Below are 112557 nucleotides of genomic sequence, written 5' to 3' on the forward strand. Positions count from 1 at the left end.
GGCCACCACGTCCGAGACAGTCTTCGGATTGATGAAGTCCGTCATGCCGAAGCGACGGCCCCACTCTTCCTTGTCGTTGTTGATGTCGACGCCGATGATCTTGTCGGCGCCGACCATCTTCAGACCCTGGATGACGTTCAGGCCGATGCCGCCCAGACCAAAGACCACGCAGTTCGAGCCCGGCGTCACCTTGGCGGTGTTGGTTACCGCGCCGACGCCCGTGGTCACGCCGCAGCCGACGTAGCAGGCCTTGTCGAACGGCGCGTCCTTGCGGATTTTCGCCAGGGCGATTTCCGGCAGCACCGTGTAGTTCGAGAAGGTCGAGCAGCCCATGTAGTGGGCGATCGCCTGGCCCTTGTAGCTGAAGCGGCTGGTGCCGTCGGGCATCAGGCCCTTGCCTTGCGTGGCGCGGATAGAGGTGCACAGGTTGGTCTTGCGGCTCAGGCACGACTTACACTGGCGGCATTCCGGCGTGTACAGCGGGATCACGTGGTCGCCGACCTCGACCGAGGTCACGCCCGGCCCGACTTCCACCACCACGCCCGCGCCCTCGTGGCCGAGGATCGACGGGAAGATGCCCTCGGAGTCCAGGCCGTCCAGCGTATAGGCGTCGGTGTGGCAGACGCCGGTCGCCTTGATCTCGACCAGCACCTCGCCCCAACGCGGACCTTCCAGATCGACTTCGACGATTTCGAGCGGGCGTTTGGCTTCGAAGGCGACGGCGGCGCGGGTTTTCATGATGTTGAGTCCTTCGGACGTCCCTGACGCTCGCGACGCGGTCGCTCGCGGCTTCATGGACATGAGGTGGGCGGGTGATTTGACGACCTTACTACGCCCGTTGCGGCTGCATCGAAACGGCGACAACCGCAAAACATTATTGCTGTTGAGCAATAATCCTGATCCAACGTCCCCATGAGCCGCTGGGACGGGATCGACGAATTCACCGCTGTCGCCGAACAGGCCAGCTTCTCGGCCGCCGCCCGTCGCCTGGGTCTGTCGACCTCGGCCGTCAGCCGCGAGATCGCCCGGTTGGAGGACCGGCTGCAGACCCGCCTGCTGCATCGCACCACCCGCCGGGTCGAGCTGACTGACGCCGGCCGAGACTTCCTGGCTCGCTGCCGCCGCCTGATCGACGAGCGCGACGAGGCCCTGGCCGCCGTCCAGCCCGACGATCAGGCCCCGCGCGGCCTGCTGCGGATGACCTGCTCGGTCTCCTATGGCGAGCGTTTCATCGCCCCGGCCGTCAACGCCTTCGCGCGCCAGAACCCGGAACTGCGCATCGAGCTGGACCTCGACAATCGGCTGCGTGATCTGGTCGGCGACGGTTATGATCTGGCGGTGCGGTTCGGCCACCTGACCGACTCGCGGCTGATGGCGCGGCGGCTGGCCTCGCGGCGGCTGATCCTGTGCGCCAGTCCCGACTATCTGGCGCGGCGCGGCGCCCCGCGCGACCTGTCCGAGATCGCCAGCCACGACGGCCTGATCGGCTCGGCCGAGCACTGGCGCTTCACCGAGGCGGGGCGCGAGGTCAGCCTTCGCCCCACCGGCCGCTGGCGCTGCAACTCCGGCGCGGCGGTGCTGGACGCCGCCCTGCAAGGCCTCGGCCTGTGCCAACTGCCCGACTTCTACGTCGCCGAGGCCTTGGCCAGCGGAGCCCTCGTCTCCCTGCTGGACGAGGCCCGCCCGCCCGACGAAGGCGTCTGGGCCGTCCACCCCCACCCGCGCCACGTCCCGCCCAAGGTCCGCGCCATGATCGACTGGCTGCACGGCCGCCTGTCGGCGCCAAGGAGCCCCGCATGAACCTCGTCATCCTGACCGGCGCCGGCGTCTCGGCGGAGAGCGGCGTGCCGACCTTCCGCGCCTCGGACGGCCTGTGGGAAGGCCACCGCGTCGAGGCCGTCGCGACGCCCGAGGGCTTCGCGTCGAACCCGGCCCTGGTGCAGGACTTCTACAATCAGCGGCGACGCCAGTTGGCCACTGTCCATCCCAACTCGGCGCATCGGGCGCTGGCCGATCTGGCGGCGCGGTGGACGGGCGATTTCCTGCTGGTGACGCAGAACGTCGACGACCTGCACGACCGGGCGCACCGAGAGACGCCGACCGCGCCGGGCTTCGAGCTGATCCATATGCACGGCGAGCTGAAGAAGGCGCGCTGCACCGCCTCGGGCGTCGTCTGCGACTGGGACGGCGACCTCGAGGCGACCCACGCCTCGCCGCATCACCCGCGAGGACGTTTGCGCCCGCACATCGTCTGGTTCGGCGAGATTCCGCTGGAGATGGAGCGGATCGAACGGGCGCTGGCGCGGTGCGACCTGTTCGTCTCCATCGGCACCTCGGGCGCGGTCTATCCGGCGGCGGGCTTTGTCCAGCTTGCCCGCATGGCCGGAGCGCGGACAGTGGAGATCAATCTGGAGCCGACGCAGGGCGCGGGCCTGTTCGACGAGGGCGTCTACGGCCCCGCCAGCGAGACCGTGCCCGCCTTCTTCGGCGCGCTCTAGCCCCTCGGCCCGAACAGGATGATCGCCGCGCCGATCAGGCAGACCGCGCCGCCGATGACGTCCCAGCGGTCCGGCGTGGTCTTCTCGACCAGCGCCATCCACGCCAGCGAGGCGACGATATAGACCCCGCCATAGGCCGCGAACGCCCGGCCCGCGGCATCGGCTGGCACAAGCGTCAGCAGCCAGGCGAAGGCGATCAGGCTGAGCACGCCCGGAACCAGCCACCACGGCGAGCGGTCCAGCTTCAGCCAGGCCCAGAAGGCGAAGCAGCCGCCAATCTCGGCCAGGGCGGCCAGGGGATAGATGAGGGCGGGCTTCACTCGCCCTTCTTCGCTTCTTCCGCAGCCTTCTCCGCCGCCAGCTTGGCCAGCACCCGGCCCCGGCCTTTGGCCAGGGCGTGGATGGCGCCGCGCATGGTGGCGACCTCCTGCTCGGTGAAAGCGGCGCGGCCCAGCATGACGCGCAGGTTCTGGCTCATCGAACGCTTCTTCTCGGGCGGATAGAAGAAGCCGCCGTTGTCCAGCTCCGCCTCCAGATGCTCGTACATGCCCAGCAGCAGGTCATTCGCAGCGGGCGGCTCGCCCTCGCGGAAACGCGGCGGCGGGGCGTCCAGGATCAGGGTGCGCCACTCATAGGCGTTGATCGCCACGGCCTGGGCCAGGTTCAGCGAGTGATGCTTCGGGTCGATCGGAATCGTCGTGATCCCGGCGCACAGGGCGATGTCGCCCGTCTCCAGCCCCGCCCGCTCGCCGCCGAACAGCAGGCCGGTCTTAAGCCCCGAGGCCGTGTCGTCATACAGGATGCGGGCGCTCTCACGCGGGGTGCGCACCGGCTGGCGCGTCTCGCGCGGGCGGGCGGTGGTGGCGAAGACGGTGTGCAGATCGGCGATGGCCTCGGCCACGCTGTCGAACACCTTCACCCCGTCCAGCACCCAGTCGGCGCCGGACGCCGTGGCCCAGGCGCGCTCCTGGGGCCAGCCGTCGCGCGGGCTGACCAGCCGCAGCTCGGACAGGCCGAAATTGGCCATGACGCGGGCGACCGCGCCGATGTTGTCGGCCATCTGCGACTTGTCGAGGACGACGACGGGGGGCGTGAGTTCGTTCATGCGCGCTGTGTAATCCTTCTGCCCCGGCGCGAGAAGCGCGCTTGCCTCCTTCTTCGCCGCACCCATATCCTCGGCAACACCTTCTGTTTCCGAAAGCCGCCGCCATGACCGCGCCCGCCCCCAAGCCGCTGAAGATCGACTTCGTCTCCGACGTCATGTGCCCCTGGTGCGCCGTGGGGCTGGGCGGGTTGGAGCAGGCGCTGGCGCGGCTGAAAGGCGAAGGCATCGCCGCCAACATCGCCTTCCAGCCGTTCGAGCTGAACCCCGACATGGCGCCCGAGGGCGAGAACATGGGCGAGCACCTGGCCCGCAAATACGGCTCCACCCCCGAACAGTCGGCCGCCAACCGCGCCGCCATCACCGCCCGCGGCGCCGAGGCCGGGATCGAGATCAACTTCCGCGACGACAGCCGCATCTGGAACACCCTCGACGCCCACCGCCTGCTGCACTGGGCTGGCGAGACCGCGCCGGACAAGCAGGCGGCGCTGAAGCACGCCCTGTTCGGCGCCCACTTCACGCAGGGCCGCAACGTCTCGGACGCCGGGGTCCTGACCGAGGCCGCCGAGGCCGCCGGGCTGGACCGCGCCGAGGCCGCCGAGGTGCTGGCCTCGGGCCGCTACATGCAGGAGGTGCGCGCGGCGCAGGCCCTGTGGCGCGCGCGGGGCATCACCTCCGTCCCCGCCGTGGTGGTCGAGGGCCAGTATCTGATCTCGGGCGGCCAGCCCGCCGAGGTGTTCGAGAACGCCCTGCGCGAGATCGCGAGCAAGGCCTGAGCCAGCGGGGCGAAGCCTAGAAGGGCGGGTCGCCCAGGTTCTCGACATCATAGATGTCGCTGAGCGCATGCATCCGCGGCCCATAGTCGGGGTGGCCCGGAGGCGACGTCTTCACCAGGTCCTCGCGCGCCCGGAAGAAGCCCAGGAAGTCGCCCGAGGAGACGCTCATCAGCAGGTGGGTCGCCTCGGAGCCCTGGTTGCCCTGGGCATGGGGGACGCCGCGAGGGATGAAGACATAGTCGCCCGGCCCCAGCACCTGGGTCTGGCCGCCGGCGTGCAGGGTCAGCCGCCCCGACAGGACATAGAAGCTCTCGTCCAGATGGTGGTGGACGTGGATCGGGGTCCGATACCCGGGCCCTTCGATCAGGATCATCTGCCCCAGGGCATGCCCCTCGGGCGGACTCAGATAGGCGACCTGGCCCACGCCGATCGCGCCGACCGCCTCGCCGGAGCGCCGGATCACGACGGAGGGCGCGGGCGCGGGCGGCGCCGGACCCTGCGGACCGGCGGCGAGCGAAGCCCCCAGGACGATCAGCGACATCAGCATAGGGCGGCCCTCCGCGACCGGCCGAACGGCGATATGCACCCATCAAGCGCCCGGCGAAGGGATTTGGCAATATGGGCGGCGCGGCAGGCCCCGCTGCGGCCGGGTCAGGGCGGCGCGGGCTCGGCGGAAAAAACAGAGTCCAATTCGTCTGAATCGTCTGAAATCGCCCCCTCTCCTTCCGGCGTCAGGCGGGCGCTGAGGACGGCGAGGCGGGCCTCGACGGCGCGGCGGCCGAGCAGGTCGTCGGGGGCCAGGCGGGCGGCGTCGCGGGCGACGGCGGCGACCGCCTTCATGTCGGCTTCCAGCGTGTCGAGCGGGTCAGGTTCAGGCGCAGGCGGCGGGCTTTCCGGCTCGGCGGCGGCCAGCAGGGCCGGATCGGTCAGCGCCCGCCAGGTGCGCAGCCACGACGCCGCCTCGGCCGCCCGGCCGCGCCGCACCGCCCGGTTCAGCCGCATCAGGGCCTGAGCCGCCATCGCGGCCAGATCGGGGGCGTCCGCCGCCGCATCCTCGACCGCATCGTCCTCGTCAGGCCAGGGGTCCGAGTCGCCCGCGTCGCAGCGGCGCCAGCCCTCGCGCGCGGCGCGGGACCGCAGCGTCCCCAGCTTCAGCCCATAGCGGTCGCAGACGGCCTCGGCCGTATCCCCGGCCAGATAGTCGCGCCGCGCCGCCGCCCAGGTCGCCTCGGAGCGGACGCGATAGCCGTCCCGCGGCGCCGGGTCTTCGTAGCAATGGCCGCGCGGGGCGTCAGCGGGTTCGGCCCGCTCGGCGGTCGAGGGCCGCACATGGTCGGGGATGTAGGTGGTGTCGCCGTACTCGTCCTGCTCCCACCGGCCGGAGGCGATGATGCGCGGCGCCTCCTCATGCCAATCCTTCTCGGGCCAATCCTTCTCGGGCCAGTCCTTCTCCCGCCCGCCCGAAGCCTGATCGTCCATCGCGCCGCCTCCTGCCTGAAAGGCGGAGGATGGCGGACGGGTGCGTCAGGATCGGACGGGACGCAAACTCAACCTGTCCGCGCCGCCCAATTCGGTGCGGCGCGGTCGCTCAGCATAGTTAAAGCGCTGCAAGCTCCACGGGAGTGAGCTTATTGGGCATTCCTAAGTCTTCTAGAATCTCGTCAATGTTTTGGCTGGATAGCCAGATCAAGAAGCCTTTATCTACGACATTGAGGCTCGTGTTGGCGCTATCGTAATCCACGACAAGAGGTCGTGTACCCTTCCTGTTTTGCAGCGACGCCGACGAGTTAAGTATTTGAGTGATGTTGCCGTTGTTAAGGTCCGCACCCTTTGGGTGTCTTGACTTAATTATCTTGGATATTCGACGAAGTCGTATGCCTTTTTCTAATTGATCAACATCAGAGCACAGTATAGAAAAAATTATCCATTTCGGCATTTCAAGATCTGTTTCCTGAAATCCGTCAGAAAATCCCATCAAAAACCCTTTGTACCTTGCTGCTTGTTCGGAAACGACAGCTGCAATTAGGTTTGTGACGTCTATATTCTCTCCAATAACTTTGAAATCATCAGAGGTCCTTGTGATGCCGCTCGTTCGGCATACGCGCCTGCACGCTTCTTGCACAATGTGAACGCTATCAAAGCAGTGCCTTAGAATATCTTTCTTAAAGTCATCGTGAAATTGTACATTTAATAGCTCCCCACCTACAGTCATTACTTCATCGAGACTGCTTGATATCCATGTGTCGACATCAACAGAAAGCACTCTATCGGTTAGGTCGCCGTTAAATCCAATTAGACGGTTTTCTTCACGCCACACGCCAACCACGATAAATGAAAGTTTAGAGCTTTCGTGGAATGTTTTCAGTGAAAAGCTAAAATCTCTCTGCGTGGTATCTGGCAGATAGTGAAAATCTTCCAGTACGACGTACTTTTTGAATCCAATATCATTCAAGGCGCGAATTATATCGTTAGGGTCGAACGGATCTAGTTCCAATGGGACAAATGTTTCTGTCTCGCCATTTTCTCTATTGTGTTCGTATTCCGCCTTTGCGGTCGCTTCTGCAACGAATGGAATTTTTCCCTTTCCTTCGACGCCGGCGACGACTTTGTGGGCTCCTGATGCTGTCTTCTCGACGGATTGCCTAACGGTGAATCCGCATTCTTTTAGTACGGCGGCGTGTAGTTCAGATATGTCCCACTTATTTTGGCAGGCAACTACGACGTAATCTTTGTCGAGAACATTTCTTGCGAAGGGATGTCTTTCCTTGCTTGGAGCTTCCATAGATGACGATGTGTTGGCCGCGAGCAAGACTTTCTACGAATTTGTCATCGACTTCGACCCGATTCACGTAGTTGAGAGGAATTTCGCGGGTGACGCCGAATACCTCGTCGGTAGTGTGCTGCCGTTCAACCATGTCCAAATTCCCCCAATAGATTTTCATCATAAGCATGAGCGTTAAGCTCTGCCTAGGCGCTCGCAGCTTCTCCCGTCGCGGAATTGGGCCGGTATTTTCGCCTCGCGCCTTTTCAGGCCTTGTACGAGCGGGTCATCACCCCCGAGGTTTGCAACGCCTCACTTAATGAAGTCGAAGACGTACTGGTGTGGATGGGAGCGAGTGTGCGCTCTCACCTTTTCCAGCCGACGGAAGCGGACACGCTCGTAAGCGCGGACCGCAACCAACTTCGCCCGCTCGATGACGTCCGTCATGGCGGATTCTCCTTTGCAGCTGACGGAAGGTCCGTCTCCCGGTTCACAAAATGCGAACCGCGCGTGCTGGGATGGCCGAAGCCACTGGCAAAGGCTGGGTGATGACCCGAATCGGACTCTAGCAGAACAAATAGAGATCAAGCAGTGGGCGCGAGGCCAACCGAAGCCGCCTCGCGTCCAAAGTCCTGAGCCCGGCCCGCGCCGGGATGGGCCGGGCGGTTAGACCTTCACCTCCACCACCCCGCCCCCAGCCCTGAACTTCGCGCTCATCTCGGCCATGCCCGCCTCGGCGGCCGCCAGGCTGGCGCCCGCGTCGTTCTGGGCCTTGGCGGCGTCGCGGATGTCCTGGCTGATCTTCATGCTGCAGAACTTCGGGCCGCACATGGAGCAGAAGTGGGCGGTCTTGTGCGCCTCCTTCGGCAGGGTCTCGTCGTGGAATTTGCGGGCGGTCTCGGGGTCCAGGGAGAGGTTGAACTGGTCCTCCCAGCGGAACTCGAAACGGGCGCGGCTGAGGGCGTCGTCGTGGGCGCGGGCGCCGGGGTGGCCCTTGGCCAGGTCGGCGGCGTGGGCGGCGATCTTGTAGGTGATGACGCCGTCCTTGACGTCCTGACGGTCGGGCAGGCCCAGGTGCTCCTTGGGCGTGACGTAGCAGAGCATGGCCGTGCCGAACCAGCCGATCATGGCCGCACCGATGGCCGAAGTGATGTGGTCGTAGCCGGGGGCGATGTCGGTGGTCAGCGGGCCAAGCGTATAGAAGGGCGCCTCGTGGCAGTGCTTGAGCTGCTCATCCATGTTGGCCTTGATCTTGTGCATCGGCACGTGGCCGGGGCCTTCGATCATGACCTGACAGCCCTTGGCCCAGGCGATCTTGGTCAGTTCGCCGAGGGTGCGCAGCTCGGCGAACTGGGCCTCGTCGTTGGCGTCGGCGATGGAGCCGGGGCGCAGGCCGTCGCCGAGCGAGAAGCTGACATCATAGGCGCGCATGATGTCGCAGATGTCCTCGAAATGCTCGTAGAGGAAGCTCTCCTTGTGGTGCGCCAGGCACCACTTGGCCATGATGGAGCCGCCGCGCGAGACGATGCCCGTCACCCGCTTGGCCGTCATCGGCACGAAGGGCAGGCGCACGCCGGCGTGGATGGTGAAGTAGTCGACGCCCTGTTCCGCCTGTTCGATCAGGGTGTCGCGGAAGACTTCCCAGGTCAGGTCCTCGGCGATGCCGTTCACCTTCTCCAGCGCCTGATAGATGGGCACGGTGCCGATGGGGACGGACGAGTTGCGGATGATCCAGTCGCGGATGTTGTGGATGTTGCGGCCGGTCGACAGGTCCATGACGTTGTCGGCGCCCCAGCGGGTAGCCCAGACCAGCTTGTCGACCTCGTCATCGACGCTGGAGAGGACGGCCGAGTTGCCGATGTTGGCGTTGATCTTCACCAGGAAGTTGCGGCCGATGATCATCGGCTCGACTTCGGGGTGGTTGATGTTGTGCGGGATGATGGCGCGGCCGCGGGCGATCTCCTGACGCACGAACTCGGGCGTCACGAAGTCGGGGATGGCGGCGCCGAAGTCCTCGCCGTCGCGGATGCACGGGGCGGTCTGCTCGCGGCGCAGGTTCTCGCGGATGGCGACGTATTCCATCTCGGGCGTGATGATGCCCGCCTTGGCGTATTCGTACTGGGTGACGGGACGGCCCTCGACGCCCTTGAACACCTGATGGTTGGAGGTGTCGAAGCGGGGGGCCAGATGCTTGCCGCTGGCGTGGCCGTTGTCCTCGGGCCTGACCTCGCGCGGGTTCAGGACGGGGGCGATGTCGCCGCGGTCCAGTTGCCACGACGACTTCACGCGCGGCAGGCCCTTCTTGATGTCGATGGTGACGGACGGGTCGGTGTAGGGGCCGGAGGAGTCGTACATCGTCACCGGCGGCTCGTTGGCGCTGGGGTGGACGGCGACCTCGCGGAAGGGGACGCGGATGTCGGGGAAGAGCTCGCCCGCGACATAGACCTTCTGGCTGCCCCTGCGGGGGCCGGTGGGGATGGTGCCGTGCTCGGCGGCGACCTCCTTGCGGGCGTCGGCGAGGGCGAGCTCGATGTTCGGCTCTTCGCGCTCGGGCGCGGGGGTGACTTGGATATTCATTGTGGCGGCCTCTTCAACGAAAGAGGGACCGCCGGCGCGGTTTGAGAGCCCTCAAGCGCCGGAATTGGGGCGTCGAAAGCGGTGAACTCGTCCCTTCGCCGGCATGACCCGGATCAGGTTCGACGGGTCAGGCGCCTACGCCAATCTCAGCCGCTCGATTGCGACCCCCCGGAGAACGCGGCGACCCTAGCCCGTTTGCCGGGCAGGTCAAGCAACGCGCTGTCATGAGAGAGAGGGGGCGGCCCGGCTTCTCAGTCGGGGGGGCGTTAAGGCCGGGCCGCCACAGACGTCGTCGGGGTTGGGGGGGCGTCCGACGTGTCCGATTGCTCAACCCCCGGCCGCGAGGTTGGTTCCGCGTCGTTTCGCCCGTTAACGCTCTTTATCGAACAATAATCATTTTTCTGGATCCGCCGCCGTCAGGCGGCGCGGCGACGGCGCTCCAGATGCAAGGCGGCGCCCCCGGCCAGCAAGACCGACAGCGCGATCATGGCCCACTCCGACAGTGTTGGCACAGGGGTCGGAGGGGGCGGCGCGATTTTGAAGAAGGTCGTATCGCTATTGTTCGACAGATCGGGATCATGCCCGCCGCTGGACGCCTCTAGCCGGGTCAGCATGGTGGAATTTGGCGCAGCCGACGCGTCCACGCGCAGGTGGATGGTCGTTGAAAATGGCGAGCCAGGCGGCAACACACCCGCGAAGCATTCGACCTTCGCCGCCTGCACGCTGCAAGTGCCGACGCCCGGGGTAGCGCTTACGAACGTCAGCCCGGCAGGTAAGATAAAGTCATAGGCCACGTTAACGGCAGGATCCGGCCCGTTATTCTCGACGGAAGCACCGTAGGCGACGGCATCGCCCGGTGCGAGAGGCCCCGCAGGGCCGGTGATGAGGACGTGCACATCAGACGACTGCGACTGCGCCGCGGTCGTCGCCATGAGCGACAGCAGGGCGCCGCACGCCCATCCCATAATCGTCTTCACGGCCCACGGCCTCCATTGCTGGTCTCTGTACTGGCTCATGCCTCGCAGCGTTCGTTAAGGTCAAGCTTGGAAACCGGCGCTATCGCTAGGGTCGCTCGCAATTTGTCTGGCGGCGGATGCACAAAGGCGGGATGAAGGCGCGCTGACGAGCGGGTCTGGCGGCGGGTGCAAAAGCTTTCATGAGCAAGGTTCTGGGTGTTTTGGGCGGGATGGGACCAGCCGCGACGGTGGCTTTTCTGGCGCGGGTGCAGGCGCTGACGCCGGCCAGCGTCGATGAAGACCACATCCGCGTCATCGCCGACATCAATCCGCAGGTCCCGAACCGTCACACCCAGCCCGAGGCGGCGGGCCGGACCCTGGGCGAGATGGCGCGGGGGCTGAAGACGGCGGGCGCGCAGGTGCTGGCCATGCCGTGCAACACCGCCCACGCCCATGCGGACGCCATTCGCGCGGCGGGCCTGCCCTTCATCGACATGGTGGCGCAGACCGCGAGAACGGCAGGCGCGAGCGGGGCGCGGCGGGTCGGGGTGCTGGCCACGCCGGGCGGAGCCTTGCTCTACGCCGAGGCGCTGAAGGCGCAGGGGCTGGAGATGGTCGCCCCCTCCCCCGCCGACAGCGCGCGGTTCATGCAGGTGGTGTTCGCGGTCAAGGCCGGCGACGTCGGCGCCGCACAGCGCGCGGCGATGCGCGATCTGGCGCAGGCCCTGATCGCGGCGGGCGCCGAGGCGGTGATCGGCGGCTGCACCGAGGTGCCGCTGCTGCTGGATCAGGCCGACGTCAGCGCGCCGCTGATCGATTCCGCCGAGGTGCTGGCGCAAGCCTGCGTCGCGGCCTGCCGATAGGGCTCAGCCCTCCGACTTCTTGCCCATCAGGGGCGACAGCAGGCTGTTGACCTCGTCCATCTGGCCGTGGCCCTGGGCGGCGCGATTCTCAAGCTCGGTCGCACGACGCTCCAGCTCGCGCGCCCGCTGGGCGCGGGGGTCGTCCTGGGGCACGGCGTGAAGAGCGGGCCGGCGCGACTCCAGCTCGGCGATCAGTTCGTCGAACCGGGCCTGGTTCATGTTCTCGCCCTGCTCGAACAGGGCGATGGCCTCTTCCAGGGCGGCTTCAAAGGCGTCTTGATCGGGCATGGGCCTCATCCTCTTATGCTTACGCTTATCAATGAGCAGGACGGCGCGCCGGTTCCGCCTTGGCCGCGGATCACGCAGGGTTTACGAGAGCGGGATGCGCTCTCTTTTCGTCCCCGCCGCCCTGACGTTCCTGCCGGCCGCCTGCTCCGCGACGACGGAGGCGACGCCTGAACGGACCGAGGTCGCCGGTGCCGTCTGCCAGGCGCCCGACGACCTGAGCCCGGCCCGCCCCTATCGCATCCCGCAGGACGAGGTCGCCGCCGACGTGCCGGTCGCCTTCAACATGCTGGCGGTCAGCTGGTCGCCCCAGGCGTGCCGCAGCGGCAAGGACTATCCGGACGAGCGTTATCAGTGCGCGAGCAACCAGTTCGGCCTGACCCTGCACGGGCTGTGGCCCAACGGGGCGGACAACAAGCACCCCCGCTACTGCGCCGCGCCCGGCCCGGCGATCCCGGTGGAGACGGTGCGCGAGCATTTCTGCATGATGCCTTCGCCCAGCCTGCAACAGCACGAATGGGCGGCGCACGGCACCTGCGGCTGGGACAGCCCCGAGGCCTATTTCGCCCAGTCGGCCCGGATGTGGGACGGGCTGAACAAGCCGGACCTGGAGGCCATCCCCGCCCAGCGCCTGACCGCGGGGGCCATCCGCGACGCCTTTGCCGCAGCCAATCCGGGCTTCCCGCGCGACGGGGTCTTCATCGCCACCACCGACGGCTGGTTCCGCGAGGCGCGGCTCTGCTACTCCAAGGACTATCGGCCGATGCGCTGCCCCAGCGGCCTGGGCGCGCCGGACCGCGAGCGGCTGAAGCTGGCGCCCAGGGGGGTTGCGGGGGGCGTTCCGGGCGGCGCGCAAACCGCCGGTTAACCAAAGCTGGGTCAGGCTGAAGGCTGCTGTTTCGCCCGAGGCCGTCATGTCGACCATGCTGACCCAGTCCCGCCGTCGTTCCAGCGACCATTTCCAGCCAGAGGACATGGAGCCGCAGGAACAGCGCCGCCTGCGCGGTCTGCTGGAGCAGATCGACTACGCCGCCTATGTGGCCAACCGCGAACTGATAGGCCACGCCCTGGCCCAGATCGACGTCGGCGCCTTCCAGAAACTGGCCGTGCTGACGGCCCAGGCGCGGGCGCGCTGGGGCGCCGAGGCCGTGCGCCTGGCCGAGTCCGGCGCGCCGGCGACGCCTGATCAGGTCGCCCGCCTGACCGCCGCCCGCACCGCCTATGACGAGCTGGCCGAGGCCTATGACGCCCTGCGCCGGATGGTCGAGCGGGGCTATCTGCCGCTGAAATGAAACGACTGGCCCTGATCCTGACCGGCGCTGCGAGCCTGCTTGTGGGATGCGGTCCGGCTCAGGACACCGACCACGCGGACATCGCCGACAATCCGCGTCTCGCGGCCCTGTTCGCAGAAGATCAGGCGGCCCGGAAGGACATGGTCGTCAGCCTGACGGAAGGCATGGCGGACGCCCGACGACAAGCCGACGTGCGACGCCTGCTGGCAGCGGGCCAAGTGCGCAGCGGCGCGGATTATGCGCGGGCGGCCTTCATTCTCCAGCATGGCGCGAGGGCGGACGACTACCTTCTGGCCCACGCCCTGGCGACCGCCGCCCTATCGCAAGGCCATGCAGACGCCGCCTGGATCGCGGCGGCGAGTCTGGATCGCTATCTGCAGGCGACGGGACGGCCGCAGATCTACGGTACGCAGTTCGTCCAGACCGGCGCCGGAACAACGCGGGGCGCCTTTGACTCCGATTTCATGCCCGACAGCCTGCGCCGCGACACCCGCGTGCTGCCGTTGGCCGAGCAGACGGCGCCGCCTCCAAACCGCTAGGTCAATCCAGCTTCTGCGGTCGGGTGACGATGGGGGCGTTGGGGTCGGTCTGGGACGGGCGCGCCTGGGTCGGCGGCGGGCCCTCGGCCTGGGCCGGGGCGTCGGGCTGGGAGGCAGCGGGAGGCGCGACAACCACCACCGGCGGGGGCGTGGCGGCGGCGGGAGGCTGAGCCGCAGGCGCTTGGGCGGCCGGAACTTGCGTCGCGGGCGTCGGAGCGGGGGTCGGCGTCGGCCGGGGCGCAGGCGTCGGGCGCGCGGGCGCAGGCGATGCGGCGGCGGGTCTGGGCGAGGACGCGCGTGCGACAGGCGCCGCGGCGGGCGTCTCCACGACAGCGGGGGCGGGTTGCGGCGCCGGCGTCTCGACAGGAATCGCGGGGGTCTCGACCGCAGCCGGGGTCACAGCGGCCGGCGGCGGAGGCGCCGCGTCCTGCGCGCCCGAACGGGCCAGAACCCACACCGCCACGGGAACCAGCACGGCAGCCGCCGACACGCCGGCGTAGAGCGGCCAGCGCGAGCGAGGCTTGGACGGCGACGCCAGCGGCGCGACGACCGGCGGGACCGGCTGAGGCGCGGGCGCGGCGGGTTGGGCGGCCGCGGCCAGGGGCGCGACGGCGGGCGAGGCTACAGCCGAGGCCGGAGAGGCCGTCTCGGCCGCCGGACGCGGCCGGGGGGCCGGCGGCGGGGTCGGACGAGCGTCGGCGCTGGGCGCGGCCGGTTGCCTCTGCGCCGCGGGGGCCTGCGGGAGGGGAGCCTGCGGCCCGGGCTGGCGGCGCGGCACCAGCGAGCCGCTGAAGACGCCGGACGGGCGCGCCGCCGCCAGCGGGGCCGCCGGGGCGGGCCTCTGGGGGGCGGACGGGGCCTGGGCGGAGGGGGTCTGGGCGGATTGGGGCGGGCGGTGAGCCGCCGGCTTGGGATGCGGCGGCATGGCGGTCAGGCGGGCCAGGCCTTCGTCGCGCGGCAGGGGGCCGACGTGGAAGGCGGCCTGGGGCGGGCGGCCCCAGGTGATCTGGCCCCGGCGGAAGGGGTCCGAGGCGCGCGGCGCGGCGTCCGGCGCCGGGTTGTCGGTCGAAGGGGTCTTGTCGTCGGCGTCGGACATTCGGTCTCCGGCGCCCAGGCGGGCGCGCATCAGGTCGAAAAGGCGTTTGAGGGCCGGGACGGTGAGCGCCGAGTTCGGCGCTTTCGTGGCCTTCAGTTCTTCAAACGATAGCCGGTCTTGAAGATCCAGCCCACCACCGCCAGACAGGCGAAGAAGAAGCCCAGCGTGGCCGCAAGGCTGATCTGAACGCTGACGTCGCCCACGCCGTAGAAGGCCCAGCGGAAGCCCGAGATCAGATAGACCACCGGGTTGAACAGGGCGAGCGTGCGCCAGCCCTCAGGCAGCATCTCGATCGAATAGAAGGCGCCGCCCAGGAAGGTCAGGGGCGTGACGATCAGCATGGGAATGAACTGAAGCTGCTCGAAATTCTGCGCCCAAACCCCGATGATGAAGCCGAACAACGCGAAGGTGGTCGAGATCAGGATGAGGAAGGCCAGCATCCAGAAGGGATGCAGGATCTGCAGCGGCACGAAGAAGGCCGCCGTGGCCAGGATGATCAGGCCCAGGATCGCCGACTTGGTCGCCGCCGCCCCGACATAGGCCAGCACGATCTCCAGCGGCGAGACGGGCGCGGACAGGATCTCGTAGATCGTCCCCGTGAACTTGGGGAAGTAGATACCGAATGACGCATTGAAGATCGACTGGGTGAACAGGCTGAGCATGATCAGCCCCGGCACGATGAAGGCGCCGTAGGGGACGCCGTCCACCTCGGTCATGCGGCTGCCGATGGCGCCGCCGAAGACGACGAAATAGAGCGACGTGGTGATGACCGGCGTCACCAGCGACTGCCACAGGGTGCGCAGGGCCCGCGCCATCTCGAAGCGGTAGATGGCCCAGACTCCGTAACCGTTGAAGCTCATCACGCGGCCTCCCGATCCTGATGGACCAGGTCGACGAAGATGTCCTCGAGCGAGCTCTGGCGGGTGCTGAGATCCTTGAAGCCGATGCCGAGGTCCGACAGGCGGCGCATCAGGGAGGGGACGCCGGTCTTCTCAGCGTTGGAATCGAAGACGTACTCGATCTCGCCGCCGTCGTTCTTGAGCGCCAGCGGCCAGTCGGCTAGCTCGGGCGGCAGGGCGGCCAGCGGCTCCTGCAGGTTCAGGGTCAGGGTCTTCTTGCCCAGCTTCTGCATCAGGGCGGCGGTCTTCTCGACCAGGATCAGCTCGCCCTTGAGGATGACGCCGACGCGGTCGGCCATCTCCTCGGCTTCCTCGATGTAGTGGGTGGTCAGGATGATGGTCACGCCGCGATCGCGCAGCTTGCGAACCAGCGCCCACATGTCGCGGCGCAGCTCGACATCCACGCCCGCCGTGGGCTCGTCAAGGAACAGGATTTCCGGTTCGTGGCTCAGGGCCTTGGCGATCATGACGCGGCGCTTCATCCCGCCGGACAGGGTCATGATCTTGGCGTCCTTCTTGTCCCACAGGGAAAGGTCGCGAAGGATCTGTTCGACATGGGCCGGGCTCGGCGCCTTGCCGAACAGGCCCCGGCTGAAGGTCACGGTGGCCCAGACGGTCTCGAAGGCGTCGGTAGTCAGTTCCTGCGGCACCAGGCCGATCTTGGCCCGAGCAGCGCGATAGTCGGACTGGATGTCGTGGCCGTCGGCGAGGATGGTTCCGCTGGACGGGGTGACGATGCCGCAGACGATGGAGATCATCGTCGTCTTGCCCGCCCCGTTCGGCCCCAGCAGGGCGAAGATTTCGCCCTTCTCGATCTCCAGATCGACGCGCTTGAGGGCCTGATGGCCGGACTTGTAGGTCTTGGTCAGACCTTCGATGGAAATGACGGCTGGCATGGAGCCCCTCCCGGCTTCGGGGAAGGCAGATAAGGAGCCGAAAGCGGTCGCTCAAGGGGGAGCCCTTTTGCGTGCAAAACGGCGTATGATGAAGGGTAAACGCACAGGACGATCGCCATGTCTCCTCGCCCCTTCCTGCTCGCCCTCCCCTTCGCAGCCTTGCTCAGCCTCGCGGCCTGCGAAACCGAAAGCGTACTGCCGGAAACCAACGGCTTCGGCGCCGCGCCCAACCTGCCCGCGCCGCAGCCGCAGCGGGTCCCCCTGGTCAAGATCGCGCCTGCCGTCGGCTGGGCGCAAGGCCGCGCGCCCGTTGCGGCGGCGGGGCTGGCCGTCAATGCGTTTGCGACCGGTCTGGACCATCCGCGCTGGCTCTATGTCCTGCCCAACGGCGACGTGCTGGTCGCCGAGTCGCAGGGACCGGCCAAGCCCAAGGAGAAGAAGGGCGGCCTGCGCGGCTGGATCGAGGGGCTGGTGATGGCGCGCGCCGGGTCGGGCGACCGGCCCAGCGCCGATCGCATCAGCCTGTTGCGCGACGCCGACGGCGACGGGACCGCCGAGACGAAGACTGTCTTCCTCAGCGGCCTGACATCGCCCTTCGGCATGGCTCTGGTCGGAGAGACGCTCTACGTCGCCAACGCCGACGCCGTGGTCAAAGTCCCCTATCGGACGGGACAGACGCGCATCGATGCGGCGCCGGTCAAGGTCGCGGACCTGCCGGCCGGCCGCAACCACCACTGGACCAAGAGCCTGGTCGCCTCGGCCGACGGGACGAAGCTGTACGTCGGGGTCGGCTCCAACTCCAACATCGGCGAGAACGGGCTGGACGAGGAGGTCGACCGCGCCGCCATCCTGGAGATCGACGCGGCGACGGGGGCGCGGCGGGTCTTCGCCTCGGGGCTGAGGAATCCGGTCGGCCTGGCCTGGAACCCGCAGGACGGGCGTTTGTGGACCTCGGTCAATGAGCGCGACGCCCTGGGGAACGACCTGGTCCCCGATTACATGACCTCGGTGACGCGAGGGGGCTTCTACGGCTGGCCGTGGAGCTACTACGGCGCGAACGTCGATGAACGGGTGCAGCCCGCCCGGCCCGACATGGTCGCCCGGGCGATCAAGCCGGACTACGCTCTGGGGCCGCACACGGCCTCGCTGGGTCTGACCTTCTATACGGGCGACCTGCTGCCGCAGTGGCGCAATGGGGCGATCATCGGCCAGCACGGCTCGTGGAACCGCAACCCGCCGTCCGGCTACAAGGTCATCTTCGTGCCCTTCCGCGACGGGCGGCCCGACGGGCCGCCGCAGGACGTGCTGACCGGCTTCCGTAATGAGCGGGGCGAGGCGATGGGACGACCGGTCGGCGTCGCTATGGACCCGCGCGGCGCCCTGCTGGTCGCCGACGACGTGGGCGACGCCGTCTGGCGCGTGACGCCCGCCGCACGCTGAGATGCGAAACAGACCTTGGCAGTCATGGCGGACGGCGGCGGATTTCTTCTGTAGACGACCCAGTGTGAACGGGTCCGTCATGGATGGATCAGCTTGACGTTACGTCGCCCTTCGACTTGACCTTACGTCATTGAAAACCACGCGAAAGCTTGCCTTTTTGTCGAATGGCCTCGCCTGCGTCCCCGCCGCCAGTTGACCCGCCGCCCCGCGCCGTTCATCACCCTTGGTAAAGGCAAATCGGGAAGAGGCGGCGCACCCATGGGACTGGCGGCAAACATCCGGCGTGACATCAAGTTCGCGAGCGGGCTGTTCCGGCTTCTGAAGCGCATCAAGCCCATCACCCTGGACGGCGACGTCCTGGCCTGTGACGACATCGAGGAGGCGGTCGACAGGTTCGGCCCCAACATCGCCGTCGAGGACGAGACCCGCAAACTGACCTATCGCGAGTTCGAGGCCCTGGCGAACCGCTACGCCAACTGGGCCAAGAGCCGCAATCTGAAGCGCAGCGACGTCATCGCCCTGGTGATGCACAATCGCGTGGAATACGTCGCCGCCTGGTTCGGCTTCTCCAAGGTCGGGGTGGCCACCGCCCTGATCAACAACAATCTGACCGGCGCGGCTCTGGCCCACTGCCTGACCATTTCGACCGCCTTCAACGTGGTGACGGACGAGGACTGCTGGCAGGCGGTCGAGGACGCGCGCAGCCTGGTCGACCGCAATCTGATGATCTGGGTCCACGGCCTGGGCGAGGAGAACGAGACCAACGGCCGCCGCGATCTGGACAACGCCGTGCGCAGCGCCTCCTCGGTGCGACCCGACCGCTCGCTGCGTCAGGGCATGACCAACCGCGACACGGCCCTGTACATCTACACCTCGGGCACCACAGGCCTGCCCAAGGCGGCGCGGATGCCGCATTCGCGGGTGCGGACCTATATGCGCGCCTTTGCGGGGGCCACGGCCTCGACGCCCAAGGACGTGCTGTTCAACGTCCTGCCGCTGTATCACTCGACCGGCGGGCTGGTCGGGGTCGGCTCGGTGCTGTTGAACGGCGGGCGGATGGTGACGCGGCGGCGCTTCTCAGCCACCCATTTCTGGCCCGACGTGAAGGCGACGGGCGCAACGATGTTCGTCTATATCGGCGAGCTGTGCCGCTATCTGGTCAACAGCCCCGAGACCCCCGACGAGCGGGACCACAAGCTGCGGCTGGCCTTCGGCAACGGCCTGCGCCCCGACGTCTGGCCCGAGTTCCAGAGCCGCTTCGGCATCAAGGACATCCTTGAGTTCTACGGCTCGACCGAGGGCAATGTCTCCCTGTTCAACTTCGACGGCAAGGCCGGCGCCATCGGCCGGGTGCCCGGCTATCTGAAGTCGCAGATCAACATCCGCCTGATCGCCCTGGACCCGGAGACGGGCGAGCCTCTGCGCGGCCCGAACGGCCAGTGCGTCACGGCCTCTGTCGGCGAGACGGGCGAGGCCATCGGCCAGATCGGCAGCGATATCCGCCATGACTTCTCGGGCTACGCCGACAAGAAGGCGTCCGAGAAGAAGATCCTGACCGACGTGTTCAAGAAGGGCGACCGCTGGTTCCGCACCGGCGACCTGATGCGTCAGGACCGGCAGGGCTACCTCTATTTCATGGACCGGCTGGGCGACACCTACCGCTGGAAGGGCGAGAACGTCTCGACCGCCGAGGTCGAGCAGCGCCTGTCCGAGGCGCCCGGCGTGCAGGAAGTCATCGCCTATGGCGTCACCGTGCCGGGCCAGGAAGGCAAGGCGGGCATGGTCGGCCTGGTGCTGGACGACAAGTTCGACGCCGCCGCCTTCGCCGCCTGGACCGACGAGCAACTGCCGTCCTATGCGCGGCCCGTGTTCGTGCGGATGCTGAAGTCGGCCGACACCACCGGCACCTTCAAATACCGCAAGGTCGACCTGGTCGCCGACGGCTTCGACCCGGACAAGGTCGACGGTCCGGTCTGGGTGCGCGGCGGCAAGGCCGGCTATCAGAAGCTGACCGCCAAGGCGCGTGAAGCGATCCTGAGCGGCGAGACGCGGCTGTAGAACGCTGGCCCCTCTTCCGCCGGAAGACGGGCTCGGTTGTTTTTGTGCCGAACCGGGATTCACGAAACGCGCCCTTAAGCATTAACGGCGATAAGGCGGTCTGACCCTTCGGCTGCAGGACGCCCGCTCGCCTCATGTTCCAGATCATCGGCATCATCATGCTGTTCGCCATGGTGTTCGGCAGCTTTCTGCTGCACGGCGGCAAGATGGCGACCATCCTCTATTCGCTGCCCTATGAGCTGATGGCGATTTTCGGGGCGGGGATCGCGGCCTTCCTGATTTCCAACAGCCTGCCGGTGATCAAGGCCACCCTGGGCGGGCTGGGCAAATGTTTCGCCGGACCGAAGTGGAAGAAGCAGGACTACAAGGACCTGCTGAGCCTGCTGTTCCAGCTGACCAAGACGATGAAGTCCAAGGGCGTGATCGCCCTGGAAAGCCACATCGAAAAGCCGGCCGAAAGCACCATCTTCCAGAAGTACCCCAAGGTGCTGAAGGACCACTTCGCCACCGACTTCATCTGCGACACCCTGCGGATGATGACCATGAACCTCGAAGATCCGCATCAGATCGAGGACGCCATGGAAAAGCAGCTGGAGAAGCACCACCACGAGGCCCTGGCCCCCGCCCATGCGCTGCAGACCCTGGCCGACGGCCTGCCGGCGCTGGGCATCGTCGCGGCGGTGCTGGGCATCATCAAGACCATGGGGTCGATCACCGAGCCGCCCGAGGTGCTGGGCGGGATGATCGGCGGCGCCCTGGTCGGCACCTTCCTGGGCGTGTTCCTGGCCTATGGGCTGGTGGGGCCGTTCGCCTCGCGCCTGAACGCCATCGTCGAAGAGGAAAACGCCTACTACAAGATCATCCAGTCCGTGCTGGTGGCTCACCTGCACGGCAATGCGGCCCAGATCTCCGTCGAGATCGGCCGCGGCGACATCCCCACGACCGCCCAGCCGTCCTTCATCGAGATGGAAGAGGCCCTGGCCGCCGCGCCGATGGACGCCTGACGCGCGCTTAATCCGACTTTCGGAACACGGAGCGTTCACGACGGTTCTCTGAAGATCACGGCCGCGTGCGCGGCCGCTTCTGAAAGGAGCCGTCCGATGCGACCGTCCTCAAGAGCCACCCTGTCCAGCGTAGCCGCGCTTGGCGCCGTCCTGCTGCTGAGCGCCTGCAACGAGCGGTCGCCGGAGCGGGCGGAAGGCGTGGCCCCGGCCGCCACGCCTGCGACCGCGCCGGCGTCTACGGCAGGGCCCGACACGATGAACCCGGCGAATCCCCCGCCCGGCGACGCCGTTCCGGCCCCGACGCCGCCGACCCTGCCGCCCGACCCGGACGCTTCGCCGACGCCCTTGCCGACCGACCCCACCGACCCCACGACGCCGCCGATTCCACCCCACTCGGGCTGATCGCCCCCCGCTGAGCGTATCGAAAATCGAGACGCGCTCGCGCTCTCTTCACGAACCCGTGAGAAATCGCTTGCGCTGATCCTCACGAAGCCGTTATCACTCCCTCAGCGAGGTTCATGGTCTCGCATTTACCTTCTGAAGGAAGAAAACTATGCGCATCACCGCTCTGATCGCCGCTTCGGCCGCCGCTCTGGCCCTGGCTGCTTGCCAACCGGCCGCCACCGACAAGGCTGAAGACGCCGCTGCCGACGCCACCGCCGCCGCCGACACCGCTGCCGACGCCGCTGCTACGGCCGACGCCGCCGCCACCGACGCCGCCGCCGCTGCTGGCGAAGCCGCTGGCGAAGCCGCCAAGGCTGACGCCGCTGCTCCGGCCGCTGACGCCGCTGCTGCTCCGGCTGCTCCGGCCGCCCCGGCTGCCTAAGACTTCACAGTCTTAAATCGCGATCTCCGGATCGTGATGGAGAAAGGGATCGTCCTCGGACGGTCCCTTTTTTCTTGCGCGCTTTCGTCCGGTCGCACAGGTCGGTAGACCGGCCGCCATGACCCATCCCGCTGACATCGCGCCTGACGACGCCTCTCCGCTTCTGGTGTGGGCCGAGGACGGCTCGCCGCGCTCGGGCCGATTCGGCGACGTCTACTTCTCCAAGGACGACGGCCTGGCCGAGACGCGCGCGGTCTTCCTGCAGGGCTGCGGCCTGCCGGACGCCTGGAGCGGGCGATCGGCCTTTACCGTGGGCGAGCTGGGCTTCGGCACCGGGCTGAACATCGTCGCCCTGCTGGACCTGTGGCGGCGGACGCGGCCCGACGGGGGTCGCCTCAAGGTCTTCTCCATCGAAGGCTTCCCCCTGACCCGCGAAGAGGCGGCGCGGGCGCTGGCGGCCTGGCCCGAGTTGGCCGAGACGGCCGCCGGGCTGCTGGCGGTCTGGCCTGCCGGAACGCCGGGGTTTCACCGCCTCGACCTGCCGCAGTGGGGGGCGACGATCGATCTGGCCGTCGGCGACGCGCGATGGGCGCTGGAGCAGTGGTCGGGTGCGGCCGACGCCTGGTTCCTGGATGGATTTTCGCCGGCGCTGAACCCCGGCATGTGGTCCCCGGAGATTCTGGCTCTGGTGGCGGGGCGCTCAGCCCCCGGCGCGCGACTGGCCACCTTCACCGTCGCCGGGGCCGTGCGGCGGGGCCTGTCCGAGCACGGCTTCACCGTCGAGAAGAAGCCCGGCCACGGGCGCAAGCGCGAGCGGCTGGAAGCGCGCATGGCGGGCCAGACGCCGCCGAAGCCAGCGCCCCATGTCGCCGTCGTCGGCGCCGGGATCGCCGGGGCGGCCGTTACGCGCGCCCTGATCGCCGAGGGCGCGCGCGTCACCGTCATCGAGGCCGAACGGGCGGGCGCGGGGGCGTCGGGCTTTCCCGCCTCGCTGGTCACGCCCCGGCTGGACGCAGGCGACGCCCTGATCGCAGGTTTCCACGCCCAAGCGCTGGAGCGGGCGGGCGACCTTTACCGCGCCCTGCCCGGCGCGGTGGTCGCCGAGGGCGTGCTGCAACTGGAGCAGGCGCCGCGCGACGCCGTCCGCTTCGACAAGATCGCCGCCCAGGACCTGTGGCCGGAAGGGGCCATGCAGCGGCTGGATGCGGCCGCCTGCACGGAGCGTCTGGGCGAGCCGACGCCGCGCGGCGGGCTGATGATGGCCCAGGCGTTGGCCGTGCGCTCCGACGCGATCCTGGAGCCGTGGCTGGCGGGCGCCGAGCGGGTCGCGGGGCGCGTCACACGGCTGGAGCCGATGGCGGAGGGCTGGCGCGTGTGCGGCGAGGGCGACACCGTGCTGGCCGAGGCGGATGCGGTGGTGCTGGCCGCCGGCTGGGGCTCGGCCCAACTGGCCCCTGACCTGCCGCTGTCGCCCGTGGCCGGGCAGGCGGACTGGATCGAGGGCCAGACGGCGTCCGCCCCGCTCGTCCCGGCGGCCTGGGGCGGTTACGCCGCGCCGACCGGCCGGGGGATGCTCTTTGGCGCCACCCACGACCGAGGCGTCGACACGCCTGAAGCGTCCGACGAGGCCAGCGCCCGCAACCGTGCGACGCTGGGCGCCGCCCTGCCCCGGCGCGCGGCCGAGGCGGCGAACGCGCCCGCCGGGGCGCACGGGCGACGCGCGGCGGTGCGGGCGACGACGCCGGATCGCCTGCCCCTGTGCGGCGCCCTGGCGGAAGGCCTCTATGCGCTCACCGGCCTGGGTTCGCGCGGCTTCTGCGTCGCGCCGCTGCTGGGCGAGCATCTGGCCGCGATCCTGACGGCGCGGCCGTCGCCCCTGACGGCCGAGGCGGCGCGGCGGCTGGACCCGCGCCGTTGGACCCCGCAACCGACGTCGGACGGCGACGTTGACAGCCTAGGTTCATCAGCGAGCGTTACCTGATCGATCGGGAGCCCCCCGGCCCCAAGCGATGGAGCAAGCCATGTCCGCCCGTTTCATATCCGCCGTCCTGCTTTGCGCCGCCGCAGGGCTGGCCGCCTGTGCGCCCACGTCCTCCGGCGACGCCGCCCACAGCGGCCAGAGCGCTCAGAGCGCGGCGGCCGGTGCGCGCGCCTGCGTCTTCCAGCGGGACATCCGCAATTTCCGCGTCTCAAGCGACGAGCGGAACATCTATGTGCGCGGCCCCGGCCAGACCATCTATCGGCTGGAAGTGGCCGGCGCCTGCCCGGAGCTGGACCATCCCCTCGCCATCGGCTTTGCGCCGCGGGGCGGGATCAACAATCTGTGCACCGGCGACATGACGCGTCTGGTGTTCGGACGCTCGGCCTCGGCCATTCCCTGCGACGTGCGCATGGCCGGAGCGTTGAGCGCGGCCGAGGTCGCAGCCCTGCCCGAACGCGAACGCCCCTGAGCCGGCCCGCCGCAGATTACTTCTGTGTAATTGCCATAGAGTCGTTTGAGCCCGGATCGCCGAACGGCTAAACACCGTTGCTATGCCCGCGACGCCGGAGACAGAAGGTTGGCGCGCGCCCGACTGAACGCTCAATCTCCCAGGATATCCGCACGTGGCGACCTCTCGACGCTTTTCGGCCCGACTGACCTCCGCCATGGCCGTGGCGCTGGCCGCGAGCCTGACCCTGGCCGCCTGCGGCGGCCACGGCGACGCTCCCAAGGATAAGGAAGGCGGCGGCGCCTCGCGCCAGACCGTCAGCGCCGCGACGGCGACCACCGTCGCCCTGCCCCGCACCGTGGTCGCCTCAGGCACCGTCAGCGCTTGGGAAGAGGTCCCGGTCGGCGCCGAAACCGGCGGGCTGACGGCGACGACCGTCTATGTCGATGAAGGCTCTTACGTCCGTCAGGGACAGCCGCTGGTGCAGATGAACGACGTGCTGCTGCGGGCCCAGGTGCGCCAGCAGCAGGCGGCGGTGCAGACCGCCGAAGCCAACGCCGCGCGCGACGACGCCGCCCTGGCGAGGGCGCAGGAGCTGAAGGAGCGCGGCTTCCTCAGCCAGGCGGCGCTGGACACGGCCCTGGCCAACCAGCGGGCGTCGGCGGCCAATCTGGCTGCGGCGCGCGCCTCGCTGTCCGAGACCCAGACCCGCCTGTCGCAGGCCACCATCCGCGCGCCGGTCAGCGGGCTGATCATCAGCCGCAGCGTCACCAAGGGCCAGATCATTGACGCCGGGACCGAACTGTTCCGCATGGTGCGCGACGGTCGCCTGGAGCTGGACGCCCAGGTGCCCGAGACCGAACTGCCGCTGATCCAGGCCGGGCAGAGCGCGGCCATCACCTCCAGCCAGGCCGGCTCGACGACCGGCACGGTTCGCATCGTCACGCCTGAGGTCAATCCTCAGACCCGCCTGGGGCTGGCGCGCATCAGCCTGTCGCCCGGCAGCGCGCTGAAACCCGGCATGTTCGCCCGCGCCGCCATCGAGGCGGGCGCTCGTCCGGCCACGGTGGTGCCGACCGACGCGGTCCTGTACCGCAGCAACAAGTCAGGCGTCTTCGTGCTGAACGCCGACTCCTCGGTGCGCTTCGCCCCGGTGACGGTGCTGTCGCGCAATGACGACCAGACCTCGGTCGAGGGCCTGGCGGCCGGAGTGCGGGTCGTGGTGGCCGGCGCCGGCTTCCTGAACGACGGCGACAAGGTGACGGTGGCGGCGCCCAAGCCGGCGGCTGCGGCCCCGGCTCCAGCCCCTGCCCCGGCTGCGGCCGCGCCCGCCGCCGCCCAAGCGCCCGCCAAGAAGTAAGGCCCGGCCATGAACCAGATTTCCGCCTGGGCGATCAAGAACCCCATCCCCGTCATCCTGCTGTTCCTGCTGCTGACGCTGGGCGGGGTGACCGGCTTCGCCGGGATGCGGATCAACAACAATCCCGACATCGACTTCCCGCTGGTTGCGGTCACGGCCGCGCGCCCCGGCGCCGCCCCGACCGAGATGGAGGTGCAGGTCACGCGGGTGATCGAGGATTCGATCGCCGGCCTGTCGGGCGTGCGCCACATCTATTCCAACGTCTCCGACGGGGTGTCCTCGACCACCATCGAGTTCGAGCTGGGCACCGACACCGAGCGCGCCACCAACGACGTGCGCAACGCCATGAGCGGGGTGCGCGCCAGCCTGCCCCAGGACATGCAGGAGCCGACGGTCCAGCGCATCGACATCACCGGCGACGCCCTGATCACCTATGTGGTGCGCTCGGAAACGATGACGCCGGAACAGATCAGCTGGTTCATCGACAATGAGGTCAGCCGCGCCCTGCTGGCCCTGGGCGGCGTCGGCGAGGTCAACCGCTCGGGCGGGGTGGACCGCGAGATTCGCGTCGAGCTGGATCCGCAGCGTTTGAGCGCCTACGGCGTCACGGCGGCGCAGGTCAGCCAGGCCCTGACCGGGGTCAACAACAACCTGCCGGGCGGGCGCGTCACCATCGCGGGCTCCGAGCGGGCCGTGCGGACGCTGGGCGCCGCCGGGTCGGTCGAACAGCTGCGCGAGACCCTGGTGCCCGTCGGCGACGGCAAGAATGTGCGTCTGGGCGACCTGGGCACGGTGGTCGACAAGTGGAGCGAGCCGCGTCGCCTGGCCCGCTACAACGGCCAGGAGGCCGTGACCTTCAACTTCCTGCGCTCGCGCGAGGCCAGCGAGGTCAAGGTCTCCGAAAAGGTCCGCGCCGAGGTCGAGAAGATCGACGAAGCGCACCCCGAACTGACCATCGAACAGGTCACCTCGAGCGTGAAATACATCGAGGAATCCTACCTCGCCTCGCTGGAGGCGCTGATCCTCGGCGCCGTGCTGGCGGTCATCGTGGTGTGGATCTTCCTGCGCGACTGGCGCGCGACCCTGATCGCGGCGACGGCCATGCCGATGTCGCTGATCCCGACCTTCGCCATCCTGGGGCCGATGGACCAGTCGCTGAACGTGGTGACGCTGCTGGCCCTGTCGCTGACGATCGGCATCCTGGTCGACGACGCCATCGTCGAGATCGAGAACATCGTCCGCCACATGCGCGACGGCAAACCGCCCTATGACGCCGCCTTTGAGGCCGCCGACGAGATCGGCCTGGCGGTGGTGGCGACGACCGGCACCATCATCGCCGTGTTCGCGCCCGTGGGCTTCATGCCCGGCATCATCGGCCAGTTCTTCAAGGCCTTTGCGCTGGCCGCCTGCATCAGCGTCTTCTTCTCGCTGGTGGTGGCGCGTCTGCTGACGCCGCTGATGGCGGCCTATCTGCTCAAGCACACCCACCACGAGGACAAGGATCCCTTCTGGATGGCGGGCTATCTGCGCTCGCTGAAGTGGTGCCTGCGCCATCGCTGGATCGTCTTCGTCATGGGCGGCGCCTTCCTGTTCGGCTCGATCGGCCTGTCCGTGGTCGCCAAGATGTCGTTCGAGTTCATGTCGCCCGCCGACGAGGGCCGCGCGGCCTTCCAGATCGAGCTGCCGCCGGGCGCCACCCTGCGCCAGACCGACGCCGTGGTGCGGCAGGTGACCCAGATGCTGAACGCCCGGCCCGAGGTCACCTCGGTCTACGCCGCCGTCGGCGGACAGTCGGTCAATCAGGCCAACGTCTACGCCGACATGGTGCCCAAGGGTAAGCGCGACCTGAGCCAGCAGGCCTTCGCCCGCGTCATGGTCGATGAGCTGAAGCAGATCCCCGGCGCCCGCATCCGCGCCGGCATCGCCCAGCAGGGCGGCGGCCCCGGCGACGGCACCAGCTACACCTTCTCCATCCTGAGCGACGACCCGGCGACGCTTGAAGCCGCAGCGCGCAAGGTGGAAGACGAGATGCGCGGCGTGCCGGGCTTGGCCAATGTGGTCAATACGGCCGCCATCGCCCGCCCGGAAATCCTGGTCACGCCGCGGCCGGACGAGGCGGCGCTGCTGGGCGTCTCGGCGGGCGCCATCTCGCAGGCGGTGCGCGTCGCCACCATCGGCGACATCGAGCAGAACCTGCCCAAATACAATCTGGGCGACCGCCAGATCCCGATCCGGCTGCAGCTGACCGAAGCAGCGCGCGAGGACCTGAACGTGCTGCAGAACCTGCGCGTGCCGACCGCCTCGGGCGCCGCAGTGCCGCTGAGCGCCGTGGCCGACATCGAGTTCGGCGCCGGTCCGGCCACCGTGAGCCGTCAGGATCGGTCGCGCATCGCCTCGATCACGGCCGAGCTGGACGGCATCACCACCGGCGCCGCCGGCCAGGCGGTCAACCGTCTGCCCTCGGTCAAGAACCTGCCGGCAGGCGTGCGCCAGGTGCCGGCCGGGGACGCCGAGTTCATCCAGGAGATGCTGATCGGCTTCGGCATCGCCTTCCTGTCGGGCATCCTGCTGATGTACGCGGTGCTGACCCTGCTGTTCAAAAGCTTCGCCTATCCGGTCACCATCATGGCGGCCTTGCCCCTGGCCATCGGCGGCGCCTTCATCGCCCTGGTGATCGCCGGCAAGAGCTTCTCGATGTCTGCCCTGATCGGGGTGCTGATGCTGATGGGGATCGCGGCCAAGAACTCCATCCTGCTGGTCGACTACATCATCATGGCCGAGAAGAGCGGGCTGAACCGTTTCGACGCCATCATGGACGCCGCCCACAAGCGGGCCCGGCCGATCCTGATGACCACCTTCGCCATGGGGGCGGGCATGGTGCCCATCGCCATCGGCTGGGGCGCCGACGTGGAGTTCCGCTCGCCGATGGCCGTGGCGGTGGTCGGGGGGCTGATCTCCTCGACCTTCCTGTCACTGCTCTACATCCCGGCGGTGTTCACCATCATCGACGACATCGCCGGCTTCGGGCGGCGGATGCTGAGCCGGATGTTCGCCGGGCAGCGGCGGATGGCGGGGGAGAGCCACACGCCGGCGGAGTAAGCCGCGCCTCAAGACCGAAAACAGGAAAGCCCCCGGTCCATGCGGCCGGGGGCTTTTTCATGCGCGCGCCCTCTCCCTCCGGGAGCGGGAGAACAAAAAGGCGAGCCGGATCGCTCCGGCCCGCCTCTTGTCGTCGAGCGTCTCGCTTAGATCAGTAGCGGACGCGCAGGGTCACGCCGTAGGTGCGCGGCTGGCCCATGAAGGCGTTGTAGGTCTGAGTGTCCAGCGCCGGGTTGTAGTAGGTGCCGTTCGGCTGGACCGTGGTCTGGAACGCCGAGCCTTGCAGCGGGGCGTTGATGGCCACCTGCTTGTACTCTTCGTCGGTCAGGTTCTGGGCCCACAGGTCCAGCGCCCAGCGTTCGTCTTCCGAACCCAGGGTGATGCGGCCGTTCAGCAGGGTCATGGCGTCCTGCATCTTGTACGGCAGCAGGTCCGAACCGGTGTTGAACTCCGTGGAGTATTTGGCCGACAGGTTCAGGCCCACCTTCATCCCCGACCCGATCGAGCGATCGAAGGCCACGGCGGCCGTGGCCGACCACTCCGGCGCGAAGGAGGCGCGGGCGCCCGGCAGCAGCGACAGCTGGCCGAAGTTGCCGGGGTTGGCCAGGTCAGCAGCGGTGAAGTCGCCGTATTTGGTGTCCGTGTAGGTCACGCCGCCCGACAGCGACAGACCTTCGACCGGGGTGAACCAGACGAAGTCGGCGTCGACGCCCTCGGACGTCAGCTCAGGGATGGATTCGACCACGAACGCCGTGCCCAGGAAGGTGTTGAGCTGGAAGTCTTCGAACTTCTGATTGAAGTAGGTGATGTTGAACAGCACCGAGCGGTTGAAGAGGGTGTTCTTCAGCCCGATCTCATAGCTGTCGACCATTTCGGACGGGAACAGCAAGGAGCTGCTGGGATTGATCGGCAACGGATTGGTCGCCGTCGGCCCCTGCACGCGGTCCATGTTGTAGCCGAACGACTTATAGCCGCGCGCATAGGAGGCGTAGGCCATCACGCTGTCGTTGAAGCGATAGCTGCCCTTGACGGTGCCGCTGAGCTCGCCGTCGCTGTGGCCCTCGCCGATGCGGCGGTTGTCGAACAGGGGGTTGGCCCAGGGCAGGCACAGGTTGGCGGCCAGGCGCCCGGCCGTGGCCTGAGCGGCGGCCTGAGGCAGGCCCGCGCCCATCAGAGCCCCGGTCATGGCCGCGACATTGCCCAGGGCGCCGCCGCAGGCCGCGCCGTTGGTTCCCAGGTTGTCCTGCAGACCCGTCAGGCTCTTGTCGTCGAGGGTGTAGCGCAGGCCCAAGGTGACATCGAACTTGTCGGTCAGATGCAGGGTGTTGTTGGTGAAGACGGCGAAGGACTCCGTCGTCTGACGGTAGTGGTCCTGAACGCCGTGGCCGACGCCGAAGCCCGGTCCGGTCGCGGCCGTCGGACCCGCCGGCGCCATACCGCCGGTGACCAGGCAGCCGGCCAGGAACTGCGCCGTGGTGCCCGGACGGGTCAGGCAGCCGACGATGTTCGGGCTGATCGGAATCGCCCCGCCCGCGCCGGCGTTCAGCTGGCTGGAGATCAGCAGCGACATGAAGGGCGTGTAGGCCGCGCCGTACCAGTAGCTGTCGTCGCGGTTGATGGTTTCGCGCGTCATGAAGGCGCCGACCAGCCAGTCGATGCGGTCCGTCGCGCCCGCCAGGCGGAACTCCTGGGTCAGGTTCTCAAGCTCGAAGCCGTAGCCGCCGTCGTCCTGACGATAGAGCAGGTCGGCGGTGGTGTAGTCGAGGTCCATGCCGTTGACGCCCGACCAGTTCCGCCAGGAGCTGAGCGAGGTGAAGGTGGCGTTCCAGGCCGGAATGTCGATGTTGGCCTCGGCCGAGAAGCCCATGTCTTCCATGGTCTGGCCGGTGCCGCGGTTGGCGTAGGCCGTGCGCGAGAAGGGCAGTTCGCCGAAGCCCGGCGCCGGCGCCGCCTGCTGACCGCCGACCGCATTGATGAAGGCCACGGTCGGGCCGGTGCGGATCTGGGTCGAGACGCAGCAGTATTCGTCGCGCTTGGAGTAGTCGGCGATCAGGCGGATCGAGATGTCGTCCGACGGCAGGATCAGCAGCTGACCGCGCGCGGTCCAGAAGTTCTGGTTCTGGTCGTCCGTCTCCTGACGCGGGCCGGCGCCGGTGACGACGTCATAGAAGCCGTCGCGCTCGCGCTTGGCCATGTAGAGGCGGCCGGCGACCTTGTCGCTGAGCGGGCCCGTGACCGAGCCGGCGAGGCCCCAGGCGCCGAAGTTGCCGTAGGTGGCCTCAGCCTCGAAGCCGGGGGTGAAGGACGGCGCCTCGGAGATGATGTTGATGACGCCGGCCGAGGTGTTCTTGCCGAACAGGGTGCCCTGCGGCCCCTTCAGCACCTCGATGCGGGCCAGTTCGCCCAGGTCGCCGAAGCCGACGCCGTTGCGCGAGCGGTAAACGCCGTCGATCACCACGCCGACCGAGCTTTCCAGGCCGGGGTTGTCGCCGACGGTGCCGACGCCGCGGATACGGGCGGTGGTGGCGGTTTCCGACTGGGTCGAGGTCACGGTCATGCCCGGCGTCAGGATCTGCAGATCCTTGATGTCGCGGACGCCGGCGCCTTCCAGCGCCGCCTGCGACAGGGTGGTGACCACGATCGGCACGTCCTGCAGACTCTGTTCGCGCTTCTGGGCGGTGACGATGATGTCGTCGACCGTGGTCGGCCCCGTCTGGGCGGCGGCGGCCCCCGCGAAACCGAAGGCTGCGACGCCGACGACGGCGACCGAAGCGGTGCAGCGAAGGATGTGGTTCAAACGCATAGGCGGCTCCCCGACTCTGTAGGCCCGGCCGCATTTCGCGGCCGCGCGCGATTCCTGTCCCTGATGACTAGCGCTCATTGAACGGCGCGAGTTCTCATCCAAAGGGGTAGTCCATGGCCGAGTCACCGACAAGCAGACGCCCCTTGGAGAACGACAATTTCACTCAGGCTCGCCTTACCTGTGGCGATAAAGCGACAAATATACTGACGTTAGGTCAATGTTATCGGCGATCAGTCAGCCGAAGCGACTGATTTCAAATGGCGTCTTTGTTTGCGGCGAGCCTCGGCCACAGTGAGAATCGCGACGCCCGCCAGGGCCGACAGGACCGAGCCGCCGATGACGCCTAGCTTGACCTCGACCTGCTCCACCGAGTCCACGGCGCCGGGGAAGGCCAGCACGCCGATGAACAGGCTCATGGTGAAGCCGATGCCGCACAGCAGGCTGACGCCGTAAAGCTGAATCCAGCCCGCGCCCGACGGCTTGTCGCCCAGGCCCAGCTTCACCGCCAGCCAGGCCACGCCGAAGACGCCCGCCTGCTTGCCGAGGAACAGGCCCAGCGCGATGGCGACGACAAGGGGGGCGAAGGCCTGCTCCAGCGACAGGCCGGCGAAGGAGACCCCCGCCTTGGCGAAGGCGAACAGCGGCAGGACCAGATAGGCCACATAGGGGTGCAGGTCGTGCATGGCGTCCTTGAGCGGGCTCTGCGACGTCTCGCGGCGCGGTTCGACCGGCACGATCAGGGCGAAGGCCACGGCCGTCAGGGACGTCGACAGGCCCGACAGCACCGTCAGATACCAGACAGCGGCGAAGCCGAGCACCCAGAAGGCGGCGGCCATCCGGCGACGGCCCAGCACGGCGAAGATGGCGATGACGCCCAGCGCCGCCAACAGCGGCGCCCACTGGACGCCCTGACTGAACAGGATGGCGATCAGGGCGATGGCGCCCAGGTCGTCGACAATGGCCAGAGTCAGCAGGAAGACCCTGAGCGACGCCGGCAGGCTGCGCCCCGCCACGGCGAAGACCGCAAGCGCGAAGGCGATGTCGGTGGCCAGGGGGATGGGCCATCCCTGCGTGGGGCCGCCCAGCGCCCCGGCGACGGCGAGATAGACCAGACCCGGAACCGCCATGCCCCCCAGAGCCGCCAGAATGGGCAGGGCCAGCTTCTTGGGATTGCTGAGCTCGCCCTTGAGGACCTCGTATTTGATCTCCAGCCCGACGATCAGGAAGAAGACCGCCATCAGGCCCTCCTTGATCCAGTCGGACACCGTCTCCTCCAGCCGCAGCGGGCCGAGTTGGACGGCGTGGACGCTCTTGAGCCAGGCGAAGTAGTCGGCCGACCAGGGCGAGTTGGCGACGATCAGCGCCGCCAGGGCGGCGAGGCCCAGGACGGCGCCGGATCCGGCCTCGGTCTTGAGAAAGGCGAGCGTGAATTTTCTGGCCACGAAGGTCTCCGAAACAATGAGAGGTCTGTCGTGGCGTCAGGTTATCGACGGACGCCGGACCGGATTCGCGCCCGAAGGCGGCGCCGGCCTGGCCTCGGGACGATGTCGCGCGAGGCCTGATGTCTGCCTGTGAAAATACGGATCGGGCCGCAAGGTTCAACCCCGCTGCGCCGGATCGGCCTCGCAGTTGCGAAATGGGCGGCGAAGGGGCATCTGCGGCCCATGCCCGTCTCCTCCGCCTATCGCCCCGAACCCCGCTTTTTCCAACTGGGCGCCGAATACGGCGACGCCGTGAAGCCGGCCGACTTCCCGCAGACGATCTTGCGCCTGCGCAACGACCGGGCGGCGGCGACGGTGGGGCTGGAGACGCTGAACGACGCCGAATGGATCGCCCATTTCGGCCGCTTCGAGCCCCTGCCCGGCCAGCCCGGCCCCGTGGCCATGCGCTATCACGGCCACCAGTTCCGCGTTTACAACCCCGAGATCGGCGACGGGCGCGGCTTCCTGGCGGCGCAGATGCGGGAGGTTCCTCAAGCCGACAAGGACTCCAAACGCCCTCAAGCAGCTTCCCTCCGCGAGGGAAGCGATAGGGACACAAAACAATCCCGCCTTCTCGACCTGGGCACCAAAGGCTCGGGCCAGACGCCGTGGTCGCGCCATGCGGACGGGCGGCTGACGCTGAAGGGGGGGATGCGCGAGGCGCTGGCGGCGGCCATGCTGGAAAGCCTGGGCGTTCCGACCTGCCGCATCCTGTCGCTGGTCGAGACGGGCGAGGATCTGGAGCGCCACGACGAGCCGTCGCCGACGCGCTCGGCCGTCATGGTGCGGCTGTCGCACAGCCATATCCGCTTCGGGACCTTCCAGCGCGCCGCCTATTACGGGCGCAAGGACCAGATCGAGGCGCTGATGGAGCACGCGCGCGCCCTGTATCATCCGGCGGTCGCGCCGGGCGATGCGGCGGGCTTCCTGGCGGCGGTGGTCGAGGCTTCGGCGGCGCTGACGGCGAAATGGATCGCGGCGGGCTTCGTCCACGGGGTGCTGAACACCGACAATCTGAACGTCACGGGCGAGAGCTTCGACTACGGCCCGTGGCGCTTCCTGCCGCACTATGAGCCGGGCTTCACCGCCGCCTATTTCGACCAGGACGGCCTTTACGCCTTCGCGCGCCAGCCCGAGGCGGTGTTCTGGAACCTGACCCAGCTGGCGGGATGCCTGAAGCTGATCGCCGAGCCCGAGCCCTTGGCGGCGGCGCTGAACGCCTTCGGCCCGGCCTATATCCGCCATCTGCGGGCGGCCTTCCTGAACCGGCTGGGGGTGCAGAGTCTCGGCGAGGCGGCGGACCAGCGGCTGCTGGACGCGACCCTGGCCCTCGCGCGCGAGAAGAAGGAGGCGCTGCGCTGGGAGCCGATCTTCTTCGACTGGTTCGGCGGCTTCAGCTCGGCGGCGCGGGCGCTGGGCGGGGTGCGCGGCAAGACCTATCAGGGCGAAGCCTTCGACGCCTTCCGCTTCGCCCTGATGGAGCATGAGCCGGACCGGCCCGAGCGGCTGGAGCATCCGATGTTCGCCGCGCCCGAGCCCGAGGAGATGCTGATCGACGAGGTCGAGGCTCTGTGGAGCGCCATCGACGCCGGCGACGACTGGGCCCCTCTGAAGGCCAAACTGGCCCGGTTGGAGACCGCGAAGTCGGCCTGGAGCCTCTAAGTCATCAATTGATGTCATCGGGCGTTGACTCTAAGCAGGGCGCGGCTTAGAGGCTGATGATCCCGGCTGGATTACGGGGAATTGTGATTTCAGCCTCGCTGTCGCCACGACCCGCCATCACCGTGATCACAGATTGTTTCAGCCGCTTGCAAGTCAGTACACAGCAACTGATGTTGTGACTGTTGCGAATTAAACGGTTACGGCCATGACGACGACCACCTTGACTCCCCATCAGGCGCGCGCCCGCGCCGACTACCTGAACATCACGCTTTGGACCTTCCAGGGCTGGATCGCCATGTTCTTCCTCGCCGCCGGCTACGCCAAGCTGTCGGAGTCCATGGAGAACCTGATCGTGCTGATGCAGTGGCCTGCCCTGGTCAGCGCGACCTTCGTGCGCGGCCTGGGCCTCGCCGAGATCGTGCTGGCGATCATGGTCCTGGCGCCCCTGATCTCGTGGCGGTTCGGCCGTCCGCTTCTGCTGACGGCGACGGCGGGCCTGCTGATCCTCCAGGTCATCGCTCTGGGCGTGCACGCGGTCGGCCTGGACCTGGGCCTGAGCCTGACCAACATCTTCCTGATCGCCATCACGGCGCCGGTGCTGTGGCTGCGTCGCCGCTGAGCCTGGCCGTCCCAAATTCGCAGGCTCGCTTCTCCCCTCCCCCTGAGGGCCTGCGAATCCCGAGGCCGCGCCCGTCCCCCGGTCGCGGCCTTTTCCTTGCGCCGTTCACAACTTCGTAGCCGGACGCGCCGAAAGCTTCCCTTTACGTCCGCGTCAAGTTATCAAGGCGTCATGCCGATCGCAGACGAACATCGCACCTATTCCATCCGGCAGCTATGCCGTGAGTTCGGCGCGACCGCGCGCGCCCTTCGCTTCTATGAGGACAAGGGCCTGCTGACGCCGTCGCGCAAGGGGCAGACGCGGGTGTACGGCCCGCGCGACCGCGCCCGGCTGAAGCTGATCATGCGCGGTCGGCGCATCGGCTTCACCCTGGTCGAGATCCAGGAGATGCTGGATCTGTACGATCAGAAAGATCACAACGTCCATCAGATGGCCATCGCCCTGCCGCGCCATCGCGCCCGCATCGAGGCGCTGAAGCAGCAGTTGGAAGACATCGAAGGCGCCATCGAAACGGCCGAGGCCGCCTGCGCCTGGATGGAAAAGACCCTGGGCGAACACCGCCCCGACCTCCTGCCGGGCGCCGAGGCCTACGCCAGCCTGCTGAGCGAACGGCTCAACGACCCCGACGACCACTTCCAGACCTTCAAAGCGAGAGCGTGATCCCATGGCCTATAAAGCGCCTGTACGCGACCTGTCCTTCGTCCTGCACGACGTGCTGCAGGTCGAGAACTACGGCAACCAGCTGCCCGACGCCGATCTGTCGCGCGACCTGATCGACCAGATCATCGAGGAAGGCGGCAAGTTCGCCGAAGAGGTCATCGCCCCGATCAACCGTCCCGGCGATCTGGAAGGCTGTCACATCGACGGCGACGTGGTGACCACGCCCAAGGGCTGGAAGGAAGCCTATCATCAGATGGTCGAGGCCGGCTGGCCCTCGCTGGGCTTCAGCACCGAGTTCGGCGGCCAGGGCATGCCCTCGGTCGTGTCGAGCGCGGTGGGCCAGTTCACCGCCGCCGCCAGCGCCGCCTTCTCCATGTACCCGGGCCTGACCAGCGGCGCCTTCCACGGCATCGAGGCCAGCGCCTCGGACGAGATCAAGCAGAAGTATCTGCCGAAGATGGCGTCGGGCGAATGGACCGGCACCATGAACCTGACCGAGCCGCAGTGCGGCACCGACCTGGGCATGGTCCGCACCAAGGCCGTGCCGAACGGCGACGGCTCCTATTCGATCACCGGCCAGAAGATCTGGATCTCGGCGGGCGAGCATGACTTCGCCGACAACATCATCCACACGGTGCTGGCCCGCGTCGAAGGCGCGGTTCCGGGCATCAAGGGCCTGAGCCTGTTCGTGGTGCCCAAGTTCCTGGTCAACGAGGACGGCTCGCTGGGCGAGCGCAACGGCGTGTCCTGCGCGGGCCTCGAGCACAAGATGGGCATCCACGGCAACGCCACCTGCGTCATGGCCTATGAGAACGCCAAGGGCTGGCTGATCGGCGAAGAAGGCCGCGGCATGAACAACATGTTCGTGGTCATGAACGAGGCCCGTCTGGGCACCGGCCTGCAGGGTCTGGCCATCGGCGACGCCGCCTATCAGGCCGCCGTCGAGTTCGCCAACGACCGCCTGCAGGGCCGCAGCCTGACCGGACCGAAGAACCCGGACGGCCCGGCCGACCCGATCATGGTCCACCCGGACGTGCGCCGCATGCTGCTGGAGGCCAAGGCCTTCGTCGAAGGCGGCCGCGCCTTCATCCTGTGGACCGCGCTGCAGGCCGATCTGCAGAAGGCGGCCGACGAAGCCGTCGCCACCAAGGCCAAGGACTACATGGGCCTGATCACGCCCGTGCTGAAGGCCTATCTGACCGACAAGGGCTTCCACGTCGCCTCGCTGGCGATGCAGGTCCACGGCGGTTCGGGCTACACCGAACACTTCCCGGCGTCGCAGTATCTGCGCGATGCGCGGATCACCATGATCTATGAAGGCACCAACGGCATTCAGGCGCTGGATCTGGTCGGCCGCAAGCTGCCGGCCAACGGCGGCCGCGCCATCATGAGCTGGTTCGCCGACATCGACGCCTTCGTCAGCGAGAACGGCGATGACGAGGCGATCAAGCCCTTCGTCGAGGGCCTGGCCGACGCCAAGAAGAAGCTGCAGGAGGCCACCATGTGGCTGATGCAGAACGGCATGGCGAACCCGGACAACGCCGCCGCGGCCTCGACCGACTATCTGCACATCTTCGGCCTGACGGCCTACGCCTTCCTGTGGGCGCAGATGGCCAAGGCGGCGCAAGGCCGGATCGCCGCCGGGGACGCCGATCCCTACTACGCCAACAAGCTGATGACCGGCCGCTACTTCGTCGAGCGCATCCTGCCCGACGCCGGAGCGCACCTGAAGAAGCTGAAGTCCGGCGCCGAGGTGCTGATGCAGATGCCCGCCGAGGCGTTCTGATCCGCTTCTGATCTTTCGGGCCTCTCTCGCCACGGCGGGAGAGGCCTTTTCTCTATTGCAGAAGGGCGGCGCAGACCGCCCGCGTTAGCAGGAAACACTCATGAACGTCCTTGGCAGCCCCGAACCCGACTTCATGCAGGAAGAAGAGATCGTCCTCTTCTCCGACTCCGTCGCCAAATGGATCGACGAGCACGCGCCGCAGGAGAAGTTCCAGCAGTGGATCGCCGCCTCCTCGGTGCCGCGCGAACTGTGGAACGCGGCGGGCGATGCGGGCCTGCTGGGCCTGTCGCTGCCGGAAGAGGACGGCGGCTTCGGCGGCGATTACCGGCACGAAGTCGTGCTGATGCGCCAGCTGGGCTGGAAGGGCGCGGACCACTTCGGCATTTCGCTGCATAACGCCATCGTCATGCCCTACATCTGGCACTACGGCACGGCCGAGCAGAAGGCGCGCTGGCTGCCGCGTCTGCAGTCGGGCGAACTGGTCGGCGCCATCGCGATGACCGAGCCGGGCGCGGGCTCCGACCTGCAAGGGGTGAAGACCACCGCCGTCAAACAGGGCGACCACTACGTCCTGAACGGCTCCAAGACCTTCATCACCAACGGCCAGCTGGCCAATTTCATCATCGTCGTCGCCAAGACCGACCCGGCCGAAGGCGCCAAGGGCACCAGCCTGATCTGCCTCGAAACCGACGGGGCCGAAGGCTTCGAGCGCGGCCGGAATCTGCACAAGATCGGCATGGAGGCGAACGACACCTCCGAGCTGTTCTTCAACGATGTGAAGGTGCCGCTGGAGAACGTCATCGGCGACACCGAGGGCCAGGGCTTCGTCCAGCTGATGCAGCAGCTGCCGCAGGAGCGTCTGAACATCGCTGTTCAGGGCGTGGCCGCCGCCGAGCGCGGGCTGGAAGCGACACTGGCCTACGTCAAGGAGCGCAAGGCCTTCGGCAAGCGGGTCATCGACTTCCAGAACACCCAGTTCAAACTGGCCGAGATCAAGACCAAGCTGACCGTAGCCAAGGTCTTCGTCGACCACTGCATTGCTCTGCACCTGAAGGGCCAGCTGGACGCCGCCACCGCCTCGATGGCCAAATACTGGGTCACCGACATTCAGGGCGAGACCATCGACGAGATGCTGCAGCTCTTCGGCGGCTACGGCTATATGACCGAATATCCGATCGCCCAGCTGTACAAGGACGCCCGCGTCCAGCGCATCTACGGCGGGACCAACGAGATCATGAAGCTGCTGATCGCGCGGACGCTGTAATCAGCGTAGCAGCAAGGCCCCCGCGATCAGGGCGCCGGAGAGCACAATCGAAGCGGCGATCCACCGCCCGGCCGAGAGGATCGACCGGGCGGTTTCCTTGTCCGCAGTCGCCGTCGCGGCGGGCTCGGCCGTGAGGCGGCGCGAGGCGGCGCGGATCAGGCGGGGCAGGTCGTCGCTGGCCGCCGACAGGTCCAGAAGGGCGCCGATCAGACGGTTGCGCAGGTCTTCCGGGCTGCGGCTGGAGAAGAGGGCGCGGCTCCAGGCGCCCTTCATCGTCTGGACCAGATCGAAATCGGGGTCGACGCGCGACAGCACCCCCTCGATCGTCACCAGCGCCTTGAGGATCAGCACCAGATCGGGCGGGGCGGCCACCCGTTCCTGACGCATCAGCCCCATCAGATCGGCGACGATGGCGGGCAGGTCGACCACGCCCTGACCGTGGCGGGCGATCAGCCGCTCGGCCCCGGCGGTCAGGCTGGAGCGCGAGACGTCCGTCCCTTCGGTCCAGTCGGCCAGAACCTCGGCCATGCGCGCGCCGTCGCCGGCGGCCAGCGACTGGACGAAGCTGATCAGCTCGGCGCGGCGGCGCGGGGTGACGGTCCCGACCATGCCGAAGTCCAGCAGGCCCACCCGGTCGCCCGGCAGGCCGCGCAGGTTGCCGGGGTGCGGGTCGGCGTGAAAACGGCCATTGACCAGCACCATGTCCAGCACCGCCTCGGCGCCGACGCGGGCAAGCCGGTGCGGATCGACGCCCGCCGCCCTCAGCCGTGCGGCGTCTATGGGCGCCACGCCGTCGAGATAGTCCTGCACCAGCACGCGGTCGGTCGTGTGCTGCCAATAGACGGCGGGGATGACCACGTCGCGGTTTTTGGCGAAGTCGGCGGCGAAGCGGTCGACGTTGCGGCCCTCGGCGGTGAAGTCCAGCTCGTCCAGCATGGCCTCGGTCAGCTGGGCGATCAGGGCGCGCGGGCGATAGCGGGCGATCTCGGCGCTGGACTGTTCGGCGCGGCGGGCCAGTTCGGCGATCAGGCGCAGGTCGGCCTCGACGCGCGGGCGCACGCCGGGGCGGCGGATCTTGACCACCACCTCGGTCCCGTCGTGCAGCGCGGCGCGGTGCACCTGGGCGATGGAGGCGGCGGCCAGCGGCGCCGCGTCGAAGCGGGCGAAGACCTGCTCCGGCGGCCCGCCCAGGGCGGCCTCCACCTCGGGCCGTAGCGTTTCGAAGTCGAGGGTGGGGCCGGCGCTCTGAAGCTGTTCGAACTCGGCGATCCAGTCGGCGGGCAGCAGGTCCGAGCGGGTGGACAGGATCTGGCCCAGCTTGACGAAGGTGGGGCCCAGCGCCTCCAGCGCCTGACGGGTGCGGCGGGACAGGGGCTCCGGCCCGCCCGGCTCGGCCTCGCCGCCACCGAGGCCGAGGCGCAGCAGCACGGCCTCAAGGCCAAAGCGGGCGGCGACGCCGGAAATCTCGGCCAGACGTTTTCGATCGCGCGCCGCAACGGCCAAGGTTGTGAACATGACAGACGAACGCGGGCCGAACACCCGGCGTTCCCGCCAAGCTCAGTCGATCGCCGAGGTTGGTCGTCGCCGTGAAAGCGCGATATGCAGGCGCCATGATCCGTCTTTACGTTCAGGGCGACCTCGCCCCCGGCGCCGCCGTGGCGCCCACGCTCGACCAGTCGCGCTATCTGACGCAGGTGATGCGGTTGAAGGCGGGCGACGAGCTGCTGGTCTTTAACGGCCGCGACGGCGAGTGGCGCGTCAGCGTCGCCGAGGTGCTGAAGAAGGGCGTCATCCTGCGCGCCGAGGAGCAGATGCGGCCCCAGACCTATGGTCCCGATCTGGAGCTGATCGTCGCCGTGGTGAAGAAGGCCCGCGTCGAGACCATTGTCGAGAAGGCCGCCGAACTGGGCGCCAAGCGGGTGCGGCTGGCGCTGACCCATCGCACCAACGCCGACCGGCTGCGGCTGGACCGGCTGGACGCCATCGCCGAGGAGGCCGCCGAGCAGACGGGTCGTCTGGACGTGCCGGTGGTGGATGATCCGGTCAAGCTGGACGCCCTGCTGGACGGCTGGGAGGACGGACGGCGGCTGATGTTCTGCGACGAGACGGGCGGCGCGCCCGCGATCACCGCCTTGACGCCGTTTTCTCCCTCCCCCTTGTGGGGAGGGGCCACGGGGGGCGTGCTGGATCGCCAGGCCCTCCCCACCCGGTCGCGCCTTGAAGGGCTCGACCACCCTCCCCGGGACGGGGAGGGAGAAGGTCGGTGGGCCATATTGATCGGGCCGGAGGGCGGGTTCTCGCCGGAAGAAGGCGAGCGGCTGCGCTCCCTGCCCTTCACCACCGCCGTCTCCCTGGGGCCGCGCATCCTGCGGGCCGACACCGCCGCCATCGCCGCCATGACGCTGTGGCAGGCGGCGGTCGGCGACTGGGATCGTTAGAAGTTTCCGCCGCCCCCTTGAGCCCGGCCGCTGGCTGGCCCATCTAGCCGCGACAGCAGAGGTTACAGATGTCCGACACGGCGCCCCTTTCCAGAGACCAGCTGATCCACGCCATGTCGAAGGGCGAGAAGCCCAAGGACCAATGGCGCATCGGCGCGGAGCACGAGAAGTTCGGCTTCGACAAGTCGACGCTGCGTCGCCCGGCCTATGAAGGCCCCGGCGGCATCAAGGCCATGCTGGACGGGCTGACCCGCTTCGGCTGGACGCCGGTGCTGGAGGGCGATCACGTCATCGCCCTGGAGCGCAAGAACGCCGAGGGCTTCAGCGCCTCGATCAGCCTGGAGCCGGGCGGTCAGTTCGAACTGTCGGGCGCCCCGCTGAAGGACATTCACGACATCTGCAACGAGACCGGCCAGCACCTGATGGAGGTCAAGCAGGTCGCGGACCAGCTGAACCTGGGCTTCCTGGGGCTGGGCTTCGACCCCCTGTGGCGGCGCGAGGACATCCCCGTCATGCCCAAGGGCCGCTATGACGTCATGCGCGCCTATATGCCCAAGAAGGGCAAGCTGGGCCTGGATATGATGCTGCGCACCTGCACCATTCAGGCCAACCTCGACTTCGACAGCGAAGCCGACATGGTCATGAAGTTCCGCACCTCGCTGGCGCTGCAGCCCATCGCCACCGCCCTGTTCGCCAACAGCCCCTTCACCGAGGGCAAGCCGAACGGCTTCGTCTCGGCGCGCGCCAACGTCTGGACCGACACGGACCCGGACCGCACCGGGATGCTGGGCTTCGTGTTCGAGGACGGCTTCGGCTATGAGCGCTATGCCGACTATGCGCTGGACGCGCCGATGTATTTCGCCAAGCGCGGCCAGACCTATGTCGACCTGTCGGGCCAGTCGTTCCGCGCCTTCATCGACGGCAAGCTGGACGCCTTGCCCGGCGATCGGGCCACGGTTCAGGACTGGGCCGACCACCTGACCACCCTGTTCCCGGAAGTGCGGCTGAAACAGTATCTGGAGATGCGCGGCGCCGACGGCGGGCCGTGGAGCCGCATCTGCGCCCTGCCCGCCCTGTGGGCCGGGATCCTGTACGACGCGCCGTCGCTGGCGGCGGCCTGGGACCTGTGCAAGGACTGGGACATCGCCGACCATGAGCGCCTGCGCCGCGACGTGACGCGGCTGGGCCTGAAGGCGGAAGTGGGCGGCCGCAGCGTGCGCGACATCGCCGTCGACATGGTCAACATCGCCAAACAGGGCCTGAAGAACCGCGCCCGCTTCTCAGGCGGCATGGTGGACGAGCGCGGCTACATCACCGAGCTGGAAGACATCGCCGACAGCGGCGTGACCTCGGCCGATCGCCTGCTGGAGCTCTACAACGGCGAATGGGCGGGCGACATCAGCCGGGTCTATCGCGACTTCGCCTACTGATCGAAGCCTGACAGGAAGCCGGCCACGTTGTCGCCGAGCGCGCCGACGGCGTAGCCGCCTTCCATGACGATCAGCGTCGGCCGCCCCAGGGCGGCGATGCGCTGCGCCAGGACCGGATAGTCCTCGGTGGTCAGCTTGAAGTGGGAGATGGGGTCCTGCTCCCAGGTGTCGGCGCCGAAGGAGATGACCAGCAGGCCCGGATCGAAGGCGTCGATCGCCGCCAGGGCCTGATCCAGCGCCGCCAGATAGGGCGCCGCCGTGGTGCCGCGCGGCAGCGGCAGGTTCAGCGTCGCGCCCTCGCCCGCCCCCTCGCCGCGCTCGTCGGCGTGACCCCAGTAGAAGGGGTATTCGGTGTTCGGGTCGCCATGGATCGAGGCGAAGAAGACCGAACCGTCCTCCCAGAAGATGTCCTGGGTGCCGTTGCCGTGGTGGTAGTCGACGTCGAGGACGGCGACCCGCTCAAGCCCGGCGTCGCGCGCCGCGCGGGCGGCGATGGCGGCGTTGTTCAGATAGCAGTAGCCGCCCATGTAGTCGGCCCCCGCGTGGTGGCCCGGCGGGCGACACAGGGCGAAGGTCGCGCGCTCGGTTCCGTCCAGCAGCGGCTGCAGCGCCGTCAGGGCCGTCTGCGCCGCCCAATAGGCCGCGTCCCAGGTCTGGGCGGTGATCGGCGTGCCGGCGTCGTAGGAGAAGCGGCCCAGCTGGGCGTCGATGCGATCCAGGTTCAGCGGGCGGCGCCGCACCACCGGCCAGGTGTAGCCGACGGCGTCGCCCTCGCGCCCCGCCGCCAGCCAGCGGGCGTAGGCCTGTTCGAGGAAGCCGAGGTATTCCGCCGTATGCACGCGGGCCAGCGGCTCCTTGCCGAAGTCGCGGGCCGGCGCCAAAGGCCCCAGGCGCTCGCGCAGCAGCTCGGCGCGCGATGGCGTCTCATTGTACGCAGTCCAGCCGCCGTTGTGCATCTCCAGCGCCGGCGCGTGCGCCAGCTGCCGCTCGTCGAACACCTTGAACATCGGCCCTCCCGCCTTGTCGTCCGGGGCGGACCCCACCAGAATCCGCCTAGAAAAGCCAGCCCGTGATGAGCGCCCGCAGAGGATTGGCCGGATCGGACAGCAGGCGCGCCGTCATCGCCAGGGAGATGACCACCAGCAGAGGCCGGATCAGGCGCGGCCCGAAGCGCATGGCGGCGTGCGAGCCCAGGCGCCCGCCGATGAACTGGCCCACCGCCATGATCCCGGCCAGCACCCAGACGATGTGGCCGCCGACCGCCAGAACGACGATGCCGACGACATTGCTCATCAGGTTCAGCGCCTTGGTGTGCGCCGTCGCCCGCGTCAGCCCCATGCCCAGCAGCATGACGAGGCTCAGCGCAAAGAAGGATCCCGTCCCCGGCCCGAAGAAGCCGTCGTAAAAGCCGATCCCGCCCGCCACGAAGGCGTAGGCCAGGGGCGTCAGCCGGGCGTGGGCGTCCTCGTCCGCCGCCTTGGGGCCGAGCAGGAAATAGAGCGCGATGCCGATCAGCAGCACCGGCAGAAGGATCATCAGCCAGCGCGTGTCCACCAGGGTCACGGCGAAGGCGCCCAGTCCCGACCCGACCGCGACCAGCGCCAGCGGCCAGCGGATCAGGCGGAAATCCACCCGGCCCTTGCGCCAGAAGTTCCACAGGGCGCTGGCCGTGCCGACGCTGCCCTGCACCTTGTTGGTGGCGATGGCGGCGACCGGGTTCAACCCCACCGACAGCAGGGCCGGCAGGGAGATCAGCCCGCCGCCCCCGGCGATGGCGTCGATGAAGCCGGCGATCACCGACGCGACGCCCAACAGGGCGATGATTTCAGGCGTCAGGTCGAACACGCGCGCAGCACTCCGGTCAGGCTGGCGCTATAGCCCCGCGCGCGGCGAACCGCCACGCTCGGCCGCGAAATGGGCGAGGCAGCTCAGGACCGGAGCGCAGCCCGGGCCTGACAGGCGCTGGCGACGCCTTCGCGGATGTCGCGATAGCCGGCGCGCTGGGCCAGTTCGGTCGCCTGGCCGCATTCATTGGCGGCGATCAGCTTGTCCAGTTCGTCGGCCAGCAGCCGGCGCTGATTGATCACGGCGGCCTCATAGTTCCGTTGGACGCGCTCGCGGCGCATGTCGTCGATCATGCGGCGATTATCCATGTCCTGAAAGCGCAACATGGTGGTGTCCGCCCGGTCGGCGCTGGGGCGGATGACCTGATGGTTGGATGGCGGCGCGGGCTGGGCCCCCGTCTGACCGCCAAACGCCGTAACGCCGTAGAACAGAACCGCCAACAACATGACCGACCTCCGTTTGTCGATCATCACTATGCACGAGTTGTCGGGGAGGCCAACCTCTTGACCACGGCGGTCGCGGCGCCGGGCCCTCATCTTTGGCTTGGACACGGACGCCTCGGCGGGCGCATGGTGGCGGCCTCGCAAGAAGGCTCCGGAGGGCCTGTGTCGTTCATCGCCGCCGTGACCTCCGCCATGATCGCCGTGATCGCCCCCCAGGCGGCGGCCTCGCCCGCATCGCCCGCCACGACGGAGATGTCAGCCGCGCCTGCGCGGCCCCAGTGGCTGTTGTCGCGCGAAGGATCGACCATCGTGTTTCGCGGGGCCTTGAACCCGGCCTCTGGCGCCGCACTGGCCCAGGCGCTGTCGGACGAGAGCGTCGAGGGTCTGGTGATCGACAGCGGCGGCGGCGATGAGAATGCGGCGCTGGATGCGGCCGAGGTCATCCTGGCGCGGCGCCTGCCGGTGACGGTGCGGGGCCAGTGCACGTCCGCCTGCGCCAACGCCATCTTCGCCGCCGGAGCGACGCGGACGATAGAGCGGGCGGGCTTCGTCAGCTTCCACCACTCCTCGCCGGTGATCGAGGCCAACTATCAAAAGCTGAACGAGGCCGTGCCTGACGAAATCGCTTTAGGCGCCCGGCGGCTGCGGGCCCTTTACGCCGCGCGGGGCGCCGACCCCGGCATTCTGGAGTGCGCCGCCGCCCAGATCGGGCTGTCGGACATTCAGACACAGGTGACCATCCCCGGCGAGACGACGCCGCGCGCGGCCTGGCTGTCGCGCCATTCGCTGTGGTTGCCGCATGAGGCGACGCTGCGTCGGTACGGCCTGGGCTTCACCCGCTGGGGGCGACCGCCCAGCCGCCGCGACGTGCTGGCCCGCCTGCGCCCGCCCAACCCGCGCGCAGTGGTCTTCGGCGGAGCGCAGGACTGCGTGTCGGGCTGAGCCGGCGCGCTGCGCCTTAGTGGTGCGCCGAGGCGCTATGCTTCGCCAGCCAGGCTCGCATCTGGGCGATTTCTCGCTCTTGGGCGGTGACCACCTCCTCGGCCAGCTGGCGCACCTCGGGATCGCGGCCGTGCTCCAGCGCGACCTCCGCCATGGCGACGGCGCCTTCGTGGTGCGGAATCATGCCGCGCATGAAGTCCACGTCGGCGTCGCCGGTGTAGGGCTGGTCCATGCCCGCCATCATCGCGTGATGGGCCGCCTGATAGGCTTCGGTCGAGGGCGCGCCGCTGGCGACGGCGACAGGGTGGGCAGCCATCGCCGAGGACGGCCCCTGGTGCGCGGCGGGAGCCCAGCCGAGCGCCGCCGCCGCCATCCAGACGGCCATGGCGATCATCATCAGATTTTCCAGCAGAGACACGAAGCCCAACGGCACCTTGCTGGCGCCGCCGACGCAGGCGCACTTCAGCTCGCGCTTGTCGATGTAGACGGCCTTGAAGACGGACACGGCGCCTATCCCGCCGATGAAGAGCGCGATGGGAACCGACAGCCAGGTGAGAACGCCCGCCACCATCAACACGCCGGCGAGCGCCTCGGCGAAGGGATAGATATAGCCGTAGGGGACCCACCGTTTCGCCAGCAGGTCATAGTTCAGGAACATGGTCGAGAAGGTCTCGACGTTCTGCAGCTTCAGCAGGGCGAGCACGACCATCGAAAAGCCGATGAACCACTCGGCGGCGCGCAGGGTGAAAGGGCTGCCCAACACCGCATGGCTGGCGCCCATCGCCATCAGGGCGGTGAGGCTGAACAGGACAATCACCGGCCAATAGCTGGTCGCGTCGGGATCGGCGACGGGCTTGCCGAGGAACCGGCGCAGGTCGTCGTAGCCGCCTACGCGCTGACCGTCGATGAAGGTCTGCGGCGTGGTCATGACGTCGTGCTCAGCCTTGAAGGCGTCCGTTTCCTCGCGCGTTTTCAGGAGACGGTCGTCGACCCTGTAACCTGACCGCCGCAGCAGGTCTTTCGCCTTGAGCCCGTAGGGGCAGGTGTGCTGCGCCGTCGCCATGCGGTACAGAACCGCAGTCTTCGCCGCGTTCGATGACTGGGTCATTGCCGATCTCTCTTTCGCTCCGTCGGAACAGGTCGGCGGGAATATAGGTGCCGTACCATGGTACAGAGTCAACAGCCTCGTCCGCTGACGATCGGCAAGCTGGCCGAGGCCGGCGGCGTCGGCGTGGAGACCGTGCGCTTCTATCAGCGCAAGGGACTGCTCAGGACGCCCGACAGGACCGGAGGCTTCCGCCACTACGGCGCCGACGACCTGCGACGGCTCCTGTTTATTCGCAGGGCCCAGACCGCCGGCTTCACCCTGGGCGAGATCGCGGAGCTTCTTGAACTGGACGCCAGCGAAGACCGCAGCCGCGTCCGCGCACTGGCCGAGGCGCGAGTGACGGCGCTGGACGCCCGCATCGCCGAGATGGAGCAGGCTCGAGATGCGCTCAGGCGGCTGGCCGTGGAATGTCGCGGTAGGGACGAAGGCCCCTGCCCTATCCTGAAGTCGTTCGACGTTTAGGTCCGCTTCGCGCCGCTGACAGCCGCCCTCCCGTAGCGGCCGCCGGTGATTTCTGCGATCAAGCGGCCTGCATCAGGAGGCTAGATCATGGCGGGATCCATCCATATCGGAGTCGGCGGCTGGACGTTCGAGCCGTGGCGGGGGGTCTTCTATCCCGAGGGGCTGGTGCAGAAGCGAGAGCTGGAGTTCGCCAGCCGGGCGCTGACCTCGATCGAGATCAACGGCACCTATTATTCGACCTTCAAGCCCGACAGCTGGATGAAGTGGCGCGACGAGACGCCCGACGGCTTCGTCTTCTCGGTCAAGGCCAGCCGCTATTGCACCAATCGAAAGGTGCTCTCGGACGGCGCCGAGAGCTTTGAGCGCTTTCTATCGCAGGGGCTGACCGTCCTGGGCGACAAGCTGGGGCCGATCAACTGGCAGTTCATGGGAACCAAGAAGTTCGATCCCGAGGACTTCGAAGGCTTCCTGAAGCTGCTGCCGCCGGAGAAGGACGGCGTACGGCTGCGCCACGCGCTGGAAGTGCGCAATCCGACCTTCGCCACCGAACAGTTCTATGATCTGGCCCGCAAATACGGCGCGGCCATCGTCTATGCGGTCGACGACGAGGAGCCGACCTGGCCGCAGATCGACGAGGCGACAGCGGACTTTACCTACGCCCGGCTGATGTCCAGCCGTGAGGACGAGCCGACAGGCATGACCTCGGGCGAACTGGACGCCGTGGCGAAACAGGCGCGCGGCTGGGCCGGGCGCGGCGACGTCTTCGCCTACTTCATCTCGGGGGCCAAGGTGCGGAACCCGGCGGCGGCCCAGGCGCTGATCGCCAAGTTGAAGGACTGACCGCCATGCCCATCGCCACACGCGCTTTCGCCGCAACCGCAGCCGACCAGCCGCTGAGCCCCTATAGCCTCGAGCGGCGCGATCCGGGGCCGGACGACGTGGCGATCGAGATCAGATACTGCGGCGTCTGCCACTCGGACCTGCATGTGGCCAAGAACGAGCTGGGCGGGACGCGCTATCCCATCGTGCCGGGTCATGAGATCGCCGGGGTGGTGACGGCGGTTGGCGCCAACGTCACGCGCTTCAAGGCCGGCGACCGCGTCGGCGTCGGCTGCATGGTCGACAGCTGCCGCACCTGCTCGGCCTGCCGCGAGGGGCTGGAGCAGTATTGCGAGCCGGGCATGACCCAGACCTACGGTTCGTCCGATCCCAAGGGCGCCGAGGTCGGCCAGACCATCACCCAGGGCGGCTATTCGGATCGCATCACGGTCGATCAGGCCTTCGTGCTGCGCATTCCCGACAGCCTGCCGCTGGATGCGGCGGCGCCGCTGCTCTGCGCGGGCGTGACCATCTGGTCGCCGCTGAAGACCTGGGGCGTGGGGCCGGGGTCCAAGGTGGCGGTGATCGGCCTGGGGGGCCTGGGCCATATGGCGGTCAAGCTGGCCGCCGCCCTGGGCGCCGAGGTGACGGTGCTGTCGACCTCGGATCGCAAGAAGGCCGACGCCGAGCGGATGGGCGCCCGCCACTTCCTGATCAACTCGGACGCGGACGCAATGAAAGCGGCGGCCGAACAGTTCGACCTGATCATCAACACCGTCTCGGCCACGCACGAGATCGCCAGCCACGTCAATCTGCTGGCGCGCGACGGGACCATGGTCATGCTGGGGCTGTCGACGGAGGGACTGCCGGTCTTCGCCAGACCCCTGCTGTGGCGGCGCCGACGCATCGCCGGCTCGCTGATCGGCGGGATCCGCGAGACGCAGGAGATGCTCGACTTCTGCGCGGAACACGGGATCGTGTGCGATATTGAAGTGATCGCCCCCGACCAGATCAACCAGGCTTATGAACGGATGGAGCGGTCGGACGTGCGCTATCGCTTCGTCATCGACATGGGCCGCTTGGCCGCGACGGCTTAGCCCCGTCTTCTCGTTCGACGCGCGCCGCGCTAAGGCTGGCGTCCAAGGGAGGCGGACGGCGTCGCGCCCGCGATGGCCGCCGCACAGGATCAGGGAGACGTCATGACGCGTACCGCATTCGTCACCGGGGGCACCCGGGGCATCGGCAAGGCGATCGTTCAGCGACTGAAGGAAGACGGCCTGCAGGTCGCGGCCGGCTATTCCGGCAACACCGAGGCCGCAGAGGCCACCGCCCGCGAGCTGGGCGTCATGGTGGTGAAGGGCAACGTCGGCTCGTTCGAGGACTGCGAACGGGCGGTCAAGGAGGTCGAGGCGCAGCTGGGCCCGATCGACGTGCTGGTCAACAACGCCGGCATCACCCGCGACGGCTTCTTCCACAAGATGAGCGCCGACCAGTGGTCCGACGTGATCCGGGTCAACATGGACAGCGTGTTCAACATGACGCGCCAGGTCATCAACGGCATGCGCGACCGGGGCTTCGGCCGCATCGTCAACATCTCCTCGATCAACGGCCAGAAGGGCCAGATCGGCCAGACCAACTATTCCGCCGCCAAGGCCGGGATGATCGGCTTCACCAAGGCGCTGGCGCTCGAAAACGCCCGCAAGGGCGTGACCGTCAACTGCATCGCGCCGGGCTATATCGACACCGAAATGGTCGGGGCCATGGACCAGAAGGTGCTGGACGCCATCGTGGCCCAGATTCCGGTCGGCCGCCTGGGCAAGGGCGAAGAGATCGCCGACATGGTGTCCTGGCTGTCGGGCGAGCGTGCCGGATATGTCACAGGGTGCACCCTGTCGCTCAATGGCGGGCAGTACCTGGTTGGTTAAGCCGCGTTCGCCCAAAATCCGCCGTTCGGGCATACCACCTCTGAAGGCATGAGGTCTGCGGTCCAAGCCGTGGCGGAGAAACCGCCTGCCGTGATCCTCGCGACGCATCGCGCCGCGGGGCCTGCGGGCCTGCGCGCCTGGCGCCGCGCCAGCGCGACGGCGGGCCTGGCCTTGGCTCTGGCCTGCGGCGTCGCCGCTCCCGAGGCCGCAGCCCAGATCCGCTCCAACGCCCAGGCGGAGCACAGCCGGGCGATCCGCGATCAGTCCGTCACCCGCACCACGCCGCCGCCAGGCCGCTATGTCTCCGAGGCGGGCCAGGGCTTCGTCCTGGACCAGGCCGGGTCGCTGACCCTGCTGCGGTTCGAGCGCTCGACCGAGACCTGGGCCCTGCGCCCGTCCTCGGCGCCGCGCGGCGACACCATCTACCGCAACGACGCCGGCGATCAGGTGCTGCGCGTCACGGCGGGCGGCGGCATCACCGTCTATACGACGCGGACGCCGGGCGGCTCGCCGGTGTCGCTGGCCGGGCCGCCGGTCAGCCTGGCCCCGCCGTCGCTGGGGCCGGTGCAGATGTTCAACCTGATGGCGCGCCGCAGCGGACTGGTCTCCGAGGCCATGGGGCGGCTGGTGCGGATCAACCTGGACGGCCAGGAATCCGAGGCCCTGTGCATCGAGGCGCTGATCGTCACCACCGACGCGGTGGTCCGCATCGCCCGCTCGCCCAGCGCCCGCCCCTTCCTGGACCGGCTGCGCAGCATCACCATCGTCGAAGGGCAGCGCTCGTCGGTGACCTATTCCGGCGGCGACCTGCGCGTGGTGGTCGATCCGCGCCGGGGCATCGCCGGGCGGCCGTCCTCGGCCCGCGTCATTCGCGCGGTGATCCCGCAGGACTGACCTGGGACCAAAGGCCCAACCTCGCCATCTGCCCTTTCGCCGCCATTGGGCGTATGAGGGCGGCCATATTCACCATCACAGAGGCTGATTTACAGTGACCTCTTCCCTCACCGCCGTCTCCGCCGAGGATCAGGCCAAGACCCGCGCCATCGTCCCGGTGTCGATGAAGGGCTATGACGCCGACTTCCAGGCCTTCTCCGACGCCCTGGGCGCCTCGTTTTCCCGCTACGGCTTCGCGGTCATCGCTGACCACGGCCTGGACCAAGGCCTGATCGACGCCGCGGTGAACGACGCCAAGGCCTTCTTCGCCCTGCCTGAGGAGGTGAAGCGCCAGTATCACCAGCCGGGCACCGGCGGGGCGCGCGGCCTGACCCCGTTCGGCGTCGAGGCGGCCAAGGGCGCCAAGGCGGTCGACCTGAAAGAGTTCTGGCACACCGGCCGCGAACTGCCGGACGACCACCCCTATCGCCAATACATGCGCGACAACGTCTGGCCGACCGAGATCGAAGGCTTCCGCCAGCACGTCTATGGCCTGTACGAAGGTCTGGACGAACTGGGTCGCCGCATCCTGAAGGCCATCGCCCGCTATCTGAAGCTGGATGACGCCTATTTCGAGGACAAGGTCCAGCTGGGCAACAGCGTGCTGCGCCTGCTGCACTATCCGCCGATCCCGGCCGACGCCGAGGGCGTGCGCGCGGGCGCCCATGAAGACATCAACGTCATCACCCTGCTGCTGGGCGCCGAAGAGGCGGGCCTGCAGCTGAAGGACTCGGACGGCGAGTGGCTGGACATCGCCCCGCCGCCGGGCGCCCTGGTGGTCAACATCGGCGACATGCTGCAGCGGCTGGTCAACCACGTCCTGCCGTCGACGACGCACCGCGTGGTCAATCCGGCCCCCGAGCGTCGCGGCTTCGCCCGCTATTCGACGCCCTTCTTCCTGCACTTCAATCCGGACTTCCCGATCGAAACCCTGCCCTCGACGGTCACGGCGGAAAACCCGGACCGCTATGCGGGCAAGACCATCCTGGCCGAAGACTTCCTGACCGAGCGGTTGAAGGAGATCCGCCTGATCTGACCGGGCGGAACCATCGAAACGACGAAGGGCCGGCGGAGCGATCCGCCGGCCCTTTTTGTTGGCCCCCCCTGCCTTGCGAGGCCCCCTAGCGGGCGATGCGCAGGCGGGTGATGTCGCGGCCGATGGCGCGGAAGGCTTCCTTCAGATCGGCGCCGCTGTTGGCTTCGAAGAAGTGGGTTCGCTCACTGGTGGCGCACTGGCGCATCACGTCCAGGGCGCTGTCGACGACGTTCGGCTTGCCGGTGTCGCTGCCCAGGTCGAAGCCGACGGTATAGACGACCACACCCCTGGCCTGCATGGCCCGGCACAACTCGACCGACTGAATGAAGGGGTCGCCGTTGGACGAGTTCAGGTTGATGTGGCTGCTCAGGGAGCCGCTGCCTGATCCCGCGTCCAGACCGATGACGCCGTCGCGGAAGGGGGTGTTGAACTCACCGTCAGTCATGAGAATGGCCACCTTCAGCGTATCCGAAGGCGCGTATTCGCCGGGTTGTCCCGCCCCGTCGAACAGCGAGGCGAAGTTGGGCGACAGCATATACCAGGCCCAGGCGATGCCGATCTGGCCCGCCGTGGAGCCGCTTTTGCGCAACTGGTCGATCCTCGCCTTCAGGGTGCTGGCGCTGGCCGTCAGCGGGGTGATCGCGGCGCTTGGGCAGGCGTTGCCCGCGTCCAGGTAGCTGCGGCCGACATAGGCGGTGGACGGCCGCGCCTCTGTATAGCGCTCGGCCCCGACGCGCTCGCTGACGCAGGTGCTGGAGGGGAGGACGTTGACGTAGCCGTCTGCTGTCGGGAACACGCGCCATTGGGCGCCGTCGCGGCCGTTCAAGAGCTGGCCGCCGCTGGAATAGGAAGCGCCGCCCTTGACCGTGCTGACGAGGCCAAGACTGCGCGACGTGTCCAGAACCATTTGCGAGCCGCTGACGCTGGCCACGCGGAAGCCCGCCTCGTTCAACTGGGCCAGGCCGCCCATGCTGGTCAGGCGGACATGGTCGTTCACCGACAGGCCGTGACTTCCGACCGTGAGCGTCAGCCCGCAGTCGTTGCGCACGCACTTGGCGATATAGGCCGATTTCGACGTGCTGGAGGACGTCCCGACATAGCTGGACGCGGCGCCGGACGATGACAGCGTCCTGAGCTGGAACTGACTGCTGGAAGTCCTCACGACCTCATAGGGCACGCCGTTCAGGCCTGCGATGTCCTCGACATGCCACAGCACCACCCGATCGCCGCTACTGAAGCCGTGGCCGCTGGAGGTGAAGGTGGCCGTAGAACTGCGGGAAATGCTCGAAATGGTGCGTACCGTGCCGCTCACCCAGGAGGCGGCCGTGACGGAACGGGTCGTGCTGTCCAGCGGGCCGCGCGCCTGCGCCGCCAGCGACCCGACGTTCACCCCCGCCGCATAGGGCACCAGCGCCACCTTGGAGTAGAAGGGCGTCTGCTGATCCTGGACCACGATGTCGATCAGATCCTTGGCCGCCGCCTGCAGGTCCTGAAGCTTGGACGTCGGCGGGCAGTTGCGCGTGCAGTTGTCCATCGACCCGGTGATGTCCAGCGCCATCGCCACCTCGACGTTGCGGGAGGCGCGCAGGACTTCCGAGCGGCTGCCGACCGGCAGATAGTCGTCCAGCAGCTTGCCGTAGGGCGGCAGGAAGACGTTGGCGACCAGCACCTTCACATTGACGCGCGCCTCGCCGGTGACGCGGTTGTCAGCCAGGACGAAGGTCGCGGTGTCGTCAGAGTCCGTCTGGAAATAGCGCGGCATATTGGCCTTCAGCGCCGCCATGCCGACCCGGTTGATGTTGGCGTTGTCGCTGTAGATCGATCGGGCCGCGGCCAGGGCGGCGGCGTCCAGCGCATCCTGAAGCTCGGCCTTGACCTTGGACGCCTGATGCAGGTCGACGGCGCCCAGGGTGATCATCATCAGGATCGGCAAGGCGACCGCGAACATCAGGGCGACGTTGCCCTGGGTCTGGCGCGCCAGGCGGCGGACGAAGAGGCGCAGGCCCCGTCCTGCTCGTTTCAGACCGTGTTTCACCGTGAAATCCCGCCGTGCCGCGCGCGGACGCAGGGTCCGCAGTCGGCTTCAGCATGGCGCCGGTCGGTTAAGGCTTGGCCCCAAGTTCACGGTTAACAGCGCGTTGCCGCGACAGACCTCAGCGGCGGTCGACGCAGGCGTCCAGGCCTTGCTGGCGCACCGTGCCCATGGCCGCCTGGATGCGGGCGGCGCGGCGGCGGACATAGGGGCCGGAATTGGCCGCCTTGTAGCGGCGCGGGCTGGGCAGGATGGCGGCCAGACGCGCGGCCTCGGCGGCGGTCAGCTTGTCCGCGCTCTTGTTGAACCAGTGGCGCGAGGCGGCCTCGGCGCCATAGACGCCCGGCGCCCATTCGGCGACGTTCAGATACATCTCCATGATCCGGCGCTTGCCCCAGCCGATCTCGATCAGGCCGGTGTAGCCGACCTCGAGCCCCTTCCTGACCCAGTCGCGGCCGGGCCACAGGAAGACGTTCTTGGCGGTCTGCTGACTGATGGTGGAGCCGCCGCGCACCTTGCCCGAGCCATTCTGTTCGGCGCGCTCATTGGCCTCCAGCGCCTTCTGGATGGCCTCGACGTCGAAACCGTGGTGCTGGCAGAAGCGGGCGTCCTCGGCGGCGATCACCGCCTCGACCAGCCGCGGCGAGATCTTGTCCAGCGAGCGCCAGCGATAATCCATCCCGTGCCCGGCGGCCGCCTGCTTGACCATCAAAATCGTGACGAGAGGCGGCAGAAAACGATGCACCGCCACCCCGGCCAGCGGGAACAGGGCCAGGATCACAAGCAGGGTCAGAAGCGGGCGACGCTTCCGGTGCTTCGCGCGGGTCATGCCGTCATCCTGCCTCAGCCAAGCTTCAGCGCAAGGCCGATCAGAGCGAAGCCACGCCGGCGTGACCGTCTTCGTCGGCCCAGGCGATGCGGGCGGCGCCCGAACTCATGGCCAGGGCGGTGATGGGGGCGCCCTTGTCCTGTTTGACGAACTGAAGGCCGCGCCCGGCCGGATCGGCCCACCAGACGCGCCCGTCCTCCAGCCCCGCCGCCAGACGGCCGTGGGCGGAGGCGGCGGCGACCTGGGCGATCAGGGTCGTCTCGTCATAGCCGATCTCGGTCGCCTCGCGGCCCATCGGCCCGTTGGCGCCGACGAAGGGCCACAGCACCACGCCCTGCGCGCCCGAGGTGGCCAGCAATTGGCCCTTGGCCATGAAGGCGAAGCTCTTGATCTTGGACGGATAGCCGCCCATCCGCATGTTCTTCTGATCCTTCAGCCGCCAGCCGTGCAGCTGGTTGTCCTGCATGGAGGTGACGACAAAGGCGCCGTCGGTCGAGAAGCCGACCGCCAGATGCGACCCGGCCCAGGCCAGCTTGGTCGGCTGCTGCTGCTCGATGCGGGCGTACCACAGCCAGGCGCCGCCATAGGTCGAGGCGGCGATGCGGCGGCCCTTGGGATCGAAGGCCACGCCCGACACGGTGCGCTCGTGCTGGAACTCGCGGCGGAAGTGCGGGTCCTTGACGTCCAGCACGCTCAGCGTCCGGCCCGAGGAGAAGGCGATCAGGCCCGACTCGGCCGAGGCGGCCACGGCGTCGATCCATTGGCCCTTGGTCTGGGCCAGCAGGACGGCCTCGCCCTCGCGGCTCCAGACCAGCTTGCCGTCGTCGCCGCCAGTGACGATCCCCTCGCCCGAGGGGTGGACGCAGGCGCACAGGACGGCGCCGTCATGGACCTCGCTGCGGGCGCCGTTCTCGAAGCGCACCGAGCCGTCGCCCAGGGCGAAGATCGCGCCGGTCTTGTCGAACAGGGCGGCGGTGACCTGGGCGTCGAAGGAGAAGGTCGTCATGTCGGCTCACGCGGGGCGAAGGAGAAGTCGGATGCGCCTCATAACCTCCCCCGTCGCGTCTGTCGCGTGGCGGGTCTATGAGGGGCCCATGACCCTGCTGCTCATTCCCGGCTTCATGGCCGATGCGACCCTGTGGGACGCCATGACCGACGATCTGGCCCCGTTCGGCCCGCTGGTCGCCACCGATCTCAGCCGGGGCGAGGATATCGAGCGCATGGCGGCGGCGATCCTGAGCGACGCGCCTGGCCGGTTCGTCGCCGTGGGCTTCTCCATGGGCGGCTATGTGGCGCGCGAACTGGCGCGGATCGCGCCGGAACGGGTCGAGGCCCTGATCCTGATCGCCACCTCGGCGCGCGGGGATACCGAGGAGTTGATCCGCCAGCGGCGCTCGGCCCTGAAGGCGCCGCCGAAGGCCTTCAAGGGGTTGAGCCGTCCGGCCATCGTCTCGTCCCTGCACCCCGATCTGGCGGGCGACGAGGCGATGATCGCGCGGGTGCGCGACATGGGCTTGCGGCTGGGCGGCGAGGTGTTTCACCGCCAGTCGGCCATGGCGCGGGCGGGCGATCTGGAGCGGCTGGGCGAGATCCGTCAGCCGACCCTGATCGTGGCGGCGGACGCCGACCGCCTGCGCGGTTTGGACGAGGCCGAGGAACTGCACCGCGGGATCACCGGCTCGACATTGGCGACGGTGACGCTCAGCGGCCACATGATCCCGCTGGAACAGCCGAAGGCGCTGGCGCGGGTGATGACGGAATGGCTGAAAACCCTCCCCTGATGGGAGAGGACTTTACTTGCGCGTCTCCAGCCAGCGCTTCGTCATCAGTTCGCCGGACGCATAGGCCTCCTGGAGCTCGACGCTCCAGTAATTGAGGGCCTCCAGCGGGATCGGCGCGCCCGAGACCGCGCAGCGAACGAAATCGCCGCCCTGCATGATCTCGAAATCGGGCGTGCCGTAGATCAGCTTGGCTTCGACACGTCCCGTCATGCCGCGCAGGCCTCGAACCCGGCCTTCAGGGCGGCTTCGTCCAGGTCGCGTCCGATGAAGACGGCGCGGCTCCAGCGGCGTTCCTTCTCGCCCCAGGGCTGCTGCAAGTCGCCCTCAAGGATCATGTGCACGGCCTGGAAGACCAGGCGGCGATCCTCGCCCTGAACGTCGATGATGCCCTTGGCGCGCAGGATGTTCTGGCCCTGCTCGCCCAGCAGCTTGTCCAGCCAGGCGGTGAACTTCTGGCCGTTCAGCGGACGGTCCAGCGTCAGGGAAATGCCCTTGATGTCGTCCTCATGGGCGTGGCCGCGCGGGCCATGGTCGTGAGCGTGGTCGTGGTCGTGACCGCAATGCTCGTCGTGGACGTGCTCTTCGGCATGGTCATGGCCGTGGCCGCAGTGTTCGTCGTGGACGTGCCCCTCGGCGCCGTGGGGCGGATTCACGAAGTCCGGCTTGACCTCGAGGATGCGCTCCAGATCGAAGGCGTGCAGACCCAGCACCTGATCCAGCGGCACGTTCGAGCGCTCGGCGCGGACGATGGGGGCCAGCGGGTTCAGCGCGCGCAGGCGGGCCTCGACCTCGGCCAGAGCGGCCTCGTTCACCAGATCGATCTTGTTCAGGATGATGCGGTCGGCGAAGGCGACCTGCTCGCGCGCCTCTTTAGAGTCGTCCAGACGCGCCATGACGTGTTTGGCGTCGACCAGAGCCGTCACGCTGTCCAGCTGGGTCTTGGCCTTGACCTCGTCGTCGACGAAGAAGGTCTGGGCCACCGGGCCGGGGTCGGCCAGGCCGGTCGTCTCGACGATGATGGCGTCGAAGGCGGGCTTGCCGGGGCGCTGGCGCTTCATCAGGCCGTTGACCACGCGGATCAGGTCGCCGCGCACCGTGCAGCAGACGCAGCCGTTGTTCATCTCGAACACGTCCTCGTCGGCGCCGACCACCAGGTCGTTGTCGATGCCGATCTCGCCGAACTCATTGACGATGACGGCGTAACGCTTGCCGTGATCCTCGGTGAGGATGCGGTTCAGCAGGGTGGTCTTGCCGGCGCCGAGGTAGCCGGTGAGGACGGTGACGGGAGTCTTCTGGGTCATGGGCGCTAGATGGCGGCTGAAGGCCGCCTTGGGAAGAGGCGAACCGCTCAGCAGGCCGGACAATCGGGCAGCACGCCCGTTTCCAGCTGCAGCGTCGTGTGGCTGATGTCGAAGCGGCCGCGCGCCAGCCCTTGCGCCTCGGCCAGAAGGGCGTCGGGATCGGGGCGCTGATGCACCAGGTGGGCGGTCAGGGCGGCGTCCGTGGTCGACAGGCCCCAGACGTGCAGGTCGTGCACCGCCGTCACGCCCGGCAGAGCCAGAAGCGCGCTGCGGATCTCGGCCACGTCCAGACCGTTGGGCGCGGCGTCCAGCGCCAGATTGACCGAGTCCTTCAGCAGGCCCCAGGTGCCGATCATGATGACGGCGACGATGATCAGGCTGACGATGCCGTCGATCAGAGACCAGCCCGTGAACAGTATCACGGCGCCGGCGACGACCACGCCCAGCGAGACCCCGGCGTCGGCCATCATGTGCAGATAGGCGCCGCGCACGTTCAGATCCTTGTGCTGGTCCTTCATGAACATCAGGGCGGTGCCCAGGTTGATGATGAAGCCGATCCCCGCCACGGCGATGATGACGCCCGAGGCGACCGGCGCCGGCTCGGCCAGACGGCGCACCGCCTCGAAGGCGATGGCCCCGCAGGCGAAGATCAGCAGCAGGGCGTTGCCCAGGGCCGCCAGCACCGTCGCCTTGCCGTAGCCGTAGGTGCGCCGGGCCCCTGCGGCGCGCCGGGCCAGCCAGGCCGCGCCGCCCGCCATGGCCAGGCCGAGGACGTCTGACAGGTTGTGCCCCGCGTCGGCCATCAGGGCGGTGGAGTCGGCGATGAAGCCCGCCGTGAACTCGACAGCGACAAAGACCAGGTTGACGATCAGGCCGACGGCGTAGCGCCAGTCGCCGGTGTCGGTCGGGCCGTGATGATGGCCGCCGATGCCGTGGCTGTGGCCGTGGCCGTGGCCGTGGCCATGTGTATGGGCGTGGGGAGGACCGTCATGGTCGTGAGCATGATCGTGCGCCATGTCCCCTCCTCTAGGCCGGCGTCCGCGGCCCGGTCAATGCTCGCCAACCGCAAGTCATTGAATGTAAATATATAACCTATCAGACTCGGGTCAGTGCTGATGCGTCAGCACCAGGAAGCCGATCAGGATCAGCGCCCCGCCCAGAATGGCGCCTTCATAGCGCGCCCACCGCTCCAGACGCAGGATGGAGTAGCCCGCCGTGGCCAGAGCCGCCAACAGGGTCATGCCCAGCACCGTCCCCGCCGCGAACACCAGCGTCAGAAGGCCTAGCGCCCAGAAGCCTTCGGTCGCCGAGGACAGATAGATGGGCAGAAGCACCTCGCCCGGGGTGACCGCCATCATCAGCACCAGCCCCAGGAAAGCCGCCCGATCAGATACGGCGGGTCCGGCCCCATCGCCCGCGTCCACCGCCGGGCCGCCGGCCGTCGCCGTACGCTTCAACGACGCCTTGGCCAGATAGAAGGCGCCGAACAGGAACAGCAGACCCGCCGACAGATGCGGCAGAAGCCCCTCGACCCAGCGGTTCAGCGCCAGACCCGCCGCCACGATCAGCGACCCCACCAGGGCCGTCGACGCGATGTGCGCCAGACCGGCCGTCACTACGGTCGTCATCACCCGCGCCACGCTCCAGCGCTGCGCCCGCCCGACCAGGACGAACGGCAGCCAGTGGGTCGGCAGGGCTGCGTGCAGGAAGGCCGCGACGAAGCCGCCGCCCAGAAGCGACAGCAGAACCGGCTCGGCGAGATCGGGAGAGGACATGGCCGCTCCCTTAGAGTGTTACCTTATAACAGTCGAGCAGAATCGGCGAAGAATCTTCGTCCGCGGCGTCGCGCCGCGTCTTCTATATAAGGACCGGGTCTCCCCCACGCGCTTGCATCGCCCGTGCATCAAGGCCACAGAGTCGGCTCGGAACCCGTTTCGGGCGGGTTTTGCCCCCTTGGGCGTCCGTTTCACGTTGACTCTTCCGTGACCATCCGTATATGTCGCCGCTCTTCGCCCGCAGGGTCTCCTGGCGGGCGCATCCATTTTTGCGTTCACGCTGAGGCTTCCTAATGTACGCGGTGATCAAGACCGGCGGAAAGCAGTACCGGGTTCAACCGGGCGATGTGATTGTTGTCGAGAAGATCGACGGCGACGCTGGCGCTGCCGTCAATTTCGGTGAAGTCCTCATGCTGGGCGGTGACAAGGGTGTGACGGTCGGCGCTCCGCTGATCGACGGCGCCGCTGTCGCAGCCACGCTGATCGAGACCCGCAAGGGCGAGAAGATCAAGATCTTCAAGAAGATCCGTCGTCAGGGCTATCGCCGCACGAACGGCCATCGCCAGATGGAATCGGTCCTGCGCATCACCGGCATCGAAGGCGCCGGCGAGAAGGCCAAGTGGGACGGCACGGTCGACCTGATGACCAAGGCCGAGATCAACGCCCGCGCTCGCGGCCTGGCCCCGCGCGTCGAAGCTGTCGAAGCCGAGGCCCCGAAGGCCAAGAAGGCTCCGGCCAAGAAGGCCGCCAAGGCTGACGCCGCCGAAGGCGCCGAAGCCTAAGATTTTCACCGGCGCTGGATCAGCGCCTAGCAGGACAGATGGAGCGCTCAAGCAGCCCGAACGGGCGGTAGCGCACCAAGGAAGAGGAGCAGCAAGATGGCTCACAAGAAATCTGGCGGTTCGTCGCGTAACGGCCGCGACTCAGAGTCGAAACGCCTTGGCGTGAAGAAGTTCGGCGGCGAGCGCGTGCTGGCCGGCAACATCCTCGTGCGTCAGCGCGGCACCAAGTTCCACCCGGGCACCAACGTCGGCCTGGGTCGCGACCATACCCTGTTCGCCACTGTGACCGGCTCGGTGCAGTTCACCACTAAACGTGGCGGCCGTTGTTACGTGTCGATTCTCCCGGCCAACGACGACGCCCAGGCGATGGCCGCCGAGTAACGCGAAGCCAGGACAGTATTTCCCCGGATCGCGTTGCTCTCGACAGCAGCCGATCCGGACCAAGGGAAAATGTTCCGCGGGGAGTCTGGATCACCAGGCTCCCCGTTTGCGTTTCCCCGCCTCGAAGCCGCCCGAGCCCTCCAAGGAGGCGGCGCTGAAGACATCGAGGCCGAACCATGTGCGTGATCGAAACCTCCCCCGTCGTCGAGACGCGGCGCCTGCTCCTGCGCGCCCCCGGCGCGCAGGACGTGTCGCGGATCGCCGCCCTGGCCAACGACCACGACATCGCTCGCATGACCATGCGGATGCCCCACCCCTTCGGGGTCGATGAGGCCGAGGACTTCGTCCTTCAGGTGGCGTCCCAGGACCCGAAGAAGGCCAACACCTTCCTGATCGAACACGAGGACCACGGCCCCGTGGGCGTCATCGGCATGTTCCACGACGCCGACGCCGTGCCTGAGACCGGCTACTGGATCGGCCGCGAGTTCTGGGGCCGGGGCTATGCGACCGAGGCGCTGCAAGGCGCCCTGGTCTGGGCCTCGACCCGGTGGCGGCGCCGCGCGCTGATGGCCGGCCACTTCGCGGATAATCCCGCCTCCGGCCGGGTGCTGGAAAAGGCGGGCTTCCTCTACACCGGCGAGACCCGTCCGGCCTTCAGCCGCGCGCGGGGCGAGAGCGCCGATACGCGGATGATGGTCTGGCTGGCCTGATAATGCGCGGATTTCCCGGAGCTTTTGGTCAACGGCGCAGTTTTTTCACGAAACCGAAAAAAGCCTGTTGACCGCCCCGAGGGTCCCCCCTATTAGTCCGGCCCTCGGCGGGGCGACCCACCGGGCCCAGGTGGCGGAATTGGTAGACGCGCTGGCTTCAGGTGCCAGTGGCTTAACGGTCGTGGAAGTTCGAGTCTTCTCCTGGGCACCATTTCTCAAGCGGCGCTGTATCCGATAGGATGCGGCGCCGTTTGTCATTTCGGCCCTGATCTCCCCTCCCCTGCGGCCGCGACGGCGGAGTCGAGCCTTTCGTTCTGGCGCCTGTGTTCTGGCGGTGGCGCGAGGTTCGTCTATGTTGCGGCCTGAACGACTGACGAGTTTGCGCGCATGACCGTTTATTTCCACGAAGGCGACCTGCCCGACGGCCTGGACCTGGGTCCCGAGGTGGCGATCGATTCCGAGACGATGGGCCTGCGCTTCCGCCGCGATCCGCTGTGCGTGGTGCAACTGTCGTCGGGCGACGGAAACGCCCACGTCGTGCGCCTGAACCGTCCGGCCTATGACTGCCCCAACCTGAAACGGCTGCTGACCGATCCGAAGGTGCTGAAGATCTTCCACTTCGGCCGTTTCGACATCGGCATGTTCGAGCTGCACCTGGGCGTCGAGACGCGCCCCGTCTACTGCACCAAGATCGCGTCCAAGCTGGCGCGCACCTACACCGACCGCCACGGCCTGAAGGACGTGGCCAAGGAACTGGCCGGGATCGACATGTCCAAGGCGCAGCAAAGCTCTGACTGGGGCTCGGCCGAACTGAGCCAGGCGCAGCTGGACTACGCCGCCTCGGACGTTCTTCACCTGCACGCCATCATGAACCGGCTGAACGAGATGCTGGTCCGCGAGGGCCGCATGGAGCTGGCCCAGGCCTGCTTCGACTTCCTGCCCATGCGTTCGCGCCTCGACCTGGCCGGTTGGGACGAGATCGACATCTTCGCCCACGCCTAAAGGATCGGACCCGAGACGCCGATGAGCGAGCCCGACGTCCAGGACGAGCAGAAGCGCGCCGACGAGGCGCGCGTCGCCCGCGCCGGCGAACGCTGGCGCACGCGCTCGCGACGGGTGAAGCTGTATCGGCGCGTCCTGCCGATCGTCATCGTGATGCTGGCGGGCGGCGCCCTGACCTGGACCGTGTTCAGGACCGTCATGTCGGGGGTCGAGCGCAAGGCCAGCGAGAGCCGCGAAATCCGGCTGGATAATCCGATGTTCCATGGCCAGGACGCGCAAGGGCGCTCCTTCGTCATCGGCGCCCAGGGCGCGGTGCGCGACCCGGCCACCGGCCATTTCCGCCTGGTCGGCCCCCTGCTGCGGCTGAACCTGGGGGCGCGCAAGACGACGGAGCTGAGCGCGGACGGCGGGACCTATATCGAGACCCAGCGCAAGGTCGTCATCGGCCCGAACGTGAAAATCTCCGACGGCGGCACCGGCTGGGAGCTGACCACGCCGGAAGCTGTGGTCGACACCGACACCGGGGTGGTCACCGGCGACAAGGGCGTGCAGGGTCGCGGCCCCCTTGGAAGCATCGATGCTTCGTCTTATGCGATCTATGATCAGGGCCAGAGGGTCGTCTTCAACGGCCAGGGCGAAAACAAGGTAACCGGGACGATCAATCCCGCCGGAGCCGACCGATGAAGATGTCAAAGTCGAAGCTGACGATCGCGGGCGCGGCCCTGCTGACCGCCCTGATGCTGCCCGCCGTTTCGGGCGCGCAGAACGCCAACAGCCGCGGCGACGCCAGCCGTCAGCCGGTCCAGTACGGCGCCGACAGCGGCGAATACACGCCCGACGGCTTCTCGCTGCGCGGCCGGGCCGAGGTGACGCAAGGCGGCAACCGCCTGCGCGCCGACGCCATCCGGGGCTTTACGTCCAATGGCGACCTGAATCGCATTGAGGCCAGCGGCGGAGTCTACTTCGTCACCCCGGACCAAAGCATGAAGGGCGACCGCGCCGTCTACACCCTGAACGACGGCAACGTCGTGGTGACCGGCGACGTCATCCTGACCCAGGGCAAGAGCGTCCTGACCGGCAGCCGCCTCGTCTACAACGTCCGCACCGAGACGGCGCGCATCGAGGGCGGCGGCGCTAACGGCCGCGTCCAGGGCGTCTTCTACCCGCAAGGGAACTGAGGCGGCGTGGCGCGTAAGGAACTCTCCGCCCTGAACCTGGACGCGCCGGTCGTCGAGACCGCCGCGCCGACGGTCGAAGCAGCCGGACCGACCGGTCTGCGCGTCGAGCACATCGCCCGCAGCTTCGGCCAGCGACAGGTGGTGCGGGACGTCTCGCTGAACGTCCAGCGCGGCGAGGTCTGCGGCCTGCTGGGCCCCAACGGGGCGGGCAAGACGACCTGCTTCTACATGATCACCGGCCTGATCCCCGCCGACAGCGGCTCGATCTGGCTGGACAATGAGGACATCACCCAGCAGCCCATGTACCAGCGCGCCCGTATGGGCCTGGGCTATCTGGCCCAGGAAGCCTCCATCTTTCGCGGCATGACCGTCGAGCAGAACGTCAAGGCCGTGGTCGAACTGCGCGAAAAGACCGCCGCCGGCGCGCGCGACGAGACCACTCGCCTGCTGGAAGAGCTGCGTATCGACCACCTGCGCCACGCCCCGGCCACGGGCCTGTCGGGCGGCGAGCGGCGGCGCGTGGAAATCGCCCGCGCCCTGGCGGCGCGGCCCAGCTTCATGCTGCTGGACGAGCCGTTCGCCGGCATCGATCCGCTGGCCATCGCCGATATCCGCCAGGTCATCCGCTATCTGTCGGGCCAAGGGATCGGCGTGCTGATCACCGACCACAATGTGCGCGAGACGCTGGACATCATCGACCGCGTTTCGATCATCTCGTCCGGCGCGGTCCTGTTCGAAGGCACGGCGGACGAAGCCGTCGCCGACGCCGAGGTGCGCCGCGTCTATCTGGGCGAGATGTACGGCTAAGACGCCTGATCCACGCCCGGCGGCGACGGCCGCTCACCGCCCGTTAACGGCTCTGCCCCATCATCCTCAGCAAGAAGCGGGCCACTCGGCCCGCAGGCGGGGTTGAGACGTGATCGGTCAGAGGCTTGAGGTCAGGCAGGGGCAGGGGCTGGTCATCACGCCCCAGCTGCAGCAGGCGATCAAGCTGCTGCAACTGTCGAACCTGGAGCTGGAGGCCTTCGTCGAGGCCGAGCTGGAACGCAATCCCCTGCTGCAACGCGACGAGGCCGACGCCGGCGGCGACAGCGCCCCGGAAGCCGCCAACGACGCCGCCTCGGCTGAAGGCGGCGGCGAGGCGGAGCTGAGTTTCGTCGAGGGGTCCGACGCCCACGCCCAGAACATGGACGCCGGCTCGGACGATCTGTACGGCGACGCCGCGCCCGGCGAACGGGTCAGCGACCGTCAGGAGGACGGCGCCGCCGCCCAGCCGGGCCTGAACGACTGGTCCCGCGCCGGAGCGGGCGGCATGGCCCACGGCGAGGAACGCGAGCGCCCCGATCATCGCGACCTGACCCTGTGGGAGCACCTGCAGGCCCAGGCCTCGGCGGCGGGCCTGTCGGCGGCCGATCACGGCATCGCCCTGACCCTGATCGACGCCACGGACGAAGGCGGTTACCTGCGCGCCGATCTGGCCGAGATCGCCGACCGGCTGGGCGTGGACATCGCCCGCGTGGAAGCGGTTCTGACCGTCTGCCACGGCTTCGAGCCGACGGGGGTGATGGCCCGTTCGATCGCCGAATGCCTGACGCTGCAACTGGTCGAGCGCAACCGCTTCGATCCGGCGATGGCCGCCCTGCTGGAGAACCTGGAGCTTCTGGCGCGGCGCGACCTGACCGCCCTGCGCAAGGCCTGCGGCGTCGACGCCGAGGATCTGGCCGAGATGATCGCCGAACTCAAGGGCCTAACGCCGCGCCCCGGCGCCGGGTTCGGCGGCGAGCCCGCCCAGACGGTCGTGCCGGACGTTCATGTGCGGCCCGACCCGGCCGGCGGCTGGCGGGTCGAGCTGAACGCCGACACCCTGCCCCGGCTGCTGATGGACAAACGCTATCATTCGGTGATTGCGGCGGGCGCCCGGTCCGACACCGAGAAGACCTTCGTCGCCGACTGCGCCGCCCAGGCCAGCTGGCTGGTCAAGTCGCTGGACCAGCGCGCCAAGACCATCCTCAAGGTCTCGTCGGAGATCGTTCGCCAGCAGGACGCCTTCCTGGCCTTCGGCGTCGAGTTCCTGCGCCCGCTGACGCTGAAGACGGTGGCGGAAGCCATCGAGATGCACGAATCCACCGTCAGCCGCGTCACCTCGAACAAATACGTCTCTACCCCGCGCGGGGTGTTCGAGCTGAAGTTCTTCTTCACCGCCGCCATCCAGTCCAGCGACGGCGGCGCCGCACATTCGGCCGAAGCGGTGCGCCGCCGGATAAAGACCATGATCGACGCCGAGGACGCGGACGGCGAGGTCCTAAGCGACGATCGGATCGTCGAAATCCTCAATGAGGCCGGCATCGACATCGCCCGGCGCACGGTCGCCAAGTATCGGGAAGCCTTGAAAATTCCGTCGTCCGTTCAACGACGCCGCCTGCTCAAGACCGCCTGATCACGCCCCCGCCAAGCTTCACCACAAATCGGTGATCGACGTTGACACCAAATGCGGTCCGTCGCGTTGTATGGCTATGCAGATACAAGTCAGCGGCAAGCAAGTGGATGTCGGCGAAGCGCTAGGCTCGCGCATCTCCCAGGAACTCGAAGAGGGCATCGGCAAATATTTCGCCCGCGGCGCTCAGGACGCCGAGGTCGTGGTCTCCAAAGACCGCCATGGTTTCCGTGTCGATTGCTGGGTGCGTCTGGCTTCGGGCCAATCGCTGGTGACGACCGGCTTCGGCGGCGACGCCCAGGCCGCTTTCGCCGACAGTCTGGACAAGCTGGAGAAGCGCGTCCGTCGCTACAAGCGCCGCCTGAAAGACCACCACATCGGTCCCAAGGGCCTGTCGCCCGAAAAGACCGAGGACGCGGCGCGCGAAGTGGCCGCCCTGACCATCTTCCGCGATCCCGATTCGGTCGAGGATGAAGAATTCGGCGACGCGGGCCGCCCGGACGAACCGCCCCCGGTGGGCATGGTGATCGCCGAGACCCAGTCCGAGATCCGCACCCTGACTGTGGGGCGCGCCGTGGCCGAACTGGACATGACCGGCTATCCGCTGGTGATGTTCCGCAACGCCGCCCACGGCGGCTTGGCCGTGGTCTATCGCCGCCCCGACGGCAACGTGGGCTGGATCGATCCGGAGCGCACGGTGAACGGCGCGGCCAAGCGCGTCGGCTGAAACACTTCCTATGGAAGGGCGAAGGCGCTATTAGGCCCTCGCCCTTCCGCACATGTCGGGTACCGTTTTCGGGGTAGTCATGGACATTGCTGATTTGCTGTCGTCGGACGGGATCGTCCTGCGCGGCGGCGCGTCATCCAAACGTCAGGCGCTGCACGCCGTGGCCGAGGCCTTCGCCAGCGCCACCGGCATGGACGCCGAGCGCGCTTTCGAGGCTCTGCTGGAACGCGAAGCCCTGGGCTCCACCGGCCTGGGCTCGGGCGTCGCCGTGCCGCACGCCCGCATCAAGGGTCTAGAGCAGGTCTGCGCCGTCTTTGTCCGGCTGGACACGCCGGTCGCCTATGAATCGCTGGACGATCGTCCGGTCGATCTGCTGTTCGCCCTGTTTGCGCCGACGGACGCCGGGGCCGAGCACCTGCGCGCCCTGGCGGCGGTGTCGCGCGCCCTGCGCTCGCCGGAGCTGCGCGAACAACTGCGTCAGGCGCGCACCGTGGACGCCATTCGCGCCCTGTTCGTCAAGGACGTATCCAAAACGGCCGCCTGATCGGCCGATAAGGCGCGGCGCCGAACGGCCCGCGCCTTCGTCTTCTCGCAGAAATCAGTGGACGGAGACCGGCTCCAGCTCGTGCGCCACCGCGGCGGCGAAAGCGGTTTCGCGGTCCAGCATGACGGCCAGACGCTCGCCGTCAGCGCCGTGCACCGCATAAAGAATTTGATCGGGATCGATCTCGATGTCCGCCGCCGGCTCGACATGGGCGTCGGCCATCACGTCCGAAGCGCGGATCGCGCGCACATAGACGAGATCGGGGGCGCCGAACCCGGCAAAGTCTTTTTTAGTCATGATGGGCGTCATAAGACCGCCTCCTTACGCTTGACTGAACGCCCGGAAAGCCGAGCGGTTCGACGGCCGTTTCAGCCCGTCGTAGTGATGGGTATGCGCCGCACCAGCTTTTCCTGTTCCGGGCGGATCAGCTCGACGTGCAACAGGCCGTGCTCCAGCTGCGCGCCTGAGATCTCCAGCCCGTCGGCCAGGACGAAGCTGCGCACGAAACCGCGCGCGGCGATCCCACGATGCAGGAAGGCCTGGGGATCGCGGCCTGCATCCTCGCGCTTGCCGGTGATGGTCAGTTGGCGCCCCTCGACCGTGACGGACAGGTCGTCCGGCGTGAACCCGGCCACCGCCAGGGTGATGCGGACGGCCGCCTCGCCGATCTGTTCGACGTTATAGGGCGGATAGCTCTCGCCCGCCGCCTTGGCGGCGCGGTCGATCAGCGCTCGGGTATGATCAAAACCGAGCAGGAAAGGACTGTCGAAAAGCACAGCGCGCGTGGTCATGGGGTCCTCGTGGCAAGCGACCTCGGCCGTCCGGCGCCTCCCGCAATCGGCAAAGCGCCCGGCCGCGGTTACAGATGGGGGCCAAGGGCGGCGTGGTCAACGCTCGCCGGGGTCGCAGCCGCATCACAAAGCCGGTGCGCGCCGTTCAGCGTCGGTACAGGTTGGAACCTTCACCATACACCCCGCGTTTCTGCGACCGGATCACTAGCGAAAGGATCACCTATGCGCGCCAAGCTTGCCGTGACAGGCCTGAGCATCGCCGCCCTGCTGGGCGCCGCCGCCTGCACCACCACTGACCCCTACAGCTCCGCACCGCGTCGCAACAACACCGGCACGGGGGCCATCGCCGGCGCCGTGGGCGGCGCCCTGCTGGGCTATCTGACCAACACCTCGAGCGGCGAACAGGGCCGCAAGAACGCCTTGATCGGCGCGGGCGTCGGCGCCCTGGCCGGGGCCGGCGTGGGCCAATACATGGACCGCCAGCAACGCGCGCTGGAAGCCGAGCTTTCGGGCACCGGCGTCGGCGTGGCGCGCCAGGGCGACAACCTGGTCCTGCGCATGCCGTCGGACGTGACCTTCGCCACCAACCAGTCGTCGCTGGACGCCCGCTTCCTGCCGGTGCTGGACGACGTGGCCCGCGTGCTGAACGAATACGACCGGTCGATGGTCGACGTCATCGGCCACACCGACTCCTCGGGCGGCGACGCGATCAACCAGCCCCTGTCGGAGCGCCGCGCCTCGTCGGTCGCCTCCTATCTGATCGATCGCGGCGTGATGCGCGAGCGTCTCTACGTCGCCGGGATGAGCGCCCGCAATCCGATCGGCTCTAACGCGACGGTTGAGGGCAAGGCGCAGAACCGCCGGGTCGAAATCCTGATCCGCCCGTTCACCGGCTGATCAGCAGGCCTGATCGAGGATAGAGGGCGGCCCCGAACGGGCCGCCCTTTTTCTTTGCGTCCGCACGCCTTGCAGTTCCCTCCCGCCACAGCTTTGGTGGCCGTGGTCAGGGAGATACGCATGGATGACGACGCACCAGGCCGGAGGCTGGGCACGGCGTTGAGGCTAGGCGCCACAGCGGCCTTCGCCGCCGTAGTCACGGCCGCCGTCGTCATCGCGGCCGGACGGGCCCTGCTCTTCTGAGTTGCCCGCCTCAGGCCGCGTGGTCGGGGCGGCCGATCGAAGTGTAGCGGAAACCGCGCGCCTTCATGTCATCCGGACGATAGACGTTGCGAAGGTCGACCATGACCGGCTGCCTCAGCAGCAGCTTGACCCGGTCCAGATCCAGGGCGCGGAACTGGTTCCACTCGGTGAGGATGACCGCGACATCCGCGCCCTCGACCGCGTCATAGGGACCGCTCTTGAAAACCACGCCGTCCAGAAGTTTGGCGGCCTCCTCCATGCCTTCCGGGTCATAGGCCTGAACTGTCGCGCCGCGCGCGATCAGGGCGGGCGCCACATCCAGCGACGGCGCGTCGCGCATGTCGTCGGTGTTCGGCTTGAAGGTCAGGCCCAGCAGAGCGACCGTCTTGCCCTTCAGGTCGCCGCCCAGGGCATCGGCCACGCGGTCGGCCATGGCCTGCTTGCGGGCGTCGTTGATGGCCACCGTGGTCTCGATCAGGCGAACCGGCGCGCCGGCGTCGGTCGCAGTGCGCACCAGGGCCAGGGTGTCTTTGGGGAAGCACGAACCGCCGTAGCCGGGCCCGGCGTGCAGGAATTTGGAGCCGATGCGGTTGTCCAGGCCGATGCCGCGGGCGACCTGCTGCACATCGGCGCCGACCGCCTCGCACAGGTCGGCGACCTCGTTGATGAAAGTGATCTTCATCGCCAGGAAGGCGTTGGCCGCGTATTTGATCAGTTCCGACGTGCGACGGCCGGTGAACATGATCGGCGTCTCGTTCAGGTTCAGCGGGCGATAGAGCTCGGCCATGACCGCGCGGGCGCGCTCGTTATCGGTCCCGACAACGACGCGGTCAGGGCGCTTGAAGTCGCCGATGGCGGCCCCTTCGCGCAGGAACTCGGGGTTGGAGACGACGGCGAATTCGGCGTCGGGGCGGCGCTCGCGGATGATGCGCTCGATCTCGTCGCCGGTGCCGACCGGGACGGTCGACTTGGTCACCACGACGGTGAAGCCCTGCATTAGATCGGCGATTTCCTCGGCCGCGGCATAAACGTAGGACAGGTCGGCGTGGCCGTCGCCGCGCCGCGAAGGAGTGCCCACGGCGATGAAGACGGCGTCGGCGCTGCGGATGGCCTCGGCGCCGTCCGTGGCGAACGCCAGGCGCCCGCCCTTGACGTTGGTCGCCACCAGATCGTCGAGCCCCGGCTCATAGATGGGCATGATGTTCTGGCGCAGGCGGTCGATCTTGGAGGCGTCCTTGTCGACGCAGGTCACCGTGTGGCCGAAATCGGCGAAACAGGCCCCAGACACCAGGCCGACATAGCCCGTTCCGATCATGGCGACGCGCATCATGCACTCCTCTTGAAGTCGTCCTCAGCAGATAGCCGCCGATGATGACAGGCGCCAGCAAGGGCGGCCTTCAGGCAAAGAAAAAGGACGGTCGGCCCCTGCGGGCTGACCGTCCTTGATCTTATCGACGCTTCTTTGGTCGCGGGGGCTGGGATGATCCAGCCCCCTTGAGCCTTAGAAGTTGATGTCGACGGTGGCGCGGCGGTTCAGCGGCTCACGCACGCCGTCGCCGGTGGCCTTGGCCGGGGCGGTCTCGCCCTTGCCGTCCAGCGAGATCACGCCGCCGTTGACGCCTTGAGCGACCAGGGCGTCAGCCACGGTGCGCGCACGGCGGTTGGACAGGCCCATGTTGTAGGCCGCGTTGCCCGAGGTGTCGGTGTGGCCGACCACCAGCACGCGCGTCGGGGCGCCCGACTTGGCGTAGTTGGCGGCTTGCGTCACCACCGAGCGGGCTTCCGCCGTCAGGTCCGAACGGTCGAAGTCGAAGTAGACCACGAACTGACGCGCAGCCGGCTTGGCCGGAGGCGGCGGCGGCGGCGGCGGGGGCGGCGGGGGAGGCGGCGGGGGCGGCGGCGGCGGCGGCGGCGGCGGCGGGGCTGCCGGCTCGGCGCCGAACGCATAGCGCAGGCCCAGCGTCACGGTGTGCGACTGGTCATAGTCGCCCGCCAGGGTGCCGAACGGAATGGCGCCCGTGCCAGCGGTGCTGGTGTCGAACTCCATGTCGCCCGTCAGGTAACGGTACGTCAGGTCGATGTTGGCGCGATCCGTGACGGCCCAGGCCAGACCGGCGATCGCCTGAGCGGCGAACTTGGTCGAGCTGTCGTCCGCGGCGAAGGCCACGCCCGGGGTCTGACGCAGGCGGCCGATGGTGTCGGTGTTGACGCGGTTGGCGCCCACGCCCAGGCCGACGAACGGACGCAGGGTCCAGTCCGGCGAACCGAAGTCATAGATGACGTTGGCCATCAGGGTGGTCGACGTGATGTCGCCGTCCGGCGAGTGGCACGCACCGGTGGCCGGCGTCAGGTTGCACAGGCCTTGCGGGCCCGAGACGGCGCGAACGGTGCCGATGTCGCCCGAGCGGTAGCCGCCTTCGAGCTCAACACGCCAGTTCGGGTTGAAACGGTAGCCCAGGCGCGCAAAAGCCGCCCAGCCGTCGTTCACTTCCCAGTTCCAGTTGTGACCGGTCGCCGAAGCTTCCGTGTTGATGTCGTCGATGATGTGGTAGCCGGCGTCGATCGCGCCGTACCAGCCATCGGGCTCAGCCGATGCTGCGCCGGCCGACAGGGCCAGGGCGGCCGCCGCGCTCGACGCCAGGATCAAACTCTTGACACGCATGTGATGCGGCCCTCCGAGATCTGTTGTCAGTGTGGCGACGAGAAAAGTCACCTTCAGGCTCCCTAGCAGCGTTGCTATGACGGGTCGAGCGTGAAAGGCATCAAAAGCCACAGCTTAAGCGGAAAGCGTTGCCTGCGAGATACAGGGGTGAAGAGGAGGTTAACATCGCCTCCCTTAGCGCCCCTTGACCTGAGGATCAGGGTGTCGTCCACATCCGGCTGCATCATCGGGTCAGCTCATCTCAATGTCTTCTATCTGTATCGACGGCTTCAACCTGGCGCTCGCGAAAGGCTCGGGGATCGCCACCTATGGGCGCAACCTGCTGATCAACGCGCGCGAGATCGGTCTGGGCACGCAGGTGCTTTACGGTCCAGCAGCGGCCCGCAAGGCCAGCAATGTCGTCAACGAGACGGCCTTGACCGACGCCGAGCGACCGCCCGAAAAGCTGAACCGAAAGAAGAAGATCCGGCGATTCCGCGATACCTATACGTCGCGCTTCGGGCGCGAGGCGCACGCCATTATCCCTTCGGGCGAGGTCATCTGGCCCAGCCGAGGCGGCGGGCGGCCGGCGGCGGACAGCTTTTGGGCCGCTCAGAACCTGTTCCACACGGCGAACCGCAGCTTCGCAGCCTATGGCAAGGAGACGCCGGTCACCTTCGAACCCTCGGCTGACGCTCCGCGGCCCGACGCCATGCACTGGACGGCGACCCTGCCGCTCTACGCCAAGGGCGTCCCGAACCTTTACACCATCCACGACCTCATCCCGCTGCGCCTGCCGCACACCACGATGGACGACAAGGCCGTTTACATGCGCCTGTGCGAGGCGGTGGCGAAGCGGGCCGACCACATCGCCGTGGTGTCCGAGACGACCCGTCAGGACGTCATCCGCCTGCTGGGCGTGTCCGAGGACCGGGTCACCAACACCTATCAGGCCGTCGACCTGCCGCAGAGCCTGACCTCGCGCTCTCAGGCCGAGGTGGAACTGGAGCTGGAAGGCGTCTTCAATCTGGGCTGGAAGGATTACTTCCTGCACTTCGGCGCCATCGAGCCGAAGAAGAACCTGGGCCGCATTGTCGAGGCCTATCTGGCGTCCGGCAGCAAGACGCCGCTGGTCATCATCGGCGGCCGCGCCTGGCTGGACGAAGGCGAGACCGCCTTGCTGAACCAGGTCAAGCGCGATGGCGGACCCAGCGCCGACCGCATCCGCCAGTACGAATACATGCCCTTCTCCATGCTGATCAGCCTGATCCGAGGGGCCAAGGCCACGCTGTTTCCGTCTCTGTATGAAGGCTTCGGCCTGCCCGTCCTGGAGTCGATGGCCCTGTCGACGGCGGTGCTGACCTCGACCGGCGGCTCCCTGCCCGAAGTCGCCGGGGACGCGGCCGTGATCGTCGATCCCTATGACGTCCAGGCGATGACGCGCGGCATCCAGGCGCTGGACGCGGATGAAGGCCTGCGCCACGACCTGCAGGCGCGCGGCCTGATCCAGGCCGGCAAGTTCACGCCCGCCGCCTATCAGGCGCGCCTGCGCGACCTGTACGGCAAGGTCGGCCTGACGCTGGCCTGATGCCGTGTCTGACGCCCCTTCCGCCCTTTCCGCCGACCGACTGACGCACCTCCAGAGACTGGAGAGCGAGAGCATCCACATCCTGCGCGAGGTGGCGGCCGAGTGCGCGCGTCCGGTGCTGCTGTATTCGATCGGCAAGGATTCGGCGGCCCTGCTTCACCTGGCGCGCAAGGCCTTCCATCCGGCCCCGCCGCCCTTCCCCCTGCTGCACGTCGATACGACGTGGAAGTTCCGCGCCATGTACGCCCTGCGCGACCGCATGGCCGCCGAAAGCGGCATGGAGTTGATCGTCTACGAGAACCCCGAAGCGGTCGAGCGCGGCGTCAATCCGTTCGACCACGGCTCGGCCGTGCATACGGATCTGTGGAAGACGCAAGGGCTGAAGCAGGCGCTGGACCTGCACCGCTTCGACGCCGCCATCGGCGGGGCGCGCCGCGACGAGGAGGCCAGCCGGGCCAAGGAGCGCGTCTTCTCCTTCCGCGGCCCCGGCCACCGCTGGGACCCGCGCCGTCAGCGGCCGGAGCTGTGGAGCCTCTACAATCCGCGCGTCTCGCCGGGGGAGACGATGCGGGTCTTCCCCCTGTCCAACTGGACCGAGCTGGACGTGTGGGACTACATCGCCGCCGAGAACATCCCGGTCGTCAACCTGTATTTCGCCGCGCCGCGCCCCGTGGTGAAGCGCGAGGGCGCCCTGATCGTCGTCGATGACGCCCGGATGCGGCTGAAGCCCGGCGAGACGCCTCAGACACGCACCGTGCGCTTCCGTACTCTGGGCTGCTATCCGCTGTCCGGCGCCATCGAGAGCGAGGCGACGACGCTGGACGCCGTCATCGCCGAGATGCGGGCCTCGCGCAGTTCCGAGCGTCAGGGCCGCCTGATCGACCGCGACCAGGCCGGGTCGATGGAGCGCAAGAAGCAGGAGGGCTATTTCTGATGTCGGCGCCCTCCCCCCAGCGCGACCTGCTGCGCTTCATCACCTGCGGCTCGGTGGACGATGGCAAGTCGACGCTGATCGGCCGACTGCTGCATGACGTCGGCGCCGTGCCCGACGACCAGATCGCCGCCCTGACCGATGCGGACGGCGCGCTGGACTTCTCCCTGCTGGTGGACGGCCTGCTGGCCGAGCGCGAACAGGGCATCACCATCGACGTGGCCTATCGCTATTTCTCGACCGAGCGGCGCAGCTTCATCGTCGCCGACACGCCCGGTCATGAGCAGTACACGCGCAACATGGCCACCGGCGCATCGACCGCCGATGCAGCCATCATCCTGGCCGACGCCCGCAAGGGGGTGCTGACCCAGACGCGCCGCCACGCCCACATCCTGGCGCTGATGGGGGTGCGCCGGGTGGTTCTGGCCGTCACCAAGATGGACCTGGTCGACTGGAGCCAGGCGGTATTCGAGTCCATCGCCGCCGAGTTCGCAGCCTATGCCGCCCGGATCGGGCTGGAGGTCACGGCCATCCCCGTATCCGGCGCGACCGGCGCCAACGTGGCGCGGCGCGGCGAGGACGGCGGCTGGTACGCCGGGCCGACGCTGCTGAAGACGCTGGAGGGACTGCCGCCGCTGTCCGAAGGTCACCTGCCGTTCCGCATGGCCGTGCAGGGCGTGATCCGGCCGAATCTGGACTTTCGCGGCTATACGGGCCGGATCGCTGCGGGCCGCGTGGGGCCCGGCGACGCCGTGCGCGCCCTGCCCTCGGGGGTGACGACCACGGTCGCGCGCGTCCTGGCGCCGACCGAGGACGCCGAACAAGCCAGCGCCGGTCAGTCGGTCGTCCTGACCCTGACCGACGAGATCGACCTGTCGCGCGGCGACGTCCTGTGCGCCGCCGCCGCACCGCTGGAGGTCGCCGACCAATTCGAGGCCGCCGTCATCTGGATGGCCGACGCGGCGCTCCTGCCCGGCCGTCAGTACGACCTGAAGCTGGGCGCCCGCACGGTGGCCGCCTCGATCACCGACATCCGGCACAAGGTCAACGTCAACACCCTGGAACCGCTGGCCGCGCGGACGCTGGAGCTGAACGACATCGGCGTCTGCCACCTGTCGCTGGGCGCCGATATCGCCTTCGCCCCCTATGAGGAAGACCGCGAGATGGGCGGTTTCATCCTGATCGACCGGATGAGCCAGGCGACGGTCGGGGCCGGGATGATCCGCTTCGCCCTGCGCCGCGCCCACAACATCCATCGCCAGCCGATCAAGGTCGACCGCGCCCGCCGCGCCGCCCTGAAGGGTCAGCAACCGGCGGTGCTGTGGTTCACCGGCCTGTCCGGCGCGGGCAAGTCGACCATCGCCAACCTGGTCGAGGAACAGCTGGCCGCCGAAGGGCGCCACACCTATCTGATCGACGGCGACAACCTGCGCCACGGCCTCAGCCGCGACCTGGGCTTCACCGAGGCTGACCGGGTCGAGAACATCCGCCGCGCCGCCGAAGCCGCCCGGATGATGGCCGACGCCGGCCTGATCGTCCTGGTGTCGCTGATTTCGCCCTTCCGCGCCGAACGGGCGATGGCGCGCGAGATGATGGGCGACGTCCCCTTCCTGGAGATCTTCGTCGACGCCCCGCTCGCGACGGTCGAAGCCCGCGACGTGAAAGGCCTCTACGCCAAGGCAAGGCGCGGCGAGCTGCACAACTTCACCGGCATCGACAGCCCCTATGAGGCGCCGGAAAACGCCGAAATCCATGTCCAAACAGAAAAAAATACGGCAGAAGAAGCGGCAAGCGTCATCCTCGACGTTTTCCTGAACGCATCCGGGCGTCCGTCAGGCGCGCGGCCCAGGTAGGTTCGATGGCTTCCGACACCTCAATTTCCGACAGGTCAGCCTCGCTTGCGCGCCGCTTCTTCGCCGGCGTCGAGCATCACCTGCGCATCATCGGGGCCTTGATCCTGCGTGAAATGGCGACCCGCTATGGTCGTCGGGGCCTCGGCTTCGCCTGGATCGTGGGCGAACCTTTGATCTTCTGCTTCGGCGTGATGATCCTGTGGAGCTTCACCAAGTCGCCCTATGAGCACGGCATCCGGCTCGCGCCCTTCGTGATGACGGGATACATGAGCCTGATCATGATCCGGCACATGATCAGCCTGCTATCGAGCGCGCTGCAATCGAACCTGGGGCTGCTCTACCACCGCCGCATCACGCCGATGCACATACTCTCGGCGCGAATCTGCCTCGAACTGGCCGGCAGCACTAGCGCCTTCCTGATCGTCTATCTGGTGCTGCTCAGCATCGAGCAGGTGAGCCTGCCGTTCGACTATCTGCTGCTCTATCAGGGCTGGTTCACCCTGGCCTGGGTCGCCTCGGGCCTGGCTCTGGTGCTCTCTGGCCTGGCCATGCGCTTCGAGGTGTTCGAGCGCATGATCGGGCTGATCAGCTACGCCATGATCCCGCTGTCCGGCGTCTTCTTCATGGTGTCGTGGATGCCGCCCGCCGCCCAGAAGATCTATTTGACCATTCCCTTCGTTCACTGCGTGGAAATGATACGCGCGGCGGTGTTTGGCGAGTTTGTGGTGACCCACTACGATCCGTTGTACCCGGTCATTTGGGGCGCATGTCTTAATATCGCGGGCCTGCTGCTGATCGCAGGCGCTCGCGAGCACATGGCGTCGGACTGACTTTATTTACCATTTATGACCACTCCCGAGGGTAGAAGGCACGCATGGCCGACTCCAAGCTGCAGTACCTAGGCTCCTTGCCCAAGATGCTTCCCGGGCCAAGCGCGACCGGCAAGAAGCGCAAGCTTCCGATCGCCTTCCTGATCGTGGTGGGCGTTCCCACCGCGTTGGCTGCAATCTATTATCTGCTGATCGCCTCGCCGCGATACGTGTCGGAGGCGCACTTCGTCGTCCGTTCAGCGAATGTGTCCCAACCGACGGCCGTCGGCATGGCGTTGAACGTCGTCGGCTTCTCGACCAGCGTCAACGAAGCCTTCGCCGTGCACGAGTATCTGACCTCGCGCGACGGCATGAAGGAAATGCAGAAGCGGTTCGACCTGCGCGCCATTCTGGGCCGTCCCGGAGCAGACGCCCTGTCGCGCTACCCCCGCCCATGGGAAGGCGACAGCGAAGAGAGTCTCTACAAGGCCTTCCAGCGCTTCCTGACGGTCGGCCATGATTCCGGCACCGGCATCAGCACCATCCGCGTGCAGGCCTTTTCCGCCCGCGAAGCCCAGGCGCTCAACCTGGCGATGCTGGACAGCGGCGAGACCCTGATCAACCAGTTGAACGAACGCGCGGCCGCCAACGCCCTGCGCGATGCCGAACGCGACCGCCAGGCCGCCCTGGCCGCCGCCGAAACCGCCAAACAGGCGCTGACCGCCTTCCGCACCTCGACGCGCTTCCTCGATCCGCGCGCCGAAGCGGCTGAAAGCACTCAGGTGAGCGTCACCCTGCTGGTCTCAATCGCCCAGTTGAAAGCCGAACGCGACCAGTTGGCCGCCGAGGCGCCGGCCAGCCCGCAACTGCCGATCCTGAACCGCCGCATCGCCGGGCTGGAACGCCAGGTGGAGGACGCCCGCGCCCGCCTCGCAGGCGGCGCCGACTCCCTGGCGCCCAAGCTGGGCGCGTATGAAGACCTGGTCCTTCAACGCGAGATCGCCGAGCGCCGGGTGTCCCAGGCCGAAGCCAGCCTGCTGACGGCTCAGCAGGACGCAAGCCGCCAAAAGCTCTATCTGGAGCGCATCGTCTCGCCCAGCCTGCCGGACAAGGGCAGCGAGCCGCGCCGCCTGCGGGCGATCTTGACCATCTTCGCCTCGTCGCTTCTGGCCTATGCCATCGGATGGCTGGTCTGGGCCGGCATTCGGGAACACAGGCAGAGCTGATGGCGCTCGAAGAGCCGGGCTTGCGCGTCGTCGACGTCAGCAAGAAATTCAAGTCGAGCAAACGTCCCGTGTTCAAGGACGTCAACTTCGAGCTCGGCCGCTCTGGCCGGCTCGCCCTGCTGGGTCGCAACGGCCAGGGCAAGTCGACGCTCATCCAGATGCTGGGCGGCATCATGCCCCCCAGCACGGGCAAGATCGAATGGAACATGACGACGTCCTGGCCGATCGGCTTCTCCGGCGGTTTCCAGGGCAGTCTGTCCGGGCTGGACAATGTGCGCTTCCTGTCGCGCCTGTATAAGCGCGACTACAAGGAGACCCTGGCGCGGGTCGACGACTTCGCCGAACTGGGCAAGGCCCTGCGCGAGCCGGTCAAGCATTTCTCGTCCGGGATGCGCGCCCGTCTGGCCTTCGGCCTGTCGCTGGCGATCGAGTTCGACTGCTATCTGATCGACGAACTGGTGGCCGTTGGCGACGCCCGCTTCCAACGCAAATGTCAGGAAGGCCTGTTCGAGGATCGCGGCCACTGCGCCTTCCTCATGGCGTCGCACGATACCAATCTGATCACCCGCTACTGCGATCGAGCCCTGATCATCGAGAGCGGTAAGGCCAAGATCTTCGACGACATCAAGGAAGCCGTCGAAGTCTACACCTGGCTGCGCGCCGCCTGACATGACAGCCGTGCATCCGCCTCGCTGGATCATCATCCCGCCCTGCCCCGACCGACTCGACTGGATCGCCGCCGTCAAGGAAGCGGGCGCCGAACAGGGACTGTCGGTTGTCGATATCGACGCGGGCGGCGAGGCTGGCGACCTGGTCATCGCCAGCGATGCCGCCAAGGCGCTTAAGGCGAAGGTCGAGCCCCAACACCTGGCCGCCATCCTCAGCGACATCGGTATTCTGACGCCCGCGGTCGACGGCGCGCTCGTCACAGACAAGCTGCACGCCGGCGTGCGCTCGTCTTCCGAACTTTGGCGGCGCGCCCGGCAACTGCCGGCCGGGCGGGTCTTCCCCGCCCAGATGTTCGACGCCGGGCCGGTGGAGATCCTGTCGGGGCTTAAGCTGGCCCGGCCTGCGTCGACGGCCTCGGCCACCGCTCGCAACCGCGCTCTGGCCCAGGCGGTGGCGGTCTATGCGGACGGCCAAGCGCATTGGCTGGGCGAGATTTTCAACTACACCTCGCAGACCGTGCGCCATGAAGCAGAGCGCACGACGATTGATCTGACGGGGCGGCCGCGCTTTCTGATCTTCGGCCCGTATCTGACCCTGCCCACGGGACGCTGGAAGGCGGTTATCCGCCTCGGGTTCGATGACGCCGCGGCGCGATATCAGTATCGCGCAGACTGGGGCGAACAGGAGACCTACAGCTCGCACATCTTCCGCCCCCAACGTGAGGGGCTTTATGACCTGGAGATGGAGTTCGAATGGACCAAGCCCAGCGCCTGCGAAATGCGGTTGCTGGTGCTGGAAGGCGCATTCGACGGCGAGGTGATCTTTATGGGCGTTCAGCTAAGCCGAGCCGACTGAGCCCCGCGCTATCGACCAACGACGCCCACCAGTCGCGGTTGGCCAGATACCAGGCGACTGTCCGGGCCACGCCCTGCTCAAACGACGCTTCAGGCCGCCAGCCCAGCTCTGCGCGGATCTTTCCTGCATCGATGGCGTAGCGCCGGTCATGGCCGGGCCGGTCCTCCACCAAGGTGATGGCTTCGGCGTGAGGGCGGCCGTCCGGGCGAGGTTTGAGCTTATCCAGAGCGGCGCAAACGGCCGCCGCAACCTGCAAATTGGTGCGCTCTGCGTCGCCGCCGACGCAGTAGGTACGGCCCGGTTCGGCGCGCTCCAGCATCAGTCTCAGGGCGCGGGCGTGGTCGTCGACGTGCAGCCAGTCGCGCACGTTGGAGCCGTCGCCGTAGATGGGCAGGGGCTCCCCGGCCAAAGCCTTGAGGATCAGGGTCGGGATCAGCTTCTCGGGAAACTGGCGCGGACCGTAGTTGTTCGAGCAGTTGCTGATCACCACCGGCAGCCCGAACGTATGCCCCCAGGCGCGCACCAGATGGTCGGACGCCGCCTTGGACGCCGAATAGGGCGAGCGGGGGTCATAGGGTGTCGTCTCGTTGAAGCGCCCCTCGGCGCCGAGAGAGCCGAACACCTCGTCGGTCGAGACGTGCAGAAAGCGGAAGGCCTCGCGCGCGGAGCCAGACAGACCGCGCCAATAGGTCAGGGCCTGATCGAGCAGGACCTGGGCGCCGACCACGTTGGTCTGGATGAAGACGGCCGGGCCGTCGATCGAGCGGTCGACGTGGGTTTCGGCGGCCAGATGGGCCACGCGGTCGGGACGGAAGTCGCGGAAGGCGCCGGCCATGGCGACTGCATCGCCGATGTCGGCCTTCAGGAAATGAAAGCGGGGATGGTCAGCGACTTCGCTCAAAGAAGCCTCGACCCCAGCGTAGGTCAGCTTGTCGACCACCAGCACCTCGTCGCCGCGCGACAGAAGCTCGCGGACCAGGGCCGAGCCGATGAAGCCGGCGCCGCCGGTAAGCAATATCCGCACGAGCCTCTCCTTCGCCGACGCCGCATCTTCCCCGGCTAGCGGCTAGCGGTCGCCAGGTCCACAATCGACAGCATCGACGCTTCAGAACCGCGAAACGGGCTGGTCAGGTCCCGCAGGCGAGGCCAGGCGCGGTCGCGCTCGGCCAGCACCGCCTGATCCGCCTTCACAGGCCAGGGGATGTCCAGATCAGGGTCGTCCCAGGCCAGACCCGCCTCATGGGCCGGGGCGTAAGGGGCGGAGACCTTATAGGCCACCTCGGCGCCGGGCGTCAGGGTGACGAAGCCGTGGGCGAACCCCGGCGGGATGAACAACTGGTCGCCGCTGTCGGCCGACAGTTCGACGGCATGAGCCTGTCCAAACGTCGCGGCGCCGACGCGCAGGTCCACCGCCACGTCGAGAATCGCCCCGCGCAGGCAGCGCACCAGCTTGGCCTGGGCATAGGGCGGCGTCTGGAAATGCAGGCCGCGCACCACGCCCTGCGGCTCGGAGCGCGACTGGTTGTCCTGAACGAAGTCGCAATCGATGCCGGCGGCGGCGAAGCGGGCGCGGGACCAGGTCTCGGAAAACCAGCCGCGCGCGTCGCCGTAGCGCGGCGTCCTGAGCAGGACGAGCTGGCCAGAGGTTTCCAGCGTCATTGCGAAGCCGTGTCGGGGGTTTCGCTCGGGCCAGTCGAGGCCTGCCCGGCCAGGACGGCATAGGCGCGGTCCAGCGCCTCATTGCGCACGAACAGCAGGCGGGCGGGCGCGGCCTCGCGCTCATCGGCGCCGGGGGTCGAGCCGCCGTTCAGGGGCGCGCCGTAGAAGATGTGCGCGCCGATCTGGCGCACGCGGGCCAGACGAGCGCCCCACGAGGGTCGCACATAGTTGGCGTGATAGTTGACCGAGTTCTTGGGCAACTGGCTGGACGAGCGGCCTTCATGCACCTCACGCGCGATGCGCTCGGCGCGGGCCCAGGCGACCGCGTTGACCGGACGGCGGCCGATCGAGCCGTCGCAGGTGAAGGTGAACTGGCAGGTGCGGCTGTTGCGCTGATAGACCACTTCGCAGATCGACTTCGGATAGGCCCGGTGGCGAGATCGGTTGATCACCACCTCGGCGACCGCCGCCTGTCCCTCTTCGCTTTCGTTTCGGGCCTCATAGTAGACGGCCTGCGTCAGACATTCGAGATCGTTCTGCGGCATGCGCGGCGGGGTCTTCAGATCCAGCGTCGGCGGGACATAGCCGCCTGCGCGCCGGACGGCCGGGCGCGCGGCGCCGGCGTCATGGGCGGGAGGCGCGAAGGTCGCCGAAGGCTCGGCCTTGGCTATGGCGCGCGCCGGGCGCGGCGCACGCGCGGGCGGGCGCGGCGGGGCGTCCGTCAGACGTGCGCCCTTGCCTTCGTCCAGCATGGTCTGCAGCCGGGCGTTCAGGCGGGCGCGGCGGTCCGCGTCGGTTTCGGGCGCGGCGACCACCTCCGACAGATCTTGCGGCAACGGCGCGGAATGGGCGATCAGACGGGCCGAACCGGCCTGGGCGCGGTCCGGCGGCGTCAGGATGCTGACCCCCGCCCATGCCGCGCCGCCGAGGCTCGCCGCTATCAAGACCAAGGCGACGCCGCGCATCCCCTTCCCCCATAGAACTCAGCTTCTTCCTTACCAGTCTCAAAGAACGGCGAAAAGCAGAACTGATTGTTCAGAGCAGCGTGATGCCATTGTTGGCAGAGGTGACGGGACGCCCTATCAAGGCACGATCATGACGTCCGCCCGCCGCTCCGGCTTTTCCCTGATTGAAGCCCTGGTCGTGCTGGCGATCGGGGGCATGGCGCTGGCCGTCATCTTTTCGATCGGCATAAAGGCCGGCGACACGGGCTTTGCCTTGGGACGGCGCGCCATGTCCGCGGCCGACGCCGATGTGGCGATCAGCGACCTCCGCAGCATCATCCGCAGCCTGTCGGTGCGCCCGCCCGCCGCCATCATGGAGGGAGTGGACCTGCCGATCATCGGCGCGCCCGAACGCCTGGAGGGCGAGGCGGTCATGGAGCGCGCCACCGGTTGCGCGCCGCAAGGATGGGCCGGGCGACTGGTGCTGACCATCGAGGTGCAGGACGGCCGCCGCGTCGTCATGTGCGAGGCCGCGGGCCGCAGGACGCCGCTGCTGCCCCTGCCTGACGGCCGACAGGCGAGCCTGTCCTACTCGCAGGACGGCCAGACCTGGACGCCCTCGTTTGAGACGCCGCACGAGCGGGCGCTGGACCAGGAAGGCATGCGCAGCCGTCGCCTGTTCGTCCGGCTGAACGGCGGCCCGGACCTGGACGTGGTGGAAAGTGCCTCGTCCGGCAATCCCGGCCGATGGGCGAGGATCGATGCAGACTTCTAGATCCCAATCCCGCCCCCGGCGCCGCTCAGGCTTCGCCCTGCCCGCCGTTCTGGCGGTGACGGGGGTGGTGACGCTGATCTTCCTGGTGGCGATCACGGCCCTGGCCAGCCTGAGCGCCGAGGCCGCATCGGCCCGCGCGCGCGTCCGGTTTCTGCAAAGGGCGATGAGCGCCGAAGCCGCCTTGTCCTTCATGGCCGCCACCGAGCCGACGCGCGCCTATGGATTCGGCGTCAACGACCTGCGCCAGCCGCTAGAGATGGAAGGGCGTCAACAGGAGCCGTCCAACGCCTCCGGCGTGCCGGTCGAAAAGGTCGTCGCCGACGGGCGCCGCTATATGGTGGACGTGGGCGGACCGATGGTCCTGCGCCTGCAGGATCAGGCGGGCCTGATCAACACCGCCCAGTTGTTCGGCCAGCCGCATGAGCGGTTTCTGGAGGCGGCGGGCGTTCAGCCGGGCGAGCGACAGACACTGATCGCCCGCTATACGGACTACGTCGATTTCGACGACCTGAGACAGCCGAATGGGGCCGAGCGCTCCGACTACGCCGACGGCGGCCCGGCCAACCGGCGTCTGATCCGGCCGACGGAATGGCTGTCGATCCTGGGCGCGCGACAGGCGGTCGAGCCTAGGAAATGGCGCGCTCTACGCGACGCCCTGTCCGCCGATGCGACCGCCGCCACCCAGAATGTGAACACCGCCGGTCCGGCCGCCCTGGCGATCTGGTTCGGGCTGAACGACAGCCAGATCGAGACCGTGATGCGCGTGCGCGAGGAACGGCCGCTGACGTCCCTGTACGACGTGGCGTCCATGACCGGCGCCGTGCTGGACCTGGATCAGGAACAGATCTTCACCTACCCGTCAGGCGCGACCATCCTGACGCTTCACGACACGCGATCCGCCTGGGTCTATCGCGCGCGACTGACCCTGACCCCCTTTAGTCTGGAACAGCCGCTGTGGATCGACCAGACCGAACTGACAGAGGCCCCGAAGCGGGCCAGGGCCGACACAACCGATGCCATTCGACTTCCTTACGCCCCGCGTTGAGCGGTTGAGCGCCGACGGCGCCCTCAGCGTCGTCCATCCGGGCGGCGCGGTCGGACGCGTGCTGCGACGGCCGGTGCTGCTGCTGGCGCGCGATCTGTGCGCCTTCGGCCTGTTCAGCACGGCGGCCCTGCCGCGCCGGCGACGGCGGCAGGCGGCGATGCTGCACGCCCGGCTGGCGGCGCCCTATCTGCGGGCCGGGTCGGCGCTCAGCAAGGCGGGCGACGACTATGGCGTCTGGTGGTGGGACGCCGCGCGGGTCGAGGCTCTTCTGGCGGCGCAGCAAGAAATGCAGGGCGCGCCTGTCGTGACGCCCGAGACCCTGGCGCAACCGCGCGGCGAGGGCTGGCGCATCGTGCGCCTGACCCAGGGCTATGAGGCCCAGCTGTGGCGCGACAGGGCGCTGGTCGCCTCGGCCTGGCGGCGCGACCGCTATGACGCCGCCGCCTGGTCCGCCTTCGTGCGGTTGCAGCGCAACGCCGAGGCGGCGCCGGAGGCCCCGCCCGCGCCCAGCGACCTGCCGATCGCCTTCGACAATCGCGACGCCTTCGCCCTGGCGCCGGTGGAGCTGTCGCGCGAACAGCTAGCGCTGATGGTCGGCGGCGGGGCGGCCCTCGCCTCCCTGTGCTTCGCCGCCTTCCTGTTCGGCCAGAGCCGGGAACTGGCCAAGGATGTCGTCCGCGTCGAGGAACAGACCGCCGAAATCCGCGCCGCCACGCCCCAGGCCGAGGCCGTGCAACGCCTGAACGCCAGCCAGCAGAAGCTGGTCACCTATCGCCGCCTGGAGGAGCAGACCGGCCCGCTGAGCGCCGCCGGGGCGGCCATCGGCATCCTGGCGCTGCACGACCTGGCGCCCACGGCCCTGAACGCCGAGACGGAGACGCTGGAGTTCACCCTGCCCTACGAGGCCATCGGCAAGATCGCCCCGGTGGTCGCTGAGCTTGAGGGCTCAGGCTATTTTTACGCGGTGGAGCCGCGAACCGACAGTTCGGCGATGAACCTGACCGTGAAGATGCGGGTGCGCGAAGCGGCGCCGCCATTGACGCCCGAGGTGACCGCCGGGGCGGCGCCGACGTCCACCGCCCAGCCCTGAGCCGAGCGAACGCCCTAAGGCGTCACCGCTTGATAACGGATGAAACGGCAGGTTCCGTCTTCACTTCGCAAGGTCATGACCACCCGGTCCTGGTGGATCAGATTGGCGCTGGCGGTCGAACAGCCGCCGCCCTCGGCGACCGACAGGGCAGGCGACAGGGTGTAGCGCCACGGGGCGCGCAGCTCGATCAGCCGGTCGCCCTCGGCGACCGGCATGGCGGGGTCGATGATGCGCAGCGGCTCGCCGGTGCGGTTGGCTTCGCGCCGCAGGTCTGACACCTGGCGCTGGAACTCGAAGAAGACGGCGTGAGCCGCCGTCTGATCCAGCATCCGCGAGGTCGAGGGCATGATGATGGAGGCGCTGAGAGCGAAGATGGCCAACACCACCAGCACCTCCATCAGGCTGTAGCCCCCGCGCGCCGGATCAGCGGCGACGCTCGTGCTTAGGCGGAAATCAGCGCGCGGAATCGGACGAGACATCGGCGTTGACGCCCTCGCCGCCCTCCTGGCCGTCGGCGCCGTAGCTGATCACCCGGGCGCGGGCGTCGGGCGTAGGCTCGCTAGCGCTAGGCGCGGGCGGCGCGACATAGATGTAGGAACGGCCCCAGGGATCGGGCGGCAGGTCCTTGTCCAGATAGGGGCCCGACCAGCCGGGCGTCTGCTGGGCGTCGGCCTTCATCAGCAGGGTCAGGCCTTCCTGTTCGGTCGGCAGGCGGCCGATGTCGATGCGCATGGTCTCAAGCGCTGCTTCCAGCGAACGAATCTGCAAGCGGGCGGTCTGGGTCTTGGACTTGTCGAGCTGGGCGAACAGGCGCGGTCCGACCACCGCGGCGATCAGGGCGATGATCGCCAGCACGACCAAAATCTCCAGCATGGAATAGCCGGCGCGCGGCTGACGGCCGCTGGGCTGATGCGGCGAGGCCACGACGCACGAAAAACGGCGGTAAAGTCGGTTCAGACGACGAAGCATTGATCGACCACTTTAGATTTCTAAGCTGTTATGGGCGCTTAGCGATTGCTATAGCTGAGCGCGCATAGGGGGTCGATGCGAATTGCGGGCTCTGGCGCGCACGAGGGCGACGAAATTTTGCAAGGGTTCATGGCGGAAACGGCCGCATCGGCGCGCGCGTCGATCGAGACGCTGAAGGAGCGTCTGCAACGCACCACCATGCGTGAGCGCCTGCTGCTGGGCGGCCTGATGCTCGGCCTAGCCTTCTACGCTCCCGTCGCCGCTCTTGAAGCCCGCTCCACCCAAGCCGACGCCTATATCGACGCGCTGGGCGAGCAGTCCACGGCGCGGCTGACGGCGGCGGCGGCGCGCCGCATCGCCGACGGCGCGGCGGACCGGCTGGCGCTGGAAGACATGAACGCCTGGGGCTTCGAGGCCGCCAATCCCGCCGTTGCCCAGGTGCTGATTGAGCAGCGCCTGCTCGAAGCGCTGAACGCCGCCGGCCTGCCCAATGCGCGCATCGTCACCAACGCCAAGGTCGAGGCGATCGGCCCGACCCAGTGGCTGGACGTCGAGGTTCAGTCGGACCTGCGCTGGGACCCGGCCTTCGCCTTTATGGACAAGCTGGGCGAGTGGCCCGAGGGGTTCCGGGTCGTCGGCTTCCGCTATGAGCTGACGCCGCCCGGGCCGATGATGGTCGAGGACGGTCCGCCGCAGACCAGCGGCAAGCTGTGGTTGCGCCTGGCATTCCCGGTGCGGCTGACGGATGCGGGGACGCCGTCGTGAAGCCGCTGCTATGGGCGGCGCCGCCGCTGATCCTGATCCTGGCCTATCTGACCGGCGCGGCCTACCCCGGCCGCCCGGAGGAGCCACCTTCCGTCGTGCGCGGCCTGAGCGCCCAGCAGGGATTGAGCCTGCGGCCGGGCGAAGGCGCGATCGCAGCCGTGGCCTTCCTGAAGACGCTGCGGTCGGACCCGCCGCCCCCGCCGCCGCCGCCTCCGCCCCCGCCGCCCCCTCCTCCTCCGCCGCCTCCCGACGTGGCCGTAACCTTCCGCGCCGCCCTGCGCGGGGTCGGCCTCGATCCGGCGACCGGCGCCCGCCACGCCCTGGTGAGCGGCGCAGGCGGCGTCGCGCCCCTGGCTGAAGGCGCGGTGTTCGAGGACTGGCGCATCAAGGAAATCACGGCTGACGCCGTCACCCTGACCAAGGGACGCGAAACGCGCGTCGTGCGGGTGTTCGGTTGAGTATCGAGGATAATGGAATGTCGACGCTGACCACGGACCGCTGCTCTCGCCCGCGCGCCAGCCTGAGCGCGAACGCGACCCGCGCAAGCCTTCGCGCGGCGGCCGCGCTGGCGCCGATGATCGTCCTGGCCGGCTGCGCCGCCTTCCCCGACATGAAGAGCGTCGTCACGCGCCCAGACCCCCGGATCGAACGCTCGGCCACGGACGGACAGATCGGCGGCGACGTCGCCGCCGCCAACGGCCGCGCCCGCGTCCAGGCCAGCACGCTGAACATTCCGGCCCCGCCCGCACCGCCCGCCGCCACGCGCCAGCCCGCCACGCCCGAACAGATCGCGGCCCTGGTGTCGGACGAGACGGTTGACGCCAACCTGTCGCCCCAGTCGATCCCGCAGTTCGCCGCCACCGTATTCGGCGGCGTGCTGAAGACGCCCTTCACCCTTTCACCCGACGTGGCCAACCGCACTGAGATCGTCGCCGGCGGGAGCGGCGGCGCGATCAGCAAACGCGCCCTGTTCAGCCTGACCCAGCAGGCGCTGCGCCAGTATGGGGTCGAGGTCTATATCGATGGCGGCTTCGTCACGGTCGGCGCCACGCCCGAAACCTCGACCGGTGCCGACATCAATCGCAGCCGCGCCGCGCCCACCGCCGCCGGGCGCGTGGTGCAGTTCTTCAGCGTACAGACGATCGAGGTCAACGCGCTGCAAAGCCTGTTGCAGGACGTCTATCCCAATCTGCGCGGCGCGCGGATCACGCCGGATCCCCTGACCAACAGCCTGATCATCTCAGGCTCCGGCCGCGAGGTCGCACAGGTCGTGCGGGCCCTGCGCGAACTGGATCAGCCGCGCTTCGCCGGAACCCAGGTGCTGCGGGTCGAACCGTCGTTCTGGGGCACGGACCAGTTGGCCGCCTCGCTGGAACAGACGCTGACGACCGAAGGCTATATCGTCTCGCGCCAGGCCCTGGCCGGGCGCGCCCTGGTCATCCTGTCCTTCCCCGCCGCCAACCAAATCCTGATCTTCGCCCGCGACCCTGAGACGCTGGAGCGGGCCCGCTACTGGGTCGAAGCGCTGGATCAGCCCGCCGCGCTCGGGGACAAGGCCTCGACCTTCGTCTACCAGGTCAAGAACACCGACGCCGCCTCGCTGGGACAGCTGGCGATGGGCCAGAGCCCTTCAATGGCCCAGGCTCAGGCTCCGGTCGGAGTGCCGGGCGCTCCGCCCGCCTCGGAAAACAACCGGACGAGCGCCGGCCTGAACGGCGGCGGGGGGCAGGGTCAAGGCTCCCAGGGCCAGTTCATGAACGGCCGCGTCCTGACCGACCCCATCGGCAACCGCATCATCTTCACCGGCACCGCGACCGAGTTCGCCCAGTTGCGCAATCTGCTCAACACCCTGGACACCCCGGCGCCCCAGGTGGTGATCGAGGTGATGATCGCCGAGGTGACGCTGACCGATAAGACTTCGCTCGGCGTCAATCTGTTCGGTTCCGAAATGCGCGGCGACGGCCTGCTCACCGGCTCGACCGAAGGTCTGAAAATTGGCGGCGGCGGCCTGGTCCTGTCCTTCAAGGGCGACGACTTCCGCGCCAGTCTGGCGGCGGAGGCGTCCAACAACCGCGTCAACATCCTGCAGCGGCCGCAGCTGGTGGCGCGCAGCGGCGGCTCGGCCCGGTTCCAGGTGGGCACCGACGTGCCGATCATCACCTCGCAACGCGCCCTGGACACCCAGACCGGCGGCGACGGGACCGACGTGCTGCAAAGCGTGCAGTACCGCCAGACCGGTGTAATTCTGGACCTTCAGCCCGTGGTCTATGGCGACCGGGTCGACATCACGATCAGCCAGGAAATTTCGGAAGTCGGCGAATCCACGAACTCGGCCATCGCCAGCCCGCCGATCCTGAACCGCAGCCTGACCACCCAGATCTCGATCACCGACGGCTGGACCGGGGTGCTGGGCGGCCTGATCAGCAACAACTACTCCAAGACCAACACCGGCGTGCCCTTCATCAAGGACATTCCCCTGATCGGCTCGGCCTTCCAGACCAACAGCGTCAGCGGCAACCGGACAGAACTGGTGATGCTGATCACCCCCTATGTCATCCGGGGCGACGAGGACATGGCCGACATGGCCGACAGCCTGTCGCGCGACATCAACGCCGCCTTCCGCACCGGACGCGGCTGGTCCTATACGCTGACGCCCTTCTCGGTCGGCTATGGGGTGCGGGGCGTCGGCTTCGATCTGCCGGGGCCCAATCGCGCCTCGGAGCGACGTCGGGCGACGACGGACGCCGCGCCGGAGGAGATGGTCGAAGAGGGGCTGGTCCCGGCTGAGGACTGAGCTCAGCCCTCGATCTCCAGCCGACGCCAGCCCAGGCGGTCAAACACCAGAGGCGCGGGCGACCGGCCGCCCTGGCGCTCGACGCCCACCGTCACCTGATAGAGTTGCACCTCAAAGGCGCCGTCGCCGGCGGGAAAGCCCGCGTTGAGACGGCGCTCGCTCTTGGCCTCGGCCGACCAGGTGACGACGTCGCCGCCCGGCAGGGCGATCCGGCCATAGGGTTCGGCCATCGGATTCAGGTGCCGCGTCAGGGCCAGGGCGTTCTCCTGGGCCGCCACCTGTTCGATGGCCAGAGCCGCGCGCTGTTGACCGCGCGCCATCTGGATCTGCAGCTCGAAGATCGCCATTAGCGTCATCGAGGCGATAGCCAGCGCGACCAGCGCCTCGATCAGGCTGAACCCCTCACGCCCCCGCGCCCGCATCAGACGACGCCTTCGTAGACGCTCGACAGGGCCAGAACGAGGGACAGGGCGACGAAGCCGACGACGATGGAGATGACGGCGATGGCCATCGGCTCCAGCAGGGAGGTCATCCGCTTCATGCGGTCGCGCAGGCGCGCCTCATAGTTGTCAGCCATGAAGCCGAACATGGCGCCGACCGCGCCCGACTTCTGGCCCGCGCGCAGCAGGCTGAGGTCCATCGCCTCCAGGCGGGTGTGGGCGCCCAGCGAGGCGTCCAGCGTCATCCCGGCCTTCAGGTCGCTTTCCAGCAGGTCGAGCCCCTGACGGAACGGCCCGATCGGCACCGCCGCGCGCGACAGAGCCGCCGCCGACAGCAGGGGCACGCCGTTGTTCAGGGCGAAGGCCGTCAGCCGCGCCCACGACGCGATCTCGCGCGACTGGATCACCGGGCCGACGACCGGCAGGCCGTGCGCGGCCGTATAGGCGCGCTCGCGGAAGGCGGCGTTCTTGACGATCAGGACGATGGCCGCGATCATCAGCGCCGCCGTCACCGCCACCACGCCCAGATTGGCGTTGGCGAACTCCCCGGCCTGCAGGACCCAGCGCGACATGGCGGGGATGTTCTCGCGGTCGTCGCCGATCATGGAGCCGAAGCGCGGCACAACCTGGGTGAAGATGAAGCCGACGGCCGCCACCCCGGCGAAGCACAGGAAGGCCGGATAGGTCATGGCGTTGGCGAAGTCGCGCTGCAGCCGGTCCTCATAGGCCATCTGCTCGGCGGCCTCTTTCAGCACCTCGGCGATGCGGCCCGACGCCTCGCCGACGCGGGCCATGGCGTAGACGTAGTCGGGAAAGCCCGGCGCGTGTTCCTCCAGGGCGTCGCCCAGCGATTCGCCGCGTCGCAGGGCGGCGATAGCGGCCTGGAACTGGCGGCGGCCTTTACGCGCCTGCATCCCCTGAGCGACCGTGTCCAGCGCCTCCAGCAGGGAGACGCCCGCCTCCAGCATCAGCGCCATCTGCCGCAGCACCAGCACCCGCTCGGCGGTCTTCAACCCGCGCTCGCGCCCTTCGGCCTTGGGCGCGGCGGCGGGGCGGATGCGCACGACCGTCAGGCCGTCGGCGGCCAGGCGGCGCATGGCCAGCGCCTCGTCGGCGGCGCCGACCAGCCCCTTGACCATCCGCCCGTCGCGACCGGCGGCCTCATACTGGAAGGTCAGCTGGTCGGTCATGCGGCGCGGCTCACTGGCCGCCTCCGGCGATGCGATATACCTCGGACAAGGCGGTCTGGCCGAGGCGGGCCTTCAGCCAGGCGTCGTCGGCGAAGCTGAGGAAGCCTTCGCTGCGGGCGGCGGCGGTCAGCTGGTCCTCGTCGGCCGAGGCGCGCAGGCCGCCGATCAGGGCCGGCGACATCGGCGCCAGCTCATAGACGCCCAGACGGCCGCGGAAGCCGCTGTGGCCGCATTTGGCGCAGCCGACGGGCTCCATCCAGCGGGCGGGCTCAGCCTCTGCGACAGCGCGCAGATGGGCCGGAACGCTCTGTTCGTGCGCGGCGGCCTCGGCCGGGGTCGAGGGGCGGGCGCAGTCGTCGCACAGGCGGCGGATCAGGCGCTGGCCGGCCACGCCGCGCATGACGTCGGCCAGCAGGTAGTCCTCGATGCCCAGGTCCAGCAGACGCGGAATGGCGGCCAGGGCGGTGTTGGTGTGGACGGTGGAGATGACCATGTGGCCGGTCAGGGCGGCCTGGACGGCGATGCGCGCCGTCTCGGGGTCGCGGATTTCACCGATCATGATGACATCGGGGTCCTGACGCAGGATGGAGCGCAGGCCCGCCGCGAAGGTCAGGCCGATCTCGGAGCGAACGCGGACCTGGATCACGCCGGGCAGGTCCAGTTCGACCGGGTCCTCGACGGTGATGATCTTGCGCTCGCCGTCGTTCAGGTGGGTCAGCAGGCGATAGATGGTGGTGGTCTTGCCCGAACCGGTCGGGCCAGTGATCAGGAAGACGCCGTTGGGGTGTTCGGCCAGACGCAGGAAGCCGGCTTCCTGCTGCGCGCTGACGCCCAGTTCGGACAGCTGCGGCAGGCGGCTGGTCTTGCCCAACAGGCGCAGGACGATGGATTCGCCCCAGGAGCACGGCAGGGTCGAGACGCGCAGGTCGACTTCCTGACCCGAGACGCGGATCGACTGGCGGCCGTCCTGCGGCAGGCGGCGCTCGCCGATGTCCATGCCGCTGAGCAGTTTGATGCGCGAGCAGACGGCGTCGAAATTGGAGCGCGGGGCGCTGCGGGCGGTGGTCAGGACGCCGTCGATGCGCATCCGCACCAGAAAGCGGTCCTCATAGGGCTCGACGTGAACGTCCGAGGCGCGGCGGGTCAGGGCTTCGGCGAAGATGGCGTTGACGAAGTCGATGACCGGCGCTTCCTGCGCCAGTTCGCGCAGGCGGGCCGCGTCGGCGCCGCCGCCGCCCAGAGCGGGGTCGAGGCCCGGCGACTGATCCTGGCTGAGGTCGTCGGTCAGCGCCTCGATCAGGGAGCGGGGGGCCAGGAAGAAGGCGATGGGTTCGGCGACGGCCTGGGCGAGACGTTCAGCCAGGGCGGGGTCCAGCGGCTGGACTGCGGCGCACAGGATGCGGCCGGGGGCGGCCGGGTCGTCGGCCGGGGCGTCTTCGCGCCAGGCGACGGCCTCGCGCTCGGCCCACCAGGCCAGGGGCGAGCCGATCTGGTCCATGAAGGCGCGGACGCGTTCAGGCGCCGGGCCCTGCTCGGGCGCGAGGATCGGCAGGTCCAGCTGGTCGGACAGGACGTCCAGAAGCTGGGCTTCGGACAGGGCGCCCAGGCGCACCAGGTTCAGCCCCAGAAGGCCGCCGTTCTGGGCCTGAAGCGACAGGGCGTTGGCGACGTCGGCGGGCCGCACCAGGCCGCGCTCGACCAGCAGTTCGCCCAGGCGCGGACGATCCGCGCGGGGCGGCGGCGGCGCGGCGACCCGGTCAGATTTCACGGAAGGAGCGTTCACAGTCACCTGTCCGCTGTAACGACAGAAGCGAACGCCGTCCACCGGAGCGGGCACAGGAATGACAGCGGAATCGAAAGCGCGCTGACAGGGGCTTTGCGCAAAAGAAAAGGGAGGGCGCGAGGCCCTCCCTTCCCAGTTCAGACTTAGGTCTGGACTTAGTTCGCCGGCGGCGTAGCGCCCAGCGAGTTTTCGTAGATCTGGCCGTTCGACTGGGTCGTGCGGACCTTGGCCGACATGCCGTCAGCGCGGCTTTGGACCGTGACCATCAGGTCGCCGTTGGCGGCGGTGGTGCCGAAGGCGGTCTTCAGAGCCGAGCCGGTGACCGACACGAACGTGCCCGGAGCGATCGACGGGATCGTGTAGGAACCCGTGGCGGCCGTGCCGTTGCTGGCCTTCAGGCTGACGATGACCGGACCGATGGCGGCCGTGCCGTTGTTGGCCAGACGCAGCGTCGAGTTGGCGCTGGCGTTGTTCAGGGCGAACCACGGAGCGTAGAAGTTGGTGCCGTCCAGGCCGATGGTGACCAGGTCCAGGCTCTGGGTAGCCGAGCCAGTGAAGCCCGTCTTGAACTCAGGCTCCAGGTCGACCGAGTAGACGCCCTGGTGGACGGCCACAGCGCCGGCGCCGACGTTCGACAGAACCAGCGTGCCCGCGGCCAGATCCGTGGCGTCCAGCTCATAGACAGCCGAGGTGTCGGTCAGCGAAGCGGCCACAGGCGTCTCGCCAGCGAGGGTCGCGCCCAGCGCCTTGACCTGCGGGCCCGTGACGGTGGCTTCAGCGCCTTCCAGCACGTCGCCGAGACCCAGGGCAGCGGCGCCAGACAGATCCTTGCGGATGCCGGCGTTCACGGACAGGCCCAGAGCGTTCGAGATCACGGTGTCGCCCGTGGCGCTGCCGGGGGCGGCAGCGGTGCCGGCGACCTTGAAGGTCTTGAAGTCCGGCAGCATGGCCATGGCGTTGTAGGTGTCGGTCGTCGAAGCCTTCAGGACCGGCTTGAACTGAACGATCTTGGTGGCGGCGACGTTGGTCACCGTCTGCGTGAAGCCGGCGATGGTGACGTTGGCCTGAGCGGCGATCGAGACGTCGGCCTTGCCGGTCACCTTCAGGGCGATGTTGTTCAGCGTCAGGGCGTTGATGTTCGAGCCGCTCAGACCGCCCTTGTATTCCACGTGGAAGGTCACCGACTTCTTGTCGGCGGCCATCACGACCAGGCCCGTCGTGGCGATGGCGCCGTTGGCGGCGACCAGATTAGCCTGCGTGAAGGGGCCGGCGAACTCGGCCGGGCCCGTCAGGGTGAAGGTGACGGCGAAAGGCGCGACGGCGTCAGCAGCCAGGTTGACCGGCGAGTCCAGACCAATCGTGAGGTCCGTGGAGCCTGCGGTCGACACGATGCCGGCAGCGGCGATGTCGGCCTCGGTCGCCACGGCGTAGGGCACGAGGTCCGCGACCGGGAACAGGTTCACGGTGCTGATCTTGCCAGCGGTGATGTCAGCAGCCTGACCGGCGCCGGCGAAAGCCAGCGCGCCCAGGGCGGCGGCGGCGAGAAGAAGCTTCTTAGTCATGTCGGATCTGGTTCCCCAAGAGACTTATGAATGGACGGCGCCATTGCGTGAACGCCTTTCGGCCACAGTTCAGACCCCCCGAGAGGACATGGCTGCGTCCATGGCTCGACGTTTGTATCTCGGCATTCTGCGAAGGGTCAAGAGAGATATCGCGGCTCTCTAGCCGGTATTTTTCCACTGTCATTAAGTGGTTATTGGGAAATTATAAATTGACCTAGGTTCATCGAATCAATTTCACCAATCTTAGAAATTCGGTATCAATGTTCGAGAACATGGGTTTGCGCATTCCTACTGTCAAGCTTAGACACATTTCCGTTGCATAGAGGCCGCTGTCCTCGCTCCATCGGGCTGCGCTGGCGACGCCCGCCCTTGCGCATGGGCGGCAGAGGCGTCAAAGCCGCCGCATCAGAACGTCTGCGCCGACGTTCGCGGCCGCGCCTGAGCACAGATGAATCCTGACAGCGTCCTGTTTCTATCCCTCGACTCGTGTCGCCACGACGCCTTTGCGGCGGCCGATGCGCCGGCTCTGAACGGAATCGGTCGGGTGCGACGAGCCAAAGCCCCGTCGCATTTCACCTTTGGCTCGCACGCCGCCATGTTCGTGGGCTTCACCCCCGGCGTGGCCGAAGAGCCGACCCCCTTCTTCAATCCGAAATTCGCACGGTTGTTCAGGCTCAACTACGCGGGGCATCCTGGGTCGGCGCCGCCGGGCTTCCTGCTGAGCGGCGACAATATCGTGGACGGGTTCCGCAAGGCCGGACACCGCACCATCGGCACGGCGGCCATGGGGTGGTTCGATCCTGCGACGGCGGTGTCCGCCACGCTGAGACAGGGATTCGACGCCTTCCGCTTCGTCGGCGGTCGGGGCGTGCGCACGCAGGTGCAGTGGATCGAGGAGCAGATGGCGGCGGCGGGCGACGCCCCGGTGTTCGTCTTCGCCAATATCGGCGAGACCCATGTGCCCTATCACCATGAAGGCGCGCCCTGGTCGCGGGACGACAACCCCTGCGTGCCCTTCCAGACCGAAGACCGATCGGCCGAGTGCCGGCGACGGCAGATCGCCTGCGTCGAATATGTGGACCGCCAGGTCGCGGGCCTGATCGAGCGGTTTCACGGGGCGACCATACTGATGTGCGCGGACCATGGCGACTGCTGGGGCGAGGACGGCCTGTGGGAGCACGGCGTCTCGCACGAGATGACGCTGACGGTGCCCCTGGCGATCCGCTATCGCGGACGCGCGCTCTAGCCCGCCGTCAGCAGCCCCCTCAGATAGGCCCCATAGTCGGCGCCCCCGAAGCTGTCGGCCAGGCGGGCCAGCTGGGCGTCGTCGATCCAGCCCATGCGCCAGGCGACCTCTTCGGGGCAGGCGATCTTGAACCCTTGGCGCTGCTCAAGCGTGCGCACGAAGGTCGCGGCGTCCAGCAGACTGTCGGGGGTGCCGGTGTCCAGCCAGGCGAACCCTCGGCCGAGGCGCTCGACGCCCAGCCGGCCCTGCTCCAGATAGCCGCTGATCAGGTCGGTGATCTCCAACTCGCCGCGCGCCGAGGGGCGCAGGCTGGCGGCGATCGCCGGCGCCTGGCCGTCGAAGATGTAGAGGCCCGTCACCGCCCAGGGCGAGCGTGGGTTCGACGGCTTTTCCTCGATGGTCAAGGCGCGCCCCTGCCCGTCCAGCTCGACCACGCCGTAGCGGCGCGGGTCGGACACCCGATAGGCGAAGACCACCGCTCCGCGCCGCGCGTCTAGCGAACGGCCGGCCTGGGCGAAGACCCGCCCGGCCTCATGACCATGGAACAGGTTGTCGCCCAGGATCAGCGCCGAGGGGCCGCCGTCCACGAAATCCGCGCCGATGCGATAGGCGTCCGCCAGACCGCGCGGCTCATCCTGCACGGCGAAGGAAAGGTCGAGGCCCCAGCGTCGGCCGTCGCCCAACAGGGCGCGAAACGCCGGCTGGTCGCGCGGCGTGGTGATGATCAAGACCTCACGAACGCCGGCCAGCATCAGGGTGGTCAGGGGGTAATAGATCAGCGGCTTGTCATAGACCGGCATCAGCTGTTTGGAGACCGCCGTGGTCATCGGGTGCAGGCGCGAGCCGGCTCCGCCGGCGAGGATGATGCCCTTCATTGCGTCGCCCCTACGATGCGCCCGCTGCGGGCGGCCCTGATCTGATCCACGACCTCTTGCACCGCCTCGCGCCAGTGGCGGGGCCGATAGCCCGCAACCCGAGCGAAGACCTCGCCCGTCATACGGCTGTCGGACGGGCGACGCGCCTTGCTGGCGAAAGCGGCGGCGGGGACCGCGCGCAAGCGGGGCGTCGAGGTCTCGGCGCTGGCGGCCCAGGCGGCGAACACAGCCTGGGCCAACTCATGACGGCTAGCCGAGCCCTCATTGACGAAATGCAGGATGGGCTCGGCGCCGAAGCCGCCTGTCTGCAGACGAACCGCGATTAGACGCAACAAACCCTCCGCCAGATCATTCGCGGCCGTGGGCGAACCGACTTCGTCGGAGACGATATCCAGTTGATCGTCGCCGACCCGGTCCAGAATCCGCGTGACGAAGTTGCGCCCCTCCCCATCGAACAGCCAGGCCGTCCGCACCACCACAGCGTCGGACGTCGCCGCCAGAACCGCTAGTTCGCCCGCCCGCTTGGACGCTCCGTACACGTTGAGCGGCTGCGTGCGCGCCGTCTCCTCATGCGGCCCCGGGCCGCTGAAGACGAAATCCGTCGAGACATGGATCAGGGGAACCCCGGCCGCTCGCGTCGCCTGCGCCAGCACGGCCGGCCCCAGGGCGTTGACCCGGAAAGCCTGAGCCGGAACGTCTTCGGCCCCCTCTACATCGGTGAAGGCGGCCGCATTGATCACGGCCGCCCAGGGCCGCTGGTCCAGAATTCGGCCGACGCTTTCGAGGCTGCAGACGTCGCACTCTGTCCGGCTGACGACGTGAACCCGCAGACCGGCAGGCGGAGCGGCGCGGCTCAGGGCGCGGCCAAGCTGGCCTTCGCCGCCCGTCACCAGAATGTCCCTGACCATCAACGCGGCGGCCGGAGGCGGTGGAAGGGGCGGCTATCGCGCGAGAAATGACCGTTGAACCAGCGGTCGCGCGCAAACACCTGGCCCCAGCGAGACAGAAGCCGGGCGTTGGCGCGCGCGGCGACCTTGCGCTTTTCTCCATCGCGACTGTAGCCGCGAGTGACCGATTCCAGGTGATAAAGCGTCGCGCCGGGCGTGTAGAGCACCCGGTAGTTGCGGTCCCATGCTCGCAGGCAGAGGTCGACGTCGTTGCCCTCGACCGGGAAACTGGCCGGGTCGAATCCGCCAAGCTCTTTGAACTTGCGCGCCTCCATCGCCATACAGGCGCCGGTGACGGCGATGCTGGCGTGCGTCAGGGCGTGGCGTCCCATATAGCCGCCGTCCGCGCCGGGGGCGCCGACGCCTTCGTGAACCAGGAAACCGGACACGCCCTCGCGCCAGACGAACCCCGCGTGCTGAATGGCGCCATCGCGATACAGAAGACGCCCGCCGACGACGCCGATCTCAGGACGCATGGCTTCGCTGCAAAGGACATCGATCCAGTCCGGGCTGATCACCACCGTGTCGTTGTTAAGGAAGACCAACACCTCGGCCTGAGTTTCGCCGGCCGCCAGATTGTTCATCAGCGCCCAGTTGAAGTCTCCCGCGTACGGCAGCACCTTGACGGCGCCCCGCGCTTGAAGCTCATCCAGATAAGCCCGCGTGTCGGGGTCGCGAGACTCATGATCGATGATGATGATCTCGATGCGCGTACGGTTCGCGTCGCGGTTCTTTTCAATGCTCTCGATACAGGGGCGCAGGAGATCCAGACTGTCCTTGGTCGGGATGATGACCGCAGCCGTGCCGGACGCCTGGCGCCGCAGACGAACCGCCCAGGGAAGCGACGCCCCCAGGATGTCGTCGAAAGGCTCCACCTTCACGCCCGGCACGCCCTCATAGGCGCGCTTGACGCAACTGAGCCACACCTGCGCCTGCTCGGCGTCATCATAGGCCACGCTGACCCTGCGGCTGAAAATCACGCGCTCCACATGGCCGACCTGGTCAGGCGACAAACCGGCGCGCAGCAGTGCGTCCTGCGGCGCCAGCCCTGCAGCGGCCGCAGATAGCCCGACCTTACGCAGCACCGCCCCCGTCAAAGCCGTCAGCCGACCGACATAGGGTGTCTGCGCCAAGAGGTCCGGATCAAATCCCGGCTTGAACAGGGGATCTCGGTGGGCCGCCTCTCCGACCGCGCCTTCGGCGTCATCGAAAGAGTCCTCATCGCCATAGGCGGCCAGCACCTCGGCCGGACGCATGGCTTCAACCAGACGCACCAGGGCGTCGGGAGCGCACACGCCGCTCGCAGGGGCGAAGACGACTGTCTCGTCCGCGCTGAGGCCGTTCAGGAAGCCTCGCATGTCGTCAACGAACAGACTGGCGCCGCGCGCCTTCAGCGCCCGACCCGTGGTCCACTCGATACGCTGTCCGACGTCGCGGATGAAGGGTTGAGACTCGACTCCAGCGCCGATGACGGCAAGCGTCCAACGCACCCCGCCCACCTGTCCGGCCAAGGCCAGCAACGCCTCTTCGATCGCAAACTGATCGACGCCCTCAACGTCCACCACCACTGTGACGGGCGCATCGTCCGGCCCGGCCACGACATGTCCCGAGCCTCCCGCCCGATAGACCGCCTCATAATAGGCTGGGTAGGCCTGCGGATCGAACGGGTCGTTTCGATCCTCGGCCGCGATGCGCGCTTCAATCTTGGCGAGGGCGGCGCGCACGGCTTCGAGTTCTTGCTTGAGCACCTGCGCTTGGGTCGGCGAAGGCGTCCTCGCCGGTCGTTCCAAACGCTGCAGCAGTCGCCCGCTTGGTCCATCGACGATCTCGAGCCGATGCGCCCGGTTATCCGGCAGACCATGCGGCGTCTCGATGAAGAACCCGGTCCTTCCCTCGCCCCCGAATCGATCCTGAATATCGCGTCGGAAGCGGTCTACCGGCGCGGCGGCGACGAAATCGCCATCGACCCAGAGCTCCACAGTCGAGCCGCGGTCCGGCGTTTTCGGGTTCACCGACCAGCCTCGCACGCCGCCCGTGGTGATTTCGTCCACGGCGCCGACACGCATGAAGCGCTCCGGGTCCTGCGCCATCTTCGCCAGGCGGTCGCGCACATCATCACTGAACACGTGCGCGGAGGCCTCAAAGGAGGCGCGGAACGCGGCATCATCAAAAAGGACGCTGTAAAGCGCGGACCATCCGCGTGCCCTATCGAGCAGGGGAACGGCCGACGGCTCCAGCGGCAAGGTCGCTTTCACCCAGTCTAGCAGCCCTTCAGGAAGGGGGTCACGAAGCTCTTCCAGCGGTATGCCGCGCTCGAGTTTCTCGATAGCGGTCGAGCGGAACTCGCCAGACTGGAAAAAGTCGGAAAGCAGCCAGCCTATCGGCTTGCCCTCGCGTTCGATCAGGCGTTCCTCAACTTCGTGGGCTCGGCCCAGAACGAGCTTATAGATCCAGGCGACATCGCTCTTTGACGCTGTCTTCTCGTCGTGTTCCACCGTGAATCCTTCCACCAGACAGGGCGCCTGCAGAGCCGTTCGTAACGTCAAGCTAGCGACAACGTAAAGCGCTTCTCCAACTCCATATAGCAGACCCTGCGCGCCGTCCGGATCCTACCGCCGATCAAGGCGTCTGAGGCGCCGCCCCGCGCCAGACCGAGCGCCCGGCATTCGACCGGTTTCAAGCGCAAAACGACGTCGGCGGCCCCCCCTGGGGCGCCGCCAGGCAGAATTTCCGCGCAGAAAGCACGAAATGGTCGAGGATTGGTCCGAACGGATGTTTCCCCCTCCGTCCAGCGGCGATAGAACGAAGACGTTCTCCAAGACATAATAGATAGCCGGACATCGACATGAGCCTATTGAAACGCCCGGGCGCAGCCAGCAAGACCGCCATCACTGCCGCTATTCGCGCAGGCGACGCGGGGCGCGACGCCCGGGACTGGGCCACGGCTGAAAAGAACTACGCTCGCGCGCTGAAGCTCAACCCCGGCCTGGCCGGTATTTGGGTTCAGTACGGCCACGCCCTGAAGGAAGGCGGCAACCTCGACGAGGCCGGCGCCGCCTACGCCAAGGCCATCGCCATCGCGCCCATGACGGCCGACACGCATCTGCAGATGGGACACCTGCTGAAACTGCAGGGTCGGGCCGACGATGCGGCGGCCTCCTACCTGCGCGCCGTCGAACTGGATCCCGAGTTGCGCTTCGCCGTTGACGAATTGCGCCACCTGGCGGTCAAGGGCGTCGAATGGGACACCGAGCGTCTGGCCGACGCCATGGAGAAGCCGGGCGCGGCGGCGAGCCAGCCGATGACGCTGGAACAGCTGGCCGACCAGTTGGAACGCCGCCTGTCGAGCTTCCAGCTGTTTTCGGAAACGCCCGCCAGCGACGCTGACAAGCGCCTGCTGGAATCTATCCAGGACGGGCTGAAGGCCGCGCGCAAGCTGTCGGACGCCGAACAGGTCAGCGCCCAGGCCCAGGCCGAAGCGGCGGCCCATGTCGTCTTCGACGTCTCCGACCTGCTGAGCTATTTCGACAATGCGCGTCTGCCCACGGGCATCCAGCGGGTGCAGATCGAAGTGATCACGGCCCTGCTGTTCGATCCCGTGCCGGGCGTGGCGGTCGAGGTCTGCTCCTTCTCCAAGGCCCGCGACATGTGGGTCACCGCGCCCCTGCCTCTTTTCCTGCGTCTATGCGAACTGGCGCTCAAGAGCGGCGACCGCACCGACCTGGTCTGGACCGAAGCCGTCGAGGAGATGCAGCTGGCGCTGGACATCGGCCGTCAACTGAAATTCAGCCAGGGCGCCTATCTGATCAACCTGGGCACGTCGTGGTGGCTGCAGAACTACTTCCTGCACGTGCGCATGGCCAAGGAACGCTACGGGATCCATTATATCCCCTTCGTCCACGACATGATTCCGGTCATGACGCCCGAACACTGCGTCGAGCGCCTGACCCAGGACTTCATCAGCTGGGCCCTGGGCGTCTACAGCCACGCCGACCACTTCCTGACCAACTCGGAAGCCTCGCGGCGCGACCTGATCAAGGTCGGCGCCACGCTCGGCTATGAGGTCAAGGAAGAGAACGTCAAGGTCATCCAGCTCAATGCGGACTTCCGCAAGCCGATCACCGAGATTCCCGTCGCCGAGACGATGCAGCGCTACGGCCTCAAGCCGTCTGACTATGTGCTGTTCGTCTCGACGGTGGAGTCGCGCAAGAACCACCTGAGCGCCTTCAAGGCCTGGCTGGACCTGATCCGTCGTCACGGCGCTGGCAAGGTTCCCAAGCTGGTCTGCGTCGGCAACCGCGGATGGCTGAACGACCAGGTCTTCGCCATGTTGGAATCCAACCCCGAACTGCGCCAGAGCATCATGATGGTGTCGGGCGTATCGGATCCCGACCTGGCCAACCTCTACAAGGCCTGCGCCTTCACCCTGTACCCCAGTTCCTATGAGGGTTGGGGCCTGCCGGTCACCGAGTCGCTCTGCTACGGCAAGGCAGCGCTGCTGTCCGACTCCTCGTCTCTGCCAGAGGCGGGCGGCGAGTTCGCCGTCTACTTCAAGCTGGGCGACCAGGCCGAACTGACCGCCCAGCTCGAACGCCTGATGTTCGACAAGGCCTTCCGCGCCGAATGCGAACGCAAGATCGCAGCGGACTTCCAGCCGCGTCCGTGGCGCGACCTGGGCGTCGAGATCGCCGAAACCATCAAGACCTGGTTCCCCGAAGGCGAACGCCATGACGCCCCGCCGGTCGAAGCCCGCCCCGAACTGGGTCGTTATTACTGGCTGCGGGACGTCGCAGACACGGCCGTCTATCCCGGCATGCGGTCATCGGAAATCTTCCGCAGCGGCGACGGCTGGTGGTCGCCGGACGACTGGGGCAGCTGGACCAAGCCCAAGGGCGGCGCCCTGCAACTCCACGTCAAGCCGACCGGCCAGAAGATGCGGCTCTATGTCGGTCTGCTGGGCCTGCAGCGCGAGGACTGCACAGCCGAAGTTCGTATCGGCGGCATGACTGCGCGCAAGGAGCCGCTTCATCCGGGCGAACATCGCTGGATGCCGGTCGACATCGCGGCTGAAGACATGAGTTCCGGCGTGCTGCAAATTTCTTTGCGCAGCGACAAGGCCCAGGATTTCGGCCTCTACACCAATGGCGTGGATACGCGCGTGACCGGCGTCGGCGTGATCGGCTTTATGCTGTGCGAAGCGGACAACATGCAGGCCCGCGCCGACTTCCTGGAGGCATTGACCATGCGCGACCTCGGTGAGTTGGCCAAGCGTCGCTGATCGTCCAAACGAAAGGGGGGCGGAGCCGCAAGGCTTCGCCCCCCTTTTGCTGATGCACAACCGTTTCGTCAGGACAACGGCAGGTCGTCCGACGCTCCCAGTTCTTCAATATCCGCCACGGCCAGCTGCGAAAAGGCGGCCATGATATGATAGAAGGAGCTCGCCGGAGACGCCTCATCGATGAAGCCGCCAGACGGCAGGCGCTTGTCACGCCATGTCCCCTGCGGCGTCAGATACTGCCATAGGGCGCGCTGCGCCTCCGCAGCTCCGTCCAGATATCGTCGCCGCTGACTATCGGTCGATGCCTCGGCCAGTATCAGCGCCGCCTTCAGCCATTCTGTCTGAGGCCACAGCCGGGCGCGTTCGCCCCGTGCGCGGCCGTCGTCGTTCATCGCATCCAGGGCGACGCGACTGCGTTCCGTCACGCCGAGCTGGCCGAAGGCGTACAGACGGCGCGCAGCCTCCAGAGCGTTCGGATCAGAGCGCAGACGACTGTACCGTACAAGCAGCCAGGCCCACTCGAACTGATGCCCCGGCTCGACCAGACGGCCATCCTCGCCCGCCGCAGGCTTCCAGTTCTCTTCGAAGAACTCCCGCAGGAAGCCGCCCTCCGCGTCGATGAAGGTCGTTTGCGCCAGGCTCGCCAGTTGGTCGGCCAAACGCCCCCACGTCGGATCACCGCCGCCTTCTTCCCAGGCCAGACAGGCTTCCAGAAGATGCATATGGGCGTTGGACTGATAGGGATGATCCCCGCCCTCGACAAAGGCGCCGTTGGGGAGTTGCCGCTCGATCAACTGATCGCGGATCGCAACCGCCAGCGCCTCAAGCTCCTGAGGGGCGTCAACCGCCGAGCGGGCGGCCTGAAGAGCGAACATGACGAAGGCCTGATCATAGACCATGGCTGTGTCATCCAGCGCGGACCCATCCGCCGCCAGCAGGGTGCGGCACAGGCCGTCGGGCCGCAGATAGGCCTCGCGCAGACGCTTCACGCCATCCGCCACGGCGCGCCGCCACGGCCCTTGCCATCCCAGGCGTCCGGCCTCGGCATAGGTCCAGATCTGGCGCGCCTGCACCCGGGCGCGGCGCGGCGACGGCACAGCGCGGCATTCCTTGCCGATCGCCTCGGCGAAGCCGCCATCCTCCGCCTGACCGATGGTCGACCACAGAGGCAGGGCGGAGCAGCGCAGCCAGTCGCTGAACCGCCGTGCGCCGGCCCCCAGCCCCTCCGGCTTGGGTCGCTCGAAGTCCAGATGTTGGGGGAAGCCCGCCTTGACCCGTTCCACCAGACGTTTGACGTCCTGGGCGCGTTTGAGATCGCAGACCAGAATGGCGTCGCGTTCAGCGATAATGGCCAGATCGCTGACGCCCAGGACCCCGACCAGGACGCCTTCGGGCGCCCGCACCAGACAGCCGTCAGCGTCTTCGTAGATATGCTGCCCGAACTCGCCCTCGCCGGTCGCGGCGATGGAGTCCCAGGCGCCGAGATCCGACCAGTCGAAATCAACCGCAAGGACCGAGGCCCGGTTCGTCTTCTCCATTACGGCGTAGTCGATGGAAATCTTCGGCGCCTCGCGGAAGGCCTCGGCCAGCACAGCGATATGGCCCGAGGAGGCGGCCGGAAGGGCCCGGCGCGCGGCGTCCTCGACCGCGGGAGCGCGCGCTTTCAACTCCTCCACGAAAGCCGCCGCCGACACGATAAAGTTGCCGCTGTTCCACAGATAGCCGGCGGCGATGTATTCCGCCGCGCTGTCCGCATCCGGCTTCTCGCGGAACGCCTTGACGGCCGACAGGCCCAGACCGGCCGGACTGATGTAGCCATAGGCCGTCGAAGGCTCGGACGGCCTCACCCCCAGGGTGACGATACGGCCTTCCTGCGCGCCGCGCGCCGCCTCGATCACCGCCTGCCGGAACGCCTCATGATCGGGGATATGGTGATCCGAGGCGACGAAGACGTTAACCGCCTCTGGATCGCGCGCCTTGGTCCACAGCGCCGCGGCCGCCATCGCCGCCGCCGAATCGCGCGCTTCCGGCTCCAGCAGGATTTGCGCCCGATCCTTCAGACCGATTTCCGCCAATTGATCCAGCAGCCATTCTCGGTGCGCCACCCCGGCGACCACCACCAGCTTGCCGTCCTTGCCCGCCAGAGGCGCGACGCGTTCAGCCGTTTCCTGAAAAAGCGAACGATTGCCCGCCAGGGGAATGAATTGTTTGGGCCGGGCCGGACGCGAAGAAGGCCATAGGCGCGTACCCGCGCCCCCGCACATAATCACTGGATAGATCGTCATGTCGTCCTGATTAGACCACGCCGCCCGCCATGCGAAGGCTAGGATGCTAACACTCAAACCGCTAGTGACGCTTTTCTAAAACATGGTCGCGAGGGGAATATGTCGTCGAAAACGGCTCTGATCGTTCTTGGCATGCACCGGAGCGGCACCTCGTCCGTGGCCGGAGCACTGGCGCTCGCAGGCGCGTCCGCTCCCCGCCGCCTGATGCCGCCCGCCGCAGACAACCCTAAAGGGTTCTGGGAAAGCAGCGCGGTCGCCGCTTTCAACGACCGGCTTTTGAAAGCGGGCGGATCCGATTGGCGCGACTGGCGGCGGTTCGCCGATCAGCCGATCCTGGACGACCCCGACGCACGCGCGAGCGCAGTGCGCCTTCTGGCGGAAGAGTTCGACAGCGCCGCAATCGTCGTGCTGAAGGATCCCAGGATCTGTCGGCTGTTCCGTTTCTGGCGCCGCGCCCTGTTCGACGCCGGATACGAAACCGTCGTAATCAGCCCGGTCCGCCCTCCGTCAGAGGTGGCCGCCTCGCTGGTGTCGCGCAACAACATGGGCCGCGACCACGCGTTGCGGCTGTGGCTGCGCCATGTGCTGGAAGCGGAACGCCGCTCGCGTGGTCTGCCGCGCCGCTTCCTGCTCTGGCCGGAATTTCTAGGCGACTGGAGAGAAGATCTGGCTGCGGTGAGCCGGCTGTCGAGCGCTCCGCTCGATCTTGGGGTTGAGGCTCTGCAGAAGATCGAGGATTTTCTGACCAGCGACCTCCGCCGTCAGACGGAAGCGTCACCTACGCCCGCCCTGGTCCACCGCGCCTATGGCCTGCTCTGCCAGTTGGCGCGCCACGGCGATCATCCGGACCTGCACGCCGAAATGGATCACGCGCGCCGGATGTTCGACGAGGCCTGCGATCTGTTCAGCGACGCGCCGCGTTAGCAGGCCAGGCGCCTTCTGACGTGACTCCCGCGCCCGTGCCCGCTATCGAGCGCGCACCATGATAGAGACTGATCGGCAATCCGAGGAACGCGGCTGGGAAACGGCGAAGACGCTCGCCGAGGCCTTGCCCTATATCCAGGTGTATGACCGCGAGACCGTGGTCATCAAATACGGGGGCCACGCCATGGGCGAGAGCGCCGTGGCGCGGCAGTTCGCCGCCGACGTGGTGCTGCTGAAGCTGATGGGCGTGAACCCCGTGGTCGTCCACGGCGGCGGGCCGCAGATCAGCGCCATGCTGGACAAGGCGGGCGTGAAGTCGGCCTTCGTCGACGGCCTGCGCGTCACGGACAAGGACACGATGTCGGTGGCCGAGATGGTCCTGTCCGGCGCCGTTAACAAAGAGATCGCCCACTGGATCACCGTCGCCGGCAAGGAAGCCGACGTGCGCGGCGTCGGCCTGTCGGGCAAGGACGCGGGCCTGCTGACGGTCGAGAAGACCAAGCGCACCAAGCGCGACCCCGACAGCATGATCGAACACGAGGTCGACCTGGGCTTCGTCGGCGAACCGACCAAGGTCGATCCCAAGCTGATCAAGGGGCTGATCGCCTCGGAGACCGAGGACTGGGTGCCGGTCATCGCCCCCATCGGCGTGGCCGAGGACGGCCAGACCTATAACGTCAACGCCGACACCGTCGCCGGAGCCGTCGCCGGCGCCCTGCACGCCAAGCGGATGCTGCTGCTGACCGACGTGCCGGGGGTCAAGGGCGCCGACGGCGAGATCATCCGCCAGATGACGCTGGACGAGGCGCAAGGCCTGATCGACACGGGCGTCGCCACCGGCGGCATGATCCCCAAGCTGGAGACGGCCATGGCCGCCGTCCGCGCGGGCGTCGAGGCCGTGGTCATCCTGGACGGGCGCCGTCCGCACGCCATGCTGGTCGAACTGTTCACCGAGCATGGCGCCGGCACCCTGGTCAAACGGAAGTGACGGGCCCGGCGTCGCAGGCGGCGCCTGAAGCCGCCGCGCCCGCGACCGAGATCGGCGCGGACCTGCGCCATGTGCGGTCCTGGATCTTCGACCTGGATAACACCCTGTATCCGCCCGAGACGCAGTTCCTGCGGCAGGTGGAGCAGCGTATCAACCAGTACGTGGTGCGGACTTCCGGTCTGGAATCGGCCGAGGCCCTGTCGGTGCAGCGGGGTTATCTGCACGACTACGGCACCTCTCTGGCCGGTCTGATGATGCACTATGAGATCGACCCGCATCACTTCCTCGCCGAGGTGCATGACGTGCCGCTGGACGTGCTGACGCCCGATCCGGGCCTGCACGCGGCGCTGGAGCGGCTGACGGGTCCGCGTCTGATCTTCACCAACGGCTCGGCCGGACATGCCGAACGGGTGATGGCGAAGCTGGAGCTGACGCCCTTCTTTGACGGGGTGTTCGCGCTTGAGGACGCCGACCTGATCCCCAAGCCGGACCCGCGCACCTTCCACAAGATGCTGGAGCGCTTCGGCGTCGATCCGGCGACCGCCTGCTTCTTCGAGGACACGCCCAAGAACCTTGAGCCGGCGCACGACCTGGGCATGACCACCGTGCTGGTCGGGACCAAGGCCTTCACCGCCGAGGGCGACCATATCCAACACCGGGCCGCCTCCCTGGGCCCATTCCTGACCACCGCCGTGCTTGACGGAGACGCGCTATGACCGACCTGACCCACCTGGAATCCGTGATCGAGGCCGCCTGGGAAGATCGCGCCGAGGTGTCGTCCGCCACGCGCGGCGAGGTGCGCGACGCCGTCGAGACCGCCCTCGCCTTGCTGGATTCCGGCCAGGCGCGCGTCGCCTCGCGCGGCGAAGACGGCGTGTGGAGCACGCATCAGTGGCTGAAGAAGGCGGTGCTGCTGTCCTTCCGCCTGAACGACAACGTCATCATGCGCGCCGGCCACGCCCCGACCCTGCCGCTGTCGGCGGATCATCCGGCCGCGGTCGGCCCCTTCTGGGACAAGGTGCCCAACAAGTTCGGCGACTGGAGCGCGGCCGACTATCAGGCGGCGGGCTTCCGCTCGGTGCCCGGCGCCATCGTCCGTCGCGGCGCCTACGTCGGCAAGAATGTCGTGCTGATGCCGTCCTTCGTGAACATCGGCGCCTATGTCGACGAAGGCTCGATGGTCGACGCCTGGGCCACGGTCGGCTCGTGCGCCCAGATCGGCAAGAACGTCCACCTGTCGGGCGGCGCCGGCATCGGCGGCGTGCTGGAGCCGCTGCAGGCCAACCCGACCATCATCGAGGACGGCTGCTTCATCGGCGCCCGCGCCGAGGTCGCCGAGGGCGTCATCGTCCGCGAGGGCGCGGTCCTGGCCATGGGCGTCTATCTGTCGGCCTCGACCAAGATCGTCGACCGGGCGACCGGCGAGATCTTCCGCGGCGAGGTGCCGGCCTATTCGGTCGTGGTGCCGGGCGCCCTGCCCGATCCGAACGGCGGGCCGAGCCTGTACTGCGCCGTCATCGTCAAGCGCGTCGACGCCCAGACCCGCGCCAAGACCGGCGTGAACGAACTGCTGCGCGACTGACCGCTGCTGGGGGCTGGCAGAACTGCGCCCTCAGAAACAGTCTCGTCAATCTCGCTGAAACAGGCCTAATGGCGCGATGGGTTTCGGGAGAGGGACCATGCCTGTTCATCGACTGCGCCGAATTGCAATTTCGATCAGCGTCCTGAGTCTGCTGGCGACGCCGCTGGCGGCCTGCGGCGGCGGGGGAGGCGGCGGAGGCGGCATTGTCACCCCGACGCCCCCTCCGCCCCCTCCTCCTCCGCCCCCTCCTCCGCCTCCGCCGCCACCGCCTCCTCCGCCGCCGATCCCGTCGGAGGCCTCGCGCGAATACCAACGCAACTGGGGCGTGGCCGATACTCAGGCCATCGCCGCTTGGCGCACGGGCGCGACCGGGCGCGGCGTCACCGTGGGGGTGGTCGATACCGGCATCCGCATGAACCATCAGGACCTGGGCGCGAATATCTCGCCCCTGTCCACGGACATCGTCGCCGGGCGCAACGAGCGCGAGGGTGACGACCGGCACGGGACGCGGGTGGCGAGCGTCATCGCCGCGCCCTTCAACAACTACGGCACGGTCGGGCTGGCCTTCAACTCGACCATTCTGTCGGTCCGGGCCGACGTCAGCGACTGCACCGACCCGGACGACACGGTCTGCTTCAAGAGCAGCGACCTGGCGCGGGCCCTCGACTATGCGGTGCAGAACGGCGCGCGGGTGATCAATCTGTCGCTGGGCGGCGAGGGCCCGCTGGGCGCCCAGTTCGAAGCGGCCCTGCTCCGCGCGATCAATGCGGGCGTGGTCTTCGCCATCGCCGCCGGCAATGAGGAGGGCGCCAACCCCGAATGGCCCGGCCGCTACGCCAGCGACTCGCGCTTCGCCGGGGCCATCATCGTCACCGGGGCGCATGATCAGGCCCAGCAGATCGCCGACTTCTCCAACCGCGCCGGGGTGTCGCAGAACGCCTTCCTGTCCGCACCCGGCGTCGAAGTCATTGTCGACTGCGAGGACGACGGCTGCTGGCGGGTGAACGGCACCTCCTTCGCCTCGCCCGCCGTGGCGGGGGCGCTGGCCCTGCTGCTGGAAGCCTTCCCCAATCTGACCGGACGCGATGCCGTCGACATCCTGCTGCGCACCGGGCGCGAGGCGGGCGATCCGGGAACCGACGTCGTCTACGGCCGCGGCCTGCTGGACATCGCCCGCGCCTTCCAACCCCTGGGTGCGACCTCGGCGCCGATGGCGACCGGGACGGCGGTCAATATCGCGCTGGAGCCCGGCGCCCATGTCGGCGGACCGTTCGGCGACGCCCTGGGGCGCACCGGGGCGCTGAGCACCATCGCCTATGACGAGTATGAGCGGCTGTTCCGCGTCGACCTGGGCGCCGCCTACGGCCCCGCGCCGCGCCGCAGCTATCAGCCCCGAAATCCGACGCCGATGCAGCAGTCGCAAGTGACGCTGGACGCGCCGGGCGGGACGCGGCTGTCTCTGGCCGCCGCGACGCCGGTGGCCGTGCCCGAGCCGGTGGTCGCCCGCTACACCCCGTTCGACGCGCCCTGGCTGGGCGACGAGACCCGCAGCGAGGCCCTGTTCGACGTACAGGCGGGTCGGCTGTCGCTGACCGCCTGGCAGGGTCAGGGCGGGGCCAGCTCGCCCTTCCGCAGCGGGTCAGGCGACGGTTTTGTCGCCCTCACCCAGGCGGATCACGCCCTGCGCGGGGGACTGAAGCTCGGCGCCCTGACCTTCAGCGCCGAGACCGGGTCGGGCGACCGTCGCGCGCCGCTGCGCCCGGTCGAGCGCGACGCCTCGACCTACGCCCGCGCCGGGCTGGACTGGCGTTTTGCAGACAAGGAGCAGGATCGCGGCGGCGTGTCGTTCAGCCTCGGGTCGCTGGACGAGCGGATGGGGCCGCTGGGCGCCTATCTGCCGACCCGCTCGGACTTCGCCCTGCCGTCGCGCACCCGCTTTGCGGCGGTCGGGGCGGATGTGGCGCTCGGGCGCGGCCTGACCCTGTCGGGCGAGGCGGGCTTCGGCCGCACCGAGCTGGAAGGGCGGTTCCTGCATTTGTCCGCCCCGGCGCTCAGCTCGACCTGGCGCATCGCCCTGCAATCGGCCTGCCCGTCCTGGTCGTTCGCCAAGGCGCTGGGCTGCAGCAGCCTGAGCTGGGAGATTTCCCAGCCGCTGCGGATCGAGGACGGGACATTCAGCGCCTTCCTGGCCGACGCGCCGCTGGAGTATTTCGACCCGGTGACCTTCTCGGAGCGGCGCTTCTCGGCCGCGCCGTCGGGGCGGCAGATCGACTTCAGCGTCCGCAGCCTGCACGCCCTGCCGGGCGGCTCCTGGCTGCAGTTGGAGGCCGTGGCCAGCCGCGAGGAGCAGCACCGCGCCGACGCCCCGACCGGCTACGCCCTGCTGGGCAGTTGGCGGCGGGGGTTCTGAGGCCCGTTATTTTCCTCCCCACAGGGTGGGGAGGGGGACCGCGAAAGCGGTGGAGGGGCTGTCCGCGCGCCACTGGCCTAAAGCGACGGCGGGGCGGCGGCCTCTGGACTGCTGGCGGCCGTAGGGGCCCCTCCACCACTTCGTGGTACCCCTCCCCATTACATGGGGAGGAAAGTAAAAAGGCCGGCGATTACTCGCCGGCCTTTGCTGTTTTCGCCTTTGGCTCCGCGCTTAGCGCTCGACGCACAGGGCCACGCCCATGCCGCCGCCGATGCACAGGGTGGCCAGACCCTTCTTGGCGCCCGAGCGCTTCATCTCGTGCAGCAGGGTGGTCAGGACGCGCGCGCCGGACGCGCCGATGGGGTGGCCGATGGCGATGGCGCCGCCGTTGACGTTGACCTTGGCCGGGTCGAGGCCCAGCTCCTTAACCACGCACAGCGACTGGGCGGCGAAGGCTTCGTTGGACTCGATCAGGTCCAGATCGGCGACGGTCCAGCCCGCCTTCTCCAGCGCCTTCTTCGAGGCCGGGATCGGGCCGGTGCCCATGATGGCCGGATCGACGCCCGCCGTGGCCCACGACGCGATGCGGGCCAGAGGCTCCAGACCGCGCGCCTT

107 protein-coding genes, 1 tRNA gene and 1 riboswitch (2 of these 109 cut by a window edge) are annotated in these 112557 nt (G+C 68.0%); of the genes, 64 read left to right on the top strand and 44 right to left on the bottom strand.

Translation table 11 applies throughout. The annotated features are described in order from the left end of the window. Nucleotides 1-738, bottom strand: partial view of an S-(hydroxymethyl)glutathione dehydrogenase/class III alcohol dehydrogenase gene (locus H9656_RS07620; protein ID WP_191743553.1) — the 5' portion only. Its footprint begins 369 nt before the window's first position; only the first 738 of its 1107 coding nucleotides appear in the window; the start codon lies at nt 736-738; its stop codon lies beyond the left edge, outside the window. 174 nt (nt 739-912) lie between these two features. On the opposite strand from H9656_RS07620, the gene H9656_RS07625 reads away from it, so the two are divergent. Next, nucleotides 913-1800, top strand: coding sequence for a LysR family transcriptional regulator (locus tag H9656_RS07625; protein ID WP_191743554.1), 888 nt, complete (start codon nt 913-915; stop codon nt 1798-1800). Next, nucleotides 1797-2498 (top strand): NAD-dependent deacylase, encoded by a 702-nt coding sequence (locus H9656_RS07630; RefSeq protein ID WP_191743555.1) that lies wholly within the window; start codon nt 1797-1799, stop codon nt 2496-2498. Before H9656_RS07625 ends, H9656_RS07630 begins: the two co-directional genes overlap by 4 nt. Here the strand turns inward: H9656_RS07630 and H9656_RS07635 are convergent. Together H9656_RS07635 and H9656_RS07640 are read right to left on the bottom strand one after the other, a co-directional pair. Further along, nucleotides 2495-2818 (bottom strand): YnfA family protein, encoded by a 324-nt coding sequence (locus tag H9656_RS07635; RefSeq protein WP_191743556.1) that lies wholly within the window; start codon nt 2816-2818, stop codon nt 2495-2497. The two genes, H9656_RS07630 and H9656_RS07635, sit on opposite strands and share 4 nt — an antisense overlap. After that, the gene (locus H9656_RS07640) at nt 2815-3603 is read right to left on the bottom strand and encodes an RNA methyltransferase (protein WP_191743557.1); all 789 of its coding nucleotides are present in this window, start codon (nt 3601-3603) and stop codon (nt 2815-2817) included. The genes H9656_RS07635 and H9656_RS07640 overlap by 4 nt, the downstream gene beginning before the upstream one ends. Before the next feature lie 104 nt (nt 3604-3707). Here H9656_RS07640 and H9656_RS07645 point away from each other — a divergent pair, with 104 nt between their 5' ends. Then, entirely contained in the window at nt 3708-4376 is a 669-nt protein-coding gene (locus H9656_RS07645) for a DsbA family oxidoreductase (RefSeq protein ID WP_191743558.1), read from the top strand. 16 nt (nt 4377-4392) lie between these two features. Here the strand turns inward: H9656_RS07645 and H9656_RS07650 are convergent, their stop codons facing one another. The 5 genes from H9656_RS07650 to H9656_RS07670 all read right to left on the bottom strand — a co-directional run bounded on the left by H9656_RS07650 (nt 4393) and on the right by H9656_RS07670 (nt 10730). Beyond that, complete coding sequence (locus tag H9656_RS07650) at nt 4393-4923, bottom strand: cupin domain-containing protein (protein WP_191743559.1); 531 nt, start codon at nt 4921-4923, stop codon at nt 4393-4395. Nucleotides 4924-5027: 104 nt separating this feature from the next. Beyond that, complete coding sequence (locus H9656_RS07655) at nt 5028-5855, bottom strand: hypothetical protein (RefSeq protein WP_191743560.1); 828 nt, start codon at nt 5853-5855, stop codon at nt 5028-5030. Between the two features lie 118 nt (nt 5856-5973). Further along, complete coding sequence (locus H9656_RS07660) at nt 5974-7185, bottom strand: hypothetical protein (protein WP_225212266.1); 1212 nt, start codon at nt 7183-7185, stop codon at nt 5974-5976. Between the two features lie 618 nt (nt 7186-7803). After that, nucleotides 7804-9714 carry a phosphomethylpyrimidine synthase ThiC gene (thiC, locus tag H9656_RS07665; protein ID WP_225212267.1) on the bottom strand — a complete coding sequence of 637 codons (1911 nt, stop codon included), beginning with the start codon at nt 9712-9714 and terminating at the stop codon, nt 7804-7806. Between the two features lie 72 nt (nt 9715-9786). Next, nucleotides 9787-9895, bottom strand: a riboswitch (TPP riboswitch). 235 nt (nt 9896-10130) lie between these two features. Beyond that, on the bottom strand, nt 10131-10730 hold the full coding sequence (locus H9656_RS07670; RefSeq protein WP_191743561.1) for a DUF11 domain-containing protein: 600 nt from the start codon (nt 10728-10730) through the stop codon (nt 10131-10133). A gap of 140 nt (nt 10731-10870) precedes the next feature. On the opposite strand from H9656_RS07670, the gene H9656_RS07675 reads away from it, so the two are divergent. Then, a complete protein-coding gene (locus tag H9656_RS07675) occupies nt 10871-11533 on the top strand; it encodes a cysteate racemase (RefSeq protein WP_191743562.1) in 663 nt (220 codons plus the stop codon). Between the two features lie 3 nt (nt 11534-11536). Here the strand turns inward: H9656_RS07675 and H9656_RS07680 are convergent, their stop codons facing one another. Then, complete coding sequence (locus tag H9656_RS07680) at nt 11537-11821, bottom strand: hypothetical protein (protein ID WP_225212268.1); 285 nt, start codon at nt 11819-11821, stop codon at nt 11537-11539. 94 nt (nt 11822-11915) lie between these two features. Between H9656_RS07680 and H9656_RS07685 the strand changes: the two genes are divergently transcribed. The 3 genes from H9656_RS07685 to H9656_RS07695 are packed head-to-tail and all read left to right on the top strand — an operon-like array spanning nt 11916 to nt 13649. Further along, nucleotides 11916-12686, top strand: coding sequence for a ribonuclease T2 family protein (locus H9656_RS07685; RefSeq protein WP_191743564.1), 771 nt, complete (start codon nt 11916-11918; stop codon nt 12684-12686). Nucleotides 12687-12732: 46 nt separating this feature from the next. Beyond that, nucleotides 12733-13110, top strand: coding sequence for a hypothetical protein (locus tag H9656_RS07690; RefSeq protein ID WP_191743565.1), 378 nt, complete (start codon nt 12733-12735; stop codon nt 13108-13110). Further along, nucleotides 13107-13649 (top strand): hypothetical protein, encoded by a 543-nt coding sequence (locus H9656_RS07695; protein ID WP_191743566.1) that lies wholly within the window; start codon nt 13107-13109, stop codon nt 13647-13649. The genes H9656_RS07690 and H9656_RS07695 overlap by 4 nt, the downstream gene beginning before the upstream one ends. Before the next feature lies 1 nt (nt 13650). Here the strand turns inward: H9656_RS07695 and H9656_RS07700 are convergent, their stop codons facing one another. The 3 genes from H9656_RS07700 to H9656_RS07710 form a co-directional block, all read right to left on the bottom strand. Further along, entirely contained in the window at nt 13651-14745 is a 1095-nt protein-coding gene (locus H9656_RS07700) for a hypothetical protein (protein WP_191743567.1), read from the bottom strand. A gap of 92 nt (nt 14746-14837) precedes the next feature. Continuing rightward, nucleotides 14838-15605, bottom strand: coding sequence for an ABC transporter permease (locus tag H9656_RS07705; RefSeq protein WP_191743568.1), 768 nt, complete (start codon nt 15603-15605; stop codon nt 14838-14840). Continuing rightward, entirely contained in the window at nt 15605-16540 is a 936-nt protein-coding gene (locus tag H9656_RS07710; protein WP_191743569.1) for an ABC transporter ATP-binding protein, read from the bottom strand. The genes H9656_RS07705 and H9656_RS07710 overlap by 1 nt, the downstream gene beginning before the upstream one ends. Nucleotides 16541-16657: 117 nt before the next feature. Here H9656_RS07710 and H9656_RS07715 point away from each other — a divergent pair, with 117 nt between their 5' ends. The 9 genes from H9656_RS07715 (at nt 16658) to H9656_RS07755 (ending at nt 28756) form a co-directional block, all read left to right on the top strand. After that, entirely contained in the window at nt 16658-17980 is a 1323-nt protein-coding gene (locus H9656_RS07715; protein WP_191743570.1) for a PQQ-dependent sugar dehydrogenase, read from the top strand. Between the two features lie 258 nt (nt 17981-18238). Continuing rightward, nucleotides 18239-20038, top strand: coding sequence for a long-chain-acyl-CoA synthetase (locus H9656_RS07720; RefSeq protein WP_191743571.1), 1800 nt, complete (start codon nt 18239-18241; stop codon nt 20036-20038). A gap of 134 nt (nt 20039-20172) precedes the next feature. Continuing rightward, nucleotides 20173-21042 carry a flagellar motor stator protein MotA gene (gene motA / locus H9656_RS07725; protein WP_191743572.1) on the top strand — a complete coding sequence of 290 codons (870 nt, stop codon included), beginning with the start codon at nt 20173-20175 and terminating at the stop codon, nt 21040-21042. Between the two features lie 96 nt (nt 21043-21138). Continuing rightward, nucleotides 21139-21444: a hypothetical protein gene (locus H9656_RS07730; protein ID WP_191743573.1), complete on the top strand. Its 306-nt coding sequence runs from the start codon at nt 21139-21141 to the stop codon at nt 21442-21444. 151 nt (nt 21445-21595) lie between these two features. After that, nucleotides 21596-21868 (top strand): hypothetical protein, encoded by a 273-nt coding sequence (locus H9656_RS07735; protein ID WP_191743574.1) that lies wholly within the window; start codon nt 21596-21598, stop codon nt 21866-21868. Nucleotides 21869-21986: 118 nt separating this feature from the next. After that, complete coding sequence (mnmC, locus tag H9656_RS07740) at nt 21987-23849, top strand: FAD-dependent 5-carboxymethylaminomethyl-2-thiouridine(34) oxidoreductase MnmC (RefSeq protein ID WP_225212269.1); 1863 nt, start codon at nt 21987-21989, stop codon at nt 23847-23849. 40 nt (nt 23850-23889) lie between these two features. Beyond that, entirely contained in the window at nt 23890-24318 is a 429-nt protein-coding gene (locus H9656_RS07745; protein ID WP_191743575.1) for a DUF6491 family protein, read from the top strand. A gap of 154 nt (nt 24319-24472) precedes the next feature. Further along, nucleotides 24473-25657 carry an efflux RND transporter periplasmic adaptor subunit gene (locus H9656_RS07750; protein WP_318240607.1) on the top strand — a complete coding sequence of 395 codons (1185 nt, stop codon included), beginning with the start codon at nt 24473-24475 and terminating at the stop codon, nt 25655-25657. A gap of 9 nt (nt 25658-25666) precedes the next feature. Continuing rightward, complete coding sequence (locus H9656_RS07755; RefSeq protein ID WP_191743576.1) at nt 25667-28756, top strand: efflux RND transporter permease subunit; 3090 nt, start codon at nt 25667-25669, stop codon at nt 28754-28756. Nucleotides 28757-28907: 151 nt separating this feature from the next. Here H9656_RS07755 and H9656_RS07760 read toward each other — a convergent pair whose 3' ends face one another. Together H9656_RS07760 and nhaA are read right to left on the bottom strand one after the other, a co-directional pair. Continuing rightward, the gene (locus H9656_RS07760; RefSeq protein WP_191743577.1) at nt 28908-31559 is read right to left on the bottom strand and encodes a TonB-dependent receptor; all 2652 of its coding nucleotides are present in this window, start codon (nt 31557-31559) and stop codon (nt 28908-28910) included. A 230-nt stretch (nt 31560-31789) separates the two neighbouring features. Continuing rightward, nucleotides 31790-33001, bottom strand: coding sequence for a Na+/H+ antiporter NhaA (gene nhaA / locus H9656_RS07765; protein ID WP_191743578.1), 1212 nt, complete (start codon nt 32999-33001; stop codon nt 31790-31792). A 222-nt stretch (nt 33002-33223) separates the two neighbouring features. Between nhaA and H9656_RS07770 the strand changes: the two genes are divergently transcribed. The 5 genes from H9656_RS07770 to H9656_RS07790 all read left to right on the top strand — a co-directional run bounded on the left by H9656_RS07770 (nt 33224) and on the right by H9656_RS07790 (nt 39031). After that, a complete protein-coding gene (locus H9656_RS07770) occupies nt 33224-34702 on the top strand; it encodes a protein adenylyltransferase SelO family protein (protein WP_191743579.1) in 1479 nt (492 codons plus the stop codon). 205 nt (nt 34703-34907) lie between these two features. Beyond that, the gene (locus H9656_RS07775; RefSeq protein WP_191743580.1) at nt 34908-35321 is read left to right on the top strand and encodes a DoxX family protein; all 414 of its coding nucleotides are present in this window, start codon (nt 34908-34910) and stop codon (nt 35319-35321) included. A 171-nt stretch (nt 35322-35492) separates the two neighbouring features. Further along, a complete protein-coding gene (locus H9656_RS07780) occupies nt 35493-35981 on the top strand; it encodes a MerR family transcriptional regulator (RefSeq protein WP_191743581.1) in 489 nt (162 codons plus the stop codon). A gap of 4 nt (nt 35982-35985) precedes the next feature. Further along, nucleotides 35986-37767, top strand: coding sequence for an acyl-CoA dehydrogenase C-terminal domain-containing protein (locus tag H9656_RS07785; protein ID WP_191743582.1), 1782 nt, complete (start codon nt 35986-35988; stop codon nt 37765-37767). 100 nt (nt 37768-37867) lie between these two features. Continuing rightward, on the top strand, nt 37868-39031 hold the full coding sequence (locus H9656_RS07790; RefSeq protein ID WP_191743583.1) for an acyl-CoA dehydrogenase family protein: 1164 nt from the start codon (nt 37868-37870) through the stop codon (nt 39029-39031). Here the strand turns inward: H9656_RS07790 and H9656_RS07795 are convergent, their stop codons facing one another. Further along, nucleotides 39032-40546, bottom strand: a complete 1515-nt coding sequence (locus H9656_RS07795) for an ABC1 kinase family protein (protein WP_191743584.1) — start codon at nt 40544-40546, stop codon at nt 39032-39034. It lies immediately after the preceding gene. A 95-nt stretch (nt 40547-40641) separates the two neighbouring features. Between H9656_RS07795 and H9656_RS07800 the strand changes: the two genes are divergently transcribed. Further along, nucleotides 40642-41469, top strand: coding sequence for a 16S rRNA (uracil(1498)-N(3))-methyltransferase (locus H9656_RS07800; RefSeq protein ID WP_191743585.1), 828 nt, complete (start codon nt 40642-40644; stop codon nt 41467-41469). Between the two features lie 68 nt (nt 41470-41537). Continuing rightward, a complete protein-coding gene (locus H9656_RS07805) occupies nt 41538-42899 on the top strand; it encodes a glutamate--cysteine ligase (protein ID WP_191743586.1) in 1362 nt (453 codons plus the stop codon). Here the strand turns inward: H9656_RS07805 and H9656_RS07810 are convergent. The 3 genes from H9656_RS07810 to H9656_RS07820 form a co-directional block, all read right to left on the bottom strand. Continuing rightward, entirely contained in the window at nt 42893-43942 is a 1050-nt protein-coding gene (locus H9656_RS07810) for a histone deacetylase family protein (protein ID WP_318240608.1), read from the bottom strand. The two genes, H9656_RS07805 and H9656_RS07810, sit on opposite strands and share 7 nt — an antisense overlap. Nucleotides 43943-43952: 10 nt before the next feature. Then, nucleotides 43953-44744: a TSUP family transporter gene (locus H9656_RS07815; RefSeq protein WP_191743587.1), complete on the bottom strand. Its 792-nt coding sequence runs from the start codon at nt 44742-44744 to the stop codon at nt 43953-43955. Between the two features lie 83 nt (nt 44745-44827). Further along, a complete protein-coding gene (locus tag H9656_RS07820) occupies nt 44828-45190 on the bottom strand; it encodes a hypothetical protein (RefSeq protein ID WP_191743588.1) in 363 nt (120 codons plus the stop codon). 159 nt (nt 45191-45349) lie between these two features. Here H9656_RS07820 and H9656_RS07825 point away from each other — a divergent pair, with 159 nt between their 5' ends. Continuing rightward, nucleotides 45350-46129 (top strand): Clp protease/crotonase-like domain-containing protein, encoded by a 780-nt coding sequence (locus H9656_RS07825; protein WP_191743589.1) that lies wholly within the window; start codon nt 45350-45352, stop codon nt 46127-46129. Between the two features lie 16 nt (nt 46130-46145). Here the strand turns inward: H9656_RS07825 and copM are convergent, their stop codons facing one another. Next, on the bottom strand, nt 46146-47237 hold the full coding sequence (copM, locus tag H9656_RS07830; RefSeq protein ID WP_191743590.1) for a CopM family metallochaperone: 1092 nt from the start codon (nt 47235-47237) through the stop codon (nt 46146-46148). Nucleotides 47238-47294: 57 nt separating this feature from the next. Here copM and H9656_RS07835 point away from each other — a divergent pair, with 57 nt between their 5' ends. The 6 genes from H9656_RS07835 to H9656_RS07860 all read left to right on the top strand — a co-directional run bounded on the left by H9656_RS07835 (nt 47295) and on the right by H9656_RS07860 (nt 52412). Then, nucleotides 47295-47699 carry a MerR family transcriptional regulator gene (locus H9656_RS07835; protein WP_191743591.1) on the top strand — a complete coding sequence of 135 codons (405 nt, stop codon included), beginning with the start codon at nt 47295-47297 and terminating at the stop codon, nt 47697-47699. A gap of 87 nt (nt 47700-47786) precedes the next feature. Continuing rightward, entirely contained in the window at nt 47787-48539 is a 753-nt protein-coding gene (locus H9656_RS07840) for a DUF72 domain-containing protein (RefSeq protein WP_191743592.1), read from the top strand. Nucleotides 48540-48544: 5 nt separating this feature from the next. Continuing rightward, complete coding sequence (locus H9656_RS07845) at nt 48545-49615, top strand: NAD(P)-dependent alcohol dehydrogenase (RefSeq protein WP_225212270.1); 1071 nt, start codon at nt 48545-48547, stop codon at nt 49613-49615. A gap of 102 nt (nt 49616-49717) precedes the next feature. Next, the gene (phbB, locus tag H9656_RS07850; protein WP_191743593.1) at nt 49718-50443 is read left to right on the top strand and encodes an acetoacetyl-CoA reductase; all 726 of its coding nucleotides are present in this window, start codon (nt 49718-49720) and stop codon (nt 50441-50443) included. Nucleotides 50444-50533: 90 nt separating this feature from the next. Beyond that, nucleotides 50534-51337, top strand: coding sequence for a DUF4908 domain-containing protein (locus H9656_RS07855; protein ID WP_318240609.1), 804 nt, complete (start codon nt 50534-50536; stop codon nt 51335-51337). Nucleotides 51338-51500: 163 nt separating this feature from the next. Then, on the top strand, nt 51501-52412 hold the full coding sequence (locus H9656_RS07860; protein ID WP_191743791.1) for an isopenicillin N synthase family dioxygenase: 912 nt from the start codon (nt 51501-51503) through the stop codon (nt 52410-52412). A gap of 85 nt (nt 52413-52497) precedes the next feature. Here the strand turns inward: H9656_RS07860 and H9656_RS07865 are convergent, their stop codons facing one another. From H9656_RS07865 to H9656_RS07875, 3 genes are all read right to left on the bottom strand, one after another. Then, a complete protein-coding gene (locus H9656_RS07865) occupies nt 52498-54447 on the bottom strand; it encodes a TadE/TadG family type IV pilus assembly protein (RefSeq protein WP_191743595.1) in 1950 nt (649 codons plus the stop codon). A gap of 118 nt (nt 54448-54565) precedes the next feature. Beyond that, entirely contained in the window at nt 54566-55273 is a 708-nt protein-coding gene (gene mtgA / locus H9656_RS07870) for a monofunctional biosynthetic peptidoglycan transglycosylase (protein ID WP_191743596.1), read from the bottom strand. 40 nt (nt 55274-55313) lie between these two features. Next, entirely contained in the window at nt 55314-56279 is a 966-nt protein-coding gene (locus tag H9656_RS07875; protein ID WP_191743597.1) for a WD40 repeat domain-containing protein, read from the bottom strand. Between the two features lie 88 nt (nt 56280-56367). Between H9656_RS07875 and H9656_RS07880 the strand changes: the two genes are divergently transcribed. Then, complete coding sequence (locus tag H9656_RS07880) at nt 56368-57054, top strand: alpha/beta fold hydrolase (RefSeq protein ID WP_191743598.1); 687 nt, start codon at nt 56368-56370, stop codon at nt 57052-57054. 12 nt (nt 57055-57066) lie between these two features. Here H9656_RS07880 and H9656_RS07885 read toward each other — a convergent pair whose 3' ends face one another. From H9656_RS07885 to H9656_RS07900, 4 genes are all read right to left on the bottom strand, one after another. Next, complete coding sequence (locus H9656_RS07885; RefSeq protein ID WP_191743599.1) at nt 57067-57264, bottom strand: DUF2093 domain-containing protein; 198 nt, start codon at nt 57262-57264, stop codon at nt 57067-57069. Next, nucleotides 57261-58355, bottom strand: a complete 1095-nt coding sequence (locus tag H9656_RS07890; protein ID WP_191743600.1) for a CobW family GTP-binding protein — start codon at nt 58353-58355, stop codon at nt 57261-57263. Before H9656_RS07890 ends, H9656_RS07885 begins: the two co-directional genes overlap by 4 nt. Before the next feature lie 47 nt (nt 58356-58402). Then, the gene (locus H9656_RS07895; RefSeq protein WP_191743601.1) at nt 58403-59371 is read right to left on the bottom strand and encodes a cation diffusion facilitator family transporter; all 969 of its coding nucleotides are present in this window, start codon (nt 59369-59371) and stop codon (nt 58403-58405) included. 90 nt (nt 59372-59461) lie between these two features. Beyond that, the gene (locus tag H9656_RS07900; RefSeq protein WP_191743602.1) at nt 59462-60130 is read right to left on the bottom strand and encodes a hypothetical protein; all 669 of its coding nucleotides are present in this window, start codon (nt 60128-60130) and stop codon (nt 59462-59464) included. A gap of 293 nt (nt 60131-60423) precedes the next feature. Here H9656_RS07900 and rplU point away from each other — a divergent pair, with 293 nt between their 5' ends. The 11 genes from rplU to ptsN all read left to right on the top strand — a co-directional run bounded on the left by rplU (nt 60424) and on the right by ptsN (nt 67888). Next, complete coding sequence (rplU, locus tag H9656_RS07905; RefSeq protein WP_087140381.1) at nt 60424-60912, top strand: 50S ribosomal protein L21; 489 nt, start codon at nt 60424-60426, stop codon at nt 60910-60912. Between the two features lie 96 nt (nt 60913-61008). After that, entirely contained in the window at nt 61009-61293 is a 285-nt protein-coding gene (gene rpmA / locus H9656_RS07910; protein WP_087140382.1) for a 50S ribosomal protein L27, read from the top strand. 176 nt (nt 61294-61469) lie between these two features. Next, nucleotides 61470-62003: a GNAT family N-acetyltransferase gene (locus tag H9656_RS07915; protein ID WP_191743603.1), complete on the top strand. Its 534-nt coding sequence runs from the start codon at nt 61470-61472 to the stop codon at nt 62001-62003. A 124-nt stretch (nt 62004-62127) separates the two neighbouring features. After that, nucleotides 62128-62214 (top strand) — tRNA-Leu (locus H9656_RS07920). A gap of 176 nt (nt 62215-62390) precedes the next feature. Beyond that, nucleotides 62391-63005, top strand: coding sequence for a ribonuclease D (locus H9656_RS07925; protein ID WP_191743604.1), 615 nt, complete (start codon nt 62391-62393; stop codon nt 63003-63005). Between the two features lie 21 nt (nt 63006-63026). Next, a complete protein-coding gene (lptC, locus tag H9656_RS07930; protein ID WP_191743605.1) occupies nt 63027-63689 on the top strand; it encodes an LPS export ABC transporter periplasmic protein LptC in 663 nt (220 codons plus the stop codon). Next, nucleotides 63686-64183: an LptA/OstA family protein gene (locus H9656_RS07935; RefSeq protein WP_191743606.1), complete on the top strand. Its 498-nt coding sequence runs from the start codon at nt 63686-63688 to the stop codon at nt 64181-64183. Before lptC ends, H9656_RS07935 begins: the two co-directional genes overlap by 4 nt. 6 nt (nt 64184-64189) lie before the next feature. Beyond that, nucleotides 64190-64990, top strand: a complete 801-nt coding sequence (gene lptB, locus H9656_RS07940; RefSeq protein WP_191743607.1) for an LPS export ABC transporter ATP-binding protein — start codon at nt 64190-64192, stop codon at nt 64988-64990. Nucleotides 64991-65099: 109 nt separating this feature from the next. Further along, nucleotides 65100-66620: an RNA polymerase factor sigma-54 gene (gene rpoN / locus H9656_RS07945; RefSeq protein WP_191743608.1), complete on the top strand. Its 1521-nt coding sequence runs from the start codon at nt 65100-65102 to the stop codon at nt 66618-66620. 76 nt (nt 66621-66696) lie between these two features. After that, entirely contained in the window at nt 66697-67344 is a 648-nt protein-coding gene (gene hpf, locus H9656_RS07950) for a ribosome hibernation-promoting factor, HPF/YfiA family (RefSeq protein ID WP_191743792.1), read from the top strand. 79 nt (nt 67345-67423) lie between these two features. Continuing rightward, nucleotides 67424-67888 carry a PTS IIA-like nitrogen regulatory protein PtsN gene (ptsN, locus tag H9656_RS07955; RefSeq protein WP_191743609.1) on the top strand — a complete coding sequence of 155 codons (465 nt, stop codon included), beginning with the start codon at nt 67424-67426 and terminating at the stop codon, nt 67886-67888. A 54-nt stretch (nt 67889-67942) separates the two neighbouring features. Here ptsN and H9656_RS07960 read toward each other — a convergent pair whose 3' ends face one another. Together H9656_RS07960 and H9656_RS07965 are read right to left on the bottom strand one after the other, a co-directional pair. Continuing rightward, nucleotides 67943-68197 (bottom strand): DUF1150 family protein, encoded by a 255-nt coding sequence (locus H9656_RS07960; RefSeq protein ID WP_003169641.1) that lies wholly within the window; start codon nt 68195-68197, stop codon nt 67943-67945. A gap of 59 nt (nt 68198-68256) precedes the next feature. Beyond that, on the bottom strand, nt 68257-68679 hold the full coding sequence (locus tag H9656_RS07965; protein WP_191743610.1) for an Hsp20 family protein: 423 nt from the start codon (nt 68677-68679) through the stop codon (nt 68257-68259). Nucleotides 68680-68901: 222 nt separating this feature from the next. On the opposite strand from H9656_RS07965, the gene H9656_RS07970 reads away from it, so the two are divergent. Both H9656_RS07970 and H9656_RS14215 read left to right on the top strand, forming a co-directional pair. Further along, nucleotides 68902-69576: an OmpA family protein gene (locus H9656_RS07970; RefSeq protein ID WP_191743611.1), complete on the top strand. Its 675-nt coding sequence runs from the start codon at nt 68902-68904 to the stop codon at nt 69574-69576. Nucleotides 69577-69696: 120 nt separating this feature from the next. Next, on the top strand, nt 69697-69819 hold the full coding sequence (locus tag H9656_RS14215; RefSeq protein ID WP_263598610.1) for a hypothetical protein: 123 nt from the start codon (nt 69697-69699) through the stop codon (nt 69817-69819). 10 nt (nt 69820-69829) lie between these two features. Here H9656_RS14215 and H9656_RS07975 read toward each other — a convergent pair whose 3' ends face one another. Both H9656_RS07975 and H9656_RS07980 read right to left on the bottom strand, forming a co-directional pair. Then, on the bottom strand, nt 69830-71146 hold the full coding sequence (locus H9656_RS07975; RefSeq protein WP_191743793.1) for a UDP-glucose dehydrogenase family protein: 1317 nt from the start codon (nt 71144-71146) through the stop codon (nt 69830-69832). A 174-nt stretch (nt 71147-71320) separates the two neighbouring features. Beyond that, nucleotides 71321-72481, bottom strand: a complete 1161-nt coding sequence (locus tag H9656_RS07980) for an OmpA family protein (protein WP_191743612.1) — start codon at nt 72479-72481, stop codon at nt 71321-71323. A 244-nt stretch (nt 72482-72725) separates the two neighbouring features. Between H9656_RS07980 and H9656_RS07985 the strand changes: the two genes are divergently transcribed. The 7 genes from H9656_RS07985 to H9656_RS08015 are packed head-to-tail and all read left to right on the top strand — an operon-like array spanning nt 72726 to nt 80391. Continuing rightward, nucleotides 72726-74048, top strand: coding sequence for a glycosyltransferase family 4 protein (locus tag H9656_RS07985; RefSeq protein ID WP_191743613.1), 1323 nt, complete (start codon nt 72726-72728; stop codon nt 74046-74048). Between the two features lie 4 nt (nt 74049-74052). After that, a complete protein-coding gene (gene cysD, locus H9656_RS07990) occupies nt 74053-74982 on the top strand; it encodes a sulfate adenylyltransferase subunit CysD (protein ID WP_191743614.1) in 930 nt (309 codons plus the stop codon). Beyond that, the gene (cysC, locus tag H9656_RS07995) at nt 74982-76832 is read left to right on the top strand and encodes an adenylyl-sulfate kinase (RefSeq protein WP_191743615.1); all 1851 of its coding nucleotides are present in this window, start codon (nt 74982-74984) and stop codon (nt 76830-76832) included. Before cysD ends, cysC begins: the two co-directional genes overlap by 1 nt. A 5-nt stretch (nt 76833-76837) precedes the next feature. Beyond that, a complete protein-coding gene (locus H9656_RS08000) occupies nt 76838-77662 on the top strand; it encodes an ABC transporter permease (RefSeq protein WP_191743616.1) in 825 nt (274 codons plus the stop codon). A 44-nt stretch (nt 77663-77706) separates the two neighbouring features. Continuing rightward, nucleotides 77707-78867: a chain-length determining protein gene (locus tag H9656_RS08005; RefSeq protein WP_191743617.1), complete on the top strand. Its 1161-nt coding sequence runs from the start codon at nt 77707-77709 to the stop codon at nt 78865-78867. After that, entirely contained in the window at nt 78867-79535 is a 669-nt protein-coding gene (locus tag H9656_RS08010) for an ABC transporter ATP-binding protein (protein WP_191743618.1), read from the top strand. Before H9656_RS08005 ends, H9656_RS08010 begins: the two co-directional genes overlap by 1 nt. Nucleotides 79536-79545: 10 nt before the next feature. After that, entirely contained in the window at nt 79546-80391 is an 846-nt protein-coding gene (locus H9656_RS08015; RefSeq protein WP_191743619.1) for a hypothetical protein, read from the top strand. Here H9656_RS08015 and rfbB read toward each other — a convergent pair. From rfbB to H9656_RS08030, 3 genes are read right to left on the bottom strand one after another with little or no spacing between them, the layout of a single operon-like run. After that, nucleotides 80360-81415 (bottom strand): dTDP-glucose 4,6-dehydratase, encoded by a 1056-nt coding sequence (gene rfbB, locus H9656_RS08020; RefSeq protein WP_191743620.1) that lies wholly within the window; start codon nt 81413-81415, stop codon nt 80360-80362. The two genes, H9656_RS08015 and rfbB, sit on opposite strands and share 32 nt — an antisense overlap. Before the next feature lie 35 nt (nt 81416-81450). Beyond that, nucleotides 81451-82050 carry a dTDP-4-dehydrorhamnose 3,5-epimerase gene (gene rfbC / locus H9656_RS08025; RefSeq protein ID WP_191743621.1) on the bottom strand — a complete coding sequence of 200 codons (600 nt, stop codon included), beginning with the start codon at nt 82048-82050 and terminating at the stop codon, nt 81451-81453. Then, on the bottom strand, nt 82047-83015 hold the full coding sequence (locus H9656_RS08030; protein ID WP_191743622.1) for a cell wall hydrolase: 969 nt from the start codon (nt 83013-83015) through the stop codon (nt 82047-82049). The genes rfbC and H9656_RS08030 overlap by 4 nt, the downstream gene beginning before the upstream one ends. 130 nt (nt 83016-83145) lie before the next feature. Here H9656_RS08030 and H9656_RS08035 point away from each other — a divergent pair, with 130 nt between their 5' ends. The 3 genes from H9656_RS08035 to H9656_RS08045 are packed head-to-tail and all read left to right on the top strand — an operon-like array spanning nt 83146 to nt 85904. Beyond that, entirely contained in the window at nt 83146-83769 is a 624-nt protein-coding gene (locus H9656_RS08035; protein WP_191743623.1) for a type II secretion system protein, read from the top strand. Next, nucleotides 83756-84814 carry a type II secretion system protein GspK gene (locus H9656_RS08040; RefSeq protein WP_191743624.1) on the top strand — a complete coding sequence of 353 codons (1059 nt, stop codon included), beginning with the start codon at nt 83756-83758 and terminating at the stop codon, nt 84812-84814. Before H9656_RS08035 ends, H9656_RS08040 begins: the two co-directional genes overlap by 14 nt. Continuing rightward, complete coding sequence (locus H9656_RS08045) at nt 84783-85904, top strand: hypothetical protein (RefSeq protein ID WP_191743625.1); 1122 nt, start codon at nt 84783-84785, stop codon at nt 85902-85904. The genes H9656_RS08040 and H9656_RS08045 overlap by 32 nt, the downstream gene beginning before the upstream one ends. A 14-nt stretch (nt 85905-85918) precedes the next feature. On the opposite strand, the gene H9656_RS08050 is transcribed toward H9656_RS08045, so the two are convergent. Further along, nucleotides 85919-86383 carry a pilus assembly FimT family protein gene (locus H9656_RS08050; RefSeq protein ID WP_191743626.1) on the bottom strand — a complete coding sequence of 155 codons (465 nt, stop codon included), beginning with the start codon at nt 86381-86383 and terminating at the stop codon, nt 85919-85921. Then, nucleotides 86358-86873: a type II secretion system major pseudopilin GspG gene (gspG, locus tag H9656_RS08055; protein ID WP_191743627.1), complete on the bottom strand. Its 516-nt coding sequence runs from the start codon at nt 86871-86873 to the stop codon at nt 86358-86360. The genes H9656_RS08050 and gspG overlap by 26 nt, the downstream gene beginning before the upstream one ends. A 129-nt stretch (nt 86874-87002) precedes the next feature. Between gspG and H9656_RS08060 the strand changes: the two genes are divergently transcribed. Genes H9656_RS08060 through H9656_RS08070 form a run of 3 tightly spaced genes read left to right on the top strand, consistent with a single transcriptional unit; the run spans nt 87003 to nt 90432 of the window. Further along, nucleotides 87003-87638 (top strand): hypothetical protein, encoded by a 636-nt coding sequence (locus H9656_RS08060; RefSeq protein ID WP_191743628.1) that lies wholly within the window; start codon nt 87003-87005, stop codon nt 87636-87638. Then, nucleotides 87635-88096 (top strand): hypothetical protein, encoded by a 462-nt coding sequence (locus H9656_RS08065; RefSeq protein ID WP_191743629.1) that lies wholly within the window; start codon nt 87635-87637, stop codon nt 88094-88096. The genes H9656_RS08060 and H9656_RS08065 overlap by 4 nt, the downstream gene beginning before the upstream one ends. Nucleotides 88097-88113: 17 nt before the next feature. Further along, nucleotides 88114-90432 carry a secretin N-terminal domain-containing protein gene (locus tag H9656_RS08070; protein WP_191743630.1) on the top strand — a complete coding sequence of 773 codons (2319 nt, stop codon included), beginning with the start codon at nt 88114-88116 and terminating at the stop codon, nt 90430-90432. A 2-nt stretch (nt 90433-90434) separates the two neighbouring features. Here the strand turns inward: H9656_RS08070 and H9656_RS08075 are convergent, their stop codons facing one another. The 4 genes from H9656_RS08075 to H9656_RS08090 form a co-directional block, all read right to left on the bottom strand. Then, nucleotides 90435-90854 carry a type IV pilus modification PilV family protein gene (locus tag H9656_RS08075; protein ID WP_191743631.1) on the bottom strand — a complete coding sequence of 140 codons (420 nt, stop codon included), beginning with the start codon at nt 90852-90854 and terminating at the stop codon, nt 90435-90437. Beyond that, the gene (locus tag H9656_RS08080) at nt 90854-92062 is read right to left on the bottom strand and encodes a type II secretion system F family protein (RefSeq protein WP_191743632.1); all 1209 of its coding nucleotides are present in this window, start codon (nt 92060-92062) and stop codon (nt 90854-90856) included. The genes H9656_RS08075 and H9656_RS08080 overlap by 1 nt, the downstream gene beginning before the upstream one ends. A gap of 10 nt (nt 92063-92072) precedes the next feature. Further along, nucleotides 92073-93845, bottom strand: a complete 1773-nt coding sequence (locus tag H9656_RS08085; protein ID WP_191743633.1) for a GspE/PulE family protein — start codon at nt 93843-93845, stop codon at nt 92073-92075. Nucleotides 93846-94000: 155 nt separating this feature from the next. Then, nucleotides 94001-95407, bottom strand: coding sequence for a hypothetical protein (locus H9656_RS08090; RefSeq protein WP_191743634.1), 1407 nt, complete (start codon nt 95405-95407; stop codon nt 94001-94003). Nucleotides 95408-95855: 448 nt separating this feature from the next. Between H9656_RS08090 and H9656_RS08095 the strand changes: the two genes are divergently transcribed. Beyond that, complete coding sequence (locus tag H9656_RS08095; RefSeq protein WP_191743635.1) at nt 95856-96653, top strand: alkaline phosphatase family protein; 798 nt, start codon at nt 95856-95858, stop codon at nt 96651-96653. On the opposite strand, the gene rfbA is transcribed toward H9656_RS08095, so the two are convergent. From rfbA to H9656_RS14255, 3 genes are read right to left on the bottom strand one after another with little or no spacing between them, the layout of a single operon-like run. Then, entirely contained in the window at nt 96650-97528 is an 879-nt protein-coding gene (rfbA, locus tag H9656_RS08100; RefSeq protein ID WP_191743636.1) for a glucose-1-phosphate thymidylyltransferase RfbA, read from the bottom strand. The genes H9656_RS08095 and rfbA overlap by 4 nt on opposite strands. Next, nucleotides 97525-98436, bottom strand: coding sequence for a dTDP-4-dehydrorhamnose reductase (gene rfbD / locus H9656_RS08105; RefSeq protein WP_191743637.1), 912 nt, complete (start codon nt 98434-98436; stop codon nt 97525-97527). Before rfbD ends, rfbA begins: the two co-directional genes overlap by 4 nt. After that, on the bottom strand, nt 98436-100970 hold the full coding sequence (locus H9656_RS14255; protein ID WP_191743638.1) for a glycosyltransferase: 2535 nt from the start codon (nt 100968-100970) through the stop codon (nt 98436-98438). The genes rfbD and H9656_RS14255 overlap by 1 nt, the downstream gene beginning before the upstream one ends. Nucleotides 100971-101320: 350 nt before the next feature. Here H9656_RS14255 and H9656_RS08115 point away from each other — a divergent pair, with 350 nt between their 5' ends. Further along, a complete protein-coding gene (locus H9656_RS08115) occupies nt 101321-103753 on the top strand; it encodes a glycosyltransferase family 4 protein (protein WP_191743639.1) in 2433 nt (810 codons plus the stop codon). Between the two features lie 68 nt (nt 103754-103821). Here H9656_RS08115 and H9656_RS08120 read toward each other — a convergent pair whose 3' ends face one another. Beyond that, nucleotides 103822-106038 carry an AGE family epimerase/isomerase gene (locus H9656_RS08120; protein WP_191743640.1) on the bottom strand — a complete coding sequence of 739 codons (2217 nt, stop codon included), beginning with the start codon at nt 106036-106038 and terminating at the stop codon, nt 103822-103824. Between the two features lie 99 nt (nt 106039-106137). On the opposite strand from H9656_RS08120, the gene H9656_RS08125 reads away from it, so the two are divergent. The 5 genes from H9656_RS08125 to H9656_RS08145 all read left to right on the top strand — a co-directional run bounded on the left by H9656_RS08125 (nt 106138) and on the right by H9656_RS08145 (nt 111942). Beyond that, nucleotides 106138-106962: a sulfotransferase family protein gene (locus H9656_RS08125; RefSeq protein WP_191743641.1), complete on the top strand. Its 825-nt coding sequence runs from the start codon at nt 106138-106140 to the stop codon at nt 106960-106962. Between the two features lie 58 nt (nt 106963-107020). Then, nucleotides 107021-107950: an acetylglutamate kinase gene (gene argB / locus H9656_RS08130; RefSeq protein ID WP_191743642.1), complete on the top strand. Its 930-nt coding sequence runs from the start codon at nt 107021-107023 to the stop codon at nt 107948-107950. Then, entirely contained in the window at nt 107947-108666 is a 720-nt protein-coding gene (locus H9656_RS08135; protein WP_191743643.1) for a pyrimidine 5'-nucleotidase, read from the top strand. The genes argB and H9656_RS08135 overlap by 4 nt, the downstream gene beginning before the upstream one ends. Then, entirely contained in the window at nt 108663-109532 is an 870-nt protein-coding gene (dapD, locus tag H9656_RS08140; protein WP_191743644.1) for a 2,3,4,5-tetrahydropyridine-2,6-dicarboxylate N-succinyltransferase, read from the top strand. The genes H9656_RS08135 and dapD overlap by 4 nt, the downstream gene beginning before the upstream one ends. A 325-nt stretch (nt 109533-109857) precedes the next feature. After that, complete coding sequence (locus tag H9656_RS08145) at nt 109858-111942, top strand: S8 family peptidase (protein ID WP_191743645.1); 2085 nt, start codon at nt 109858-109860, stop codon at nt 111940-111942. A 231-nt stretch (nt 111943-112173) separates the two neighbouring features. Here H9656_RS08145 and H9656_RS08150 read toward each other — a convergent pair whose 3' ends face one another. Next, nucleotides 112174-112557, bottom strand: partial view of an acetyl-CoA C-acetyltransferase gene (locus H9656_RS08150; RefSeq protein ID WP_191743646.1) — the 3' portion only. It continues 789 nt past the right edge of the window; only the last 384 of its 1173 coding nucleotides appear in the window; its start codon lies beyond the right edge, outside the window; its stop codon occupies nt 112174-112176.

It is taken from the genome of Brevundimonas guildfordensis (genome assembly GCF_014836405.1).
GTDB lineage: Bacteria > Pseudomonadota > Alphaproteobacteria > Caulobacterales > Caulobacteraceae > Brevundimonas > Brevundimonas guildfordensis.

What these genes read in the sequence shown, in the direction of transcription:
- H9656_RS07625 (WP_191743554.1), top strand. Translation starts at nt 913, where the DNA reads ATGAGCCGCTGGGACGGGATCGACGAATTCACCGCTGTCGCCGAACAG.
- H9656_RS07630 (WP_191743555.1), top strand. Translation starts at nt 1,797, where the DNA reads ATGAACCTCGTCATCCTGACCGGCGCCGGCGTCTCGGCGGAGAGCGGC.
- H9656_RS07640 (WP_191743557.1), bottom strand. Translation starts at nt 3,603, where the DNA reads ATGAACGAACTCACGCCCCCCGTCGTCGTCCTCGACAAGTCGCAGATG.
- H9656_RS07645 (WP_191743558.1), top strand. Translation starts at nt 3,708, where the DNA reads ATGACCGCGCCCGCCCCCAAGCCGCTGAAGATCGACTTCGTCTCCGAC.
- H9656_RS07650 (WP_191743559.1), bottom strand. Translation starts at nt 4,923, where the DNA reads ATGCTGATGTCGCTGATCGTCCTGGGGGCTTCGCTCGCCGCCGGTCCG.
- H9656_RS07655 (WP_191743560.1), bottom strand. Translation starts at nt 5,855, where the DNA reads ATGGACGATCAGGCTTCGGGCGGGCGGGAGAAGGACTGGCCCGAGAAG.
- thiC (WP_225212267.1), bottom strand. Translation starts at nt 9,714, where the DNA reads ATGAATATCCAAGTCACCCCCGCGCCCGAGCGCGAAGAGCCGAACATC.
- H9656_RS07670 (WP_191743561.1), bottom strand. Translation starts at nt 10,730, where the DNA reads ATGAGCCAGTACAGAGACCAGCAATGGAGGCCGTGGGCCGTGAAGACG.
- H9656_RS07675 (WP_191743562.1), top strand. Translation starts at nt 10,871, where the DNA reads ATGAGCAAGGTTCTGGGTGTTTTGGGCGGGATGGGACCAGCCGCGACG.
- H9656_RS07680 (WP_225212268.1), bottom strand. Translation starts at nt 11,821, where the DNA reads ATGCCCGATCAAGACGCCTTTGAAGCCGCCCTGGAAGAGGCCATCGCC.
- H9656_RS07685 (WP_191743564.1), top strand. Translation starts at nt 11,916, where the DNA reads ATGCGCTCTCTTTTCGTCCCCGCCGCCCTGACGTTCCTGCCGGCCGCC.
- H9656_RS07690 (WP_191743565.1), top strand. Translation starts at nt 12,733, where the DNA reads ATGTCGACCATGCTGACCCAGTCCCGCCGTCGTTCCAGCGACCATTTC.
- H9656_RS07695 (WP_191743566.1), top strand. Translation starts at nt 13,107, where the DNA reads ATGAAACGACTGGCCCTGATCCTGACCGGCGCTGCGAGCCTGCTTGTG.
- H9656_RS07700 (WP_191743567.1), bottom strand. Translation starts at nt 14,745, where the DNA reads ATGTCCGACGCCGACGACAAGACCCCTTCGACCGACAACCCGGCGCCG.
- H9656_RS07705 (WP_191743568.1), bottom strand. Translation starts at nt 15,605, where the DNA reads ATGAGCTTCAACGGTTACGGAGTCTGGGCCATCTACCGCTTCGAGATG.
- H9656_RS07710 (WP_191743569.1), bottom strand. Translation starts at nt 16,540, where the DNA reads ATGCCAGCCGTCATTTCCATCGAAGGTCTGACCAAGACCTACAAGTCC.
- H9656_RS07715 (WP_191743570.1), top strand. Translation starts at nt 16,658, where the DNA reads ATGTCTCCTCGCCCCTTCCTGCTCGCCCTCCCCTTCGCAGCCTTGCTC.
- H9656_RS07720 (WP_191743571.1), top strand. Translation starts at nt 18,239, where the DNA reads ATGGGACTGGCGGCAAACATCCGGCGTGACATCAAGTTCGCGAGCGGG.
- motA (WP_191743572.1), top strand. Translation starts at nt 20,173, where the DNA reads ATGTTCCAGATCATCGGCATCATCATGCTGTTCGCCATGGTGTTCGGC.
- H9656_RS07730 (WP_191743573.1), top strand. Translation starts at nt 21,139, where the DNA reads ATGCGACCGTCCTCAAGAGCCACCCTGTCCAGCGTAGCCGCGCTTGGC.
- H9656_RS07735 (WP_191743574.1), top strand. Translation starts at nt 21,596, where the DNA reads ATGCGCATCACCGCTCTGATCGCCGCTTCGGCCGCCGCTCTGGCCCTG.
- mnmC (WP_225212269.1), top strand. Translation starts at nt 21,987, where the DNA reads ATGACCCATCCCGCTGACATCGCGCCTGACGACGCCTCTCCGCTTCTG.
- H9656_RS07745 (WP_191743575.1), top strand. Translation starts at nt 23,890, where the DNA reads ATGTCCGCCCGTTTCATATCCGCCGTCCTGCTTTGCGCCGCCGCAGGG.
- H9656_RS07755 (WP_191743576.1), top strand. Translation starts at nt 25,667, where the DNA reads ATGAACCAGATTTCCGCCTGGGCGATCAAGAACCCCATCCCCGTCATC.
- H9656_RS07760 (WP_191743577.1), bottom strand. Translation starts at nt 31,559, where the DNA reads ATGCGTTTGAACCACATCCTTCGCTGCACCGCTTCGGTCGCCGTCGTC.
- H9656_RS07770 (WP_191743579.1), top strand. Translation starts at nt 33,224, where the DNA reads ATGCCCGTCTCCTCCGCCTATCGCCCCGAACCCCGCTTTTTCCAACTG.
- H9656_RS07775 (WP_191743580.1), top strand. Translation starts at nt 34,908, where the DNA reads ATGACGACGACCACCTTGACTCCCCATCAGGCGCGCGCCCGCGCCGAC.
- H9656_RS07780 (WP_191743581.1), top strand. Translation starts at nt 35,493, where the DNA reads ATGCCGATCGCAGACGAACATCGCACCTATTCCATCCGGCAGCTATGC.
- H9656_RS07785 (WP_191743582.1), top strand. Translation starts at nt 35,986, where the DNA reads ATGGCCTATAAAGCGCCTGTACGCGACCTGTCCTTCGTCCTGCACGAC.
- H9656_RS07790 (WP_191743583.1), top strand. Translation starts at nt 37,868, where the DNA reads ATGAACGTCCTTGGCAGCCCCGAACCCGACTTCATGCAGGAAGAAGAG.
- H9656_RS07795 (WP_191743584.1), bottom strand. Translation starts at nt 40,546, where the DNA reads ATGTTCACAACCTTGGCCGTTGCGGCGCGCGATCGAAAACGTCTGGCC.
- H9656_RS07800 (WP_191743585.1), top strand. Translation starts at nt 40,642, where the DNA reads ATGATCCGTCTTTACGTTCAGGGCGACCTCGCCCCCGGCGCCGCCGTG.
- H9656_RS07805 (WP_191743586.1), top strand. Translation starts at nt 41,538, where the DNA reads ATGTCCGACACGGCGCCCCTTTCCAGAGACCAGCTGATCCACGCCATG.
- H9656_RS07820 (WP_191743588.1), bottom strand. Translation starts at nt 45,190, where the DNA reads ATGTTGTTGGCGGTTCTGTTCTACGGCGTTACGGCGTTTGGCGGTCAG.
- copM (WP_191743590.1), bottom strand. Translation starts at nt 47,237, where the DNA reads ATGACCCAGTCATCGAACGCGGCGAAGACTGCGGTTCTGTACCGCATG.
- H9656_RS07835 (WP_191743591.1), top strand. Translation starts at nt 47,295, where the DNA reads ATGGTACAGAGTCAACAGCCTCGTCCGCTGACGATCGGCAAGCTGGCC.
- H9656_RS07840 (WP_191743592.1), top strand. Translation starts at nt 47,787, where the DNA reads ATGGCGGGATCCATCCATATCGGAGTCGGCGGCTGGACGTTCGAGCCG.
- H9656_RS07845 (WP_225212270.1), top strand. Translation starts at nt 48,545, where the DNA reads ATGCCCATCGCCACACGCGCTTTCGCCGCAACCGCAGCCGACCAGCCG.
- phbB (WP_191743593.1), top strand. Translation starts at nt 49,718, where the DNA reads ATGACGCGTACCGCATTCGTCACCGGGGGCACCCGGGGCATCGGCAAG.
- H9656_RS07860 (WP_191743791.1), top strand. Translation starts at nt 51,501, where the DNA reads ATGAAGGGCTATGACGCCGACTTCCAGGCCTTCTCCGACGCCCTGGGC.
- mtgA (WP_191743596.1), bottom strand. Translation starts at nt 55,273, where the DNA reads ATGACCCGCGCGAAGCACCGGAAGCGTCGCCCGCTTCTGACCCTGCTT.
- H9656_RS07875 (WP_191743597.1), bottom strand. Translation starts at nt 56,279, where the DNA reads ATGACGACCTTCTCCTTCGACGCCCAGGTCACCGCCGCCCTGTTCGAC.
- H9656_RS07880 (WP_191743598.1), top strand. Translation starts at nt 56,368, where the DNA reads ATGACCCTGCTGCTCATTCCCGGCTTCATGGCCGATGCGACCCTGTGG.
- H9656_RS07885 (WP_191743599.1), bottom strand. Translation starts at nt 57,264, where the DNA reads ATGACGGGACGTGTCGAAGCCAAGCTGATCTACGGCACGCCCGATTTC.
- H9656_RS07890 (WP_191743600.1), bottom strand. Translation starts at nt 58,355, where the DNA reads ATGACCCAGAAGACTCCCGTCACCGTCCTCACCGGCTACCTCGGCGCC.
- H9656_RS07895 (WP_191743601.1), bottom strand. Translation starts at nt 59,371, where the DNA reads ATGGCGCACGATCATGCTCACGACCATGACGGTCCTCCCCACGCCCAT.
- H9656_RS07900 (WP_191743602.1), bottom strand. Translation starts at nt 60,130, where the DNA reads ATGTCCTCTCCCGATCTCGCCGAGCCGGTTCTGCTGTCGCTTCTGGGC.
- rplU (WP_087140381.1), top strand. Translation starts at nt 60,424, where the DNA reads ATGTACGCGGTGATCAAGACCGGCGGAAAGCAGTACCGGGTTCAACCG.
- rpmA (WP_087140382.1), top strand. Translation starts at nt 61,009, where the DNA reads ATGGCTCACAAGAAATCTGGCGGTTCGTCGCGTAACGGCCGCGACTCA.
- H9656_RS07915 (WP_191743603.1), top strand. Translation starts at nt 61,470, where the DNA reads ATGTGCGTGATCGAAACCTCCCCCGTCGTCGAGACGCGGCGCCTGCTC.
- H9656_RS07925 (WP_191743604.1), top strand. Translation starts at nt 62,391, where the DNA reads ATGACCGTTTATTTCCACGAAGGCGACCTGCCCGACGGCCTGGACCTG.
- lptC (WP_191743605.1), top strand. Translation starts at nt 63,027, where the DNA reads ATGAGCGAGCCCGACGTCCAGGACGAGCAGAAGCGCGCCGACGAGGCG.
- H9656_RS07935 (WP_191743606.1), top strand. Translation starts at nt 63,686, where the DNA reads ATGAAGATGTCAAAGTCGAAGCTGACGATCGCGGGCGCGGCCCTGCTG.
- hpf (WP_191743792.1), top strand. Translation starts at nt 66,697, where the DNA reads ATGCAGATACAAGTCAGCGGCAAGCAAGTGGATGTCGGCGAAGCGCTA.
- ptsN (WP_191743609.1), top strand. Translation starts at nt 67,424, where the DNA reads ATGGACATTGCTGATTTGCTGTCGTCGGACGGGATCGTCCTGCGCGGC.
- H9656_RS07960 (WP_003169641.1), bottom strand. Translation starts at nt 68,197, where the DNA reads ATGACGCCCATCATGACTAAAAAAGACTTTGCCGGGTTCGGCGCCCCC.
- H9656_RS07965 (WP_191743610.1), bottom strand. Translation starts at nt 68,679, where the DNA reads ATGACCACGCGCGCTGTGCTTTTCGACAGTCCTTTCCTGCTCGGTTTT.
- H9656_RS07970 (WP_191743611.1), top strand. Translation starts at nt 68,902, where the DNA reads ATGCGCGCCAAGCTTGCCGTGACAGGCCTGAGCATCGCCGCCCTGCTG.
- H9656_RS14215 (WP_263598610.1), top strand. Translation starts at nt 69,697, where the DNA reads ATGGATGACGACGCACCAGGCCGGAGGCTGGGCACGGCGTTGAGGCTA.
- H9656_RS07975 (WP_191743793.1), bottom strand. Translation starts at nt 71,146, where the DNA reads ATGCGCGTCGCCATGATCGGAACGGGCTATGTCGGCCTGGTGTCTGGG.
- H9656_RS07980 (WP_191743612.1), bottom strand. Translation starts at nt 72,481, where the DNA reads ATGCGTGTCAAGAGTTTGATCCTGGCGTCGAGCGCGGCGGCCGCCCTG.
- H9656_RS07985 (WP_191743613.1), top strand. Translation starts at nt 72,726, where the DNA reads ATGTCTTCTATCTGTATCGACGGCTTCAACCTGGCGCTCGCGAAAGGC.
- cysC (WP_191743615.1), top strand. Translation starts at nt 74,982, where the DNA reads ATGTCGGCGCCCTCCCCCCAGCGCGACCTGCTGCGCTTCATCACCTGC.
- H9656_RS08000 (WP_191743616.1), top strand. Translation starts at nt 76,838, where the DNA reads ATGGCTTCCGACACCTCAATTTCCGACAGGTCAGCCTCGCTTGCGCGC.
- H9656_RS08005 (WP_191743617.1), top strand. Translation starts at nt 77,707, where the DNA reads ATGGCCGACTCCAAGCTGCAGTACCTAGGCTCCTTGCCCAAGATGCTT.
- H9656_RS08010 (WP_191743618.1), top strand. Translation starts at nt 78,867, where the DNA reads ATGGCGCTCGAAGAGCCGGGCTTGCGCGTCGTCGACGTCAGCAAGAAA.
- rfbC (WP_191743621.1), bottom strand. Translation starts at nt 82,050, where the DNA reads ATGACGCTGGAAACCTCTGGCCAGCTCGTCCTGCTCAGGACGCCGCGC.
- H9656_RS08030 (WP_191743622.1), bottom strand. Translation starts at nt 83,015, where the DNA reads ATGCGCGGCGTCGCCTTGGTCTTGATAGCGGCGAGCCTCGGCGGCGCG.
- H9656_RS08035 (WP_191743623.1), top strand. Translation starts at nt 83,146, where the DNA reads ATGACGTCCGCCCGCCGCTCCGGCTTTTCCCTGATTGAAGCCCTGGTC.
- H9656_RS08040 (WP_191743624.1), top strand. Translation starts at nt 83,756, where the DNA reads ATGCAGACTTCTAGATCCCAATCCCGCCCCCGGCGCCGCTCAGGCTTC.
- H9656_RS08045 (WP_191743625.1), top strand. Translation starts at nt 84,783, where the DNA reads ATGCCATTCGACTTCCTTACGCCCCGCGTTGAGCGGTTGAGCGCCGAC.
- H9656_RS08050 (WP_191743626.1), bottom strand. Translation starts at nt 86,383, where the DNA reads ATGTCTCGTCCGATTCCGCGCGCTGATTTCCGCCTAAGCACGAGCGTC.
- gspG (WP_191743627.1), bottom strand. Translation starts at nt 86,873, where the DNA reads ATGCTTCGTCGTCTGAACCGACTTTACCGCCGTTTTTCGTGCGTCGTG.
- H9656_RS08060 (WP_191743628.1), top strand. Translation starts at nt 87,003, where the DNA reads ATGGCGGAAACGGCCGCATCGGCGCGCGCGTCGATCGAGACGCTGAAG.
- H9656_RS08070 (WP_191743630.1), top strand. Translation starts at nt 88,114, where the DNA reads ATGTCGACGCTGACCACGGACCGCTGCTCTCGCCCGCGCGCCAGCCTG.
- H9656_RS08075 (WP_191743631.1), bottom strand. Translation starts at nt 90,854, where the DNA reads ATGCGGGCGCGGGGGCGTGAGGGGTTCAGCCTGATCGAGGCGCTGGTC.
- H9656_RS08080 (WP_191743632.1), bottom strand. Translation starts at nt 92,062, where the DNA reads ATGACCGACCAGCTGACCTTCCAGTATGAGGCCGCCGGTCGCGACGGG.
- H9656_RS08090 (WP_191743634.1), bottom strand. Translation starts at nt 95,407, where the DNA reads ATGACTAAGAAGCTTCTTCTCGCCGCCGCCGCCCTGGGCGCGCTGGCT.
- H9656_RS08095 (WP_191743635.1), top strand. Translation starts at nt 95,856, where the DNA reads ATGAATCCTGACAGCGTCCTGTTTCTATCCCTCGACTCGTGTCGCCAC.
- rfbA (WP_191743636.1), bottom strand. Translation starts at nt 97,528, where the DNA reads ATGAAGGGCATCATCCTCGCCGGCGGAGCCGGCTCGCGCCTGCACCCG.
- rfbD (WP_191743637.1), bottom strand. Translation starts at nt 98,436, where the DNA reads ATGGTCAGGGACATTCTGGTGACGGGCGGCGAAGGCCAGCTTGGCCGC.
- H9656_RS08115 (WP_191743639.1), top strand. Translation starts at nt 101,321, where the DNA reads ATGAGCCTATTGAAACGCCCGGGCGCAGCCAGCAAGACCGCCATCACT.
- H9656_RS08120 (WP_191743640.1), bottom strand. Translation starts at nt 106,038, where the DNA reads ATGACGATCTATCCAGTGATTATGTGCGGGGGCGCGGGTACGCGCCTA.
- H9656_RS08125 (WP_191743641.1), top strand. Translation starts at nt 106,138, where the DNA reads ATGTCGTCGAAAACGGCTCTGATCGTTCTTGGCATGCACCGGAGCGGC.
- argB (WP_191743642.1), top strand. Translation starts at nt 107,021, where the DNA reads ATGATAGAGACTGATCGGCAATCCGAGGAACGCGGCTGGGAAACGGCG.
- dapD (WP_191743644.1), top strand. Translation starts at nt 108,663, where the DNA reads ATGACCGACCTGACCCACCTGGAATCCGTGATCGAGGCCGCCTGGGAA.